The organism is Roseomonas aerilata DSM 19363, assembly GCF_000711725.1.
Lineage (GTDB): Bacteria > Pseudomonadota > Alphaproteobacteria > Acetobacterales > Acetobacteraceae > Roseomonas > Roseomonas aerilata.
On the sequence record NZ_JONP01000009.1, the window covers coordinates 108,615 to 220,452 of the forward strand.

Sequence of the window (111,838 nt, forward strand, 5' to 3'; positions counted from 1 at the left end):
CCTCCAACTGCGCGACCGACGGCATGGTCCGCATGATGTACGACGCCGCCGCCCGCTGAGTGCCGGCGGGTCGGAGAGTTTTACATTCCCCGCCCGCGGAAGACGGAACTGCTCGCGGAAGCCCCGAAAACACTGGTCTCCGGCGAAGGCACGGATCTTGCGCGCCCCTGATTTTGGTGCGGCAAGCTGCCCCGCGCTGCGTTGAATTCAGGGCAACCCGGGGAAAGTAATGAGTGCTGGATGGCTTGAACCGGCTGCCGGGAGGTGTCGCCGTGTCCGCGTGCATCCGCAGGGGCTCTCTGCCAGAGGCGGGCCGCGGTTCCGAGCGCTGTGCGGGCGGAGCTGTCCGGCTGAGCGGCACCGGCGACACAACTTCCCCGTGTCCCGCCCGTGAAGTGGGCTTCACGGGGTGACTCCCGCTGCGCGCCCTGCGAGTTAGGGGCGGCGGCCAAAACCGGCCGCCTCTCCGCCGCGCGGCCGCCCCGCCACGCTGGCAGGAATGGGGCGCGGCGCGACCGGTCCGCGTCTGCAGGAGCGAAATTCATGAGGCGCCGTCCTCCCAAGCCCGCGCGGGCATCGCGTCACCGCTCGGACCCGAAGGCCGAGCTCGTCCAGCTCCGGCGCGAGCTGGAGGAGGCCCGCGCCCGGTTACGGGAGGTGGAGGAGAGGGGAACCGACGCTTTCCTCGCGCGCCGCCTCGCGGAGCTGGAGGAGGGCCGGCAGGTCGCGCGCGGGCAGGCGGTGGAGGCTACCGTCGCGAAATCGCGCGCCGAGGCGGAGCTGCGCGCGCTGCGGGACGCAATCGGCAAGGCCCCGGGCGTCTGGGGCTGGCTGCTGCGCCGGGCGAAGCGGAAGCTGGAGACGCCGTGACCGCCAGCCCCGACCGCAGCGGGTCCGCAGCCTGGCATGCACCGCGTGCGGCGCCATGATGCCGCTCGACGCGGATCCCCTGCGACGGCGCCGCAACCGCCTGCCCTGGCCGGTTGCGGCCGTGCTCGTCCTGCTCACCTCGGGCGTCCTCTGGTGGCTGCTCGGGAAGATCCTGTTCTGGCTCCTGCCCTGACTGGTGCCGGCGGGCGCTAGGACAGCGAGGCCCAGCCGCTCAGCCCCGGCGTGGCGGCGGGCACCACAGCGCGCGGCCCGCTCCCGCTCAGCCGGGCCGGAGGGGGACCAATGAGCGTCATCTCGCCCCGCAGGAGGTTGAACAGCACCGGAAGCTGGTCAATCCGCGGCCGCTGGAGCAAGCGGCCGACCTGCGTCGGCACCGGTTGCTCAAGGGCGCTGCTCCAGCGCACGCAGCGGAAGGTCAGCAGGGTGAACACGCGACCGCCCTCGCCGAGATGCGCCTCGCGCAGGAAGACCGGCCCGGGGCTCTCGATCCGGACGGCCAGGGCAGCGAGCGCCATCAGCGGGAAGGTGATGGCCAGCAGCGCGATCGCCGCCGCAATGTCCGCCGCCCGCCGCGCTACCGATCGGCGACGCGGCGCGCCGTGCCCGTCATGGGGCCGGTTTGCCGTACCGTCCAGCATCAGGATCAGTGACTGCTGAGGGGCCTCGGCAGGCGCGTTCAGCGGAAGTGACGAACACAGCAAGAGCAGCAACCCCTTCACCGGGCGGTAGGGATGGGGTTCATCCCTGGCGTGGCGGCGAGGTGCCGCCTTGCCCGAAGCAGGGTGCCTATCCCCGGATAATCGGGCAAAGGTGTGACAAGGGTGTGGTCATGTTGCGCTGCACGGCAGCTGTTCTCTTTTTCTAGCCGCCCGTAGACCTTTCCTCCCGGCAAGCCGGGTCCGCGTGGAGGCACCTCCCGCCGACAGGATGGCCGGCTGCGCCCCTACCCCTCGACCGACGGCGACGCGGCGCGCCTCGCCTCAACCGCGTGGCGCAGCTGCTCGACGATCAGCCGGTCCGTCACCTGGAGGCGCGCGAGGAGGCGGCGGGCCGGCGGCAGCAATTCGGTCATTCCCAGTTCGGAAAGGCTGAGGATCATCGCGCGCTGAAGGGCGATCCTCGTTTTCTGCGCCCGCGCGCGGAGGAAGGCCTCCTCGCAGGAGATACTGTCCGGCTTTACCATGCCGCCCTCTCTCGTGACCTGTTGACGGAGCAAGCGCTGCCCACGCGCGTGTGGGCGGGGGCGCGGCGCGCTTCAGGCCCGGCGGGGGCGCACCAGTGGCAAGCCCGGCCGCGCCGCGTTCCAGCGAAGAAGCTCCCGCCGCGCGGCCTCCCAGGCCTCCTCGGCCCCAGCGAAGCCGCTGTCGGAGACGGCCAGGGCTTCTTCGCCGCTGCGGATGGTCCAGAGCCAGGGCAGGGGCGGGAAACGCCGCCGCTCGACCGCTATGTGCAGGTCGCGCCGCGGTTCGTCGTGGACCCTGTGGGGCCTGATCTTCTTTCGCATCGCCTGAGCATGCGGAGAGCGCCGGCCGCCTCCACAACCTATGATGAGCACGGCGTCCGGCCGCCGGTCACAATCGGAAAACCGGCCCCGCCACGGCCATGGATGACTGACGGCGCTGGACGGGCACGCCTCGGCCTGTTCTGCTGCCCCAAACAGTTGGGAGGAAAAGAATGGTCCAGCGGCGCACCCTCATCGGCGGCCTGTCCGCGCTTCCCTTCGCGGCGGCAGCGCAGGAGACCTATCCGACACGGCCGATCACCATGCTCGTCGGCTTCGCGCCCGGCGGGGGGACGGACATCGTCGCCCGGATGCTCAGTCCGCGCCTGCAGGAGGAGCTCGGCCAGCCCGTCACCGTGGAGAACCGCCCGGGCGCGAGCGGCACCCTCGCGGCGGCCGCCGCGGCGCGCGCACGGCCGGATGGCTACACGCTGGTGACCGGCACGGTGAGCACCCAGTGCACCGTCGCGCCGATGATGCGGCCGCCGCCCTACGACCAGCTGCGCGACTTCACGCCGATCATGCTCGTCGGCACCCTGCCGCTCGTGGTGGTCGTGCGGGCCGAGAGCCCGGCGCGGGCCGTCCCGGACCTCGCTTCCCTCGCCCGCGAGAAGCCGGACGGGCTGAACTACGGCACGTCCGGCGTCGGCAGCCAGCAGCACCTGGCGAGCGAGCTGCTCGCGCAGCGCATGGGGCTGCGGATGACCCATGTGCCCTACCGCGGCACGGGCCAGTCCGTCACCGCGCTGCTGGCCGGGGATGTGGACGTCAACATCGACACTCTCGCCACCTACCTGCCGCATATCCGCGCCGGGCGGATGCGGGCGCTCGCGACAACGCTACCCGAGCGCGCAACCTCCCTGCCGGATGTCCCGACCGTGCAGGAAGCGGGTATCGCCGGCTACGACATGTCCGTCTGGTACATGGTCCTCGGCCCGGCAGGGCTGCCGGCGGAGGTGGTGCGCCGCTGGGAGGGGGCGCTCGGGCGCACGATCGCCGATCCCTCGATCAACCGGCGGCTCGTGGAGAGCGGGTACATCCCCGGCGGTGGGACGGCGGCCGAGGCGGCGGCGCTCGTCCGGCGCGACGCGGACCGGCTCGGGCAGCTCGTCCAGGCCGCGGGCATCCGGCTGGAGTGACACGCGAGGCGAGATAATGTTGCGGAAGGGACGACAGGCGCGCGCCAGGGTTGTTCGTGCTCCCCGGTGACTGTACTCCTCTCTTCGTGATCGCCGGGTGTCGAGGGCTGTGGGGAGCCCGGCGAGGGAGCGGTCAACATGCGCTTGCCCTGGGATGCGATGCGGACGGCCTGGCGCGGCCTCATGCCGCGCCGGCCGGCCCCCTCGCTGCTCGCGCGGGCGCTTCTTCCGGCCGCGCTTCTCCTCGCAATTCCTCCGTCCCTCCTCGCCCAGACGCCTCCTGCCGCCATCGCGGGGCCGTCGGCGGACGCGCCGATCCGACTGCAGGTCGTGGGCGGGCTGGACGGCGTGAGCCAGTACACGCGGTTGCAGGAGCCCTTCTGGACCCGGCGCCTGCCCGAGGTGACGGGCGGCCGCGTCACGGCCGACATTGCCCCCGTTGACCGCAGCGGCATCCGCGGCCCCGAGGCGCTGCGCCTGCTCCGCCTGGGCGTCACCCCCTTCGGTACCGCGCTCCTCCCGGTCGTCGCGGCCGAGGAGCCGGAGCTGGCCTCGGTGGATCTGCCCGGGATCGCCCCGGACATGGAGACGCTGCAGCGCATCATCGCGGCCAAGAGGTCCTGGCTGGAAGAGACATTGCGAGAAAGGCACGAGACGGAGCTTCTGGGCGTCTATGTCTACCCAGCGCAGGTCCTCTTCTGTAACCGGCCGCTCGCGGGGATGATGGACCTGCGCGGGCGGCGCGTCCGCACGCCCTCGGCGGCGATCTCCGAATGGGTCACCGGCCTTGGCGGCGTCCCGGTCCTGACCACCTTCGCCGAGACTGTCTCCTCAGTGCGGATGGGCGTCGTGGAATGCGCCATCACCGGCACCCTGTCCGGCTGGCAGATCGGCCTCAACGAGGTCACGACCCACGTCCATGCCATGGCGCTCGGCTGGGGCGTCTCGATCTTCGGGGCGAACCGGGCGGCCTGGGCGGCCCTGCCCCCAGCCGTGCGGGAGGTGCTGCGGAGCGAGCTTTCCGCCCTCGAGGCGAGGATCTGGGAGGCGGCCGACGCCGAGACCGGGCTTGGCCTGTCCTGCAACACCGGCCGCCCCGACTGCCCCGCCGAGCTGATGGCCTCGCCCTCCGGCCCGCGCGCCAGGGGCCGCATGACCCTCGTTCCCGTCACGCCCGAGGACGACGCCATCCGGCGCCGCCTGGTCAAGGAGGTCATCATGCCCCGCTGGGCCGATCGCTGCGGCCCAGGCTGCGCTGAGACCTGGAACGCGCAGGTCGGCAACGCCCTGGGCATTGCGGCGCCGGCGGGGCGCTGACGGTGGCGGCACCCGTGTCAGGCTCCCGTCCCGAAGGAGTGGCCGCGGCGGCGAGTGGCAGGCCGCGCCGGGCCTGGCCTCTCCGACTACCGTCGAGCGGCGGGGCGATCCTCCTGGCCGCGCTCGCGCTGCTCGGAATCGAGGCTGAAACAACCTGGCAGATCGTCCAGCGCGGGCGCGCCACCGCGCTCGCCGATGCGCGGGCCGCGGCGAATGCCGCGGCCGAAGGCGCGGCAACCGCCGTCAATCGCGGCTTCCTCGCGGCGGACAGCGCGCTCGCGGGGCTGCCGAACCTGCTCGCCGCCGCCCTGCCCGGCCCAGGCGTCGGCAGTGGTGGCGGGACGGAGCCCGAAGCCGCCCTGCGCGCCGGCACCCTATCGCGCGTGCTGATGGGGCTGGTGGAGAGCAGCGCCGGGCTGCGTGACCTCACGCTGCTGCCGGCGGAGGGGGGCGCGCCGCTCGCCTCGGCGCTGCCGGTCTCCCGTAGGCGGCCTCCACCCTTGCCGCACGCGGCGCTGCTGCCCCCGGGGAACACGGCGGCGGGCGCCGGGGGGCGGCTGAACATCGCCGGCCCCGTCCCCAACCCGGCGACCGGGGAATGGGCGCTGTTTCTCTCGCGCCGGGTCGCACTGCCGGGCCTGCCGCCGCTGCTGGCCGTGGCGGAGCTGCCGGTCTCCGTCGTTGCCGCCGGTCTCGCGGGCCGCGGGGCCTGGGGCGAGTTGGAAGGTCAGCGCATCCTGCTCGTGCGCGCCGACGACCGCGTGCTGCTGGCCAGCGCCCCGCACGACGAGGCCCGGATCGGCCGCGCGCTGGCCCGCGCCCTGGCCGAGGGCGTGGAGCCCGGCCGCGTCATTGGCCTGCGTCGCACCCTCTATCCCGCCATCAATGTCGTGGCGGTGCAGGATACGGGCCCGGCGCTGGCCGGATGGCAGGAGAACGAGGGACGCATCCTGCTCGCGGCCGGAGGCCTTGCGGCCCTCATCGTCGTGATCACGGGGCTGCTGCTCGCGATGCTCCGGGAGCGGGACCGGGCGGAGGCCGAACGCGCCCGCGGGCGGGAGCTGCTGGAATCCTCGATCGAGGCCATGTCGGACGGCTTCGTCATGTGGGACGAGGAGGACCGGCTGATCGTCTGCAACCAGCGCTACCGCGACTTCTACCGCGAGAGCGCCCCGGCCATCCGCCCCGGCGCCACGATGACCGAGATCATGCTCTACGGCGCTCATCACGGCCAGTACCCGCAGGCCGGCCCCGATAAGGCGGGCTTCGTGGCCGAGGCGATGCAGCACTACCGCCGCGCCTGGAACACCGCTCCCGTCGAGCGGCTGCTGCCGGACGGGCGATGGATCCTGGTGACGGAGCGGCGCGTGCCGGGCAGCGGGTCGGTCGGCATCCGGACGGACATCACGCAGCAGAAGCGCGCGGCCGCCGATCTCGCGGCGGCGCGCGACGAGGCCGCGGCGGCAGGGGCGGCGAAGTCGCGCTTCCTCGCGCGGATGAGCCACGAGCTGCGCACGCCGCTGAACGGGGTGCTCGGCATGGCCCAGGCGCTGGCGAGCGACCCGGCGCTGCCGCCGGCCCACCGCGATCGCGCCGCCATGCTCGAGGCCGCGGGACGCCACCTGCTGGATGTCGCGAACGACGTGCTGGACCTCGCCCATGTCGAGGCCGGGCGAATGCCCCTTCGGTGCATGCCGGTCGTCCTCGTGCCGCTGCTGGAGGCCTGCGCGGCGCTGATCCGCCCTGGCGCTTCCGCCGCAGGAACCGCCGTGGCCACCGAGCACGACGCCTCGCTGCCCGAAGCGGTCCTGCTAGACCCGATGCGGGTCCGCCAGCTCGTGCTGAACCTTCTCTCCAATGCCGTGAAGTTCTCGCCCGAAGGGGGGCTCGTCCGGTTGCGGAGTTGGCGCACGGCGGAGAGCGCGGGACCCCCGCGGCTTCGCCTCGAGGTCCTGGACCAAGGACCCGGGGTCCCCGCCAGCCAGCGCGCGAAGGTCTTCGACGATTTCGTCCGCCTCGAGCACCCGACCGGAACGCCGCGCCGCGAGGGCTTCGGCCTGGGCCTCGCGATCGCCCAGGGGATTGTCAGGGCGATGAGCGGCCGGATCGGGGTGGAGGACAACCCGGAGGCGGCTGCCCAGGGCAAGACCGGCGCCTGCTTCTGGGTGGAGCTGCCGCTCGAAGCCGGCGAGGTTCCCGAGCTTGCGCCCGCTGCCGAAGCCGCCGCGCCCGCGCCGCGTTCACTGCGGGTGCTGGTGGTGGACGACGTGCAGACGAACCGGCTGGTCGCCGGCGCCCTGCTGGAGCGGGCCGGGCACCGTGCGGAACTGGCCGAGGGCGGGGAGGGGGCGCTGGCGGCGGTGGCCCGCGCCGCCCGGGAGGGCGAGCCCTTCGACATCGTGCTCATGGACCTCGCGATGCCCGGGATGGATGGGCTGGAGGCCACGCGCCGCCTGCGCGCCCTGCCTCCGGAGGAGGGCGGGACGGTGGCCGTGGTGGCGCTGACGGCCGGCGTGATGGAGACTGACATCGCCGCCTGCCGGGCCGCCGGCATGACGGGCTACCTGCCTAAGCCCCTCACGCAGGAAGCGCTGCAGGCGGAGCTGGCGCGGATCGTGCCCGCCTCGCAGCCCGCGCTGGGCTGAGGCGTCAGAACCCCTCCGCCGCGACCTCTTCCGCACGGCGCCAGACGCGGAGGAAGTTGCCGGCCCAGAGGGCGCCGATCGCGTGACGGTCGTAGCCGCGGCGGTGCAACGCCTCGGTCAGGCCGCCCGTCTCGCCCGCGTGCATCCAGCCCTTGACCCCGCCGCCGCCGTCGAAGTCGGAGGAAAGGCCGACATGGTCGAGGCCGATCCGTTGCACGGCGTGGTCCACGTGGTCGGCGATGTCCTCCACGCTCGCACTGAAGCGCCCATCCGGGCCGGGGTCGCGGAGGAAGGCGGGCACGGCCGTGATCTGGATCAGCCCGCCTGAATCCCGGAGCGCGTCGAGCTGCCCGTCGTCGAGGTTCCGAGGATGGGCGCGAAGCGCGGCGCAGCAGGCATGGGTGGCGACGATGGGCGCGCGCGAGCACTCCACCGCCTGCATCATCGAATCGCGGGAGGCGTGGGAGACGTCCACGAGCATCCCCAGCCGGTTCATCTCCTCCACCGCCTGGCGGCCGAGAGGGGAGAGGCCGCCGTGCAGCGTCGCCGGCTCCGGCCGTCCGTGGCGCGGGCGGGCGGCGTCGGCGAGGTCGTTGTGCCCGTCATGCGTGAGCGTGAGGTAGATCGCCCCGAGCCCGCGCCAGAGCGCGAGGCGGGAGAGATCGTGGCCCATGGCATTGCCGTTCTCGACCGCCAGCAGCACGGCGGTGGCCCCGAGGGCGTGCGCGGCCTCCAGCTCCGCCACGCGCGTGACGATGCGGCGGCCCTCGCCATGGGCGGTGTCGCGGATGTGGCGGAGCATGGCCTCGGCGCGGGCACCGGCCTCGGCGTGGTCCTCCGGCGTGCGCGGGCCCTGGGGCGTATAGGCGATGAAGACCACCGCCTTCAGCCCGCCGGCCTTCATCCGCTCAAAATCGACGTTCCGTCGGGTCGTCCCGCGCGGATCGATCATCTCCGGCCAGGGGATGTCGACATGGGTGTCGAGGGTAAGGGTCTCGGCGTGGATCTCGGCGTGCATGGGACTACTTCGTGCGGGCGGCGGAGACGCGGGCGATCATTCCCGCCAGCGCCTCGGGGTGGAGCCAGCGGAAGACGGCGACAAGGCGGGTGGCGGGCTCGATCCAGATCGTGTTCCCACCCGCGCCGACGGCGAAGAGGCTGGCGCGGTCGGCGTTGGAGAAGCGGCCGGTCCGGTTGAGCCACCAGAGCAGCCCGTAATCGGGGTGCAGCGCCACCGGCTCGCCGGAGGCGGCGACCCAGCCCTCCGGCAGGATGCGGCGGCCGTTCCAGAGGCCGTCGTTCAGCATCAGCAGGCCGAGCCGCGCCTGGTCCTCCGCATGGGTGACGATGCCGCCGCCCCAGTGCCCGCCGCCTGGCACGGAGACGACCGGCTCGCCGCCGATATCGACGGTGGAGGTGCGGTATCCCTCCCAGCGCCAGTCCGGGGAGGCGCCGATCGGCTCCATCACCCGTTCCAGCCAGATCTCCGGCAGCGCACGGCCGAAGGTGCGGAGAAGCGCGAGGGAGAGGACATTCACGCGGACGTCGTTGTATTCCCAGTGTTGCCCGGGGGCGGCGAGGGGACGCGGCCAGCCCTTCGGCTTCTTCCCCTCGCTCGCGAGGTCGCGGCCGCGGTCGATCTGGTCCGCCTTGCCGAAAAGGGTACCCTCCCACTCGCTCGTCTGCTGCAGCAGCATCCGCCAGGTGATGGCGCCGTTGCGGGGCCCGTCGAAGGCGGGGTCGTCCACGCTCTCCGACACGCGGGCGTCGAGGTCGGGGATCAGCCCGTCGCCGTGGGCGATGCCCGCGAGGACGGAGAGGCAGGACTTGGCGACCGAGAAGGTCATGTCGGCCTGGCGGGTGTCGCCCCAGCGCGCCGCCACCAAGCCGTCGCGCAGGATCAGCCCGTTGGGCGCGCCGCGGGACTGGACGGGGCCGAGCACCTCGTTGTCGGGCGCCGGCTCGAAATGGCCGCCCTCCAGATGGGCGAGGAGGTCGCGCGGGAAGGGCGTCTCGTGGCCTCTGGCGAAGGCGACGGCGTCGGCGAGCTTCGCGGGGTCGAAACCGAGGGGTTCGGGCGCGGCCTCGGGAAAGGAGGCCGGGTGGGGGGCGGGGAAGGTCATGGCCGCGCAAACTGGACCGATGCGCGCCGGAGGGCAAAGGGGGTGGCCCGGCCCCGCCTTGGTGAACGGGGCCGAGATCACCATATTTCGCGCATGACCGAGAACCCTGTTTCCCTACCCGCCGGCTCCGAGGTCGCCCTCCTCGGCGGCGGCTGCTTCTGGTGCCTCGACGCCGTGTACCGCAACCTGCAGGGCGTCTCCGAGGTGCTGTCCGGCTATGCCGGCGGCCATGTGGACAACCCCTCCTACGAGCAGGTCTGCGGCAAGCGGACGGGCCACGCGGAGGTTGTGCGCGTGGTCTTCGACCCCGCCGTGGTCTCCTACGCGGATATCCTCCGGGTGTTCTTCACGATCCACGACCCGACCACCAAGGACCGCCAGGGCGCCGATGTGGGCCCGCAGTACCGCAGCGTGATCTTCTTCGACGGAGCCCAGCAGGAGGCGACCGCGAAGGAGGTGATGGCCGAGGTGGAGCGGGAGGGCCTTTATGACGGGCCCATCGTCACCGAGCTTGCCCCCGCGCCGGCCTTCTGGACAGCCGAGGCGGAGCACCAGGACTACTTCAACCGCAACCCGTGGTCGGGCTACTGCCGCGCCGTCGTGGCGCCGAAGGTGGCCAAGTTCCGCAAGGGCTTCGCCCATCGCCTGAAGGAGCGCGCGGCATGAGCGACGAGAGCTACCCGATCCAGCGCAGTGACGCCGAGTGGCGGGAGAGCCTCTCTCCCGAAGCCTATCGTGTGCTGCGCCACCACGGCACGGAGCGCGCCGGCACCAGCCCGCTGAACGTCGAGAAGCGGGACGGCGTGTTCCACTGCGCCGGCTGCCAGTCGCCGCTCTTCACGAGCGACACGAAGTACGAGAGCGGCAGCGGCTGGCCCTCCTTCTGGAAGCCGATCGAGGGTGCGGTCCGCACCACGACCGACCGTTCCCACTTCATGACGCGGACCGAGGTGCATTGCGCCACCTGCGGCGGGCATCTCGGCCACGTCTTCCCCGATGGCCCGCGCCCGACCGGGGAGCGCTACTGCATGAACGGCGCCTCCCTCAGCTTCCACCCGCGGGACGAGGACGGCGTGGCCGTCGAGTAGCGCCGCGGCGGATAAAGGCGCCGAATGCCGTGTCCGAAGCGCTGCCCCGTGCTAAACGGGGTGGCGCGTCGTCGGGTGCGATTCTATTCCCCTGGGCGCTCATCTCAACGCATCCGGCCCGGAGCCAACCGTCCATGCGCAGCACCCTTCTCGCGCTGCCCCTTCTTCTCGGTTGGAGCCTCCAGGGGGCCAAGGCGGAGGTGCTCTTCGTCGTCAACTCCATGGACCCGGGCATCCAGGTGCTGGACGTGGCGACCCGGGCGGAGCTGAGGCAGATCCCGGTGCTGCGCGAGCCGCACCACCTTGCGCTCTCCCCCGCGCGCGACGTGCTGCTCGTCGGCGATTCCGGCGGGAACGAAATCCTGTTCATCGACCCCGCGACGGGCGAGCTGCGCAAGCGAGAGCGGATCGCCAACCCCTATAACCTCGAGTTCAGCCCGGACGGGAAGATGCTGGTCGTCACCGGCCTTCGCCGTGACCAGGTGGACATCTATGCCTGGGAGGCGGGCACCGCGAGCCTCAACCTGCTCGGCCGCGTGAAGCCGGGCGACATGCCCAGCCACATCGCCTACCGGCCCGACAGCAAGATGGCCTATGTGACCGTGCAGGGCAGCCGCGCGATCGCGGCGATCGATCTCGAGACGCGGCAGATCGCCTGGACGATGCAGGTCGGGCGCGAGCCGGCGGGGATCATCTGGCACAACGGCAAGCTGCTGGTCGGCGTCATGGGCGCGGATTTCGTCGCGGTGGTGGACCCCGAGGGGCGTCGCGTGGAGCGCCAGATCAAGGTCGGCCGCGGGGCCCATGCCCTTTTTCCATCCCCCGGCGGCGGGCCGGTCTACGTGACCAGCCGGGTGGACAGCCGCATCACCGCGCTCGACCCCGTCACCCTCGACATCATGCGCGTCTACGACGTGCCGGGTGGGCCGGACTGCATCTCCTTCGACGAGCGCGGGCGGCTCTGGACCACGTTGCGCTGGACGCGGCAGATCGGCCTGCTGGACCCCGAGACGGGGGAGGTCTCGACCTCGCCGGTCGGGCGTTCGCCGCACGGCATCCTCTTTCAGGCGCGCAACCTGCACCCGCGCACCGATGCGACAGCCGCGCGCTAGCCTGCGGTGGCTGTTGCTGGCGGGGATGGCGGCGCTGGTGGCCCTGCCGGCCGCCGCCCAGACCTGCCGCGGCACGCTCTACCTGACGATCGACACCGGCTGGTCGCGCGAGGCTGAGGAGATCGCGGCCATCCTCCGCCGCCGCAACGTGCGCGCGACCCTCTTCGTGGCCGACGAGCCGACGGCGCGAGGCGAGCGCACCCTTTCCCCGGCCTGGGCGCCCTTCTGGCGGGCGCGGGCGGCGGAGGGGCATGTCTTCGCCAGCCATACCTGGCGGCACTGGTACTTCTCGGGCGATGCCGGGCCGGGGCGCACGCGCTACGCCTCGCGCGCGGGGGAGGGGTCCGAGCTGCTGGACCAGGCAGCTCTATGCGCCGAGCTGGAGCGGCCGATCCAGGCGCTGAAGGCCATGGTGCCGAACGCGACCGTGCTGCCGCTCTGGCGCGCGCCGGGTGGGCGCACCACGCCGGGTGCCGTCGCCATGGCGAGGCAATGCGGCCTCACCCACCAGGGCTGGACGGCCAACGGGTTCCTCGGCGACGAGCTGGACGCGGGTGCCCACCCGAACCGGGCGCTGCTGGCCAACAACCTTGCGCGCATCCGCGACGGGGAGGTCCTGATCATGCACTGGGGGGTCCGCAGCCGGCGGGAACCCTTCGCCGGAATCCTCGAGCCGCTGATCGCCGGGCTCCAGGAGCGCGGCTTCTGCTTCGCCACGCTTCCGGCCGAGGGCCGCCGCTGATGTTCGACGCCGCCGTCCGCCTCTACGATTCCTTCACGAGCTGGCTCTTCCAGGTCGCCGTCCAGCCGGCGCTCTACCAGCTCGGCATGATGGAGTGGGCGGAGGACGCCTTCTCCTGGATGGACTTCTTCGTCTTCGGCTTCGTGCAGGTGCTGGTGGTCTATGCCGTCTGCCGGCCGCTCGAAGCCTGGCGGCCGGTGGAGCGCTGGGAGGACCGGCGCGTGGTGACGACCGACATCGCCTACACGCTCCTCTCGCGCCTCGGCGTGCTGCCGCTGATGGCCTTCGTCATCCTCGCGGGCGTGCAGGCGCAGGTGGCGGGCTGGATCGCCGATCTCGGCTGGGTGGCGCCCAACCTCGAGACGCTGGTGCCGGGGCTGGAGAGCCGGCCGCTGGCGGCCTTCCTCGTCTATATCCTCATCCTCGACTTCGGCGAGTACTGGCGGCACCGGCTGCAGCACAGCATCCCCTGGTGGTGGGCGCTGCACTCCATCCACCACGCCCAGGAGAAGATGACCTTCTGGACGGACGACCGGAACCACGTGATCGACGACATGATCGCGGCGCTCTGGTTCGGCGGGCTGGCGCTGCTGATCGGCGTGCCGCCCGGTCAGTTTCCGCTCATCGTCCTCATCCTGCGCGTGGCGGAGAGCCTGTCCCACGCGAATGTCCGCCTCTCCTTCGGCAGGCTCGGAGAGCGGCTGCTCGTCTCCCCGCGCTTCCACCGCCTGCACCATGGGGTGCTTTCGGCGGGGCAGGAGGGGCGGAACTTCGCGGTGCTCTTCCCTCTTTGGGACATGATTTTCCGCACCGGCGACTTCCGCCGGGATGTCTTCCCCCGCACCGGCGATCCCGAGGCGCCGCGCGAGTTGGTCCAGGGCGGCTGGTGGCGTCAGCAGGTGGCGGGCACACGGCGCCTCTGGCGCGCGCTGCGCGGGCTGCCTGCCCGCGGCTGAGGCTGGGCGGCCCCTCCCGCCACAACGTGCCGGCCGCGTCGTTGCGGCCGATGGAACCATTCCTCCCCTCCGTGGTTTTGAGAGCGCAGTTGGCGGGGCGCCGCGCATCCTTTGCGCCGCCCCGGTTCCGTTGCCGCCCCAATCCGGGCGGTGCGGAGCGATCTGGGCGCGTCCTGGCGGATCATGGGGAGAGTTGGCGCATGAGCGACTTGTCGAGAGACAATCCATCGGGAAGCCGCCCGGCCGGCGGCCAGCCTTCCCTCGCCGACGCACGGGAGGATCTGCGCGCCGCGGCCTCCAGCATCGGTTCGCAGGCCTCTGAGGCGAAGGGGCGGATCGGCGAGCAGGCCGGCTCCGTGATCGATGAGGCGAAGGCGCAGGGTGCCGAGGTCGCGGATGCGGCGCGCGAGCGGGTCGAAGACCTTGCGGAGCAGGGCAAGGCCGCCGGGGCGGAGCGCGCGCGTGGACTGGCCGACGCCGTGCGCCACGTCGCCGACGACCTCGAGGGCACCTCTCCCGAGATTGCGCGGCATGTTCGTGCCGCGGCGGAGTCGGTCGAAGGCGTTTCCGCCGCGCTACGCGACCGCAGCGTGGGCGAGTTGGTGAACGAGGTGGGCGACTTCGCACGCCGGCAGCCAGGCGCCTTCTTCGGTGCGGCCCTGGTGGCGGGTTTCGCCATCTCCCGTTTCGCCAAGAGCTCGGCGGAGGGCGTGTCTGCTTCCTCCGATTCCCGCAGCGGCGTCGCGCGCGGCCTGTCGCCGCAGGCGGGTGCCGGCAGCACGCCGCGGCAGGGCGCCGACCTTGCCAAGCCGGCCGCCCTCGACCGCACGACCGCCTCGGGCGCGCCGGGCTGGGTGCCGGAGGTCGGCGCGGCCGTCACCGCGCCGCATCGCAGCCACCCCGCGACCATGGCCGCCGCCAGCCTCGGCGGTGCGGTCGCGCACCGTGCGGGCGACGCCGCCCCGGGCTCGATGCCCACGGATGTCGAGGTTGCCGCAGCCCCCACGCTTCCTGGTGGCCCGGCGGGGAGGTCCGCGTGATGTCCGACATGAACCGCTCCGTCCCTGACCTGCTGGGGGACCTTGTCCAGCAGACGACCACCCTCGTCCGCAAGGAGGTCCAGCTCGCGCGGGCCGAGATGGGCGAGAAGGTAAGCAAGGCCGGCGCGGCGGCGGGCGGCATCGCGGTCGGCGGCGTGCTGCTGCTGGCCGCGCTCGTGATCCTGCTGGAGGCCGTGGTCGCCTTCCTCGTCACCCTCGGCCTCTCGGCCCCGCTGGCTGGGCTGATCGTCGCGGTGGTGGTGGCGCTGATCGGCTACATCATGCTGCAGAGCGGGCTGAAGGCGCTGAAGGCGGGGAACCTGACCCCCGAGCGGACGGTGAACCAGCTCTCGCGCGATGCGCAGGCGGCGAAGGAGACGGTGCGGTGAGCGCGACGAAGATGGACCAGAGCACGGATCCCGGAAACAAGTCGGCCAGCGAGATCGAGGGCGAGGTCGAGCAGACCCGCGCGCGCGTGACCGAGACGATCGAGGCGCTGCGCGACCGCATGTCGCCGGGCCAGATGGTCGATCAGGTCATGGAATACGCACGCGGTTCGGGCGGCGCGGATTTCATGCGCAACTTCGGCACCTCCGTGCGCGACAATCCGCTGCCGGTCGCGATGATCGGCGCGGGCATCGCCTGGCTGATGCTCTCAGGCGACCGCAAGGCCTCGCCGGGGCGCGACGCGATGCTCGCCCTGCCGGCGCCGGTCGCGCCCGCCACCACGATGCACGGCACGTCGGCCTCCAGTAGCGGGATGATGGGCAGCGCCCGCGCGAGGGTCTCCGGCATGGGCGAAGGGGCGCGCGACGCGCTCGGCTCTGGCGCCGGGGCGATCGGCGATGCGGCGGAGCGCGCGCGCGGCGCGGCCTCCCGCGCGGTGGATGCGATCACCGGTGTTGCCTCCAGCGCGGCGGAGGCGATCTCGGACACCGCATCGAGCGCGGCCAGTGCGACCTCGCGCCTTGCGGGGGGCGTCGCCGATGCGACCTCCGGTGCGGCTTCGGGCGCCGCCGGAACGGCGGACCACCTGCTCCACCAGGCGCGCGAGGGTGTCGGGCGGGCCGCCGATGCGGGCTCCGCCCGCGCAGGGTCGCTCGCCTCCTCCGCCGCGAGCGGCTGGAGCCGGATTGCCGAGGAGCAGCCGCTGCTGCTGGGCGCGCTGGGCCTCGCCCTCGGCGCCGCGCTCGGCGCCATCCTCCCGCGCACGCGGACCGAGGACGAGCTGATGGGCCGTACCAGCGACGAGCTGACCGAACGCGCGGGTGCCGCAGCCCAGAGCGGGATGGAGCGCGCGGCGGAGATGGCCGGGCAGCAGCTCAACCGGGCCCAGTCAGTGGTGGCGGATACCTATGCCATCTCGAAGGACAAGCTGAACAAGGATGGTCTCACGGCCGATACGGTCGGCGACGTGGTCGGCACCGCTACGTCCCGCCTCGCCGATGCGGCGAAGGAAACCGTGCGCGGCGTGACCGAGGAAGCCCGAAGGGGGTTGGGCAGCGAAGAGGCAGCGGAGCATCAGGCTTCGCCGACGCAGGGAACGGGGCAGGCCAAGCCCGTTGCCCCGGCGAGCGGGGCGACTGATCCGACCGCCTTTCCCGCGGCCACGCCCAACTCCGGCGCTGGCTCGACGACGCGCAGCGGGCCGCTCTGAGGCGGTCGGTTCGCTGCGGCCGTGGAGAGGGCTCTGCCCTCTCCGCATCTCCGAGGCAGTGCCTCGGATCCATCAAGGGTTTGAGGCCGCTGGATTCCCGTCTGGCTTTCGCGGGGCCTTCCTGAACATGCCGGCGCCTCGGGTCATGGACCCGAGGCGCACTGGCGGCTTAGTGATTCCAAACAGATCGAAAAAGATGATGGTGAGGGTTCGGGGAGCGGGCGTATTCTTTTCCTCTCCTGCCATCAGACGTTCAGGAAGAGGCTGACCCCGCCTCGAGTGCCTCCGCCATCAAATCGAGCAGAGCGCTGGCGAAGTCGCGCATGTTCCTTGCCCGGACGGCCGATCCTGTCTCGATCGTCCGCACAAGCTCGATCGGCCCCGAGATGGCGAGGCAGCTGTGGCCTGCAGCGTCACCGTAGCGGTTGCCGGAGGGCCCAGCGGCGCCGGTTTCCGCGATGCCCCAACTTGTTCCGAAGCGTTCCCGCAGGGTGCGGGCGAGGAGTTGGGCATAGGGCTCGGAGGAGGAGCGCATGCCCGCCATCCGCTCCGGCGTGATGCCAAGGAGCGCAGCCCGGGCCTCGGCCGTGTAAACCACCGCGCCGCCCAGGAAGTATGCGCTGGCGCCGGGCACGGCGAGCAACGCGGCGGAGACGAGCCCGCCGCTGGAGGATTCTGCGACGGCGACCGTCTCCCGGCGGGCCTTCAGCATGGCCCCGATGGCGGCCGCACGGGGCAGGATGACGTCCATGGCTTCACCTCGGGCCGTTTCGTCCCCATTCCTGTCGCAGCGGCCGGGCGCGGGCAAGCCGCGACCCGGCCGCTGGCCTTTAGCCCGGCGAGGCCGGGGCGGGCTGCGGGGCCGGATCCGCAGGCGCAGGCTCAGGTGCCGGCGCGGCGCGCAACCGCGCGGCGTTCTCCTCGAGGGTGGAGATTTCCTGCCGACGCTGGGTCGCCTGCTCGATCAGCGCCGCCACCTCGGCCCGCAGGCGCTCCAGGCCGGAGCCGGAGGTGGTGATATCCGCCTGAAGCGCCGTCGAGCGGCCCTCCAGCGCGCGCAGGCGTGCCGTGGCTTCCTCGATGTTGCGGGCCAGTTCGGCGTTGCGGGCGGTGCTCTCCTCCACCTCCTTGCGGCGGGCGGCGAGGTCGTTTTCGCTGGCCGTCGCGGCCTGCCGGAGCTCGCCGAGGCGGCGGTCGGCCTCGGCCAGGGCCTGCTGGCGGCCAGCCAGCGCGGCTTCTGCCTCGCTGACCTGGGTGCGGAGCGCGGTCGCGCGCTCCTCCATGGCGGCGGCCTGCTGCTGGGAGGCGGCGGCCGCCTGCTGGGCTGCGGCAGCGGCCTGCTGCGCATTGGCGAGGTTGCCGTTCAGCTCCGCCAGCCGCGCCTCGGCGGGCGCGATCGCCTCCGCGGCTTGGCGCAGCTCGCCCAGGCGGCCTTCGGCGGCGGTCGCGGCGGCGGTTGCCTCGGCCACGCGGGCCTGGGCCACGCGGAGCGCCTCGGCGGCGGCCTGGGTGTTGCGGTTCAGCTCGGCCAGCCGCGTCTCGGCGCCGGCCAGTTCGCCCTGGCGGGCGGCGAGGGCAGCTTCGGCGGCGGTGATCGCCTCGCGCAGCTGCTGGGCGCGCCCGTCGGCACCGGCAATGGCGGACTGGCGGGTGGTCAGTGCCTCCTGCGCCTGCCCGGTTTCGGCGACGAGAGCGGCGACGCGGGCCTGGGCGGCCTCGGCGGCGGCGCTCAGCTCGGCGGTCCGCGCCTGGGCCTCACGCAACGCCCCTGCTGCGGCCTGCTGCTGGCTGCTGAGGGAGGCGAGTTCCGACCGGCGCTGAGCCAGGGCGGTCTCGGCCTCGGTCACCTGGGCGCGCGCCTGATCAAGCGCGGCGGCCGCGGCCTGGGCCTGCTGGCGGAGGTCGTTCACCTGGCTCTCGGTCGCGCGGGAAGCGGCGGTCAGCTCGTTCACCCGCGCCTCCGCGGCGCTGCCCTGCTGGGACAGCTCGGCGAGGCGGGCCTGGGCGGCCTGCGTGCCGGTGGCGAGTTCACGGCCGCGGGCCTCGGCCTGGGCGGTCGCGGCACGGACGGCTTCGGCGCGCTGGTTGAGCGAGGCGAGGTCGCCATTCGCCTGCCGCTCGCGTGCCAGGGTGCCGTCGAGGTCCGCGAGGCGGGCGGCCTGGCCGCGCCGTGCTGCCTCCGCGCTCTCCAGCCGGTTCCCGCGCGAGATCGCCATGGACCAGCCGATGACGAGCAGGAGGAGCAGCACGCCGAGCGTGCCGATGACGGTCCAGGAGAGGCCGAGGATGCCCGGCCTGGGGGCGGAACCGGCGGCCGGCTTCGCCGCCGTCGCGGGAGCCGGGCCTCCCCGGCCCGGGGGGGCGCCGTTGCGCTGGTTGTTTGCCATGGTGTCGCGCCTCAGAGGGGGGTGGCGGTGCGCCGGGCCTGGGGGTGGCCCGGAGTCGCGTGGCACTTAGCCGGGCGGCGCGCGGGGCGCGAGACAAGGGAAAGGCACCCCGCCAGAATGTGAGGGGCCGCCGGGCGCGGGTGGTCTGCTTGCCTCGCCTGCCGCTGCGGCCTAGCCTCGCTAAAGAACTGAACGGAAAAGAGCCCGCGCCGCTGAGCGTTGGGACGGGGAGGGGCGAGGATGCGCGACGCGCCTCGGTGCCTCCCTGCCGTTCGCACGGCCGGCGGGGAGGGCGCTTCCGACCCTCGCCCGGCGGCATCGCTGGAGAGCCTCACTTGACCGAACAGACCGCTTCCGTCCTCCGCGCGGGCGATGCCTTCCGCTGGCCAGGGGGCGCGCGGGTCGGGATCGTCTTCAACATCGCCTATGAGGGCTGGTCCGAGGGGCAGGTGCCTGGCATCGGCCCGATGGGCAATCCGCTGAAGCCCGGCTTCTTTGACGCAAACGCCGCGAGCTGGGGCCTCTATGGCGCGACGCGCGGCATCTGGCGCGCGCTGGAAGTGGCCGCGCGGAACGGCGTGAAGACGAGCGTGATGACGAACGGCGTGCTGGCGGAGAAATGGCCCGACACGGTGCGCGCCATCCATCGCGGCGGGCATGAGGTGGTGGCGCATTCCTACGGGATGGACGTCATCCCCGTTTACCTCGACGAGGCCGGGCAGCGGGAGAACATCCGCCGAACCACCGGGCTGATCGCGGACATCACGGGCGAAGCGCCGCGCGGCTGGATCAGCCCGCGCGGCACGGGCAGCCCGATCCATGTCGGCCTGCTGGCCGAGGCCGGCTACCTGCACCACGGCGACTGCAACGACGACGACCTGCCCTACCTCGCGCGGGAGGGCGGCGCGGAGATCGTCGCCATCCCGCTCATCATGGACGTGAACGACCTGCCGAGTGCCATCCGCTACGGCAACAACGCGCGCGCCATGCTGGAGCAGTTCCAGGACGCCTTCGCCGCGATGCGCGAGCGCGAGACGCGGCCGGTGATGCTCGACGTGACGATCCACACGCATGTCTACGGCCGCCCGGCCGGGGCCTGGGTCTTCGACGAGATCATGCGGCAGGTAAAGGCCGCGAGCGATGTCTGGACGGGCACGCGGCTGGAGGCGGCGGAGCACCTGATGGCGAACCGCGGCGCGCTGACGGCCACGCCTCATGTCGCGGGCTAGCGGCGTGCTCGGCCGGCGCGGGTTGCTCGGCGGGGCGGCGCTCTTCCCGCTCGCGGCCTCGGCCCAGGCCCCGGCGGGTGCCTGGCCGGACCGGCCGGTGCGGATGGCCGTCGCCTTCGCGCCCGCGGGGCCTGCGGATCTCGTCGGGCGCATCGTGGGCGACCGGCTGACCCAGATCTGGGGACAGGCAGCCGTGATCGAGAACCGCGCGGGGGCGGGTGGCAATATCGGCGCGCAACTCGTCGCCCGGGCACGGCCGGACGGCTACACCGCGCTCGTCACCACCAGCGCCTTCGCGGTGAACCCGAGCCTTTCCCGCAGCACCGGCTATCGGCCGGAGGAGCTGGTACCGGCGGCGCTCATGGCCTCCACGCCGAACCTACTGGCGGTGCGGCCGGACTTCCCGGCGAAGGATATCGGGGAGCTGATCGCCTACGCGCGCCGGCAGCCGCTGAACTTCGGCAGCGCGGGCGTCGGCACCACCCCGCATCTTTCGGCGGAGCGGCTATTCCGGCTGCTGGCGAAGGTGGACGCGCAGCACATCCCCTTCACCGGCGCCGGCCCGGCACTGACGGCCGTGCTCGGCGGGCAGTTGGAGCTGGCCAGCGTGGCGCTGCCGGCGGCGATGGAGATGGTGCGGCAGGGGAGCGTGCGCGGGCTGGCCGTGACCGGCGCGCACCGCTCCGCCGCGCTTCCCGAGGTGCCGACGCTGGAGGAGCAGGGCTTCACCGGCGTGGACGACGTGACCTGGACCGCCCTGTTCTTCCCCGCCGCCACGCCCGCCGCCATCGTCGCCAAGGCGAATGCCGACGTGGCGCAGGCGCTGGTCGACCCCGGGACGCGGAGCCGGCTGGAGGCGGTGGGCTTCGACGCGATGGGCGGGAGCCTGGAGGAGGCCTCCACCTACGTGGCGAACGAGATCCGCCGCTGGGGCGAGGTTGTGCGGGCGGTGGGCATCACCACGGATTAGGCCGCCCCGCGGTTCATAGAGAGCTCCATATGACCAGCCCCGTCGATCCCCGCCCCACTCTCGCCACGCCGGACGACGATCCGTGGCTCTGGCTGGAGGAAGTTGAGGGGGAGCGGGCGCTCGCCTGGGTGGACGGACAGAACGCGACGACGCTCGCACGGCTGGCGGATGCTCGCTTCGAGGCGGAACGGGAGGCGGTGCGGCGCGTGCTCGACCGGCCGGACAAGCTGCCCTTCGTCACGCGGCGCGGCGAATGGCTCTACAACTTCTGGCAGGACGCTGGGCATCCGCGCGGACTTTGGCGGCGGGCGTCGCTCGAATCCTACCGCGACCCTGAGCCCGACTGGGACGTGCTGCTCGACCTCGACGCCCTCGCGCGGGAGGAGGGGGAGGACTGGGTCTGGAGCGGCGCCGCCACCCTGCCGGGGAGCCATGACCTCGCCATCCTCCGCCTCTCGCGCGGCGGCGGGGATGCGGTGGTGCTGCGCGAGTTCAGCCTCGCGGATCGCCGCTTCGTCGAGGATGGTTTCGTGCTGCCGGAGGCCAAGAGCAGCGCCGACTGGATCGACCGGGACACGCTGCTCGTCTCATCCGCGCTGGGGGAGGGGATGGCGACGCGCTCGGGCTACGCGCGCACGGTGCGGCTCTGGCTGCGAGGCACCGATCCGCTGGCGGCGCCGGTGCTTTTCGAGTGCGATCCCGATCATATGGGTGCCTGGGGCGGCGTGGACCGGGAGGTGCCGGGACGGCTGGTCTTCATCGACCAGATCGGCTTCTACGACACCACCGTTCATCTCGGCGACCGAAGCGGCGCGGGGCCCGCGATCGACCTGCCGGCGGACGCCGACTTCCGTTGGCAGCGCGGCTGGCTGGCGGTGCGGCCGCGCAGCGCCTGGACGGTGGGCGGCACGACCCACGCGCCCGACACGCTGCTCGGCATCCGGTTCGATGCGTTCATGGCGGGCGCGCGTGACTTCCGCGTGCTCTTCACCCCCGGCGAGCGGCGGGCTTTGCAGGGTTTCTTCTGGTGCGACGGGCGCCTCGTCGCCTCGGTGCTGGACGAGCTGCGGCCGGTCTTCATCGTCTTCACGCCCGGTGAGGAATGGCGGAGCGCCGGGCTGCCGGGCCTGCCGGAAGCCGGCGTCGCGCATCTCTGGCCGCTCGACAGCGAGGCCGAGGAATCGGACGGCAGCCTGCTCGCGCAGTTCGAGGATCCGGTGACCCCCCCGAGCCTGCTGCTGACGGACACCGCGCTCTCGGCGCCGCTGCTGCTCCGCCGCTCCTCCGCGACCTATGACGCGACTGGCTGCGTGGTGACGCGGCACGAGGCGATTTCCGTGGATGGGGAGCGCATCCCCTATGTGCAGACGGGGCCGGTGGGAGAGACGGGCGAGGCGCCGGTGCATCTCTCCGGCTATGGCGGCTTCCGCATTTCCCGCCTGCCGAACTACCAGGGGATGCAGGGCAAGCTCTGGCTGGAGCGGGGCGGCACCACGGTGGTCGCGAATATCCGCGGCGGCGGGGAGTTCGGCACGCGCTGGCACGAGGCCGGGCGCCGAGAAGGCAAGCGGCTGTCGCATGACGACTTCGCCGCCGTGGCCGCCGATCTCGTGCGACGCGGCGTGACACGGCCCGGGCGGATCGCGGCGGAGGGCGGCTCCAACGGCGGGCTGCTGATCGCCAACATGCTGACCCGCTATCCCGAGCGCTTCGGTGCGCTGTTCTGCACGATCCCGCTCATCGACATGCGCCGCTACAGCAAGCTGCTGGCCGGCGCGAGCTGGATTGCGGAGTACGGCGACCCCGACAAGCCCGAGGACTGGGCGTTCCTCCAGCACATGTCCGCCTATCACGTGGCGGAGCCCGAGCGGCCCTATCCGCCGATCCTGCTGGCCACCACGCGGCGCGACGACCGCGTGCATCCCGGCCACGCCCGCAAGATGGCGGCGAAGTTGCAGGCCATGGGCTATCCGGCACTGTTCCACGAGCCGGCGGCGGGCGGGCACGGCTACGGCAAGGACAATGCGGAGGTGGCGGGCTTCGCGGCCCTCGGCGCCGCTTTCCTGCGGCGCGCGATCGGCTGGGAGGCGGATCAGCCGGGATAGGCGATGGCGGTGATCTCGACGGAGGAGGGACCGGCGGGCGTGCGGACCGTCACCTCGTCGCCCACGCGCGCGCTCAGCAGGGCGAGCGCCATCGGGGAGGCGATGCTGATCTTGCCGGCGGCCATGTTCGCCTCGTCCTCGCCGACGATGGTGACGCGGCCTTCCTCGTCCCGCTCGTTCAGGTAGGTGACGGTCGCGCCGAAGAAGACGCGGTCGCGCTGCTTCTGGGCGGCGGGATCGACGATCTCGGCGGACTGGAGGCGATGGCCGAGGTAGCGCAGGCGCCGGTCGATTTCGCGCAAGCGGCGCTTGCCCTCCTTATAATCGGCGTTCTCGCTGCGGTCGCCGTTGCCGGCGGCCCAGGAGACGATCTCCACGACGCGGTGCCGCTCGGCCTTGCAGGCCTCGTACTCGGCACGCAACGCGGTTTCTCCGGCGGGCGTCATGTAGAACTTGCCGCGGGGCAAGCCCGGCGGCGGGGCGGCCTCGTCTTCGTCGTCCACTGATCCGTCTTTCAGGCCGTTGGGACCGCGGCGCCCCGCGGTCCCCTGGTTGGGCTCAGCCGAGGCTGGCCGCGAAGGCATCTGCGACGCGCCGTGCGAAAGCGCCGGGGTCGCGCGGTGCGTCGCCGTCCTGCACGCGGGCAAGGTCCAGCAGCAGGCCCGCCGCATCCGCCAGGGAGGCCTCGCCTGTGGCTTTGGCCGCGAGGGCACGGACCAGGCTGTGGCGCGGGTTGATCTCGAGCACCGGCAGGCCAGCGCCCAAGCCGCGACCGGCGCGGTTGAGCAGGCGCTGCATCTGCAGGTCCGGCCCGCCCTCCGCGGCCGCGAGGACGACGGGGCTGCCAACCAGGCGCTCGGTCGCACGTACCTCGGAGACCTGGTCCTTCAGCGCGTCCTTCAGCAGTGGGAGGAGGCGGGAGACATCGGCGGCCTCCTCAAGCGCGCCCTCCGGCGCCGCGACCTTCGAGAGGTCCACCGCGCCCTGGGTGACGCTACGGATCGGCTTCTCTTCGAAGCGGTCCAGACGCTCCGGCCAGAAGGCGTCGATCTGGTCTGACAGCAGCAGCACTTCGACGCCGCGGGCGCGGAAGCCCTCGAGTTGCGGGGAATTGGCCAGAGCCTCTGGTGCGTCGCCGGCGAGGACGTAGATCGCCTCCTGCCCCTCCTTCATGCGGGACACGTAATCGGCGAGCGATGTCCAGCCCTCCACGGCGGAGGAACGGAAGCGCAGGAGCTGGGCGATATCCTTGCTGTGCTCGGGGCTGTCGAAGAGGCCTTCCTTCAGCACGGGGCCGAAGTTCTCCCAGAACTTCGCGTAGTCCTCCGCCTCCTTCGCGCGCGCCTTCAACTCGGAGATGACGCGGTTGGTCACGGCGCGGCGGATGCGGGCGAGGATGGGGGTGGCCTGCAGCATCTCGCGAGAGACGTTCAGCGGCAGGTCCTCGGTATCAACCACGCCGTGGACGAAGCGCAGCCAATTCGGCAGCAGCCCGGCCTCGTCGGTGATGAACATGCGGCGGACATGCAGGCGCACGCGGCTCTCGCGCTCGCCCTCCACGGCCTCGAAAGGCTTCATGCCGGGGATGAAGAGGAGGGCGGTGAAGTCCACCGTGCCCTCGGCCGTCCAGTGCAGCGTCGCCCAGGGCTCGTCAAAGACGTGGCCGAGGTGGCGGTAGAACTCGGTATAGCTCTCGGCCGTGATCTCGGACTTCGGCTTGCGCCAGAGGGCGGTGCCCTCATTGGCGGGCTCGTCCTTCCCCTCCCGCGCCACGGTGATGGGGATGGTGATGTGGTCGGCCCACTTGCGGATCACCGCCTTCAGCCGGAAGGGCTCGAGGTAGTCGGCCGCGTCCTCCTTCAGGTGCAGGACGATGTCGGTGCCCGGCTCCGCGCGCGTGGCGGGGGAGAGGGTGAAGTCGCCGCGGCCCTCGGAGGCCCAGGTCCAGGCCTCCTCGGCCCCGGCCTTGCGGGAGGTGACCTCGACCCGGTCCGCCACCATGAATGCCGAGTAGAAGCCGACGCCGAACTGGCCAATGAGGCTCGGCCGATCGCCGGCCGGAGCTTCCGCCAGGGACTGGGTGAAGGCGCGAGTGCCGGAGCGGGCGATGGTACCGAGATTGGTCGCCAGCTCGGCCTTGGTCATGCCGACACCGGGGTCGGAGATGGTGAGGGTGCGCCCCTCCTTGTCCGGCACCACGCGCACGGCGCCGCCCTCGGGCACGGCGGGCACGCCGCCCGTCAAGGCCTCGAAGCGGCGGCGGTCCACGGCGTCGGCCGCGTTGGCCACCAGCTCGCGCAGGAAGATCTCGCGGTCGGAGTAGAGGGCATGGACCACCAGGTCCAGCAGGCGCCCGACCTCGGCGCCGAATTCGTGGCGCTCCACCGTCTCGCTCACAAGCAACCTCCAGGAAGGGGAAGGGAACTGGCGGCGATATGAAACGGAGGGCGGCCGGCTTCAAGCCCGCGCGAGCGCTAGTCCTTGGAAGGCGGCGGGCCGTTGCCGGGGCTGCCGTCGCCGGGCTCGCCACTCCACTCGTCGGTGATCATGCCCTGCTCCTCGCTGATCTTGTCCAGGGCCTCACGGGACGGGGGCCGGGGGATATGACCCCCGGTGGCGGTCTTGCTGTCGAAATCGGCCTTCGGACCTTCGGGCGGTCGTGCGGTCATGCTGGCCTCCTGCTTGCCGAGCCCTATTCAACGCGCCGGGGCGGCCGGAGTTCGCGCTGGCGCCTTGATCGGGAGCCGGCACCTCCCTCGCTTGGCTAGAGCAGGTCCTCGATGCGGATCGGCAGTTCGCGGATGCGCCGGCCCGTCGCGTGCCACACCGCGTTGCACACCGCCGCGTTCATGCCGACGATGCCGATCTCGCCCAAGCCCTTGATGCCCAGCGGGTTCACGCGGTCGTCCCTCTCCGGCACGAGGATAGCCTCCACCTGCGGCACATCCGCGTTCACGGGGATGAGGTATTCGGAGAGATTGTCGTTGACGTAGCGGGCCGCGTTCGGGTCGATCTCCGTTGCCTCGTGCAGCGCGGCGCCGATACCCCAGATCATGCCGCCGATGCACTGGCTGTGTGCGGTGAGCGGGTTGACGATCGTACCCGCCGCGAAGGCGCCGACGGCGCGCGGCACGCGCACCTCGCCCGTGCGGGAATGCACGCGTACCTCCACGAACTGGGCGCCGAAGGTGTAGGTGGTGGCGTCCTGGCGGCTATGGCCGCGGGACATGGACATCTGGCCGGCATAGGCCTTGCCGATGGACTCCCTCGGCAGGCCCTGGGGGATGTTCTCCGCATAGACCTCCAGCACGCCGCCGGTGACGCGCGAGAGGGCCGCCCGCAGGTCCTCCTTCGCGCCGGCAGGGCTCCGCAGTGCGCCTTCCCGCAGCACGAGTGCCGAGGCATCCTGGCCGCTGAGAGCGCCGTCATTCGTGACGACGGCGGCGAGGGCCAGCTTCTGGCGGATCTCCTCGCACGCCTTGGCGACGGCGTTGCAGATGCCGGCCGTGTGGCTCGATCCCGCCGCCAGCCCCGCGGCCGGCAGTTCGGAGCCGCCGAGTTCGACCGTGACGTGCTCGATCGGCAGGCCAAGTCGCTCCGCCGCGGTAATTGCGAGGACGGTGTAGGCGCCGGTGCCGATGTCGTGCGCCGCGATCTGCACGCGCGCACGGCCTTCTGGTGTCAGCGTCACGCGCACGGCGGCGGGGCCGATATTGGCGGGGTAGGCGGCGCTCGCGCAGCCCCAGCCGACCAGCCAGTCGCCGTCGCGCATGCTGCGCGGCGCGGGGTCGCGCGACTTCCAACCGAAGCGGGCGCCCGCCTGATCGTAGCACTCCATGAGGGAGCGGGAGCTGTACTCGAGACCCGTGGCCGGGTCCCTCATCGTGTCGTTGACGCGGCGCAGCTCCACGGGGTCCATCCCGAGTGCCACCGCCAGTTCGTCCATCGCGACTTCCAGCGGGAACATGTAGGGCGTCTCGGGCGGGGCGCGCATGAAGCCCGGCGTGTTCCGGTCGGCGTGGACGATGTTCACCTTCGTCAGGATGTTCGGGCAGGCATAGACCCGCGCCGTCGTCTCCGTGCCAGAAACATTGTACTGCGAGGGGCGGGAGGTGACCTCCCACCCCTCGTGGCGCAGGGCCGTCAGCCGGCCGTCGGACGTGGCGCCGAGCTGGATGTGGTGTCGCGTCTCGGCGCGGTAGGTGACGATGGTGAAGCCTTGGTCACGCGTGGGCACCAGCCGCACGGGCCGGCCGAGGCGCCGCGCGGCGATTGCGATCCAGGCCGTGCGCGCCGTGATGCCGCCGCGGGAGCCGAATGCGCCGCCGACATAGCGCGAGATGACGTGGATATCGCCCGGCTCGATGTGGAGCTGCTGCGCAAGGTTGCCGCGCAGGCCGTAGACGAACTGGCTGGGCTCATAGACCGTCAGTTTCGACCCGTTCCAGACGCAAGTGGTGGTGAAGAGCTCGATCGGGTTGTGGTGCTGTGTCGGCGTGCCGTAGCGGGCATCGACCTTGAACGGCGCGGCGGCGAAGGCGGCCTCGGCGTCGCCGACGTGGTAGTCCTTGTGCTCGCCGGCCTTGCGGACCTCCTCCTCGGCCCCAGGGCTGCCGAAGGTGGCGGAGGGGCGCTCGGCCTCGTAGTCGACGCGCACCTTGTGAGCGGCCTCGCGAGCTGCCTCGAAGCTGTCGGCGACCACCACGGCGATGATCTGGCCGTCGTGCCAGACACGGTCGGATTCGAGCGTGGAGGTGGTGTCGCCGCCCGCCATGGGCTTCGGCTTCTCGGCCTCGCCGCCGACGTTCTCGTGGGTAAGGATGTCCAGCACGCCGGGCACGGCGCGGGCCTGATCCAGATGAAAGCCGCGGATGCGGCCTCGGGCAATGGAGCTGGTGACAAGGAAGGCGTGGGCTGGATTGGGCACGACTTCGTCGGAAGCGTAGCGGGCGCGTCCCGTAAGCTTCGCGCGGCCGTCGATGCGGAGGGCGGGCTGGCCGATCATCGTCTGGGTGCCGTCGGGCATGGTCAGACCTCCATCTCGGCGGCTTCGAGCAGGGCGCGCACGAGGGTTCGGCGGCCGAGCTCCGGCTTGAAGTCGTTCTCCCCGTGGGTGACGGCGCCGGCGAAGGCGGCCTCGGCGGCTTCCTGCGCGGTGGACTCGTCCAGCCGCCGACCCCGCAGCGCGGCCTCGGCTTCGTGCGAGCGCCACGGCTTCGCGGCGAGGCCGCCCAGGCCGATGCGGGCCTCGCGCACCGTGCCGCCCGCGAGGTCCAGCGCCACAACGGCGGAGGCAACGGCGAAGGCGAAGGAGGCGCGGTCACGGACCTTCAGGTAGAGGGAGCGGCCCGTCCAGGGGCCGGCAGGCACGTGGAAATCGGTGATCAGCTCGCCCGGGCGCAGGTTCGTCTCGATCTGTGGCGTGTCGCCGGGCAGGCGGTGTAGGTCCTCGAAGGGAATGCGGCGGGAGCCACCCTCGGGCGAGGCCAGCCCGACCTCGGCGCCGAAGGCCGCGAGGACATTGGCGAAGTCGCCGGGATAGCTCGCGATGCAGGCCTCGCTGACGCCGAGCACCGCGAGCAGGCGGTTCACCCCCTCCTTGGCCGCGCAGCCGCTGCCGGGGCGGCGCTTGTTGCAGGCATCCCAGCTCGGGTCGCGGAAGTAGTTGCAGCGTGTGCGTTGAAGCACGTTGCCGGCCAGCGTCGCCATATTCCGCAGCTGCTGGTTGGCGGCCTGCTGGAGCGACTGTGCGATGGCCGGGTAGTCGCTGAGGATCGCCGGGTGCTCCGCGGCCTCCGCCATATGGGCCAGGGCGCCGAGGCGAAGTCCGGAGGCGTCGGCTTCGATCCCGCCATGGGCGCCCCGCAGCGCTCCGATGTTGATGAGCGCGGGCGGGTGCATGACACCGATCTTCATCAGGTCGAGCAGGTTCGTGCCGCCGGCCAGGTATTGCGGCGGTGGCGCATCGGGTGCCGCGTGGCGCGCGCTGGCGGCCAGCGCCGCCTCGGTGCCGCCTGCAGGCTCGTAGTCGAACGGGCGCATCTCAGCGGTTCTCCAGCAGCGGCCGGGCTTGGCGGATGGCGGCGACGATCTTCGGATAGGCGGCGCAGCGGCAGAGATTGCCGCTCATGTATTCCCGGATCTGCTCGTCGGTTTCCGCGTAGCCCTCCTGCACGCAGGCGATGGCCGACATGATCTGGCCGGGCGTGCAGTAGCCGCACTGGTAGGCGTCATTCTCGAGGAAGGCCTGCTGCATCGGGTGCAGAGGCTCGTCGTCGCCTGCCAGCCCCTCGATGGTCGTGATCGCCGCGCCCTCGGCCGCCACGGCGAGGGTGAAGCAGGCGAGGACGCGGCGGCCGTCCATCAGCACCGTGCAGGCGCCGCACTGCCCGAGGTCGCAGCCCTTCTTCGTGCCGGTCAGCTCCAGCCTCTCCCGCAGCGCGTCGAGAAGCGTAGTTCGGACGTCCACAGAGAGCGCGTGCTCCGTGCCGTTCACCGTCAGGCGGATGTCCATGGGCGCTCCTGGGGCTGGTCTGCCGGCGGCGCGACGGCCAGGCTGCCGGGCGGCGCGCCTACCGAACCACCGGAGGGGTGCGGCAGTTGCGGGCCGTTCCGTTCAGGCGAACAACGGGCGTCGCGCTACAGTGCCGCCAGGGCCGCCGCAGCCTCGGCGAGGGAGGACGCCGTGATGTCGGGCGTCCGCATGGTCGGGGGAAAGGGCCGCTCGCCCGAGACATAGGCAGCGGTCAGCCCGGCGGCCTTGGCGCCCTGGATGTCCCAGGGATGCACGGCCACCAGGGCCAGCCGGCCGGGATCCAGCCCGGCGCGCTCGGCGGCGCGGGCATACACCTCGCGTCGGGGCTTGAAGAGCTTTACCTCCTCGACGGAGACGATCTCCTCGACGAGGTCCGCGAGCCCCGCGCCCTCCAGCAGGGCCCGGGTAGAGGCGGCCGCCCCGTTGCTGAGGGCGATGATGCGCATCCCGGCCCGGGAGACGGTGCCGAAGGCCTCCCGCGCGTCGTAGCGCGCGGGCAGGCTCTTCATGCGCTCCATCAGCAGGGCCTTGGTCTCGGGGGCAGGGGAGAGGCCCTGTTCGCCCAGCACCTCCTCCAGGGCGCCCGACAGCACCTCCGTGAAGGGGCGAAAATCTCCGGTGGCGGAGAGGGCGAAAGCGTCGCGCAGGGCGGCAGCGAACCAGCCCTCCAGCCCGGCGGACGGAAGGCCCAACTCCTCGATGGTCGGCCGCAGCGGGTGCAGCGGGAAGACGGTTCCGATGATGTCGAAGGCCACCGCCTCCGGCCGCGCTGCCTTGCCGAAGCCCAGCATCCCGGCTCTCCCAGTTGGTTCCGGCTGGGAGAACGGGTGGGCGGGGCCGGCGTTGGCGGGGTTAGTCCAGGGCGCGCACCACCAGCACCGTTCCGTCCACGCCCTCCACGCGCACGAGGGCGCCCGCGGTGGGATGCGTGCCGGCAGCGGGCCGTGCCGCCCAGTCGCTGTCCCCGATCCGCACGCGCAGGCCAGCCGGGTCGGCGGAGAGCACGCGGCCCTCCCGCCCGGCCAGCCCGGCCTCAGGAGTGTTCAGGCCTGTCCGCCCGCGGGGACGGTGTCGCAGGCCGAGCGCGACGCCGGCCGCCATCAGGATAAGGAAGATGACAACCGAGGCCGGGAAGCCGGGATCCGCCACCAGTCCAACCAGCCCCGTGCCGATTGCCGCCAGCCCCGCCCAGAGAAGGAAGATGCCGGGCAGCACCAGCTCCGCCCCCAGCAGGACGAGGCCGGAGAGGAGCCAGATCAGCCAGCTGTCCAAGGGCTCGCTCCCGTCGGCGGCACAGTGCGCGAGGTGCTTCCGCCTGCGGGCGGCGGGGGCGCGAAGCCCGGTGGCCTGGGCGGGGCGGGGCCAGGGCGCGCCGGGCCGGGGGACATGCCGCCGCCGGAGCCGTCCCGCAGCAATTCCAGCGCCGCCGCAACCCCGCCCGCAAGGCCGGAAGCCTCCATCGGCACGATGACGAGGCGAGAGGAGGGACTGGCCGCGATGGCCTGGAAGGCGGCGACATAACCCTGCGCGACGAAGTAGCGCAGCGCATCCCCGCCGGCGCCGCTGGCGGCCTCGGCCACCATGCGGGTCGCGGCCGCCTCGGCCTGGGCGGAGCGCTCGCGGGCCTCGGCGTCGCGGAAGGCAGCCTCGCGCCGGCCCTCGGCCTGCAGGACGAGCGCGGCCTTGGCGCCCTCCGCCTGCACGACCGTCGCGCGCCGCTCCCGCTCGGCGGTCATCTGCAGGTTCATGGCGCGGATGAGGTTCTCCGGCGGCTCGATCTTGCGGATCTCCACGCGGTTCACCTTCACGCCCCAGGGCTCCGTCGCGCCGTCGAGGGTGACGAGGAGGGCGGAGTTGATCCGCTCTCGGGAGGAGAGCGTCTGGTCCAGGTCCATCTCGCCGATCACGGAGCGGATATTGGTCATGGAGAGGGCGGTGAGCGCCTGTTGCAGGTCCTGCACCTGATAGGCCGCTTTCGCCGCGTCCATCACGCGGTAGTAGACGATGCCATCAACGGCGACGGAGGCGTTGTCGCGCGTGATCACCACCTGCTCGGGGATGTCGAGCACCACCTCCTGCACGTTCATCCGCCGGCCGACGGCGTCCACGTAGGGGATGATGAAGTTCAGCCCGGGTTGGAGAAGGTGCGTGAAGCGGCCGAAGCGCTCGACCGTCCAGACCTCCCCCTGCGGCACGGTGCGGATCCCCTTCGCCGCGGTGACCACAGCGAGGACGAGGATGACGGCAAAGACGACAACGGTGCCGGAGACGGGCATGGGCGACTCCCCCTGTGATGGGCCAAAGGCTAGACCGTTTCGCGCCCTGCGGGGGACAAACCCGCGCGGGGTACGGCCGGACCGCCAGGGGCAGGGGGACGGCCGGGCAAAGCGGGTGTATCACGGCCCCCCGCGGCACCCGAGCGAGGACGGCATGACGTGTTCGACCTGACCCTGAGCTTCGACAACGGCCCTGAGCCCGAGGTGACGCCGCTGGTGCTGGATACGCTGCGGGCGCGCGGGTTGCTGGCAACGTTCTTCGTCCTCGGTCGCAAGGTGGCCGAGCCTGGCGGCATGGAGCTGGCGCGCCGGGCGCACGCGGAAGGGCACCACATCGGCAACCACACCTGGAACCACGCCACCCCACTCGGCGAGATTACAGAGCCCGGCGCCGCGGCGGCGGAGATCCGGCGAACGCAGGAGTTGATCGAGCCGCTGGCCCACCCCGACCGGCTGTTCCGGCCCTTCGGCGGCGGCGGCAACCTCGACCGCCGGTTGCTCAACCCGGAGGCCCTCGAAACGCTGCTGGACGACGGCTTCACCTGCGTGCTGTGGAACGCCGTGCCGCGGGACTGGGCGGAGCCGGAGGAATGGTGCGAGAGGGCGCTTGAGCAGTGCGCGAGCCAGCCCTGGACGCTGCTCGTCCTGCACGACCTACCGACCGGGGCCATGGCGCATCTCGGCCGCTTCCTCGACCTTGCGGCGGACCGGGGCGCGCGGTTCCGGCAGGACTTCCCGCCGGATTGCGTGCCGCTGCGGCGGGGTCATCTCGCGCACGACATGACCGGCTACGTGACGGCAGGCGCCACCGGCTGAAGCGCGGCCGGGGAGGGGACGGACGGTGCCGCGCGGCCTATGCTGGCGGTTGCGCGGCGTCCCCCGGGGATGCCGGGAGGAGGGATCGCCATGGAAACAGGTGCCACGATCGAGCGCCCGGCTGCGCCCAGCCCGGCCTTGTCCAGCCCGGCCGCCACGCTTCGCGAGCGCCTGAGGGGGCGGCTCTCGCTCCCCGTCATCGCCGCGCCGCTCTTCATCATCTCGGTGCCGGACCTCGTGGTCGCGCAGTGCACGGCCGGGATCGTCGGCTCCATGCCCTCGCTGAACGCCCGCCCGGCCTCCCAGCTCGACGAATGGCTTTCCGAAATCGAGGAACGACTGGCGGCGCATGACCAGGCCTATCCGGAGCGCCCCTCAGCGCCCTTCGCCATCAACCTCATCGTCCACCGCTCCAACGACCGGCTGGAGCACGACCTCGCGGTGGTGGAGCGGCACCGGGTGCCGATCGTCATCACCTCCCTCGGCGCGCGGCCGGAGGTGAACGCTGCGGTCCACGCCTATGGCGGCCATGTCATGCACGACGTCATCAACCAGACCTTCGCGCGCAAGGCGGTGGAGAAAGGGGCGGACGGGCTCGTGCTTGTGGCGGCCGGGGCAGGCGGGCATGCGGGCAGCCTTTCGCCCTTCGCGCTCGTCTCCGAGACACGAACCTGGTTCGACGGGCCGGTGGCGCTTTCCGGCGCCATCGCGCATGGCCGCTCCGTCCTGGCGGCGGAGGCGATGGGGGCGGACTTCGCCTATGTCGGCAGCGCCTTCATCGCGACGGCCGAGGCGCGGGCCGAGGAGGGGCACAAGCGGATGATCGTGGACCACGGCGCCTCGGACATCGTCTACACGGACCTCATCACCGGGGTTCACGGCAATTATCTCCGCCCCTCCCTCCGGCGCGCGGGGCTCGATCCGGACAACCTCTCCGCCCATGACCCGGCGAGGATGGATTTCGGCGGCGAGCGCACGAAGCGGTGGAAGGACATCTGGGGCTCGGGGCAGGGGATCGGCGCCGTGCGCTCGGTGCAGCCCGCGGCCGAGCTGGTGGCGCGGCTGCGTGCGGAATACGCGGAGGCGCGGCGGCACCTTGCCGCGCCGGGGCCGCTGGTGAACCCCGCCTGGGACGCGGCGGCATGAGCGGGCGCCCCGAGGCCGCCGCCCTCGACGCGGGGCAGCGCGAGGCGGTGGCGCGTGCCGAAGCGCTGGCGCGCGACCTCGCTCCCTCGCTTTCCTCCGTGCTGCTCACGCATTTCCCGGATGTGGAGACGCTCGACACCTTACGCCCGGGTGAGAGCGACCTCGCGCTCGCCGCTGCGGTGAACCGTGCCGTGGCCGTGGCGCTGACAGAGGCTGGGGTGGAGGTCTTCGTGCAGCCGGCGGACCGCGCCCTGTTCCGGCGCTGGATGGACGAGCGGCCCGACACGCCGGCGAACCGGCTTGCCTGGCGCAACCGTGGGAACCTGCTCCGCGGGGCGGCGGCGCTCGAATTGCTCGGCCTTGACGCCCGGAATTTGAGGCCGGCGGCCCCGGCGAAGTCATCGCTCTCCCCGGCCGACCGGCTGGTGCGCGCCTTCGCCGGGGAGGACGACCGGGCCTTCCGGCGCGTGGCCGAGACGCTGATCCTGGAGGGGCGCGGGGGCGTGCTCGGCCTCGCCGCCCGCAAGCTGGCCGAGCGCTACGGCGAGGAAGCCGCGGAGGACCTGGAGCTGGAGCTGCTGCAGGTGGCAGAGGCCGCCGATATCGGCCCCTCCGGCTGGGCAACTCTGGTGGCGCTGCCGGTCGCGCTGCCGCCGGATGATCTGCCGGATGCCGGGGCGCTGGCCGGGAGCCTGCTCGCCTCTGGCGTGCTGGGGGAGGCGCTGGAGCTGCGCTTTCTGCCGGAATGGCGCTCGGCCACCCTCTTCGAGGCGCTCGAGCCCGTCATGCTGCGTGAGGGGCTAGCCGAGATGGTCGCGGGTGGCGAGCCGGCCGCGCTGCCGCCGGCCGATCCCGCGGAGCTGACGCAACGGGGCTTCGGCGTGCTGCTAGGCGTGCAGTTCGACTGGGGCCTGCCGACCTGGGAGGATCTGGCCGAGAACGGCCTTCCGACGGCTGCCCAGCCGGCCAACGAGGACGCGGCGGACGAGCCCGTGGAGGAGACGCCTGAGGAGGCGGAGTTCCGCGTCGGCTTCGACCGCTGGCGCATGGCCGTGTCGGAGGCGGTGGAGGGCTGCGTGCCGCTCGCCCTTATCGCGCCGTCCGACGTGGTGGAGGAGATCGATGATTTCCTCGGCGAGGCCGGCTTCGACACCTCGGGCATCGAGGAGATCCGCGACTTCGTGGAGATGGCGCGCCGGGAGGCGGGGGAGGAAGTCGTCTGCCGGCCGGAGGTGATCGGCGAAGCGCTGGAACTCTCCCTGTACACGCGAGCCGGGCGGTTCCTCGACAGCCTAACCCTTCCGCCGGAGCGGCTGCCGATGCCGGCCGTGGAAATGCCGCGCGTCATCCAGGGTTTCGTGCCGCTCCTGCGCGACGTGCCCGGCGGCTGAGGCGGCAGGAAAGCAGGAGCACCATCGGCATGGATTTCGCCCTCTCGCCGGAGCAGGAGGCCATCCCAGAGGGGGTGGCGCGCGTCTGCGCCCGCTTTGACGCCGACTACTGGCTGCGCCGGGACCGGAGCGGCGAGTTCCCCCTCGATTTCCACGCGGCCATTGCCGAGGCGGGCTGGCTCGGCATCTGCATCCCCACGGAATACGGCGGCGCCGGCCTGGGCATCGCGGAGGCTGCGCTGATGGTGCAGGCAATCAGTGAGTCCGGTGCGGGGATGAGCGGCGTCTCGGCCATCCACATGAACATCTTCGGGCTGAACCCCGTGGTCGTCTTCGGCACGGAGGAACAGAAGCGCCGCATCCTGCCGCCGCTGGTCGCCGGGCGGGAGAAGGCCTGCTTCGGGGTGACGGAGCCGAATACCGGGCTGGACACCACGAAGCTGAAGACCTTCGCCCGGAAGGAGGGCGACCGCTACGTCGTCAATGGCCGCAAGGTCTGGATTTCGACCGCGCAGGTGACGGAGAAGATCCTTCTCCTCGCCCGCACGACGCCGCTGGAACAGGTGAAGCGGCCGACGGATGGATTAAGCCTGTTTTATACCGACCTTGACCGCCGCTACGTCGAGGTGCGCGAGATCGAGAAGATGGGCCGCAAGGCCGTCGATTCGAACGAGCTGTTCATCGACGACCTGCCGGTGCCGGCGGACGACCTCATCGGGGAGGAAGGGCAGGGCTTCCGCCAGATCCTGCATGGGATGAACCCGGAGCGCGTGCTTATCGCGGCCGCCGCCGTGGGCCTGGGGCACGCCGCCATCCGCCGCGCATCGGCCTACGCGAAGGAGCGGATCGTCTTCGACCGGCCGATCGGCCAGAATCAGGGCGTGCAGCATCCCCTGGCCAAGTGCTGGATGGAGCTAGAGGCGGCGCGGCTGATGGTGATGCAGGCGGCCTGGCGCTACGACAGCGGCCTCTCCTGCGGGGCGGAGGCGAATGCCGCGAAGTATCTCGCGGGAGAGGCTGGCTTTCGCGCCTGCGAGACCGCGGTGCTCAGCCATGGCGGCTTCGGCTACGCCAAGGAGTACCACGTGGAGCGCTACATGCGGGAGGCGATGCTGATGCGGATCGCCCCGGTCAGCACGCAGCTCATCATGTGCTTCATCGCAGAGAAGGTGCTCGGCCTGCCCCGCTCCTACTGAGAGGCGTGACGCCTAGTCCAGGATCTGCAGGAAGGCGCGCAGCTCCTCGCTCCAGAACCGCGCGTTGCCCGTGGTGCCGTGGCCCGCGGTTTCCTCGCTCGCGGGAATGAGGAGTAGGCGCGCATTCGGGATGCGGGCCATGGCGGCCTGCATGACGCCGGTCTCGGGCGGGTTCCGCTCGTCGTCGGCCGCGTTGATGGCAAGGACACGGGCGCGGATGCGGCCGAGCAGCGGCGCCGGGTTGTAGTCGCGCGAGGAATCCCACTGGTAGACGAAGTCGTTCGCGTCCTTCGGGGCAGGGGCCGCGAGCCGTGCCTCGACCAGCTTGTCCGCGGCCTCACGCGTGGGAACGGTCGCCTGGTAGTTCAGCGTGCCGCCGTTCGTCGCCGTGGAGTAGAAGACGTTCACGCTGCGCAGCGACGGCGGCTGCTCCGCGTAGTCGCCGCCCCTGTAGGCGGGATCCCGGCGGATCGTCTCGACCATCAGGCGACGCAGCATCCAGTTGCGGCTGGACATCTCCGTCGGCTGGGAGGCCATGGGGACGATGGCATCCATGAAGTCCGGGTAGGTGACGCCCCAGAGCCAGGCATGCATGCCGCCCATGGAGTTGCCGAGCACGAGGCGGAGATGGCCGATCCCCAGCCCCTCCGTCACCAGCCGGTACTGTGCCTGGACCATGTCGGCGTAGTTGTAGCGGGGGAAGGCGGCGCGCAGCCCGTCCGAAGGCTTGGCCGATTCGCCGGCGCCGAGCGCGTCCGGCAGGATGATGAAGTAGCGGGAGGCGTCGAGCGGCTGGCCGGGGCCGAAGAGCACGCCGGCGAAGCCCGGCGTCAGCAGGCTGCGCGCGGAGCCCGCGGTGCCGTGCAGCACCAGCACCGGCGTGCCCGACGGATTGCCGATGGTGGTGTAGTGGAGCCGCAGCTCGGGCATCGTCTCGCCAGTGTGGAAGCGGAAGTCCCGGGCGGTCCAGACCGCCGGGCGCGGCGCGGGGTAGTCGGCGGCGAGGGCCGGCAGGGCGGCAAGGCCGAGAAGGAGCCCGAGCGCGCCGCGGCGCGTTCCCGTGAAGGGTGTCATGACGTTCTCTTCCGCGTCCGGTTCGACGGCGCGAGCCTATCGAGCCGGACTGCCGGTGCCAAAATAAACCTTACGGGGCCGCTCCCTAGCCGAGCGCCGGCTGCGTGGAACGGTAGCTCGGCAGAGCCTCCACGCGGCTCCACCAATCCGCAAGCCCCTCGGCCCCGAAGATCGCGTCGCGGTCCGGCGTCAGCGAGACGTAGAACAGGATAGGTGCGAGGTAGAGGTCGGCGAGGCTCAGCTCCCCCGCGATGAAAGGCGAATCGCCGCGTGTCGTCATGGCGAAGTCCATGAGCTTGCGCCCGTTCTCCAGCCCGGATGCGCGCATCGCCTCATTCCTGCCGCCGACGAAGTCGGGGAAGAGGTGGTAGGCCGCCACGCCGGCGATGAGCGCGCCGTATCCGTAGGAATCGACCAGACCGACGATCATGTCCATCCGTGCCCGGTCCTTCGGCGTGGCGGGCACGAGCGAAGGGCCCGGAAGCACGTCGTTCAGGTAGCGCGTGATCGCCGAGGTCTCGAGGATGCGCATCCCGTCGTGGTCGAGGACGGGGACCTTGCCGAAGGGGTGGCGGGCCAGGTGCTCGGGCTGCCTCGGCTCCCCGCTCAGCACGTTCACCGGTTCCTGGCGGTAGCCGGTCGCGCCCTTCTCGGCGAGAACCATTTTCACCGTGCGCACGTAGGTGGAGCCGTCGAAGCCCCACAGCGTGAAGTCGGACATGGATCTTGTTCCTCCAGGCGGTGCTCGCGGGGGCGAGCCTCCTGCGCAAGAGAGCGCTACAGGCTTGCAGGCCGCTCTGTCCATCGCGGTGGCGGCGGCTGTAAAAATCCGGGGCCGGGCGTTACCTGGGCAGGCGCAGGCCGGCCGCCTCGCGCGGGTGCCGCCAGAAGAGGAGCCGCATCGTGAAGATTCCAGGTCCCGATCATCCAATCAGCATCGAGCCCAACCAGAACCGCGTGCGTGTGACGATGGGAGGGACGGTGCTGGCCGATAGCACGCGCGCGCTGACCCTGCGGGAGGCCTCACTGCCGCCGGTGCATTACCTGCCGCGGCAGGATGCCGAGATGTCGCTGTTCGAGCGCACGCCGCGGGTGACGCACTGCCCCTACAAGGGCGGCGCCTCCTACTACACGCTCCGCGCCGGGGAGCGGCGGGCGGAGAACGCCGTCTGGAGCTACGAGGCGCCCTTTCCCGCGGTAGCGGCCATTGCTGGGCACCTCGCCTTCTATCCAGACCGCGTGGAGATCACCGAGATCCCGCCCGCGCAGGGGTGACGTAGACGGCCCGGACGATCGGCCGCCATCTCCTGGCGGCGGCCGCGCCGGACGGACCGGCGACGGCCGCGGCCCTTCAGCGCGCGTCGCGCCGCGAGGCCGACTGGGCGCGCGCCTCGGCGCGCACCCTGGCGGCGCGGCGCGCGCGCAAGGCCTCGCGGCGCTGCTCCGCCGCGGAAGGCTGGCGCGGCTGCGAGAAGGAGACGGAGCGGGGCGCCGGCCGGGCGCCGGCCGCGACCATCGGCGCTGCCAGGGCAGCCGCGGCCGGGGTCAGCTCGGCCAGCCCCACCTGGTCGGCGATCCCGACCTCGTTGGGGGCGACGCTCGCCGCTTGCACCACGGGCGGTGCGGCGGGCGCGGGCTCGGGTGCCGCGACGGCTGCGGTGACCGGCGGTGCCGCAGGCACAGGTGTGGGCGCCGGGCTCGGAAGCGCCAGGAGGGCGACCAGCGCGAGGGCGGAGGAGCCGGCTGCGGCCCAGCGGACGCGGGGCGGAAACGCGGCGACGAGCCCCCAGGCCGCGACGGCACCCTGCGCGAGCCGCACCGCCGCCTCTCTCGCACCGCTGCGGAGAAGGGGCAGCACGGTGGTCTGCAGCGCGCGCCGGGCTTCCGCCGTCAGATCGCGCGCGACCTGCAAGACGGTGGCGGACCAGTGCGGCGTCGTCTCGGTGGCTGCGGACACGATGGCGGCCTCGGGCGGGCGGGGCATGGCCAGCGCCTCGTCGCGCCAGCCGCGCGGCGCGCCGTCGAGGTTGTCGGTCCACACGCGGTCGCCCGGCACGATGCTGCGCTCGAGCGTCTTCACCCAGGCCTTGCCGGCGCCGATCGTGAGCGGCGGAAGCTCGGCGAAGGCCGCGCCGACGAGCTCGACCGCAACAGGCAACTCGGACGGCAGCAGCGTGCCGTGGATCACGGGGAGGTAGCCGGTGAAGATCCGGTGGAACCCGGTCTCCTCGAGGCGCTGGCGCAGCACGCCTTCGGCGTTGTGCCCCGGCTCCCTCAGGTCGATCAGCGCGACGCCGTGGCGCGGATGCATGAGCACATAGTCGACGGTGACCGGGACTTCCATGGTGCCGCCGATGTCGCAGTTCCGGCCGCAGACCCACCCCTCCGGCAGCCGCGCGAGGTCGTGCGTTTCCCCGGCGCGCCACGTGGACCGAAGGCGGTCCGGCGCGCAGTCCAGCTGTGTATCCACTTCAAGTACCCCCTAATCCCCTTTGTTATGAAGGGGTTTTTTGGCCAAGAATGCCACCGGGAATTCGATAGCTCACGAAATCGTGAGCAGTCTAGGGGTGTTTTGACCGTTTCGAAAGCCGTTTTGACCATGTGGGCGGTTTCCCGGCGGCGCAGGCCAGCACTTCGCCTGGCCGGCGGCTCGCCAGAACCAGGTTCCAGGCAACCTTCCCCGCCTGGGTGTGAGAGGTTACCGGTATGAGCGACGCGCGCTACGACGTCATCGTCATCGGATCAGGTGCGGGCGGGGGAAGCCTCGCGTTGCGGCTGGCGCCCAGCGGGAAGCGGATCCTCATCATCGAGCGCGGCGAGTACCTCCGGCGCGAACGCGACAACTGGAATCCGGGCGCCGTCTTCGTGGACGGCAAGTATCAGGCGACGGAAACCTGGCACGGGGCGGACGGAAGCAGCTTCCATCCAGGATTGCACTACTTCGTCGGTGGGAACACGAAAGTCTATGGCGGCGCGCTCTTCCGCCTGCGCGCGGAGGATTTTGGCGAGATCGTGCATGCAGACGGCGTGTCGCCCGCCTGGCCGCTCGGCTACGACGCCTTCGAACCCTACTACACCGAGGCGGAGCGGCTGTTCCACGTGCACGGCCTGCGCGGCGCGGATCCGACGGAGCCGCCGGCGAGCGGGCCTTATCCTTACCCGCCGGTCTCGCACGAGCCGCGCATCCAGGAACTCTGCGACGCTCTCCTGCGAGAGGGGCGCAGGCCCTTCCCGCAGCCGCTCGCCATCCTTCTCGACGAGGCGGAGGGACGCGTGTTGCCGCACAGCGCATGCATCCGCTGCGACGCCTTTGACGGTTTCCCCTGTCTGACCAACGGCAAGGCCGACGCGCAGATCATTTGCATCGACCCCGCGCTGCGCCACCCGAACGTGACCCTGCTGACGGGCGCCTATGTCGATCGGCTGGAAACAGACGCGGCCGGGCGCAGCGTCACCGCCGTGCACGTGACACGCGGCGGCGAAAAGGAGGTGTACCGCGCGGACATCGTCGTCTCCGCCTGCGGTGCGCTATCCTCCGCGCTGCTCATGCTGCGCTCGGCGAGCGACGCGCACCCGCGCGGGCTCGCGAATGGTTCCGATCTCGTCGGGCGGAACTACATGCGGCACAACAATTCCGCCTTCATGGCGGTTTCGCGCCGGCCGAACGACACGGTGTTCCAGAAGACGATGGCGCTGAACGACTTCTACTTCGGCGCGGATGACTGGGACTATCCGCTCGGCGGCATCCAGATGCTCGGCAAGTCGCACGGCGAGCAGGTGCGGGCGGAGGTGCTGCCGGAATTCCTCTCCTGGCTGCCGGACATGCCCTTCGACGAGCTGGCGCGGCACTCCGTCGATTTCTGGCTTATGTCCGAGGACCTGCCGCGGCCGGAGAATCGGATCACCCTCGGGCGCGACGGCCGCGTGACGCTCGCGGTCGAGGAGACCAACATGGAGGCGCACCAGCGACTGAAGGCGAAGCTGGAGGGAATGCTCGATGTGATGGACGTGCATCCCCACCTCATCCCGCGCAGCCTCTATCTCGGGAGGAAGATTCCCATCGGCGGCACGGCGCACCAGGCGGGTACGATGCGGTTCGGGACGGATCCCACGACCTCGGTGCTCGACCTCGATTGCCGGGCACACGGGTTGGACAACCTCTATGTGGTGGATGCGAGCTTCTTCCCCTCGATCGGCGCGGTGAACCCCACGTTGACCATCATCGCCAACGCGTTGAGGGTCGGGGACCACCTCCTCGGCCGGATGAGCGCGGCGCGCTGAGGGGCAGGGCATGCGGATCCTTCTCATCGAGGACGACGCGGCGACCTCCGCCTATGTCTCGCGCGGACTAAGTGAGGAGGGGCACGTCGTCGATGTCGCCAGCAACGGCAAGGACGGGCTCTTTCTTGCGCTGAACGAGCCTTTCGACGTGATCGTGACGGACCGCATGCTGCCGGGGCCGGATGGGCTCTCCATCCTGCGCGCGCTGCGTGCCTCCGCTATCACGACGCCGGTTCTCGTGCTGACGGCGCTCGGCGAGGTGGACCGTCGCGTGGAGGGGCTGGAGGCGGGGGCGGACGACTACCTCGCCAAGCCCTTCGCCTTTTCGGAACTACGCGCGCGCATCCGCGCCCTCGCCCGCCGGCCGGCGCAGCAGGCGGAGATGCATGAGCTGGCGGTTGGCGACCTGCGCATGGATCTTCTTCGCCGCACCGCCTCGCGCGGCGCGCGCGCGATCGAGCTGCTGCCGACGGAGTTCCGGCTCCTCGAATACATGATGCGCCATCCCGGGGAGGTGTTGACGCGCACGATGCTGCTGGAGAAGGTCTGGGACTTCTCCTTCGACCCGACGACGAACGTGGTCGACGTGCATGTCAGCCGCTTGCGCCGGAAGCTGGAGGCGGGCGGCGAGGCGCCGATGATCCGCACGGTGCGGGGTGCGGGCTATGTCCTCTCGCCGGCGGAGCCCGGCCGGCCGGCCGCGTGATCCGCCCGCGCAGCTTCGCGCCGCGCGTTGCACTCGCGGTCGCGGTGGTGGTGCTGATCACCTCCTTCCTCGGCGCTGGATGGGGGTGGCTGCGCGCGCAGGGGGCGCTGCGCCAGCAACTCGACCTCGTCCTCGCCGCCGAGGCGGAGGGGCTGCTGCGAGATTACGAAACCTTCGGCCTGCGCGGCCTCGCGGAGGTAGCCGAGAGCACCTCCCGCCGCCGGGGGCCCCTGCTGGTGCTGCTGCAGACCGCGGACGGACGACCGATCGCGGGTCGGCTGCCCTCTGCACCCACGGCGCTGCAGGGTTTCGCTACCTGGCGGCGCGGCGGTGGGGAGGTGCCGCTGCGGGTGCTCGGCGCTGTGCTGCCAGGCGGCGCGAACCTCATCGTCGCGGCGGACCTCTCCTCTGTGGACCGGGCAGCCTATGCCCTGGCCTGGGCGCCGCCGGTCGCGGGCGGCGTCGCGGCGCTCGTCGCGCTGCTTCTCGGCTTCCTTTTCGGGCAGGGTCTCGAGCGCCGGCTGGCCGCGATCAGCGGCGCGGCGCGCGCGGTGATGGCGGGCGACCTCACCCGCCGCTTGCCGGAGAGCGGGCGCGGCGACGAGTTCGATCGCCTGGCGGCGACGATCAACGCGATGCTGGAGCGCATCGAGACGCTGGTGGCCGAGGTGCGGCAGGTGACGGACGACGTGGCGCACGACCTCCGCTCACCGCTCTCGCGCTTGCGGCAGCGGTTGGAGGCAGCGCTGGCCCGCGCGCGCGATCCGGCGGCGGATGCGGAGGCGCTGGAAGGGGCGGTGGAGGAACTGGACGGCATCCTCGCGACCTTCACCGCGCTTCTTCGCATCGCCCGCACCGAGGCGGGCGCGGGCCGGGAGGGCTTCGCGCGCGTCGATCTCTCGGCGCTCGTCCTTGCCGTGGCCGAGGCCTATGCGCCCTCGGCCGAGGAGGCGGGACGGGAACTGGAGGTGGAAGTCGCGCCGCGCGTGTTCATCCAGGGCAGCGCGCCACTGCTGCGGCAGGCGCTGGCAAATCTTCTCGACAACACGCTCGCGCACGGGGCCGGACGCGTCCGTGTCTCGCTGCGGCCGGGCGCGGTGCTGGAGGTCTCGGACGAGGGACCGGGCATCCCGCCAGAGGAGCGGGATAAGGTGGTGCGGCGCTTCTACCGGCTGGACCGCAGCCGCGGCACGCCGGGCACGGGGCTGGGGCTATCGCTCGTCTCGGCCGTGGCGGGTCTGCACGGTGGCGCGCTCACCCTCGGTGAGGGGCCGGGGGGGAGGGGACTTTCTGCCGTTCTCACGTTGCCCGGCGACGAAGTCTGAAACCTTCTTCATGATCCTGTCGGCGATCCTCCACGCCGGCGCACCGACATTGTCGGGAGCAGGGCGGACCACCCCGCCGCCCTCCAGGAGATGATCGCCATGTCCAATCCCTCGAACCGCCGCCGCGGCGCTGCCCTCGCGGCCATGCTGCTGGCGGGAACTGCCCTTTCCGGCGCCGCCGGCTGGCTGCCGGTGCCCGCCTTCGCCCAGACCCAGAATCAAGCCCAGTCCCAGACCACGACCACCCAGCCCGACGCGCCCGCCGTCGCCGCGCCGCAGGTTGCGCTGCCCGGCTTCGGCGACCTCGTTGCCCGCGTGCGGCCGGCTGTCGTGACCATTACCGCCACCGAGCGCGTCCAGGCCGACGCGACGGATTCGCCCTTTCCAAACGGTTCCCAGCAGGACCGCATGTTCCGTCGCTATTTCGGCGACCAGGACGGCGACGCGAAGCGCGGGCCGACGCCCGGCCAGGGCGGCGCGCAGCGCGGCGGGCGCCAGGTGCAGGCGCTTGGCTCCGGCTTCATCGTGGATGCCGCCGGCGACATCGTGACGAACAACCACGTGGTGGACGGCGCGACGCAGGTGAAGGTGACGCTGGATGACGGGCGCGAGCTGCCGGCCCGCATCGTCGGGCGCGACCCGCGCACGGACCTCGCCCTGCTGCGCGTCGATGCCGGCGCGCCGCTGCCCTTCCTCAACCTCGGCAATTCTGACACGGCGCGGCCCGGCGACTGGGTGGTCGCCGTCGGCAATCCCTACGGCCTTGGCGGCACGGTCACGGCGGGCATCGTCTCGGCGCGCGGGCGCGACATCCACAGCGGGCCATATGACGACTTCCTGCAGATCGACGCGCCGATCAACCGCGGCAACTCGGGCGGCCCGCTCTTCGCGCTCGATGGCTCGGTGATCGGCGTGAACACGGCGATCTTCAGCCCCTCCGGCGGGTCGATCGGCATCGGCTTCGCCATCCCTTCCAACCTCGTCAACAAGGTGGTGGCGCAACTGAAGGAGCACGGGCGGGTGGAGCGCGGCTTCCTCGGCGCGGCGACCCAGCCGGTGGATGCCACCATGGCGCGCGCCCTGCACCTGCCGCGGCCCGAGGGTGCGCTGGTGGCCCAGGTGGAGAATGACAGCCCGGCGGCCCGCGCCGGCCTCCGCCCCGGGGACGTGGTGACCGCGCTGGGCGAGACGCCCATCCGCAGCCCGCGCGACCTGGCCCGCGCCGTCGCCGAGACCCGCAGGGGCGCGGAGACCACCCTGACCGCGCGCCGTGAGGGGCAGGAGGTTCGGCTGCCGGTGCGCGTCGCCGAACTGCGCGACACGAACGCCGCCTCCGCCGGAGAGGGTGCGGCCACCGAGGGGGGGCCGCGGCTTGGCGTCGCCCTGGCGAGCGTGGCCGAGGCGCAGCGGGCGGGCCTCGACCTGCCGGAGGGCACGCAGGGCGCGGTGATCGCGAATGTCGTTCCCGACAGCGCGGCCGCCGAGGCCGGTCTGCGTCAGGGCGACGTGATCACGGCCGTCGGCGGCAAGACGGTGCGCGATCCGGAGGCGGCGGTCGGCGCGATCCGCGAGGCGCTGCGAAGCAACGGCGGCGCCGTCGCGCTGCAGGTGATCCGCGATGGGCAGCGGGCCTTCGTCGCCGTGCAGGCGCCCTCCGCTGGTGGCACGCGCCAGGGCTGAGGCGCGTTCCTGACCAGAGGGAAAGCCGTCCGGGCGAAAGCCTGGGCGGCTTTCGCCGTATCCGACGGGTGGCGCAGGGCCTTGTCAGGTGGGTCAAGCGTGGTTGGCCAGGAGCATGGACGTCGGCAGCACCTGGATCGGCCCGATCAAGGGAGCGGCGTGTTGATTCCGCGCCTGCTCCTCCTGTTCGCGGCCTCCTGAGCCAGATCGCGCTGCTCCGCTTGGAGCGCCCTGCGGCGGCGCATCCGGCCGTAAGGGAGGCCCATCGGTCTGCGCGGCGTGGCGAGGAGGATCTGGTAAGGTCTTCCACTGATACATCGTCCGGCCTGCGCTGCGGGAGAGGCGGGATCGTGCGCTTGGGGTAAGACAGCGCTCCCGTGTCAAAGCTTGCCGAAGGAGGGGAGTGCCGAGATGCAAGCAACTTCCGTCAGCGTCGTCGTTCCCACCTTCCGCCGGCCGGTCCTGCTGCGTGGCTGCCTCGAGGCGCTGCTGCGCCAGACCTTCTGGCAGCGAGCGGGCGGCGAGATCCTCGTGGTGGACAATTGCCCCGACGGTTCCGCGCGCCAGGTGGTGACGGGCTTGCCGGAGGGACCTGTTCCGGTCCGCTACCTGGCTGAACCACGCCCAGGCATCTCCCACGCGCGTAACCGGGGGGTGGAGGAGGCAACGGGTGAGTTCATCGCCTTCGTTGATGACGACAACATCGTCGAAGAGCAGGCGCTCGCCGCCCTGCTGACCGCTCTACGGGAGACTGGCGCCTCTGCAGCCTTCGGGCGCTACCTGGCAGTGCCAGAGGCGCCTTGCGCGGAGGAGGCGCATCACTTTCTAAGCCCTTATTCAAGGGATCTCGGCAGTGGGCAGCGGGACGTGACGGCCGCGCGCGCCCATCTCGGCACCTGCCTCTCGCTCATGCCTCGCGCCATCCTCGCCGCGCGGCGGCCGCCCTTCGACCCCGCGCTCGGCCTGCTGGGAGGGGAGGATGCGGCGCTGATCCGTGAACTCGCCGAGGAGGGGCACCGATTCGTCTACGAGCCCGTGGCCGTCGGCCACGAGCACGTCTCGCTCGCCCGGCTCAACCGGGCCGCGCTGATGCAGCGGCGGTTCCGGGCGGGGCAGATCCGCGTGGCCAATGCGGGCGGGCCGCTGCGCCGGGGGATCTGGCGCGGCGTGGGAGCGGCGCAGGCGGCCCTGCACCTGCCCGCTGCCCTGGTTACTGGCCTCGCCGGCCAGCGGCGCCGCGCCGAAATGCACTGGGGGCAAGCCTGGGGCGGCCTCGGCAAGGTTTTCTGGAGGCTGCGGCGGGCGCCCGTCTATGGCGGCGGCGGTGTTCTGGCCTCGACCCTCTCGCAGCAGGACTGACCGGGCCGCGGCTGAGGCTGCGCGGCAGGTCACCATGGCGCTTGCTCGACGTCGGGCTGCTCCGCCGCGCCTCCGGCTGCCGAAAGCGCCCGCCTCTTCACGTTGCTTGACAGGGCCCCGTCAGAACGAGCAAGACCGTTCGCAAACAGCAGTTTGTGTTCGCACAACGAACAAAGGCTGGTCGGGCGCAAGGGTTCGGCGGGAGGAAAGATGTCGCTGGAGGATGGGCTGCAAGCGTTGTGCGACGCCTCGGCCGTGGAGGAGGACACGCCCGTCCGGGCCGAGCTTGGCGGCGAGGCCTATGCCGTGTTCCTCGTGGAAGGCGCCTTCTACGTGACGCAGGATCTCTGCACCCACGGTCCCGGCTCCCTCGCGGAGGGCTTCGTGGAGGGGTGTGAGATCGAGTGCCCCTTCCACCAGGGAAAATTCGATATCCGCACGGGCGCGCCCACTGCCGCACCCTGCACCGAGGCGCTCCGCACCTGGGAAGCGAGGGTGGTGGACGGGAAGGTCTGCATCAACCCGGTCGAGGGGCGGAAGGCGGCATGAACGCGATCGGTAGGCCGCCCGCCGGAGCACCGCTTCCGCGCATCGCCCTGGCGCTGGGCGACCCTGCGGGGATCGGGCCTGAGATCGCGCTGAAGGCTGCGCTCGACCCGCGCGTGCGCGCCGCCTGCCACCTGCTGCTGGTGGGCGACCGCCGGGCGCTGGACTTCCACGCCCGCGCCTGCGGCATCGCTGCGCCGGTCCAGGTCGTTCGCTCGGCAAGGGAGATGCCGGAAGCGGAAGGCGTGGTCCTGCTCGACCTCGACGGCTTTGGGGAGGAGCCGCTGGCCCCCGGCGAGGTGCGCGCCGCTCATGGGCGCGCCGCCGTCGAGGCTGCTTCCGTGGCCATCCGCGCGGCCATGGAGGGCGCGGTGGAGGCCGTTGCCGCCTGCCCGCAGACGGAATTCGCCATCAAGGCAGCGGGCATCGACTTCGATGGCTACCCGACCTTCGTCGCGCGCTGCACCGGCACGCCGGAGGAGGACGCCTTCCTCATGCTCTGCTTCGACACCAAGCGGATCGTGCACACGACATTGCATGTCGGTTTGCGGCAGGCGATCGACCTCATCACGAGGGAGCGGGTGCTGCGGGTGCTGGAGGCGACGCGCGCGGTGCTGGTCAAGCTCGGCGTCGCCGCGCCCCGCATTGCCGTGTCGGGCCTGAACCCGCATGCGAGCGAGCACGGGATGTTCGGCAACGAGGAGGCGGAGATCATCGAGCCCGCGATGGAGGAGGCCCGCGCGCGCGGCATCCTCTGTGAGGGCCCGTTCGGCGCCGATACGATGTTCCACAAGCCGGGCTACGACGCCTTCGTGGTGATGGTGCACGACCAGGGCCACCTAGCCGCCAAGCTGCTCGCGACGAACCGCACGGCGGGCATGACGATCGGCACGCCCGTGCTCTTCTCTTCCGTCGCGCATGGAAGCGCGCTGGAGATCGCCGGAAGCAACAAGGCGAGCCCCGAGGCGGTGGTGGAGGCGCTGCTGCGGCTCTCCGGTGCCGCGATGCGCGCCCGCGCGGAAACGGTGGCCTGAGCGATGGACGATCTGACGGAAAAGGGCGTTGTCGTCGTCGGTGCCGGCCAGGCTGGCGGCAGGGCCGTGGAAGCGATGCGCACGGCGGGCTTCACCGGCCCGCTGACCCTGGTGGGCGAGGAAGTCGATCCACCCTACGAGCGGCCCTCGCTCTCGAAGGAGATGCTGCTCGGCTCCGACGAGGTCGCCTGGGTGCGGCCGCGCGAGTGGTACGAGGCCGAGGGCGTCGTGCTGCGGCTGGGCGTTCGCGTTGCGGCGATCGACCGCGCCGCCCGCAGCCTGCGCCTCGAGGATGGCTCGGTGCTGCCCTACGGTGCGCTGCTGCTGGCGACCGGTGGTCGGCCGCGGCCCCTTCCCGTGCCGGGGGCGGACCATCCGCGCTGCCACCCTATCCGCGCGCTCGCCGACACACGCGCGCTGCGGCCATTCCTGCAGCCCGGCGCGCATCTCGTGGTGGTCGGCGCCGGCTTCATCGGGCTGGAGGCCGCCTCCGCCGCGTTGAAGCAGGGCGCGCGCGTCACGGTGATCGAGGCGACGGCGGCGGTGATGGCGCGCTGCGTGCCGGCGGAGGTCGGATCCTTCTACGCCGATCTCCACGCGCGCCACGGTGCCGACATCCGCTTCCGGACCCAGGTGACGGCGATCGAGGATGCCGGCGGTCGGCCGGTGGTCGTGCTGAGCGATGGCGAGCGGCTGGACGCTGACGCGGTGGTGGTCGGTATCGGCATCATCCCGAATGTGGAGCTCGCGCGCGATGCGGGGCTCTCCGTCGAGAACGGCATCGTGGTCGACGCCTTTGGGCGCACGGAGGATCCGTTCATCTGGGCGGCGGGCGATGTGGCCAATCGCTTCGACGCCCGCTACGGCCGCCCGGTCCGGCTGGAATCCTGGCAGAACGCCCAGAACGCCGCGATCGCCGTTGCGCGGAACATGGTCGGGAACCCTGTGCCCTATTCCGAGGTGCCCTGGTTCTGGAGCGACCAGCACGGGCTGAACATGCAGATCTGCGGGATGGTCTCAGCCGACCTGCCCTGGGTCACCCGCGGCTCCCTCCCGGCGGGCACGGCGCTGCTGGTGCAGATGGATGGGGACCGGCCGGTCTCTGGCATCGGCATCAACGCAGCGCGCGACCTGCGCTTCGTGAAGGAGCTGATCGCACTCGACGCGGCCGTGCCGGCGGCAACGCTTGCCGATCCTGCCACCAAGTTGAACGACCTCGTCCGCAACCTGAAGCAGGAGCTTCGGCCCGTCGCCTGATGGCGGGTTCCCTTTAAGAACATCCCTGGGAGCGAAATGTCATGCTGAGGAAGGAACAGAACGAGCTTCTGACCCAGACCGGGCCGGGAACGCCGATGGGCGACATGTTCCGCCGCTATTGGATCCCGGCGCTGCTGGCCGAGGAAGTTGCCGAGCCCGGCGGCGCGCCGGTGCGCATCAAGCTGCTGGGCGAGCGCCTGCTCGCCTTCCGCGACAGCGAGGGCAAGCTCGGCCTCGTCGATGAGTTCTGCGCCCATCGCGGCGTGTCGCTCTGGTTCGGGCGGAACGAGGATTGCGGGCTGCGCTGCCCCTATCACGGCTGGAAGTACGACGTGACGGGGCAGTGCACGGAGGTGCCGTCCGAGCCTGAGTCGAGCGGCTTCCGCCAGAAGATCAAGCTGACCTCCTATCCGCTGGTGGAGCGCGGGCACATCCTCTGGACCTATATGGGCCCCCCGGATCTGCAGCCGCCGCTGCCCGAATGGGAGTTCATCACCGTCCGGCCCGAGCAGACCTTCTCCTCGAAGCGGCTGCAGGAGTGCAACTGGCTGCAGGCGATGGAGGGCGGGATCGATTCCGCGCATGTCTCCTTCCTGCACCGGGGCGCGCTCAGCTCCGACCCGCTGTTCAAGGGCGCCAAGGGCAACCAGTACAACCTGAACGACAGCGCCCCCGTCTTCGAGGTGGTGGAGCACCCGAGCGGCCTTTACATCGGCGCGCGCCGCAACGCGGAGGACGGACACTACTACTGGCGCATCACGCCCTGGGTGATGCCTTGCTTCACCATGGTGCCGCCGCGCGGCGACCACCCGATCCACGGCCACTTCTGGATCCCGATCGACGACGAGAACTGCTGGGCCTGGAGCTTCGACTACCACCCCGTGCGCGATCTGACGGAGCGCGAGGTGCAGGCGATGCGCGAGGGACACGGCATTCACGTCACCTATGTTCCCGGCACCTACCGCCCGGCCGCGAACAAGGACAACGACTACCTCATGGACCGCGCGGCGCAGAAGGCAGGCATCACCTACAGCGGCGTTTCCGGCATCGCCATGCAGGACGCCTCTCTGCAAGAAAGCATGGGACCGGTCGTAGACCGCACGCGGGAGAACCTCACCTCCACCGACAATGGCATCATCATGGCCCGCTTTCGCCTGATGAAGGCTGCGCGTGCGCTGCGAGACAAGGGTGTGGCCCCGCCGGGCTCGCGGCCGGAGGAACAGCAGGTCCGTTCCGCCGCGGTCGTGCTGCCGCCCGACCAAGCCTTCAAGGATGCCGCGAGCGAGGCGCTGAAGGCGCGCCCCGGTGTGGCGCAGGCTTCCGTGTGATGATCAGCGAGAGCGCGCGTGCGACGACGGCGGCAGAATCGGCGTTCCGGGTTCGTGCGCCCAACGCCGCGCCGCGCGCCACCCTCGTCGTCGCGCTCGACCAAGCGAGCCTCGACGTGGTGGAGGCGCTGTCCGCGCGTTCATGGAACGGCGCTGTCTTCTTCGCGCCCTCTTTCTTCGAAAGCGAGGCGCGGATCGCCGCTGGCGACGTGCAGCGATGGTTCCGCGACGTGGTCGGCCGCGCGCAGGGCTTCGTGCAGGAGGTCGAGGCATCGAACCAGGCCGTGATGATCGCGACCTCTGGCCAGGACGCGCAACTCGCGTCGGTGGTCGGCGATGCCTGCCGTTCGACGGGCACGAAGACTTGCGGCCTGATCCTGCACGATGCTGCCGCGCGGTCGCCGGAGGCTGTTTCCACGACACTCGGGCAGTTGCGCCCCTATGTCTCCATGCTGAGCGTTGTCAGCGACGAGGGCTATGTCGAGGCCATGCTCGAGGCATTGCGGGCCTGAGCCATGGCAGCACCCCTGATGGACGAGGCCGAGCCGGGTGCGACGGAAGGCCGTGATTTCGTGACCGCCCTGGCGCGCGGGCTGTCGGTCATGCGCGCCTTCACCGCGGAGGACCAGGATCTCACCCTCTCGGATCTTTCGAAGCGGGTGGGGCTTTCCCGGGCGACGGTCAGGCGCTGCCTGCTCACGCTCCAGGCCCTCGGCTACGTGCAGTCCTCGGGTCATTTCTTCCGCCTCTCGCCCCAGGTGCTAACCCTCGCGCAGGCCTATCTCTCCTCCTCGCTGCTGCCACGCGTCGCGCAGCCATTCCTAGAGCGGACGAGCGAGGAACTTGGGCAATCCTGCTCGGTCTCGGTTCTCTATGGGACTGAAGTGATCTACGTCGCCCGCTCCGCGCGTCGGCGCCTTGGCTCTCTGAACCGGGACGTGGGCACCCATCTGCCGGCCTATTGCACCTCGATGGGCCGGGTGTTGCTCGGCCACCTTCCGGAAGCGGAGCTGGACCTGTTTTTCCGCAGCGCGGAGTTGCTTCCGCTGACGCCCTTTACGATCCATGACGAGGGGGAGCTGCGGCGCGCGCTCGACGTGGTGCGGCGTGAAGGATACTGCCTGGTCGATCAGGAGATGGAAATCGACCTCCGCTCGCTCGCGGTGCCCGTCCATAACGCGGCCGGCCGGGTGGTCGCGGCGCTGCACGTCTCAACCCAGGCGAGCCGGACGACGGTCGAGGAATTGATGGGCAACTGCAAGGCCGCGCTCCGCGACGCCGCCGCGGGGATGCGGCCGTTGCTCGTCGGCGCCTGAGGAGGGATCCTCAGGCGCCGCGGGATCCTATCTGACCGACGCGCGGGCGAGCGGCGTCCAGCGGGCCACCTCCTCCTCGACGAAGCGCTTGAACTCGGGTGCGGTGAGGGCAGGGGAGACGATGCCGTCCGCGTCCAGGCGGGCGCGGATCTCCGGCTTGGCAAGGATGCGCCGCACCTCCGCGTTCAGTCGCCCCACGATGGGCTCAGGCAGGTTCGCCGGACCCGCGAGACCGAACCAGGTCGTTGCCGTCAGCGTTGGGTAGCCGAGTTCCCGGAAGGTCGGCAGGTTCGGGAAGGCGGGTAGGCGTTCGGCGGAGCTCACGGCGATTCCGTGGAGGCGACGTTCGCGGAGCGGCTCGGCGGCGGAGGTGATGGCAATGAAGGCCGCCTCGACGGAGCCGCCGAGCAGGTCGGTCATGCTGTTGCCGCCGCCGCGGTAGGGAATGGGCTCCATGTTCGCGCCCGTCAGCCGCGTGAACATGTCGCCGATCAGCGCGCCATGCGTGCCGGCGCCGGGCGTGGCATAGGAGACGGTCGAGTTGCCCTTTGCCGCGGCGAGGACATCCGCAAGGCTGCGGTTCGTGGCCTGCGGGCCGACGACGAAGGCAACGGGCGGACCACCGAGATAGGCAATGTGCGTGAAGTCGCGCAGCCCGTCGAACTCCGCACCGCCGGTGTTCGTGGCGGGCGCGATCACGTGGGAAGCGATGCCGGAGATGACGAGCGTGTAGCCGTCGGCCGGCGCCCTCGCGACCTGCGCCGCGCCGATCAGTCCCCCTGCGCCGGGACGATTGTCGACGACGAAGGGCTGGCCCAGCGCGTCCGTCAGGTCGCGAGCGATGATGCGGCCGAGCGTATCGGCGCTACCGCCGGGCGCGAAGGGCGCCACGATACGCACAGGACGCTGCGGCCAGTCGGTGCCGGCGGCTTCTGCGCCGCCTGTGGCCAGATGGACGCCCAGCAGGGCCACGGATAGTCTCAGCAGGGTACGTCGCAAGGCTGTTTCCTCCTCTTGTGTTTCTATCGGCGTGAATGGCCTGCCGGTGACGGCTAGCTTCGGGCGCTCCGCCGGATCCTAGCGTGGCATGCAGCGCACGGCACAGGTGGCAGGCGAACAAGAACAGGAGACGCGGACGGATGATTCATCAGATGGCATCAGGATTCGATGCGCTCGACAAGGCACTTCTCGTGGATGCGTTGCGCATGCTCGAAGGCGCGGAGATGATCGACCATAGTGGCCATGCGAGCGTGCGCCGCGCTGGACGCATCCTCATCAACGACGCCGTGGCGCCGAAGAGACGTCTCACCGCCGCCGATCTGGTGGAGATCGACCCGGAGGGACAGCGGCTCGCAGGGACGGGGCGGCCGCCACTCGAGTTTCATATCCACACCGAGATCTATCGGCGGCGCCCCGATGCGGGCGCGGTGATCCACCTGCACCCGCGCTGGTCGACGCTGCTCACCAGCGTGGGTGCGCCCTACAGGCCTGTCTTCGCCCAGGGCGCGCTGCTCGGTGATATCCCCGTCTACGACGATCCGATGTCCATCAACACGCGGGAGGCGGGCGCGGCGCTGGCGGCAGCCCTCGGTGCCGGGCCCGCGATCCTGCTGAAGGCGCATGGCGCGACCGTCGTGGCGGAGGATCTCGTCACCTGCTTCGCCCTGGCCGCCTATCTCGAGGAGAACGCCTCGCGCCAGGTCGCGGCGTTGGGCATCGGCACGCCCTTCGTGTTCGACGACGTCCAGCGGGCCCGGATCCGCGAGCGGCTCTGGTCCATGAGCCTCTTCCGGAAGACCTGGGACCACTATCACGCCCGCCTGGGCTGAGCCCGTTTAGGCCTGATCGCCGGGTGCCCGATCGGCGGGCGCGACGTTACGCGGGCCGCTGCGTTGCTGTCCTGGAAAAGACGGAACAGGGTTGAGCCCATGAGTACCACCATCTCGCCGGAGCCGCGGCCGCCGGTCCAAGTTCAGCCGCCGCCATCGCCCGAGCTCGCGCACCTCGTCAACGTGGTCGTGGGGGTCGTGATCGTCTCCGCGCTCTATCTCGCGCGGGAGGTGCTGATCCCCATTACGTTGGCAATCCTCCTCTCCTTCGTGCTGGCGCCGCTGGTGGCGCTGCTCCGGCGCGTCGGGCTTCCGCATGTCGCCGCCGCACTGCTGTCAGTGGTGCTGGCGCTCGGGGTGCTCTCGCTCGTCGGTAGCATCATCGGCGTACAGATCGCGGGGCTCGCGAGCAATGCGCCGAGCTACCAGACTGCCATTCAGCAGAAGGTGGAATCGGTGCAGGGCGCCGCCTTTGGCCGGATCAACGAGCTTTCGCGCCGCTTGAACAACCAGTCCACCCCCGCCGGGGCGCCGGACGGCGCAGCGCCTGCGGCGCCTATGCCGCCGGTGGAACGTCCGGCGCTTCCTGGTCTCCCGGGTTCCGAAAGCAGTGGAGACCGCCGGCCGATCCCAGTGGAGATCCAGCAGGGCGGCTCCTCCACGATCGAGCTGGCGCGGAAGTTCCTTTCGCCGGTCCTCGGCCCGCTGGAGACGACGCTCATCGTCTTCATCGTGGCCGTCTTCGTCCTCATGCAGCAGGCGGACCTTCGGGACCGGCTGATACGGCTTTTCGGGTCGAGCGACCTTCACCGGACGACGGAGGCGCTGGACGACGCGGGGCGGCGGCTGAGCAAGTACTTCCTCGCGCAGCTGATGCTCAACGGCGCCTTCGGCGTGATCATCACCATCGGCCTCTACGTCATCGGCGTGCCGAGCCCGATTGTCTGGGGCATCCTTGCCGCGCTCTTCCGCTTCGTGCCCTATGTGGGCTCGATCCTCGCGGCCGCCCTGCCGCTCGTGCTCGCCGCCGGCACTGAGCCCGGCTGGGCCACCGTGCTCTGGACCGCCGCCCTTTTCGCGATCGCCGAGCCGGTGATGGGGCAGGTGGTGGAGCCGCTGGTCTACGGGCACAGCACCGGCCTCTCGCCGGTTTCGGTCATTGTCGCCGCGATCTTCTGGACCTGGCTCTGGGGCCCCATCGGACTGATCCTCGCCACCCCGCTCACGCTCTGCCTCGTCGTCCTCGGGCGGCATGTCGAGCGGCTCGCCTTCCTCGACGTCATGCTCGGCGACCGGCCAGCGCTCACACCGGTAGAGAATTTCTACCAGCGCATGCTGGCAGGAGACACGGACGAGGCGCTTTCCCAGGCGGAGACCCTGCTGAAGGACCGTTCTCTCACCGCCTATTACGACGAGGTGGCGCTGCAGGGGCTCCGGCTCGCGGCGAACGACGTGGAGCGCGGTGTGCTGCCACCGGACCGTTTGGAGCGGCTACGTAACGCCGCCTCAGGCCTGGTCGGCGACCTTGCCTCGGTCCCCGATGAGGATCCTTCGCCGAAGGCCGCCGCCGCAGCCGCGGAGAAGGGTACGATTGAGCCGCCGCGCGAGACCGCACCCTCGGTGCCTCTTCCGCCTCTGGCGGAGCGGCCGGGCGCCTGGGCCGGGGAGCGGCCTGTCCTCTGCCTCGCGGGGCGCGGCCCGCTGGATGAGGCGGCCTCGGCCATGCTGGCGCAGCTCCTCTCGAAGCACGGCGTTGGCGCGCGGGTCGTGCCGCACGAGGCGAGTTCCCGCGAGCAGGTCGGGCATCTCGACACCACGGGAGTGGCGATGGTCTGCATCTCCTACCTCGATATCTCCGGCAGCCCCGCGCATCTCCGCTACCTTCTGCGCCGTCTGCGACAGAGGCTGCCAGGCGTGCCGCTGCTGGTCGGCCTCTGGCCGGAAGGGGAGGCGGTGCTGACGGATAAGGCCCAGGCAAAGGCGGTCGGGGCCGACTACTTCACGGCCTCGCTGCACGATGCGGTGACGCAGTGCCTGAAGGTCGCGAGCGGCGCGGCGCCGCCGCCGCAGGCGGCCGTGCCCGCCGGCGGCCAGGCGGCCTGAGTCCCGCGCGCCCGCTGCGGATGAGCGGGCACGGGCGGGACGGCCCGGCCAGGGATGTGGCGGGAGGGGAGCGCAGCCCCTCTCGCCGCCTTTGCCTGCCATGGCCCGCCAGGGCGCGGTCGGTCCGGGGCTGGCGCAACGTCGCGCCGATGACCGCTTTCGGAGGAGGCATCCGATGAAGCGGGCATTCTTGGGAGCAGCACTTTCTGTCCCGCTGATCGCCGGCGGTGAAGCGCTTGGCAGCGCGGATGATCGAGGATCATGGCCGTGCCAATCAGGAGATGATGCAGATCGCCCGCCAGAAGCAGGTCACGCCGCCATCGAGGGTCGGCGCGGACCATCAGCAGGTTTGTGACCGGCTCGCGGATCTGCGCGGCGCGGCCTTCGAGTAGGCCCAGGCCCAGGCCATGCTCGACGACCACCGGGAGGATGTGCGGGCCTCGTATCCCGGTGTCGCCCGCTCAACGCCCGAGGAAGCCGGTGGAGATCCAGGGCACCGCCGCCACCACGAGCAGCCCGACAAGCAGCGCGCCCATATACGGCCAGATCCTCCGCATGGCTGCGTCCGGGCTCACCCGCCCGATCGCACAGGCGGCATAGTAGCCGACGCCGAAGGGCGGCGCGAAAAGGCCGAGGCCCATCGCGAGGATGACGACGATCGCGTAATGCACCTCGTCCACACCGAGCTGCCGCGCGATGGGAAAGAGCAGCGGCCCGAAGAGGACGATGGCGGGAATCCCCTCGAGGATGCTGCCCAGCACGATGAAGGCGAAAATCGAGACCAGCAGGAAGCCCCAGCGGCCGCCGGGCATCGCCTGCATGGCCGCCGCCAGATCGCGCGAGAAGCCCGACTGCGTCAGCGCCCAGGCCATCCCGGTCGCTGTGCCGATGATGAGCAGGATCGCGCCCGAAAGCGCCGCTGTCTCGACCAGCATCGGGTAGATCCGTCGCCAGTCGAAGCTGCGGTAGAAAACCAGCCCGGCGACGACGGCGTAGCCGATCCCGATGGTCGATACCTCGGTCGCTGTCGCCACGCCCTCCACCACCGCCGCGCGGATGAGGAAGGGCAGGACGAGTGCCGGCAGCGCGACCAGCAAGGCCTTGAGGATCACGCCCGCCGAGGGACGCTGCACGCCCGACATGTCCTCATCCCGCGAGCGCCGCCAGGCGATGACGGCCAGCGCCAGCGCGAGCACGAAGCCGGGCAACAGACCGCCGGTGAAGAGCGCGGCGATGGAAACGCCGGTGACGGAGCCGATGGTGATCAGGACGAGCGAGGGTGGGATCGTCTCGCTCATCGCGCCCGAGGCGGAAAGCAACGAGACCATCTCGCCCTCATTCGATCCGCGCCGCCGCATCTCGGGGAAGAGCACCGGCGCCACCGCCGCCATGTCCGCGGCCTTGGCGCCGGAGATGCCGGAGACGAGATACATCGCCCCGAGCAGCACGTAGGACAGGCCACCCCGGACATGGCCGAGCAGCGAGGCGAGGAAATCCACCATCGCCTTCGCCATGCCCGTCATCTCGATCAGCACGCCGAGGAAGACGAAGAGCGGCACGGCCAGGAGGATGAGGGAGCTCATCCCCTCATCCATGCGGCTGACGATCACCGTCAGCGGCACGCTGGTGGTTGTCGAAAGATAGGCGAGGGTCGCGAGGCCGAAGGAGAAGCCGATCGGCACGCCGGAGAGAACGCCAAGCATCAGGAGGCCGACGAAGAAGACCATGAGGTTCCAGTGCCCCATGCCCTTGATGGCCGGCCCGAGCAGCCAGAACAGCCCAGCGATCGCGCCCAGCCCCGCCGCGACGATCAGGAGGTCAACCGCGCGATGGCGCAGGAGCCGGACGGCGCAGGTCGCCAGCATGAGCGCGCAGCCGACGGGTATGGCGCCCGCGCGGATCATGTTGGACCAGCCGAGCGCCGGGGTCTCAATGAACCACTCGTCCTCCGCGTATTCGGCGGCTTGCGGCAGGATCGCCGCGAGGAAGAGCGCGCTGGCGCCGACCGCCAACACCTCCAGCAGCACCTGCGCACGAGGCGGCAGGGCCGTGACCAGCGCGGTCAGCCGCATGTGCTGACCGCGCTGGAGCGCGATCACCGAGCCTAGCATGGCCAGCCAGAGGAAGAGGATCGAGGCCAGTTCGTCGGACCAGACGATGGGCCGGTGCAGGGCGAAGCGCGCGACGACGCCCGCGAAGAGGATGCCGATCTCCGCGAGCACGATGAGGGCCGCCGGAACCTCGACAAGGTGGCGCAGGAGGCGCTCGGCGAGCGCTGCGACCCCGGCCTCGCGCCTCTCCGCCACTGTGCCCTCCGAGCCGACCGCCACGCTCACGAGAGGCTCCCGACGGCGCCTTCCAGCACGGACCAGGCCTGGTCACCGAACTTGCCGCGCCACTCCGCGTAGAAGCCGGCCTTGCGGAGCGCCTCGCGGAAGGGGGCCGGGTCGACGTCGTTGAAGGTGAGGCCACTCCCGCCCAGCTTGCCCGTGAGCGCGCTGTTCAGGGCGGCGATATCCGCGCGCTCCTCCTTCGCGGCGCGGCTCATCTCCCGCGAGATGACGGCCTGCACGTCGCGCGGCAGGCGCTCGAAGGCGCGGCGGTTCGCCAGCAGCCAGAAGCCGTCCCACATGTGGTTCGTGACGGAGCAGAACTTCTGGACCTCGTAGAGCTTGGCGGTATCGATCACCGCCAGCGGGTTCTCCTGCCCGTCCACGATCTTCGTCTGCAACGCCGAATAGACCTCGTTGAAGTTGATCGAAGCGGGTGCGGAATCGAAGGCGCGGAACATGGAGGTCCAGAGCGGGCTGACAGGCACGCGCAGCTTCATGCCGCGCAGGTCCTCGGGCGCGCGGACCGGCTTCGTGCTCGTCGTGACCTGGCGGTAGCCGTTGTCGAAGATGTTCTCGAAGGCGATCAGGCCGCGCTTCTCGATCTCGGCGCGGATCAGCGCGCCCACCGGCCCGTCCATCGCGGCCCAGACCTGGTCGTAGTCCTTGAAGGCGAAGCCGACGCCGTTCAGCGCGGCCAGCGGCACGAGGGTCGCGAGGATCAGGCCCGAGAGGGTGAAGAACTCGAGCGCCCCCGAGCGCACCTGGCTCAGCATGTCCGTATCGGAGCCGAGCTGGCTGTTCGGGAAGAGCTGCATCTCCACGCGCCCGCCCGTGCCGGCCTTGATGCGCTCCATGGCGTGCCCGATCCGCAGGTTCATGGGGTGCGTTGCGGGCAGGTTGGTGGCGAGCTTGAGGTTGAAGTCGGCCGCCGCCGCGGGGCGCGTCCGCAGGGCGACGAGCGGCAGGGCGGCGGAGGCCGCGAGCAGGCGGCGCCTGGTATTGGGCATGGACGAGCTTTCCCCCGGATAGCGTGCTGTTCTTGGCGCCGCCCGCGGGTGATCCAGCCGGCTGGGCGCACGGCCGGGATTATGGACCACTTCGTTGCAGCGAAGCCAAGGGCTGCCGTGGCCGGTTCAGGGCCGCCCCAGCGGTGCCGCCGGCCGCGCCGCCCGGCCGAGGAAGGCAGGGCCAGCGATCTCCTCCGCTACCATCCCGCGGTTGAGATCGAGGCCGGTGAGCCGCCAATCGTGTACCGGCAGTGGAAGCGGGCGGATCAGCCGCTCGTGGAAGCGGGTGGGCAGGCGGAGGCCGCCGGCCGTAATGAAATCAAAAAGGTCCACCTCCGCGACCGCGCCGCGGGTGCTCTCGAGCCCGTTGAGGGAGAAGCGCACCCGCCGCATCAGCCCCTCGCCTCGGTCGATGAAGAGGGCGAGGTCGTCCGCCTCTGAGAAGCCGAGGCCGGGCGAGACGCGGACGCGGAGCACGTCACAGTCGTGGCCCACCCCGTCGAGGTCCACCCGCTCGGTTCCGGCGAGGGCGAGCCCCACGGGACGGCCGGCAGCGCGGAGGTGGGCGAGGCTCATCGGGCCCAGGAGGAAAAGGCCATAGCCGTCGACCACCAGCGCCGCGGCGGCGCGGCGTTCCGTGTCCACCGCCTCCTCGCCGTTGAACCAGACGCGGACCTCACCTTGCGCGGCCGACGACTCCTTACGGATGACGTTCTTCCGGCCCATCGGACCGCGATGCTCCTGCCCCACCAATCCTGGCCGGAGCAGCACCCGCTCCTCGGAGCTTCCGCGGAATCCCTTGTCCACCAGGACGGGCTGGAGCCGATCAATCAGCCCCGGCCACTCGCCGGAATAGCTCACGCTGATGTCCGCGAGCCCCGCGAGTGCCCGGGATCCATGCGCCTCGGCGCTGCGGCCGAGCAGGGCAGCCGCCTCGGGCGCCGCTTGACCCGCGGGCATCGGCGTCAGGGGAGGGGCGCAGCCCTGCAGCGCCGGCAGGGCGAGCGAGGCCAGGAGGAGGCCGCGACGGCGGGGGAGGGGGTGTTGCAAGCGTCGCGGGTCCGTTCAAGCGGCGGGTTACCCGATGATGGACCCGGGCGGCGCTGCGGCAAGCGTGGGAAGCACCAGGGATGCCGCGTTCTTGATCATCCGCGCCGCGGCGAGGCCCACGGAAGCGCGCCCACGCCTTGACCGGCCGGGACAGCACAAGCAGCCTTTCGCACCTGCAAGACGAATTTTAGAAACCAGAGGCCCATGCCGCGCGACGCCATCCTGACCGAAATCCAGGGCTATGCCGACGAGCTGATCGCCATCCGCCGCGACATCCACATGCACCCCGAGACGCGCTTCGAGGAGGTGCGCACGGCGGCGCTGGTGGCTGAGAAGCTGCGGGAATGGGGACTGGAGGTCACGGAGAAGGTTGGTGTGACCGGCGTGGTCGGTACGCTCAAGGGCAGCCGGCCGGGCCAGCGCGCCATCGGCCTGCGCGCGGACATGGACGCGCTGTTCATCGAGGAGGCGAACAGCTTCGCCCATCGTTCACGGGTTCCCGGGAAGATGCACGCTTGCGGCCATGACGGGCACACGGCCATGCTGCTGGGCGCGGCAAGATACCTTTCCGATCACCGCGACTTCGCGGGCACCGTCCAGTTCATCTTCCAGCCCGCCGAGGAGGCGGCGACGGGCGCGAAGGCGATGATTGAGGACGGGCTCTTCGACCGCTTCCCCGTCGATGCTGTCTACGGGCTGCACAACTCGCCCGGCATCCCCGTGGGCGAGTTCGCCACGCGCCCCGGCCCGATCCTGGCCGGCGCGGATTTCTGGGGCGTCACCTTCCGCGGCACCGGCGGCCATGGCGGCGCGGCGCCCCACCTCGCCACGGACGTGACGGTCGCGCTCGGCCATTTCCTGCTGGCCGTGCACACCATCCTGCCGCGTAACCTGCACCCGACGGAGCCGGCAGCGGTCAGCGTCGGCCATGTCTCGGGCGGCGCCTTCAACTCGCCCAACGTCATGCCGTCGGAGGTGGTGGTCCGCGGCACCGCCCGCTTCTTCCGACCCGACGCCCAGGCCACCATCCGCCGCCGCCTCGCCGAGCTGGCCGAGAGCCTGGCCAGCGCCCATGGTTGCACTGCCGAGGCTGTCTACGAGCCGCTCTGCCCACCGACGGTGAACGCGGCGGAGAAGGTGCCCGTCGCCGTTGCCGCGGCCGCCGCCCTGGTAGGGCAGGGGAAGGTTGGCGACATACCCATGAGCACGGGCGGCGAGGACTTCGCCTTCATGCTGGCCGAGAAGCCCGGCGCCTTCATGCGGATCGGCAATGGCAGTAACCCGGACGGCAGCTTCCACAACGTCCACACGCCGCTCTACGACTTCAACGACGAGGCCCTGGCGCTCGGCTCCGCTTATTGGGCGAGCCTCGTGCAACAGGAGCTGGCCCTGGACGACGCCTGACCGCGACGGAATGCCGGCAGGCCGCCGGCACTCCGTTTCGGGCAGAGACTCAGACGGGCTCCGGCACCAGACGGCGCTGCCAGAGGGTAGCGCCCGTCAGGTCCTTCAGCAGCACCGTCATCGCGCCGTCCTCACCGGCGATCTGCACCTCGCCGAAGAACTGCGTGCCCTCGCCCGGCGCGGCGTTGTTGGTGCCGGGCGCCTTCTGCCAGACCACTTCCGGCCCGAAGGTGTCGTCCAGCGCGTTCGGGCCGAAGCCGCCAGCCCAGAGCGGGCCGCTGACGAACTCGTAGAAGGGCTTGAAGTCGCGGAACTGCGCGCGGTCCGGGTGGTAGTGGTGGGCCGCCGTGTAGTGCACATCGGCGGTCAGCCAGACGACGTTGCGCACGTCATTCGCCTTGATTGCCGAGAGAAGGCTCGCGATCTCGAGCTCCCGGCCGAGTGCGGGGCCGTGGCCGTTGGCGATCGCCTCGAACAGCGCCCGCCCTCCCGCGTCCTTGCCGTCCGGCACCTGCAGCCCGATCGGCATGTCAGCCGCGATGACCTTCCAGGTCGCGCGGGAGGAGGCCAGGCCGTCGCGCAGCCAGCGAAGCTGGGCGGCGCCGAGGAAATCCGTCTCCGGTCCCGCCACCTCCTGCCGGTTGGGGCTGTTCGGCCCGCGGTAGGAGCGCATGTCGAGCATGAAGAGGTCGAGATGCGGGCCGTAGGAGACCTTGCGGTACACGCGCTCCGGCTCGTCCGTGTTGATGCGGAGCGGCGCGTAGTCGAGGAACGCGCGCGTGGCATTCGCGCGGAGCTGCCCGATGTGCTTCTCGCGGTAGGCGGCGTTCCCCGAGAGATCCTTCGAGTCCGACCAATTGTTGGTCACCTCGTGGTCATCCCACATCCACATCTGCGCGACCTCCGAGTGGAAGGCGCGGACGTTGCGGTCGAGGAGGTTGTAGCGATGCGCGCCGCGGAACTCCGCCAGCGTCTCCGCCACCTTGCTCTTCTCGGGCGTGGTGATCTGGTTCGACACCGTGCCATCCGGGTAACGGATCTGCGCGGGGATGACGCTGTCGGCATAGATCGTGTCGCCGCAATGGATGAAGAAGTCCGCGCCGGTCTTGCGCATGGACTCGTAGGTGACCATGCCGCCACGGCTCTCGTCGATGCCCCAGCCCTGGCCGACCGTGTCGCCGGACCAGAGGAACTTCACGTCGCGGCGCGAGACCGGCACCGTGCGGAAGCGGCCGACCACGGGTTCGGAGGCGGCGCGGGGGTCGGAGAGGTCCTGGAAGCGGACACGGTAGAAGATCTCCTGGTCAGGCGGCAGGCCTGAAAGGTCGAGCTTGCCCGTGAAGTCCGTCGCCTCCGTCACATGCGGGCCGTTGAGCCTCTTGGCGTCGCGGAAGCCTTCGGTGGTGGCCCACTCGACCAGCATGCGCGCCGGCCGGTCCGCCCGGCTCCAGATGAGCGCGCGGTCGGCCGAGACGTCACCCGTTGCGGCGCCCCAATTCGCCTGCGGCCGGGCGGAGGTTCCGGGCATGACGGCGGGCGCGGTGCCCTGGCCGAGGGAGAGGCGCGGGGCGGCCAGCAACGTGCCGGCACCCGCAAGCGCGGCGCGGCGGCTCAGGCGAAAGGTGGCCATCGTGGTCTCTCCAGTAAGCTATGGCGGGCCTTTGGCGCGGGACCGTGACACTGGGCAGGGAGGTTGTGTGATGGCCGGATGACATCCGGCGCCGGCCTGACGAAGGCTGGCGGGCGTAGCGTGTGCCCGAGCGGGGACGCGCTCGGCCGGCGCCGGTGAACAGGCCCGTTTAGTCGCGCTCCGCCTTGCACCACGGATCGGCGAGGCACAGATTATATGACATGGACGCGACAACCGACCGCCGACACCGCGGCACCGGAACGAAAGGCCGTGCATGAACCAGCCAGTCCAGGGGAATCTTCCCGATCGGGTGGTCAGCTTGAGCCGCGCGCGGGACGACAAGCTCTGGGCAGTCGTAGCCGCCGTTGGACGCAAGACCAGGGTAGCGGAAATCTATCCCAGCCGTGCCGCCGCTGATGCGGACCGCAATTGGCGGGAGCAGCAGGTCCGGGCTTACGCCACCTTCCTCCGCAGCTCCAGCATGCCACTGCCAAACTATTCCGTCTCGCCCATCCGTCGCGCGGACCTGCCGCGAAGTTGGCGGCCCCTGCCGGCGCTCGGTTTCCTGCACGGGCAAGTGATCTGACGGGCTCGTGGACGGCGGCTTGATCGCCGCGTCGCATGGCGGTCAGGCGGGAAAGAACGCGGCGCATGCGGGGCGCCGTTTCCACTCCGCGCCTCGCGGGCGCAGGGTCGCAGAAGGTGGCGGGCTTGCTACAGCCCCTTGCAGGCTGTCGATCAGCGCTGTCCGTGGCGCGCGCTGTCGAACAGTTCCTTGTACTCGCGAGGCTGGGACCGCCAGTACTGCTTCGGGGCGCTGACCGTGGCGCCAAGCCGCGCCGCCGCATGCCAGGGCCAGCGGGGATCGTAGAGCATCGCGCGGGCGAGCGAGACCGCGTCGGCGTCGCCGCGCGCGATGATCTCCTCGGCCTGCTCGGGCTCGGTGATCAGCCCGACAGCCATCGTCGGTAATCCCGCCGCCTCCTTCACCTGCCGTGCGAAGGGCACCTGGTAGCCCGGCCCCAGCGCTATCGCCTGCCGCGGCGAGACGCCGCCCGTGGTGACGTGGATCGCGGCGCATCCCCGCGCCTTCAAGGCCTGGGAAAGGGCGATGGTGCCCTCGATGTCCCAGCCGCCCGGCACCCAGTCGGTGGCGGAGATGCGCATCCAGACCGGCCGCTCCGCCGGGAAGGCGGCGCGCACGGCCTCGAAGACCTCGATCGGGAAGCGCATCCGGTTCTCGAGGCTGCCGCCGTACTCGTCCGTCCGCTCGTTCGCGAGGGGGGAGAGGAACTGGTGCAGCAGGTAGCCATGCGCCCCGTGGATCTCGATCGCCTCCAGCCCGAGCCTTGCCGCGCGCTCGGCCGCACGAACGAAATCGTCGCGCACGCGGTCCAGGCCCGCGCGATCGAGCGCGACCGGCACCTCCTCCCCCGGGGAGTGAGGCAGGGCGGAGGGCGCCTCGGTTTTCCAGCCGCCGGGCGCATCCGGTGGGATCTGGGCACCGCCTTCCCAGGGCGCGCGGCTGGAGGCCTTCCGGCCGGCATGGCTGAGCTGCACCGCGACAGGCATGGGCGAATGGGCGCGCAAGGCCCGCAGCACCCGCCCCAGCGCCTCCTCGTCCGTGTCGGAGTAGAGGCCGAGATCGGCCGGCGAGATGCGGCCCTCCGGCGAGACGGCCGTGGCCTCAAGAATCATGAGGCCGGCACCGGAGAGCGCGAGATGGCCAAGATGGATCATGTGCCAGTCGCCTGCCGCGCCGTCCTCCGCCGAGTACTGGCACATGGGCGCGATGACGATGCGGTTCGCCAGACGGAGGCCGCCGAGCTGCAGGGGTTCGAAGAGGCGGCTCATCGGTAGTCCTTGTCCTCGGCAGGGCATTCGCGTGGCGGGGGAGATCACCCGAGCTGGCGGCCGGCGGCAAGCACCCACCGGGCGCGGACGGCGTCTTGCGGGTCCGCGCACGGGGGCTGAGGCTGGGGAGCGTCGTTCCGTCGAAGGCGTGGAGCGATCAGGCCGGCAGGAAGTCGGGCACCGAAAGGTAGCGCTCCCCCGTGTCGTAGTTGAAGCCGAGCACGCGCGCGCCCTGTGGCAGTTCCGGCAGCTTCTGCGCGATGGCCGCGAGCGTCGCGCCGGAGGAGATGCCGACCAGCAGCCCCTCCTCGCGTGCCGAGCGGCGGGCGTATTCCTTCGCGTCGTCGGCGGAGACCTGGATCACGCCGTCGAGCAGCGCGACGTGCAGGTTAGCCGGCACGAAGCCCGCGCCGATCCCCTGGATAGGGTGCGGCGCGGGCGCCCCGCCCGAGATCACCGGGGAGGCCGCGGGCTCCACCGCGAAGACCTTCAGCCCCGGCCACTCCCCCTTCAGCACCTGGGCGCAGGCGGTGATGTGCCCGCCCGTGCCGACGCTGGTGATCAGCACGTCGATGCCCTCCGGGAAGTCGGCCAGGATCTCCCGCGCGGTGGTGCGGACGTGAATGTCGATGTTCGCGGGGTTCTCGAACTGCTGCGGCATCCAGGCGCCGGGGGTTGCCGCCACCAGCTCCTCCGCGCGGGCGATGGCGCCCTTCATGCCCTTCTCGCGCGGCGTCAGGTCGAAGGTGGCGCCATAGGCCTGCATCAGCCGGCGTCGCTCGACCGACATGCTCTCGGGCATGACGAGGATGAGGGTATAGCCCTTCACCGCCGCCGCCATGGCCAGGCCCACGCCCGTGTTGCCGGAGGTCGGCTCGATGATGGTGCCGCCGGGGCGGAGGGTGCCGTTCGCCTCCGCGGCCTCGATCATCGCAATACCGATCCGGTCCTTGATCGAGCCGCCGGGATTCGCGCGCTCGGACTTGATCCAGACCTCGGCCGAGGGGAAGAGCCGGCCGAGCCGGATATGCGGCGTGCCGCCAATGGTCTCGAGAACGCTCTGCGCCTTCATTTCGAAAACTCCTGCTCGGGCGGATGGGGTGCACGGTCTGCCGCGGCGCGCAAGCCCGGACCCTAGCCGCGCACGACGCCGGCCGTCCGCAGCCGAGCTAACTCCTCGGCGCCGACCAGCGGGGCGAGGATTTCCTCGTTGTGCTCGCCCAATCGCGGCGCCGGACGGGCCAGGATGCCCGGCGTCGCCGAGAGGCGCGGCACCTCCCCGTGCATGGGCAGCCAGCCGCCGGGCATGCTCTCGTCCGGCACCTCAACCAACGACTGGCGCTCGGCCACGAAGGCGTCGTCCAGCAGGCCGGCCGCATCCTTGATGGGCCCGATGGTGACCCCGGCCGCGTCGAAATGCGCCAGGTTCTCCGCCGTGGTCCGCTCCGCGACGAAGCCGGCGACGATGCCGTCTAGCACCTCCCAGTTGCGGAGGCGGTCGGGGTTGGTGCGGAAGCGTGGATCCTCTATCAGCTCGGGCCGCCCGATCGAGCGGAACAGCTTCTCCGTCATCCCCTGGGTGGAGGAGGAGAGGCAGACCCAGCCCCCGTCCTTCGTGCGATAGGCGTTGCGCGGCGCGGTGTTGGTGGAACGGCTGCCCGTCCGCTGCTTCAGCTTCCCGGTGACGGCGTAGTTAGCCGTCTGCGGCTCCAGCACCGCCAGCATCGGGTCGAAAAGGGAGAGGTCGATCACCTGACCCTGGCCAGTCGCCTCCGCGTGCCGGAGGGCGATCAGCGCGGCAGCGGAACCGTAGAGGCCAGCATAGGCATCGCCCATAAACATTGGCGGCAGCACCGGCTCGCGGTCCGCGAAGCCGTTGATGGCAGCGAAGCCGGAGTAGCCCTCCACCAGCGTCCCGAAGCCCGGCTTGTGGCGGAAGGGTCCCGTCTGCCCCCAGCCGGAGACGCGCACGATCACAAGTGACGGGTTGGCTTCCAGCAGCGCTGCCGGCTCCAGCCCCATCGCCTCCAGCACGCCCGGCCGGAAGCTCTCGACGAGCATGCTCGCGCCTTCGGCCAACCGCCGGACGAGCGCCTGCGCCTCGGTGTGACGGAGGTCGAGGCAGAGGCTCCGCTTGTTGCGGCACCAGGTCTTCCAGGAGGTCTCGATGCCCTGAACCTTCCAGGCGCGGAGCGAATCGCCCTCGGGCGGCTCCACCTTCACCACCTCCGCCCCGTGGTCGGCGAGGACCTTTGTCAGCAGGTTGCCCGCGACGAGCCGCGAGAGGTCGATCACGCGGACGCCGTCCAGCGCGCCGCGCGCGGTGGGGTCGAAGTCGCGGCGGTGCAGGGGCGTGGGGCTCATGCTTCCGCCGTGCCCAGCCGCTCGGCCAACGCCACCAGCGCCCGCGCGCTCTCGATGAAGGGGGCGTCCACCATCTGGCCCTCCACCAGGAAGGCGCCGGTGCCGCCGGCGATCCGCTCCCGCGCAGCCTTCAGCACGCGCCGTGCCCGGGCGATCTCGGCGGCGGAGGGGGCGAAGGCGGCGTTCACGATCGGCACCTGGCTCGGGTGGATGCAGGACTTCCCGGCGAAGCCGAGACGCCGCGCGGCCTCCGCCTCGGCCTTGCAGCGCTCCGGCGCGTCCACGGCCGCGAGGGAGCCGTCGAAGCACGGGATGCCTGCCGCAGCGGCCGCGAAGCGCACCACAAGTCGCACATGGTCGAGCGCCGCCTCGCTGTCCCGCGCAATCCGCGCGGGCTCGAAGAGGTCGCCGTAGCCGATCTGCAGACCGACAACGCGCGGATGGGCCGCCGCGATCTCCGCCGCCGCGTGCAGGCCGCGTGGCGTCTCGATATTGGCGAGCAGGCCGACCTTTCCAGTGATCCCCGCCACCGCCTCGGCGGCTTCCAACGCAGCGGCGGCGGCGTGGATGTCGGCGGCCGACTCCGCCATGGGCAGGTTCACGACATCAAGGCCGGGCCCGATAATGGCTCGAAGATCGGCCTCGAAGAGCGGCGTCGCGAGGCCGTTCACGCGCACGATCATGACCTTCGCCGGCGCTCCGACCGCGCGCGGCCGCAGGGACCGCAGGAAGGTCGCGACAGCGCCCCGCGCCTCCTCCTTCCGCCCCGGCGCCACCGCGTCCTCAAGGTCGAGGGAGAGCGCATCCGCCGCCGTGGCCACCGCCTTCCCGAACAATTCCGGCCGGCTGCCCGGCACGAAGAGCTTCGAGCGCATGAGGGCGAGGGACGGCATTGTCATCGGCCCGGTCTAGGCCGGGCGCCCGAACTTGTCGACAATCGGCCCCGACGACGGGGGAGGGTGGCGCATGGCCGGATTCACGATCGAGCGGGGCGACCCGGTGCGCCGCCAGCGCGTCGCCGGCTGGCTGGACGGGCTGGACAGCGTATCGCCCGAGATGCGCGAGGCGATCATCACCGCCTGGGTCTCAGCCTGGGTCTCCAGCCCTTTCGAGATACTGGAGGAGATGCCTTACTCCCTCATCGCCCCCTCCTACCGCCTCATGGACCACGTGAACGAGGTAACGCGAGCGGGGATCGATCTCTCCCGCCGCGCCGCCCGCGACTGGGGGCGGGAGACGGACCCCGAGGTGATGATCCCGATCCTCGTCCTGCACGACATCGACAAGCCGCTGCTGATGGTGCGGGAGGAGGGGACCGTACGCGCATCCGCCCTGGCGGCCGAGCTGCCGCATGGCGTGCCCGGGGCGATGATGCTGCGCGACCTCGGCTTCCCGTCGAAGGTGGTCAACACCGTCGCGACCCACGCGACGAACGCGCCCTTCCACGGCTCGACCACCGAGGCCTGGCTGCTGCACTACGCCGACCTCTTCGCGACCGACCACGCGCTGATGAGCACGGGGGGCAAGCCTTTCTACCAGCGCCACTGGGCCTGACCTGCCGTAGAGGGCAACCACCCCTCGCCGGGCCGCGTTTCTCTCCTGCCCACGCGACTCCGGGCAGTAGGAGAGTGACGATGGACAAGGATCGGATTTCCGGCGCGGTAGACAAGGCCAAGGGCGCTATCAAGGACGCCGTCGGCTCCGCCACGGGCGACACGAAGACACAGGCCGAGGGCAAGGTCGACAAGGCGAAAGGCACCGGCGAGAACGCGATGGGCGGTGCCAAGGACGCTCTGCGCGACGCTACCGACAAGCACTGACGGACTGAACCGAGCAGTGTGGCGGCGCGGCGGGCTTCCCGCGGCGCCGCCACGCGTGTTGGCGTTTAGTTCTGCGTATCGGCCGGCGCCCCGCGCCGCCAGTTTCCCGAGGGGTGCCGCCCGCGCAGCACCAGCCGGTCGGCCACTGCTCCGGCCGCGAAGGCGTAGATCCCCTTGTGAAGCAGGTCGACGACCTGTTCCTCCACCGGCCAGGTCCAGGGCGGCGCGCCGACGCCCGTCGCGTTCTCCAGCGTCTGGTCGTTCAGCAGGCGCAGGTTGAGGAAGAGGAAGGACCCGACCGGTCCACGGAAGCCGGAGCGCGACATGAGCGCCCGCGCGACGCCCAGCAGGATCCCCTGGCCCCAGTGCATGGCCCAGTTCAGCCCCAGCCGTTCCCGGTCGGGCCGCCGAGGGAGACCGAGAAGACGTTCCAGCGTGTGGGCGGGCACGTAGGAGTTGGGCCGCCCCGTGACGGCCTGTTCAAGCTTCTCCGCCAGGGTCATGGCGGCGACGCCAGCCATGCCCGCGAGGAGGCCTGCCAGCACCACGCCACCCGCATGGGATGCCCCCGTCTCCTGCAGGTATGTCGCCGCGCCCTCCCGCTCTCTCCACATGCCCTGTCTTCCCGGTGTGTTGTTCCGTGTGACAGAACTGTCGGAAGATGGCAGCGGTTGCAGGCCGGCGCCTAGGCCGGTGCCGAGGGCTCCGGCACCGCGGCGGCCGCATTGCCCACCTGGGCGACGTTCATCGCCATCAGCCCCGCCGAAAGCCGGGCGAGCCAGCGGGCCGCGCGCAGACGCACCTCGGACTGGCCCGCCGTGCTGTCCGGCAGGGTGCAGCCAGCCAGGGTGATCGCGGTGCCGAGAATCCGTGCCTCCAGCGCCGCGACCAGCGCCTCGGCGGGGGCGTCGCGCCCGAACTCGGTGTCGATGGCCTCCCCGGCGCGGTCGATCTCGGCCTCCACCCGCGCATCCTCCGCCGCGATGGATAGGATCTCGGCCGGCGGATCCGGCTCCTCGCCCGAGAGATGCGCCATGAGCCCCATGGCCGCGACGAGGGTGTGGATCGCCCCGCCATCTCCCCCACGGGAGGCGAAGGCGCCGTAGGCCACGGCCAGCGCCGCCTCGCCCAGCACTTCCCGCGTGTCGTCGCTCAGCGCCTCGATGGCGGGGGAGGCGTCGGCGACGCCATCTGCTGCCCCCGGGCCGGCGGCATCCACCGGCGGAAAGCCGCCCTCGCCGAAGGCACGGGTGATGGTCGCAAGGGCGTCGAACAACCGCTGCTCGGATACCTTGGTCATGGCGCTCTCCTTGCTGAACCGGCAGAACGTGGCGGCGCGCCCGTCGTTCACCCGGCGGGCCGCGAATCCTGCTTCGCCCTCGCGGCCGAGGTGAAGCACGGCATCAACGCCGCCATAGGCGCCAGCCCGCCGCGCCGGTCGAACCCGGCGCGGAGCAGGGGAGGATGCGCCTTCAGCCCTGCCCGGCGAGGATCGGATGCAGGCAGGAGCCCTGGCGCGACAGCACCTCGGACCAGCCGCGGATGAGCTTCTGGTAGGCGCGCCCGGCGGCCCGCGGCTTGCGATCGAGGTCGTAGAGGCCGCGTGGGTTCACCTTGCCGCGCTGCTGGCGGAGCGCCACGTCCCAGTCCACCTGGTCCGTCAGCGAGTACCAGGTGAAGCCGAGGATCGGCACGCCGTCCTGCCGCAGCCGCATGACGCCGGCCCACTGCTTCCACAGCCAGCGCTCGGCCTCGTCGCCATTCGGCCCCTCGTCGCAATTTGTCTCGGTGTGCATCACCGGCAGGCGGTAGCGGTCGTGGTAGAGGCGCGTGACGGGCCCGTAGCCGAAGACCTCCCCGGCCCAGCGGCTGCTGCCCTCGCCGGTAATGAGATGCTCGTTCGTGGCGTACCAGTCGTTGCCCATGATGCAGTGGCGGCGCAGGTCCTGCGTCATGAAGAAGCGGTACTCGTCGCGCGTCATGCCGTTGTCGAGCAGGAACTCGTACATCGCGCTGCACACGCGCTGGCCGTAGTTGAGGTCGAGCGTCAGGAAACGTTCGCCGTTGCGGAAATCAGCGTGGGCGAGGGCCGCGGGGCATTCGGGGTGGAAGTGCTCGGTCGATTCGGACTGCACGAAGAGCGCGTCCGGCCGCACCTCCAGGATCTTGTGCATGGCGAGCACGTTGGCGCGCACGACGTTCTTGATGGCCGTAACGTAGGAGCGATCGTCCTTCGCCTGCTCGTTCCACCACCCGTACTTGGCGGAGAAGACTGCCGTGATGAACATCTCGTTCACGGGGGTGTAGAGCTGCACCCACGGAAAGCGCCGAGCGAAGGCACCGGCGTAGTCGGCGAAGAGTTCCGGGAAGTCGATATTCTGGAAATCGCCGATCCAGTCCGGCACGCCGAAATGGCAGAGATCGACGATCGGCACCGTGCCCTGCAGGCGAAGCGCGTCAAAGGCTTCCTCGGCAAAGCTGAAATCGTAGCGGCCGGGCGCTACGAAGCAGCGGTGCAGCTGCGGGCCGTAGCGGAGATAGCCGCAGCCCGTCTCCCGGACGAGGGCGAAGTCCTCGCGCCAGCGGTCGTAGTGGCCGCACTCGGCCAGCTGGTCGCGGCGGATGCGGCCCCCGTCGATGGTGGGAGCGCTGTTCTCGATGCCCGTCGCGAACATGAAGCCCGGCCGGGCGGCCGGCGCGACGGCGGCGAAACGCGCGGCGGCGGCTTCGTTGAAGTCCAGCATGACCTTACCCTTGTCCCGGGAGGCCCCCCGCCTCCTCTCACGGGGACGTTATCGTTAGATCACGCATTGTTGAAGTGTTTTCTTGCGTTCTGCCGGCCTCTTTCGCGGGCGTGGTCCCGCTCGCCGGCCTGACTCGACTATCCCTCCATCGGCGCGGAGGGGAAGGGCGGCACCTGTAACGCGGCGTCAAAACCCAGCCCTGTGACAAAGCGGTTCCAAGCCGCCGCCTCCAGCGCTCCGCCGGAGGCCTGGGGATGCCCGTTGCCGTACTGCACGGGGTCAGCCCCCTCCGGCCGGTGATCGGCGAAGAAGCGAATGAGATCCGTGCCCGACCCGGCGCGCGCGGCGAAATGTACCCAGCCCGGCCGGTAGCCCGTATTGGCGGCGATCACGACCTTTCCCTTCAGCCGTCCCTTCCACTGCTGGGCGATCAGCGGGTGGATCTGGCAGGCCGAGTGCAGCGGGATGATCGCCACCTGCCCCTGGATGCGCGGCGCCGCGCGCCGGCCCTCCGCCAGTGCCTCCTGCACCTCGGCCCTGGCGGCCAGCAGCGCGGCCGTCTCGGGGTGCTCGCCCGACAGCACCTCCTTGGGGCCGCCTGCCTTCATCAGCAGCGCGAGGGCAGGGCCCGCATCGCCCGCGCTCGCCCGCCGCGGCGCGTTGACGAGGGAGACGGCGTTTCTCAGGGCGGTAATCCCCCAGCGCTCCCGAGCCGCCGCCAGCTCCGCGAAGCCTGCACCCTCCTCCATGTCGCCGATGATGCCGACGCCCGCGAGCCAGAGAAGGTCGTCCGCCTCCGTGATCCCCGCCGCGCACCACCAGGCGAGAAGCGAGGTGGTCGGCGTGGGGTGCAGGCCGTGCCCGCTGATAAGCACCGCCTCCTCCGGCACGCCGGTCGGGACATGGTGGTCGATCAACACTGTCGGCACGCCGGGCCGCGGCGGTTCCACCCGGGTGCCGAGGTCGGCGATGATGAGCCCGCCCATCCCGCGCCCACGAAGCTCCGCCGCCATCTCCGGGGACCAGACATTCTCGCCCCGCCCGAGCACCCGCACCTCTGTCGCACGGCCGGTGCGAGCGAGGGCGCGTACGAGGATGGCGGTGGAGGAGAGCCCGTCCGCGTCGTGGTGGCCGAGGATGAGGATCGGCTTCGCCGCATCGAAGCCGGCCAGGGCGACACGGAACTCCGCCTGCCGGGCCGCGACCCAGGCCGCGTCCGGTGATCCCGCTGTGTTCGTGTCCATGAGAACCTTCCCGTTCCGCCGGGTCAGGAACCCGCGGGGCCGGGGAAGGTTGGGGCTGACGCCGCCGCTCAGGGGCTGGCGGACTGGCCGCCGGGGCTCGCCTCCGGGCCGGTGCCGTTCGTGGGCACCGCGCGCTGCGGTGCTGCCTGACGCTCCCGCGCGAGCTGCCCGCCCAGCTCCGACAGCTCCCGCCGCTGCTGCTCCAGCCGGGCCTGCGCCTCGGCGACCTGCCCGGTCAGTTCCTGCCGGCGCTGCTCAAGGCTCCGCACCTCGTTCCGCAGGCTCTGCGCTTGGTCGCGAAGCTGGGACTGCTCCTGGCGCGCGCCATCGGCGGTGACGGAGATCTGCTGCACCTGCGCCTCCATGCTGCGCATGCGGCCGCCCGCCTCGTCCGCGGCGCGGTTCACGCCGGCCAGACGCCCCTCTGCCTCCCGCAGGGCCGCCTGCCGGGTGGCCAGCTCCGCCGTCACCGCGTCGGCCTGGGAACGCGCGGCCTGCAGGCGGCGCTCCTCGGCGGTCGTGCCCTCGCGTAGCTCAGCGAGGTGGCGCTCGGCCGCGGCGACCTGCGTGCGAAGCTCGGCGCTGCGCGCCTCCAAGCCACGCAGCGTGTTCGCCGCCTCGTCCCGCGCGGCAGAGATGCGCGTCAGCTCGGCCTGCGCCTGGGTCACGGCGGACTGGCGCTCGTTCACGCTGCCCTCTGCGCTGGCCAGGGCGGTGCGAAGGTCGTTCAGGCGTCGCTCCGCAACGCCTGTGGAGTCCGTAAGCCCCGCCGAGCGCGTCTCCAGCGTGCGGACCCGGCCGGCAGCCTCGTCTGCGGCCTGGTTCGTGCGCGCGAGCCGCGTATCGGCCTCGGCGATGGAGGCGCGGCGCGCAGCGAGGTCGCGCTCTGCGGCGGAGGTGTCGTTGCGGAGTCTGGCGAGGCGCCCCTCGGTTTCGGTGCTCGCGCGCTGCCGCTCCGTGAGGGATCGCTGCGCCTCCTCGATCGAGGTCCGCAGCGCGGCGAGGCGCCCGTTCTCCGCCACGCCCTGCTGGCGCAGATCGCCCAGGCGGCGCTCCTCAGCGGCGGCGGCCTCGCGCAGTCCGGAGAGACGGCGCTCCTCCGCCGTCGTCCGCTCGTTTAGCGCGGCCAGCCGTCCGTCCTGCGCGGTGGATTGCTCGCGCAGCCCCGCGAGGCGGCGCTCGGCCGCGGAAACCTGTTCCTGCAAGCCGGCGAGGTTGCGCTCGGCTTCAGCAATGGTGCCGCGCCGCTCCTCCGTCACCTGATGGAGCTGCCCGGCGTCGTTCTGCAGCCCGGCAAGGCGGCGCTCCTCGGTTGAAAGTCGCTCCCGCAGCGCGCGGGCCTGCTGCTCGGCCGCGGCGCGCGAGCGCTGTGAGGTGGCGAGCGCGCGCTGCGCCTGCGCCAGCCTTCCTTCGAGCGCGGCCAGGTCGCCGGCGGCACGCCGCTCGGCGGCAAGGGTCGATTCGAGTTCTCCCACCCGCTGCTGCAGTGCGGAGCCGCGCGCCTGGGAAGCCTGAAGGGAGCTCTCCATCGACGCGATGCGCGAGTTCGGCTGGATCGAGACGCCGCATCCCGCCAGGGGGGCGATGAGCACCGGCACCATGGCCAGGACGGCCGGCCGCGACCAGAGCGGGACATTCACCATCGGACCAACCCCCTTGTGCCGCACCGGGCGGCGCGGGATTGCGACCTGTCCGGGCCGCCGCGTCAAGCACCCGCTGCCGGTGCCGGGCACCGGATTCCGCCGAAAGTTTATGTCCGGGCACCGAGCCGCGGCTCAAATCCGCGTCAGTTCGCGGCCGGCGGATGAAAGGCCGAGTCTCAGGGTGCGGGGGACCGCCCCAACTGCCACTGGCGCTGCACTTCCGCGTGCACCGCCTCGGACGTTACCCCAGGGCGCACGATGACCTCCGCGCCGTTCAGGCGGAAGCGGTGCGCCACCCCATCGCGATTCGCCTTCTCGATGCAGCGGTGGATGACGTGGGGCAGGTAGTCGGTCTCGCTTGTCGTGTAGTCCTTTATCGCCTGTGCCAAGGCTGCCTCCCCTTCTTTGTGGAGCTAGCCTAGGCAGGAGCGGGCGCGAGGTCACGTGGCTTTCGCGCCCCCGTTGCATGACCTCGCCAGGGCCCTCAATCGGCGGGCGCGGCCGCCCTGGGGGAGGGCGCCAGGACCGGCGAGCGCCCGCAGGCATAGAGGAAGCCCGCCACCAGCAAGTAGGCGAGGGTGACGCCGGGGCTGTGCCCGATCCCCACGGCCTCGCCATGCATGAAGCCGAAGAAGGTGAGGACGGCGCCGGCTGCGGCGAAGGCGGCAGCCTTGGAATATTCCTTCTCGATCACGCAGACGGCGATCGCGCCGAGGACCAGCCCCGCGAGGATCGCCCCGCCGCCGAGCACCGCCAGACCCGGGTAGAGCACGCCCAGCCCCGCCAACTTGTCCATGCCGACGGCCGCCGCGTTCGTGCCCGCGGCGCCCAGCGCCCCGTCCACGAGGTTCTTTGCCCAGGCCGCGAGATGCGGCGCAAGGGCGAGCACCACCGCCGGCGCGTGGCTTCGCGGCGTCTCCTGGAAGGCCTGCGCGCCGATCAGCATCGCGATGTAGAGCAGGATGGGCGAGATCGCGACGGTGGGGATGAGGTCCAGCAGCACGGATGCGATGCCGAGCCAGGTGAGCACCAGCACCGCGATGCCAGTGACGAGCGAGTACCCGACCCGCCCACCCATGGCCTTCCAGCCGGGATGGCCGATATAGACCGCATTGATGAACGGGTTACCCATGAGGCAGCCGATGAGGCTGATGACGCCATCCGCGGTCAGCACGCGCGTGGTGGGATAGTGGTCGCCCGCCGCCTCAGCGCTCTCGACATTGTCCATGGCTTCCACGAGGTCGTAGATGCCGAAGGGGATGGCGGTGACGAGGATGACGCCGAGGAACTCGAAGCCGCCGAAGACATGGCCGAGCGCCGGCACGGGAATCGAGAAGCCGATGTTGCCGAGCGCCGCCAGCAACCGCGAACCGTCCACCCCGCCCACGGGCATGCCGATCAGCACGCTCCCCCAAGCCACGAACACGCCGACCGCGATGGCGACCAGCCCCGCCGGGATGCCGCGCGGGTAGCGGAAGCCGCCGAAGAAGGCGACCAGGATCACACCGAAGCAGACGAGGCCGATCACAGGCGTCATAAACACCTCCAGCGCCGGCCGCATGGCGATGAAGGTGACGGAAACACCGGCCAACGTGCCGAGCAGCGCGGCGCGCGGCGTCACGCGCCGGATGAGGGGCGCGATGAAGCCGCCGATCATCAGGATGAAGCTCTGCACGAAGACCCAGGCGAGCCCCGCCTCCCAGCCGCGCACGGGATTGCCGGTCTGGAGGGAGATCGGCAGCATGATCACCAGCACGACGATGAACATGTGCGGCACGCTGATGCCGGAGGGCAGGGCGCAGACATCCGCCCGCCCCGTGCGCCGCGCGAGCTGGTAGCCGAGCCAGGCGTAATAGGCGGTGGAGAGGAAGAGCATCAGGCCTACCGCCGGCAGGATACGCCCGAACGTGATCGCATCCGGCATTTTCAGCACGAAGCGCAGCAGCACGCTGAGCGTGAGGATGTTCACCAGGATGTTCGTGCCGAAGCCGAACAACGCGTTCCAGTCCCCTGGCGTCCAAAGCTTCGGCCGGAACGCGCCCGTGCTCGCTGACATGACCTCGTCCCCTTCTACCCGAGCGCCGAGATGGCGGCCGCCGATGTCGAGACCCAGCCGAAGATCCCGCCCTGGGCCTTGATCATCGCGAGGCCTGCGGCATGGAACTCGGGGAAGTAGGAGGCGCAGCAATCGGCGAGGACGACGCAGCGGTAACCGCGGTCGTTCGCCTCCCGCACGGTGGTGTGGATGCAGACCTCCGTGGTGACGCCGGCGACAAGCAGCGTCTCCACGCCGCGATTGCGCAGCATCGTGTCGAGGTCGGTCGCGTAGAAGGCACCCTTGCCGGGCTTGTCGATCACCGGCTCGCCCGACGCTGGTGCGAGTTCCGGTACGATGTCATGCCCCGGCTCGCCCCGGACGAGGATACGTCCCATGGGACCGGGGGCGCCGATACGCACCGAGGGGTCACCGCGGGCGATCTTGGCCGGGGGCGCGTCGGACAGGTCGGGCCTGTGCCCCTCCCGCGTGTGCAGCACGAGCAGCCCGGCGGCCCGGGCGGCATCGAGCACCGTGCGGCAGGGCCCGATGGCGGCAGCAAGGCGGGAGACATCGTTGCCAAGGCTCTCCCCGAAGCCGCCGGGTTCGAGGAAATCGCGCTGCATGTCGATGATGAGCAGGGCGGTCCGCGCAGGATCGATGCTCAGGGGGGCTGGCTCGGCCTCGATCACCTGCGGCATGGACGGCTCTCCATTGCTGCGGCGGGGTAAGCAATACCTGTGCCGAAGCGGCTGCCTTCTCGCCTCAGCCCGCCGCCACGCGGCACCCGACCGCGCCGGCCCGTTCCAGCGCGCGCGCGACGCGCAGGGCGAGGTCCTCCCGCCACGGGGCCGCGATCACCTGCACGCCGAGCGGCAGCCCGCCGTCGAGCCAGACCGGCACGGCGCAGACGGGCAGGCCGATGAAGGAGATCGGCTGCGTGAAGACGCCGATATTCGGTCGCAGCGGCAACGTCGCGCCGTCCATCACGATCGTCGCCTGTCCGATGGCCGGTGCCCGGCAGGGCGTGGAGGGGGCAAGAAGGATGTCGACGTTGTCAAACAGCGCCAGCACCCTCTCGCGGTACCAGCGGCGGAAACGCTGCGCGCGGTGGACCCAGGCGGCCGGGATCGCGGCGCCCGCGATCAGGCGGTCGCGCGTTGCGGGATCGAAGTCCCCTGGCCGCTCCCGCAGCCGGTCGAGGTGCAGCGCCGCGCCCTCGGCCGCCGTGATAACGTAGGCGGCGGCGCGGGCCCGCGCGGCCTCGGGCAGCTCGACGGGGGCCTCTGCCCCGAGCGCGGCAGCCACATGTGCCAGCGCCGCGAAGCAATCGGGATCGCCGTTGCGCGCGAAATGCCCGCCGAGGACAGCGATGCGCAAGCCACCCGCGCCGTCCTCGATCGCGCCCGACACCGGCTCGGGCGAACGCGGCGCCTGGGCGGGATCGTCGGCGTCGGCGCCCTGCATGGCGTCGTAGGAGAGCGCGAGATCGGCGACGGAGCGGCCGAGCGGCCCGAGATGGTCGAAGGAACCGACGAAGGGAAAGCTGCCGGCGCGGCTGAGCCGCCCGTAGGTCGGCTTCAGCCCGAACAACCCGCAGAAGGCCGAGGGCACGCGAATGGAGCCGTTCGTGTCGGAGCCCAGGGCCAGCGGCACCATCCCCGCCGCCACCGCGCCGCCCGAGCCGCCGGAGGAGCCGCCTGTCATGCGGGAGGGATCATGCGGGTTGCGCGAGGCGCCGTCATGCGCGTTCTCGCCGGTGAAGTCATAGGCGTACTCGCCCATGTTCAGCCCGCCGAGGAACACGGCTCCCGCGGCCTCCATCCGCCGCACGAGCGCCCCGTCCCGCGCGGCCGGGGCGCGCCCTCGGTTGATGAGGGAGCCGGCGCGCGTGGGCAGTCCCTCGATGTCGAAGAGGTTCTTGACCGCGAAGGGCACGCCCGCGAGCGGGCCCGATGCCTCGCCCGCCGCGCGCCGCGCGTCCACCTGCGCCGCGGTGGCCAGCGCGCGCTCCGCCAGCACGTCGGTGAAGGCGTTCAGCCGCGGGTTCAGCGCCACGATGCGCGACAGCGCCGCCTCCGTCACCGCACGCGCCGTTACCTCACCCGCCGAGACGGCGGCCGCGATGGAAGTGGCCGTCGCGCCCGGCCCCGTCACCTCGCTCATGCCGTAAACACCGACGCGGGCTCCGCCTCGTCCTCCAGCGGGAAGGAGAGGACGAGCCGCGCGCTGTTGCCGATCGCCCGCAGGTTCGCCAGCACCTCGCCGCGCCAGGCGGGATCGAGGGGGATGCCGTTCAAGCCCGTGGCCGCGTCGATAAAGGCGAGCAGCGTCGCGTCATCCGGCAGAGCAGGGGAGGGATCGGTGGGCAAGGGCGTTCCTCAGGCAGGTGGGTGGGGAATGGCGGCGAGAAGCTCACGCGTGTAGTCGGCGGCCGGGTTCTCCAGCACCGTCTCGACCGGCCCTTCCTCCACGATGCGGCCGGCCCGCATGACGATCACGCGGTCGCAGAGCAGCCGCACGACGTTGAGGTCGTGGCTGACGAAAAGATAGCTCATCCCCAGCCGCAGCTTCAGCTCGTGCAGCAGGTTCAGCACCACCGCCTGCACGGAGACGTCAAGCGCGGCTGTCGGCTCGTCGAGCACCACGAGGTCGGGATCGAGCGCGATCGCCCGCGCAATACCCACGCGCGCCTTCTGCCCGCCCGAGAGCTGGTGCGGAAAACGGTCGAGCAGTGGGAGCGGCAGGCCGACGAGGGTGGCCAGTTCCTCCACCCGCGCCGCGAGCGCCGCGCCGCGAAGCGTGCCGAGGCGCCGGATCGGGTCGGAGATCGCGCGCGCCGCGCTGTGGCGCGGGTTGAGGCTGTCCGTCGGGTCCTGGAACACCATCTGGATGCGCCGGCGCAGCGGCGAGGCGGCGAAGCGCCGTGCGGGCATGGCGCCGATATCCCGGCCATCAAAGGTGATGCGCCCCGCCGTCGGATCGAGCAGGCGCATCACCAGCATCGAGGTCGTGGACTTGCCGCAGCCTGATTCACCGACCAGCCCGACGCTCTCGCCACGCCGCACCTCGAAGCCGATGCCGTCCACCGCGCGGAAGGGCTCCTCCGAGGCGGCGCGGCCGGCAAGGCGGGCCAGCAGCCCGGCACGGCCCTCGCGCCGGTACTCCTTCACCAATCCCTCGACCTTCAGCAGGGGCGCCCCGGCGGCAGGCGCGGCGGGGAAGGGCGCCGCGCCCTCCGGCAGCAGGTCGCGCAACCCGGCGCCGGGGCGGGGCGTCGCGCGCATCAGCCGTCGCGTATAGGGGTGGGAGGGGGCGCGGAAGATCTCGGCGGAACCCGCCGTCTCCACCACGCGCCCCTTCTCCATCACCACCACACGGTCGCAATAGGCGGCGGCCAAGCCGAGGTCGTGCGTGATGAGCAGCGTGGACATGCCGCGTTCCCGCGTCAGATCCGTCACCAGCTCCATCACTGATTTCTGCGTGGTGACGTCGAGACCTGTCGTCGGCTCGTCGGCGATCAGAAGCTGCGGGCGGCAGGCCAGGGCAAGGGCGATGACGATACGCTGGCACATCCCGCCCGAGAGCTGGAAGGGGTAAGCATGGTAGCGCTCCTGGGGATGCGCGATGCGCACGGCGTCCAGCACCGCGATGGCGCGCGCCTTTGCATCTGTCCGCGTGGCCTGCCCGTGCTGGAGCAGCACATCCTCGATCTGGCGTCCGACCTGGCGGATGGGATTGAGGGCTGCGCGCGGGTTCTGGAAGATCATCGAGATCTCCCGCCCGCGCAGGTCACGCATCTCGGTCTCAGGCAGGCTCTGCAGCGCCATGCCGGAGAAGGTGACGCTGCCGCCCGCGATACGCCCCGCGCGATCCAGGATGCGTATCACCGCGTAGGAGGTGACGGACTTGCCCGAGCCGGACTCTCCGACCACCGCCAGGGTTTCGCCCTTGGCGATGGAAAGGTCCACCCGCTCCACCGCGCGCACCGTGCCGCGGCGGGTGGCGAATTCCACCGTCAGCTCCCGTACGTCGAGAAGGGGAGGGGCGCTCATGTGCGCCTCTGCGGGTCGACGATGTCGCGCAACCCGTCGCCGAGAAGGTTGAAGCAGAACACGGCCAGCATGAGCGCGAGGCCGGGAAAGAGCGCCACCCACCATTCGCCGGAGACGATGAAGCTCGCCCCCTCCGCGACCATGATGCCCCATTCGGGCGTGGGCGGGCGAACGCCTAGTCCGATGAAGGAGAGGCCGGCCGCATTGAGGATGGCATAGCCCATGGTCAGCGACATCTGCACCGCCATGATCGGCAGGATGTTCGGCAGGATGGTGGAGAGCAGGATGCGAAGCTCGCCGTTGCCCGTCAGGCGCGCGGCCTGCACGTAGCCGGCGTCGCGCCGCACCAGCGCCTCTCCCCGCGCGATGCGGGCATAGAGGGGGAAGTTCACCACGGCCGTCGCGATGACGATGTTCGTCACGGTATTGCCGAGTGCGGCCACCACGCCCATCGCGAGGACGAAGAGCGGGAAGGCCATGATCGTGTCCGCCAGCCGCCCGACGATCCGGTCCGTCCAGCCGCCGAAGAAGCCGGCGGCGACACCCGCCAGGCCACCCACGGCGAAGACGAGGGCGACGGAGAAGAAGGCGATGCCCAGGTCCAGCCGGCAGGCCACAACCACCCGGCTGAGGATGTCCCGCCCGAGTTGGTCCGTGCCGAAAAGGTGCTGCGCGGAAGGCGGCTGGAGCGTGCGCAGCGAGTTGCTCGCCTGTGGGTCATAGGGAACGAGCGAGGGGCCGAGGGCCGCGCAGGCGATCAGGAAGAGGAGCAGCAGGAAGGAGAAGGCGGTGACAGGATTGCCCGCCAGCACGTAGCGCGCATGGCGGAACAGGTTGCCGGCGGCGGATGGCTTCGCCAGGGCCGCGGTCTCGGCGGTCACGGGAAGCTCAGACATCACCCTTCCTTCGCCCGCGGGTCGATCAGGCCGTAGAGGAGGTCGATCGCGAGGTTCAGCGCGATGTAGAGGATCGCCATCGTCAGCACGAAGCCCTGCACCGGCGCGTAATCGGAGGCGATGAGCGCCTCCACCGCGTAGGAGCCGATGCCAGGCCAAGCGAAGACCTTCTCCACGAGCACGTTTGCGCCGAGCAGGAAGGAGAAGACCATTCCCAGCGTCGTCACGACCGGCAGCATGGCGTTGCGGAAGGCATAGGTGATCACGACCGTCCGCCCGGCGAGCCCGCTGGCCCGCGCGGTGCGGATGAAGTCGGAGTCCAGCGCCGCGAGCATCGAGGCGCGCGTGATGCGCGCGAGCGGCGCGAGCGCGAACAGCGCGAGGGTCAGCGCCGGCAACGCGAGCTGCGAGAGGGCGGCGAGGAAGGTCTCGCTGTCGCCGGCGAGCAGGCTGTCGATGAGGAAGAAGTTCGTCACGGCCGGCGGCGGGCTGGCGAAGGCATCCAGCCGCCCAAGCGGGGAGGGCGCCCAGCCGAGGATGAAGTAGAACACGTAGACCGCGAGCAGCCCCGTGAAGAAGACCGGCAGCGAAACCCCGGCCGTCGTCAGCACGCGGCAGAGATGGTCCACCCAGGATCCCTGGCGCAACGCGGCGAGGATGCCGAGCGGCAGCGCAACCAGCACGGCAAGCAGCAGCCCGCACAGCGTCAGCTCCGCGGAGGCCGGCAGGCGCGTCGCGATCTCGTGCAGCACCGGCTGCCCGGTGCCGAGCGAGCTACCGAGATTGCCACGTGCCAGGTCCGAGACATAGCGCCCGAACTGCACCGGCAGCGGCTGATCAAGCCCCAGCTGCGCCTTGATCTGTGCGATGGCCTCGGCGGAGGCGACGGGCCCGGCGAAATACGTGGCGGTGTCGCCCGGCAGCACGCGCGTCAGCAGGAAGGTGACGACCACCACCCCGATGAGGCTCGGCACCGCCGTGCCGAGCCGCGAAAGGATGACGCGCAGCACGGGCCTCAGCCCTTGGTCAGGAAGCGGAAGTCGGGCTCGCGGGAGGGCCAGAATTGGTAGCCGCTGATGGAGCGCTGCATGGCCACGTCGTGCAGCGGCTGCGCGATCGGGATCATCGGCACCTCCTGCTCTGCCATGCCGATGAAGCCGCGCACGGCGCTCGCGTAGCTGTCCGCGTCGCCTGCGAAACGCGCGGCGTCGATCAGCTTGTCCATCGCCGGGTTCTGGTAGGAGGCGATGTTGAAGACCGAGTTGCTGCCGTGATAGTTCCAGAAGAAGAAGTAGTCGGGCCAGTCCAGCCAGCCACCGAAGCGGTTGATAACCATGGGCGCCGTCTTCTTGTTCAGCTCGCCGCGGAAATTGGCGCCGGGGATCTTGTTCAGCTCCACGTTGATGCCGATGGGCGCCAGGGATTCTTTGATCAGCACCGCCATCGGCTCGGCGATGGTGCCCGATCCCGCGTCGAAGAGCAGCGTGGTGGTCACCCCGCCCGGCGCGGCCTGCTGCACCAGCTCGCGCGCCTTCGCGACATTGGTGTTGTAGGGGAAGGGCTGCGGCCAGGCCGTGGTGGGCCCGCCCGTCGCGCCCCACATCGGCACCCCGCGTCCGAACAGGGATGCCTGCATGATCGCCTCGTAAGGCAGCGCCCAGGCGACAGCCTGGCGCAGCCGCACGTCCGTGAAGGCGCCTGTCGCCGCGTTCAGCGCCACGTACCAGATGGCGTTCGGTACGGGCACGCCCACCACCTTCACGCGGCGCGCCTCGGCCAAGTCCTTGAAGTCCTTCGGCGGCAGACCGTAGGAGATGTCGGCATCCCCGCGCTCGATCAGCGCGCGCCGCGTCGAGGGGGAGGGGATGTCGCGCGCGATGACCCGGCGAAGCGAAGGCAGTGGCCCCGACTTCCAGTCGTCGTTGCGGACATAGATGGTCTCGGTGCCCGGCCGCCAGGTCTCCACCTTGAAGGCGCCGGAGCCGGCGACATTGTTCTTCAGCCACTCCTTCGCCCAGGGGTCGCCGCCCGAGTTCCGGATCGCCAACTCGCTGTCGATCACGAAGGGAATGGTCACGCCGAGATTCGGCAGCGTGAGCTTGTCCTTCCGGATGTAGTCGATCCGGAAGGTGCGGTCGTCCACCGCCACGAACTGCTCGGGCTTCTCCAGGCTGCCCGCGTTCATCTGCGTCGTCGCGAAGCCGCCGATCGAGACAGCGCGGTCGAGCGACCACTTCACGTCCTTCGCCGTGACGGGTCGGCCCGAGTGGAACCGCGCCTCCCGCAGGCGGAAGGTGCAGCTCATGCCGTCGCTCGCCTCCTGCCAGCTCTCGGCCAGCTCGGGCTCCAGCGAGGTGATGTCGAAGGTGCTGCCGTTCCCCTCCCCGGGCAGCGGCACGCGCTTGTAGCGCACCAGCCGGTCGTAGCAGTTAAGCGCGACGCCGTTCACCGGCTGCGAGGAGCCGAGGCCCTGCATGTCGAGGCTGTTGGGGCCGTATTCCTGCACCAGGAGCAAGGTCTCGGCGCGGCTGGCCGTCGTCTGGGCCGCAGCGGGGCGCAGCGCGGGGGCGGCCAGTGTCGCGGAGGCGGAGGCAAGCAGGGTTCGGCGGTGCATGGATCATCCTCCGGTCAGGGCGCGGGGCGATCCGCACCGTTCCGCAATTCACAGGCAGGAGTAAGCAAGGAGCGTGCCTGCGCCCGTCGGCGCCTAGATTGCCAATCCGGCCGCCCTGCTCCACCTATGCGCGCGACGAAGCCCCGCCGACGGAGATCCGATGTCCGAACACTCCGAGGCAGCTGTTCTCCTCGAGCCCATCGTCCTTCTCGCCGCCGCCGTCGTCGCGGTTCCGCTCGCCAAGCGCGCGGGGCTGGGCGCGGTCCTCGGCTACATCGGTGCCGGGGTCGTGGTCGGCCCCTCAGTGCTCGGCCTTTTCTCGGAGCCTGGGCGGGTCTCCGGCATCGCCGAACTCGGCATCGTCCTCCTGCTTTTCGTCATCGGGCTGGAGATGAAGCTGTCACGTCTCTGGGAGATGCGGCGCGACATTCTTGGGCTTGGAACGGCGCAGATCCTTCTCTCCGGGGCGCTGATCGCGCTCTACGCGTATTTCGTCGCTGGCCGCGGCCTGCCGGCCTCGGTCGTGGCCGGGCTCGGCCTCGCGCTCTCCTCGACCGCCCTCGTCATGCAGTTGCTGCAGGAACGGCGGGAGGTCGAAACGGGCCATGGCCGCACCGCCTTCGCCGTCCTGCTGATGCAGGACCTGGCCATCGTCCCTCTGCTCGCCCTCGTCGCCTTCCTATCGCCTCTGCCGCGGGCGGACGACGGCCCTCTCTGGCTTGCGGCGGGCGAGATGCTGGCAGCGGTCGCGGCCGTGGTGCTCACGGGCCGCTTCCTGCTCAACCCGCTCTTCGGGCTTCTCGCGCGCAGCGGCGCGCAGGAGATCATGACCGCGGCGGTCCTGCTGGTCGTGCTCGGCGCGGCTGGCCTCATGGCGGCGGTGGGCCTCTCGATGGCGACTGGCGCCTTCCTCGCCGGCCTCCTCCTCGCGGAGTCGACCTACCGGCACGAGCTGGAGGCCGATATCGAACCCTTCCGCGGACTGCTGCTAGGGCTTTTCTTCCTCTCGGTCGGGATGAGCGTCGACCTCGACGTGGTCCGGGCGAACATCGTCGCGCTCCTGGCCGCGGCTACCGCCCTCACGGTGTCGAAGACGGCTGCCATCTACGCCGTCACGCGCTTCTTCGGCCACTCGCACGCGACCGCCGTGCGAACCGGCCTGCTGCTCGCCCAGGGCGGGGAGTTCGGCTTCGTCCTCTACTCGACCGCGGCCGCGGCGGGCGTGATGACACCCGAGCACGCGAGCCTGCTGGTCGCGCTCGTCACCCTCTCGATGGCCTTGACCCCGCTGGTCGTCAGGCTCGCGCCCCTCTTCATCCGGAACGTGAAGGGAGAGGCGCCGGAGGAGGATTTCTCGGATGCGCGCGGCGCGGTGCTCGTGATCGGCTTCGGGCGCGTGGGGCAGCTCGTCGCGCAGGTGCTCATCCGGCGCGGCATCGCACTCACGATCATCGATTCCGACGTCGAGCAGATCGAGGCGGCCGGCCGCTTCGGCGCCCGTGTGCATTACGGAGACGGCACGCGCCTCGACGTGCTGCGCGCCGCTGGCGCCGGGCGCGTGCAGCTCATTGCAGTCTGCACCGACCTGCCCGAAACCACGGACCGCGTGGTCGCGCTCGTACGGGAGGTCTTTCCGGAAACGCCCTGCGTCGTCCGCTCCTACGATCGCCGCCACGCCCTCCGCCTGCGCCGCCTAGGAGTGGTCGAGGTGCGGGAGACCGTCGAATCGGCTCTCGCGCTCGGCAGGCAGGCACTGGTCAGCCTCGGTGTGCCCGAGGTCGATGCGGCGGCGGCCGAGCGCGAGGTCCGCCGGCGGGACCTCGAGCGCCTTGCCGCCCAGGAGGCCGGTGCACCGGCAACCGCCGGCGACAGCTACGTCGTCCGGCCGGAACCGCTGGAGCAGCCGGTGGAGGTCCGCCCGTGATGGGGTCGGCCACTGAAACCGCGGCGGCCCCGGCGGTCACCAGTCCGTGCCGCCCGCCGGCACCGCCGCGCGGGGCCTCGCTTCCAACTTCCCGCCTCCCATCTTAGTGCGATGGAACGCCGCGATGCCTGACCACAACCCAGCGCCCCACCCGACGAAACACGGCGCCCCCTCCCTCTCTCCCCCTGACGCAGGCGCCGTGCTGGACCTCTTCAGGCGCGTGCGGCGGGAAACGGAGGAGCTCGCGGCGCCCCTCTCGCCCGAGGACCAGACGGTCCAGTCCATGCCGGATGCCAGCCCGGCGAAATGGCACCGCGCGCATACGACCTGGTTCTTCGAGACTTTCGTCCTGGCCCCGCACCTGGCGGGTTACGCAATTTTCGATCCCGCCTTCGGCTACGTCTTCAACTCCTACTACGAGGCCGTCGGCCCGCGGCACCCGCGCCCCTCCCGCGGGATGCTGAGCCGGCCGGGCGTCGCAGAAGTCGCCGCCTACCGCGCCCATGTGGACGCCGCGATGGAGCGGCTGCTCGCGGCGGGGGACGAGGCGGTGGCGGCGCTCGCCGTCATGGGCCTGCATCACGAGCAGCAGCACCAGGAATTGCTGCTGACCGACATCAAGCACGCCTTCTCCCTCTCGCCGCTGCACCCCGCTTATCTGCCGCCACCCGCCCCGCCATCCGCGTCCGCCACACCCATGGGCTGGTGGCTCGCGGAGGGTGGCATTCACACGGTGGGCTACGAGCCTTCAGGTGCTGCCCTCGACTTCGCTTTCGACAACGAGGGGCCACGCCACGAGGTGCTGCTGCGCGACCACGCGCTGGCCGACCGCCCCGTCAGCAACGGCGAGTTCCGCGCCTTCATGGAGGATGGCGGCTACCGAAAGCCCGCGCTCTGGCTTTCGGAAGGCTGGGCCCTCGCCCAGTCCGCCGGGTGGGAGGCGCCGGGCTACTGGCAGCGCCTCGACGGGGAGTGGCACGTCATGACGCTGCACGGTCTGATGCCGGTGCACGACGACGAGCCCGTGGCCCATGTCTCCTTCTACGAGGCGGCGGCCTATGCCGAATGGGCCGGCAAGCGCCTGCCGACGGAGTTCGAGTGGGAAGTCGCGGCGCAGCGCCATGCCGGGACCGGACAGCCCGCTGGCGGCGCTCGGCCGCACCCGCGGCCGCTCCTGACGGGCATCCGACAGGATGTGTGGGAATGGACGGCCAGCCCCTACTCGCCCTACCCGGGCTACCGCCCCCAGCCGGGGGCGCTCGGCGAGTACAACGGCAAGTTCATGATCAACCAGATGGTTCTCCGCGGGCGCTCCTGCGCCACGGCGGAGGGGCATGACCGGCCCAGCTACCGCAACTTCTTCCCGCCCCAGGCACGCTGGCAGTTCTCGGGCTTTCGCCTCGCGGAGGATGCATGAACCTCGCCCAGCCGCTGCACGAGCTGACGGACCTCTCGCCCGGCCTGGCGGAGTTCCGCCAAGCCGTGGTCGCCGGCCTCTCCGCTTCCCCCAAGACCCTGCCGTGCAAGTTCCTCTACGACGTCGAGGGCTCCCGCCTTTTCGACCGCATCTGCGAGCTGCCGGAATACTACCCCACCCGAACGGAACTCGCCCTTCTCCGGGCGCGGGCCGGCGAGATCGCGGCGTTGGCCGGGTCGGGCGCGGCGCTGGTGGAATTCGGATCGGGCGCCGGGGTAAAGATCCGGCTGCTGCTCGCCGCGCTGCGGGATCCCGCACTTTACGTGCCCGTGGACATCTCGCGCGAGCACCTCGCTGCAGCCGCGCGGGGCCTCGCGCAGGACTTCCCGGAACTGCCCATCCTTCCCGTCTGCGCCGACTACACGGCGCCTTTCGCGCTTCCGGTGCCCCCTGGCATGGCCCCGCGGCGCCGGGTCGGGTTCTTTCCCGGCTCCACCATCGGCAACTTCACGCCCGAAGAGGCGACGGCCTTCCTCCGAGTCACCGCGCGCCTGCTCGGGCCGGGATCGCTGATGATCGTCGGGGCGGATCTGCCGAAGGATCCCGCGGTGCTGCTGGCAGCCTATGACGACGCGGCGGGCGTGACGGCAGCCTTCAACCTCAATCTTCTCCGCCGCATCAACCGGGAACTGGGCGCCGGCTTCGACCTCTCGGCCTTCCGGCACGAGGCGCGCTGGAACGCCGCAGAGAGCCGCATGGAGATGCATCTCGTCAGCCGTCGCGCCCAGGTGGTCCCGCTCGGCGAGGCGAGCTTCCGCCTCGCCGCAGGGGAGTCGATCCACACGGAGAACTCTTACAAATACGGGATTGAGGCCTTCATCCGGCTCGGCGAGAGCGCCGGCTACCGCGCGCTCAAGGTCTGGACCGACCCCGCAGGCCTGTTCAGCATCCACGCGCTGGAGGTGCCGGGCTGAGGCCTTGCCCCGCTTGCCCCGGTTCAGGGTGGCGCCGGGGCATTGTCGTCCGCCAACACCCGCGCTGCCGTGATCGCTGCCTCGTAGACCAGCCCGTCGGCGGTCCAGCGCCGCTCCATCCGGCCGCCGAGCTGCTCGCGTATCGTCGCCTCGATCACGCGCGATCCGAAGCTGCGACGTGCGGGCGGGGCAGGGGGCGGCCCGCCCCTTTCCTCCCACCGCATCCGCAGCAGGCCGGCCGCTCGGTCGTGCGACCAGCTCAGCCGCACCTCACCGCCGGGCACGGAGAGGGCGCCGTGCTTCGTAGCGTCCGTGGCGAGCTCGTGCACCGTCATGGCCAGCGGCTGGACCGAGATCGGGTTCAGCAGGAGGTCCGGCCCATCCAGCACCGCGCGGGGCGCCCGCCCCTCCTCGCGGGAAGGGGGCGCATCGGAGAGGAAGCCGGCCAGCTCCGCCCGCACCACGCCGTGCAGCGACGCCCCGCGCCAGCTCGCATCCGCCAGCATCGTATGGGCGCTCGCGAGCGCCAGCACCCGCCCCTCCACGTCCCGGGCATAGCTGGCCGCGTCCTCCCGCGGCGGGAGGCGCAGCGCGGCCTGCACGACGGTCAGCACGTTCTTCGCCCGGCGGTCCACCTCCCGTGCGAGGAGCGCATCATCCGAGCCACCGGGCCCGGCGTAAGCAAGCGATCACGCCGGACCGATGGAGCGCAATGACAAGCCTCGTTCCGGGTCGCGATAAGCCGTCTTCACCATCAATGATCGAACGATAGGCCGATCACTTCATTCCGGGAAACATCTGGGTTACGTTTGTCGCGGCCGAGGCGCCGCGAGCCCGGGGAGCAGGGAAGGAAGCACGCCGATTCTCCCAAAGTTTTCAGCACAGTTGCCACCACAGGTTGCGTTCATCTTGCGTTAAGCTCGTATTCCGCGTTCAAACAGGGTTAGCACCAGGTGAGAACAGATGCCCGATGAGCCGGCCCGAGAGGGGCCTCCACGTGTTCTGGTCGCAGAAGACGAAGAGGCCGTCGCACTGCTGATAGATCTGGACCTTAGCGAGAGTGGCTACCGCGTTACCTGTGCTCCGGACGGCGCGGTTGCCGCGGCCGAGCTGGAGTCGCAACCCTTCGATGCCGTCGTCACCGATGTGCGGATGCCTAATCTCGACGGTGTCGGGCTCGTGCGCAAAATCGTCGCCACCTGGCCCGGCATGCCGATCGTCGTCCTTAGCGGCTACATGACGGAGGAGCAGAACCGGACCTTGCTGAGCCTCGGTGTTCAGCCGGAGGCGCTTCTCGAGAAGCCCGACGGCTTCCGCCACCTGCGCAGCACCCTCGAAGGGCTCCTGGCCAGCCGAGCCGGTGCGCCGGGCGTCCGCCGGAACCTTCCTCCGGCCTGCTGAGGCGGCCAGTCCGCTGACCCTCCCTGGTGCCCCGAATCGTGACGGTGGCACATCTTTCCGTGAGGCGCCCCATACCGGCGCATCGGCCCGAATTCCGCCGCAGGCCGACCCCATCAGCGGCGCATGAGACGCTTCCTCCCCATCCTCGCGCTGCTCGGACCGGGTCTCCTGGGCGGCTGCGCCTCCGCGCCGACGCCGGGCGTGAGCCGCGACCTTCTGGCCGCGCGCGCGTCAGCCGGGCCGGGCGGGAGCATCGACCTCATCCGGCGCCAGGGGGAGCGCTTCTCCGGCCTGCCCTTCCTCGACGGCAACCGCGTGGAACTGCTGGTGGACGGCCCCGCGACGTTCGGCGCCCTCGCCGAGGCCATCCGTGGCGCCCGCACCCGCATCGACATGGAGAGCTACGAATTCGACGAGGAAGCCGGCGGACGGTTTGCCGACATGCTGCTGGCAGCCCGGGCACGCGGCGTCGAGGTGAACCTCGTCTACGACGCCTGGGGCGCGGCCGAGACTTCGAAGGCCCTCTTCGACCGGCTGCGCGCGGGCGGTGTCCGCGTGCTGGAGTTCAACCCGCTCCGGCCTAACGAGCGCGTGCCGGTCGCGCTGAACAAGCGGGACCACCGCAAGCTCCTGCTGGTGGACGGGCGGCTGGCAATCACCGGCGGCGTGAACATCAGCCGGGTCTATCAAAATGCCCCCCGGCCCGAGGGCGCCGATTCCGAGGAGCAGGCCTGGCGCGACACGGATGTCCGGATCGAGGGCCCGGTGGTCGGGCAGTTCGCCCGCTACTTCATGGAAACATGGCGCCAGCAGAACGGCCCGCCCATCGCCGACCCTCCGCCGACGCCGCGGACGCCGGTGGGCAACGTGACCGTTCAGGCCATCAACGGCGCGCCCGACAACGACCAACCGCTGATCTACCGCACGCTGCTCTCCGCGATCGAGCTGGCGGACCGCTCGATCCATCTCACCACCGGCTTCTTCGTGCCCACGCCGGACCTCGCAGGCGCGCTTGCGGCGGCGGCCCGGCGCGGGGTGGACGTGCAGATCGTCGTGCCCGGCCAGAGCGACAGCAGCGCCGCGGTCGCCGCCGGCCGCGCGAAATACGGAGACCTGCTGAAGGCCGGCGTGCGGATCCACGAGCGGCAAGGCCGCGTGCTGCACGCCAAGACGGCCGTCGTGGACGGCGCCTGGTCGGCCGTGGGCTCCTCCAACCTCGACTGGCGCAGCACCGTCTGGAACAACGAGATCGACGCCATCATCCTCGGGCCTGAGTTCGGGGAGCGCATGGAGGCGCTGTTCCGGCACGACGTCGCCGCCTCCCGCGAGATCACCCTCGAAGCCTGGCGCGCGCGCGGCCTCGGGGAGCGTCTCCGCGAGGTCGGGGCGAGCCTCGTCGAGACCTTTCTCTGACGCGGCTCACGCGGCCGCCCGGTCGCCCCGCGCCGGGCCGCGCTGGCGCAGCCGGTCGAGCAGCGCTTCCGCCGTCGCCAGCAATCCCTCCTCGCCTTCGGCGCGGCGGGGCAGGACGATCCGCTCGCCCCGCCTCTCCAGCGGCGCGCGCGCGGCGGGCGGCTCGGCGCGAAAGCTCGCCGCCGCGGCACTCGGCCCCACCTCCAGCTTCGATATGCCGTACCCGCGGCAGCGCAGGCGGAGGCGGGCGAGGGTGAGAAGGTTCTCCACGGGCTCGGGCGGGGCCCCGAAGCGGTCCGCCACCTCCTCCGCGAAATCCCCCAGCGCGGCCGCGTCGCCTCGCCGCAGGATCGCCGCCAGCCGGGCGTGCAGTTCCACGCGCCCCGCCTCCTCTTCCACGTAGTCCTTCGGGATCCAAGCGGAGACGGCGATCGAGAGGGCTGGCGTCCAGTCCTCCTCCACCGCCTCTCTGCGCGCCGCGTGCAGGGCGCGGTCGAGCAGGTGCTGATAGAGGTCGAGGCCGATGAGCTTGAGGTGCCCGGCCTGGCTCTCCCCCAGCAGGTCGCCCGCGCCGCGCAGGTCCATGTCCTGCGCGCTGATGGCGAAGCCGGCGCCCACGCGGTCGAAGGCCTCCAGCGCGCGCAGCCGCTTCTCGGTAAGCGGGGAGGGGGGCTCCTCGGGGTCGGTCATGAGGATGATCGTGCCCCGCACCCGCCCGCGCCCCACCCGGCCGCGAAGCTGGTGAAGCTGGCCGAGGCCGAAGCGATCCGCGCGGTGCACGATCATCGTGTTCGCCCGCGGCACGTCGAGCCCGGTCTCCACGATGTTGGTCGAGAGCAGCACGTCGCCCTCGCCGTCGGCGAAGCGGACCAGCGCGGTGTCCACCTCCTCCACCGGCAGCTCGCCATGCGCCTCGATCATCTCCAGTTCCGGCAGCAGCCCGGCGATCCTCTCGCGCATGCCCGGCAGGTCCTCGATCCGCGAGAGGACGACGAAGCTCTGCCCCCCGCGCCGCTTCTCGCGCGCGAGGGCCGATTGCAGCACCGCGTCATCGAGCGGCATGTGCACGGTGCGGATCGGCTGGCGGCGCCCCGGCGGCGTCGCGATCACGCTGAGCGCCTGCAGCCCGACGAGCGCCGATTGAAGCGTGCGCGGGATGGGTGTCGCCGTCATGGCCATGACATGCGTCTCCGCTGCCAGCCGGCGCACGGTCGCCTTTTGCCGGGTGCCGAAGCGTTGCTCCTCGTCGATGACAACGAGGCCGAGATTCTTGAAGCGCACGCCCTTGGCGGCCAGGGCCTGGGTGCCGATGACAATGTTGATCTCGCCTTCCGCCAGCCTCTCCTTCACCGCCTTCGCGTCTGCCGCGGAGGACAGGCGCGAGAGCTGCTCGATGCGGATCGCGCGCCCGCCCGTCTTCAACCCCGAGAAGCGGCGGCGGAAGGTGTTCAGGTGCTGGCGGACGAGGACCGTGGTCGGCGCCAGCACCGCCACCTGCACCCCCGCCAGCGCCGCGACAGCCGCCGCGCGAAGGGCCACTTCCGTCTTCCCAAAGCCGACATCGCCGCAGACAAGCCGGTCCATCGGGCGCCCGGAGGCGAGGTCGGCCAGCACGGCGTCGATCGCCTCCGCCTGATCGGTGGTGAGCGCGAAGGGAAAGCGGGCGACGAAGCGGTCATAGGCGCCGCCGCGCCGCCGGAGCACCGGCGCGGTGCGTGCCTCGGCCTCACGCGCCATGCTGACCAGCGCCTCCGCGCTCGCGGCCACCTGCGCCTCCACTTCGGCCCGCCGCTTCGGCCAGCTCTCGCCGCCAAGCCGGTCCAGCGTCACGCCCTCGGCCTCCGCGCCGTAGCGCCAGATGCGGTCCATCTCGTCCAGCGGCACGAGCTGCGTCGCGCCGCCCGCATAGTCGAGGCGAAGGCAGTCGAGCGTCGTTTCTCCAACCGTCACGGCCTCCACCCCGCGCAGCGCACCGAGGCCATGGTCGAGGTGGATCACCGCGTCGCCCGGCTGAAGGCCGGGATCGGCAAGGGCGAGGATCCGCTGCCGCTCCGCCTCGCTGCCATGGGCGACGGGCGGCCGCACGTCGCCGGGCGTGACCACCACGACGCCGTCGGCCTCGAAGCCCGCTTCCAGCAGCCCGTCCAGCACGCCGAAGGTGCCGGGCGGCGCGTCCCGCAGGGCCGTCCAGCCCGCCAGCGGCTCCGCCCGCAGGTCAAGCCGCTGCTGGGCGAGGCGGAGAAGGGCGCGGGTGCCCCGCGTGCCGCGCCCGGCCAGCGCCACGCGCTGCCCCGCTTCCCGCCGCTCCTCCAGGAAGTCGAGGAAGGCCTCCTCGGGGTCGCGGGTGCCGATGAAGCGCGGCGCGGCGCCCTCCGGTTCCTCTGGCGGCGGCTCCAGCGGCAGCACCTTCCGCCCGGAGAGGGCCGCGGCCCAGGCGGCCTCGTCGAGGTAGAGCCGGGCTGGTTCCGAGACCGGCCGCGTCTCCTCGCCAGGCGGCAGGAGGGCCAGGCGGGAGCGGAAGGCGTCCGCCACCTCCGCCGCGCGCTGGGGGCGCAGCTCCTCCACCTCGGGGTCGAGCAGGACGGGCACCTCGGGCAGCAGCTCGAAAAGCGTCACCAGCCGCGGGCAGAAATCGGCCAGCGCGTGCTCCAACCCCTGGCCGTGGCGCTCCTCCGATCCCTCGGGCAGCACCACCTCGGAGGCGGGGCCGAGCGTCACCGCCTCGGCCTCCACCTGGCTGCGCTGGGTAATGGGGTCGTAGTGGCGGATCGAGGTGACGCGCCCCTCCTCGTGCTCGATCCGGCAGGGCTGGGCGCCCTCGCCGGCAGGATAGACATCGAGCACTGCGCCGTGCAGCGCCGCCTCGCCCGGCTCGTCCACGCGCTCGTCGAAGACGTAGCCGAGGCGTTCGAGGAAGGCCTCGGCGAGCGCGGGGTCGAGCGCCTCGCCGACCCGCAGGGAGAGCGCGGCCCAGGCCTCGGGCGGCGACAGGCGCTGGGCCGCGGCATCGACGCTCGCGACCACCAGCATGCGGCCGCCCGCCCGTGCGGAGAGGGCGTGGACCGCCGCCATCCGCTGGCCCATCACCGCGCGGGAGGGGGAGGCCCGGTCATAGGGCAGGCAGTCCCAGGCTGGCAGCAGGACGACGCGGAGAGAGGGGTCCAGCGCCCGGGCTGCGGCGGCGAGGCGGGCGGCCCGTGCCTCGCTGCGGGCGATGTGAATTGCGCCGTCACTCTCCGCCACAAGTTCCACGAGACGAGCCGCAAGCAGCCCTTCCGGTTCCGCCACCAGTCGCACGCCGCGTTCTCCTCAACGTTCTGTCCGATAGAACGCCAGTAGGCGGCTCTCGGTGGCAGGACATTCGCCTCCGGCCCCGCCGGCGAGCTGGCCGTTGCCGTCCCGCGACACCGGCCGCATCATCCCAGCATGACCGGCCAGGCAAGGCCGGCAAGGGGCGCCGAGCCCCGGAGGAAACGAGCGAATGATCGATGCCTGGCCAGAGGGCGCCCGGGTGGCCGTGATGGTCACCATCATGTTCGAAACCTGGCCCGAGGGCATGGCCCCGCCCTATTCCCCCATGGCGAGCGCGCTGCGCGAGGGCGTGACCGATCGCCAGGGCATTTCCTGGGCCGAGTATGGCGGGCGCACCGGCATCTGGCGCCTCGGCGAGATGCTGGATCGCGCGGGGATCAAGGCGACGGTCGCCACCAACGCCCGCGCCGTCGAGCGCTACCCGGAGGCCGTGCGCGCGCTGCACGCGGGCGGCCACGAGATCGCCGGCCACTCCTACACGCAGAACGTCTTCCTCCCCTATCTCGACCCCGAGGAGGAACGCTCGCTCATCCACCGCTGCGCCGGCATCATCGCCGAGGCCACCGGCGAGCCCTGCGCCGGCTGGGCCAGCCCGCGCATGACGCCGACCGCCCATACCGCCGGCTTCCTGGCCGAGGCCGGGATGATCTGGCACGGCGACTACAACGACACCGACCTGCCCTACATCGTAGACACGCCGCATGGCGGGATCGTCGCGCTCATGCACAGCGACTTCACCGACAACCGCGTGATGCGCGGCAGCCCGCGAGACTTCCTCGACGTCTACCGCGACACCTTCGACTTCCTTTACGCGACCGGGAGGCCGGAGATCCTGAACCTCACCGTCCACGCGCATTTCGGCGGGCGCCCGCCGATGGCCGCCGTGCTCGCGAAGATCATCGAGCACATTCGCGGCCACGAGGGGGTCTGGTTCGCGCGGCACGACGAACTCGCGCGATGGGTGATGCAGAAGGAGAGAGCGGCATGATGCGCCCACCCCTGAACCGGCGCGACGCGCTGCGCGCCGCAGGCCTCGCCGCCCTGCCGGCCGGCGCCCTCGCGCAGCCCGCCTGGCCGAACCGCACGATCCAGATCGTCGTCGCCTACGCCGCCGGCGGCACGGGCGACCTCTTCGCGCGCCTCGTGGCGGAGCGGCTGCGCGGGCCGCTCGGGGTGAACGTCGTCGTGGAGAACCGCTCGGGCGCGGCCGGCGCAATCGGCACCCAGGCGGTCGCCCGTGCGGCGCCCGATGGCTACACGCTGCTGCTCGGCCAGGCGCCGGAGATCGCCATCGCCAAGAGCTTCGTGCCCAACCTTCCCTACGACCCGGCGCGGGACCTCGCGCCCGTCGCGCTGATCGGGAACGCGGCGCTGGCGCTCGTCGTGAACGCGTCCACGCCCTATGCCTCCGTCGCCGATCTCGTCGCGGCCGCGCGGGAACGGCCGGGACAGATGACCTTCGCCTCCTCCGGCACCGGCACGCCCGGGCACTTCGCGGCCGAGACGCTGGCGCTGCGAACGGGCACGCGCATGGTCCACGTGCCCTATCGGGGTGCGGGCCCGGCGCTGACGGACCTGCTCGGCGGCCATGTGGACTTCTTCTTCTCGGGGATGCCGGCCGCGATCCCGCATGTCCGGGAGGGCAAGCTCCGCCTCCTCGCCGTCTCCACCGCCCGCCGCACCCCGGGCTCGCCGGAAACGCCGACGGTGGCGGAGGGCGGCATCCCCGATTTCGACTTCAGCCTCTGGGGCGGCCTCTTCGCGCCCGCCGGCACGCCGCCGGCCGCCATCGAGCGGCTGAACACGGAGGTGAACACCATCCTGCGCGACCCGCAGATGCGCGGCCGCCTCGTGCAGGAGGGTTCCGACGTGCAGGAGACCACGCCCGCCGAATTCACGGGCTTCGTGGGGCGGGAGGTGGCGAAATACGCGCGCGTGATCGAGGCGACGGGCGTGAAGCCCGAATAGCCCTCCGCACGCCAGCGCTCAGGTGGGCGCGGCCTCCAGGCGTTGCACGTGGCAGGCGCCCTCCGGCAGCGCGGCCCGCAGCACCGGCAGAAGGTGCTCGTGGTGGCTCAGGAGGACGACCTGGGCCGTTTGACTGAGTGCGAGAAGCGCGCGGAAGGCGGCCGCCGCGCGTCGGTCGTCGAAGCTCTGCAGGATGTCGTCGCCCAGGAACGGCAGCACCGTGCCGCTCGCCGCGTGATCCTCGATCGCCACCATCCGCAGCGCGAGGAAGAGCGCGTCCCGGGTGCCTTCCGACAGGCCCTCGACGGGCGTCGCTTCCTCCGGGAAATCGCGGGAACGCAGCGTCAGCCTTGCCGTGCCGCGCTCGTCCTCCTGGGATTGCACGCCGGTGTAGTCGCCGTTGGTAAGCACCGAGAAAGCCGTGCCGATCCGGCGCAGCAGCACGTCGTCCGTGCCTTGCTGCACCACGTCCAGTGCAGCGTCGAGCAGGCCGGCCGCGACCTGCATCAGCAGCGCGTCGTCCAGCGTTTGGCCGAGAAGGCTCGCGGCCGCGGCCTCCTCGGCGGCGGCGCGCACCGCCACGTCATCGCCGGCGAGCTGCCGCATCTCCAGGTCCAGCGCCGTCGCCGCGGCCACTGCCGCCTGGGCCTCCTCCGCGTGGCGGTACTGGGCCGCCTGCGCCTCCTCCAGCGCGGTGTCGAGCCCCTCGGGCGGCACGGCTGCCACCTCGGCGCGGAGCGCATCGAGCGGCAAGCCGTCGCCGGCCTCGATCAACTCGGCCTCGGCCGCGGCCAGCAGCGCCTCCTGCCGCGCGCGCTCGGCGCCGAGGACGACGCGGCGCTCGGCCTCCTCCGCCGTCGTGGCACCCACCGCGGCGATCGCCTCGCGCAGCGCGGCCTCCGCCATACCCAGCGCCGCCTCCTGGCTCCGCAACGCCATCGCGTGAGTCTCCCGCTGGCCGAGCAGGGCCGTGCGGGTCTCGGCGCGCGCCGCCTCGGCCCGGTGTCGCCGGTCCAGCTCGCGCAGCCCGGCGGCCGCATCCTGTTCGGACTGTAGGCCGAGCGTCGCGCAAAGCTCGGCGTAACCGCCCTCGAAACGGTCCAGCGCCGCACGCCAGGTCGCGGCTTCGGCCTCGATCCGCACGGCCTCGCGCAGCGCCTCGCCCAACTCCTCGCGCAGGGCGAGCCGATCGGCGACTGCCTCCTGCGACAAGCCCGGCGCCTCGCCGAGGCGACCAAGCGCGGCCTCCCATTCCTCCCGCCACCGCGCCTCGGCCTCGGACGCCGCGGCGCGCTCCCCAGCCATACGGCGGAGCTCATCCCGGGCCGCGGCGGCGGCGGCCTGGGCGCGCTGGCGCTCGCCTTCGGCCGCACGCAGCCGCCGGACCGCCTCCTCCGCCCGGTCGAGAAGGGTGGCGAGGCCGAGGGACGGCGGTGCGCCAAGCATCGCCGCCAGCCGTGCCGCTTCTGTCCCGGACCGCTCCTCCGCCTCCGCGAGGACTGCCGCGGCGGCCGCAACGGCTTCCCGAAGCAGGATCGCCTCATCCCGCGCCGCGAGCGCCCGCTGCGCCTCTGCGAGCGTGGCGCCGGCATCGAGGCCGAGCGGCCGGACCGCCTCGGCCCAGGCCGCGCCGGCCGCCTGGTGCGCCGACCGGGCAGCCGCGCGGGCGGCCTCGACGACCGCGAGGTCCGCTTCTCCCTCGGCCACCTCCCGCAGCAGTGCCTCCGCGCGCGCCGCCCGTTCGGCATCGGTGAGCCTGGCATCGGCCAGCCGGTCGGCCCCGGCCACGGCCTCCGCATAGGCCAGCGGGAGCGGTCGGCCGCCACCATAGGCGCGTTCCTCCTCCTCCCGGCCCTGGCCGAGAAGGCGGCGGAAGACGAGGTCCCAGCCGGCCTCCCGGTGCGCACGGGCCTCAGCCAGGGCCGCGCGGGTGGGCGGCACGCCGGCCGCCTCCAGCACGGCCCGTTCCTCACGCGCGGCGACCAGCGCCGCGTCCGCGCGGCTAACCGCCTCCGCGTGTCGGTCGAGTGCAGTCTCCGCCGCCTCCAGAGCGGCCCAGAGCCGCTCAAGCGCTGGCAAGGAAACAGACCGGCTGGCATCCAGCGCAGCGGGAAGGCGCGCGAGGGCGGCGCCGAGCCGCGCCTCCGCCTCTGCCAGCCCGCGTCGCGCGGTGGCAATCCGCGCGGCGGGATCGCCGTCCCGCCGGATGTCACGGAGCAGCGCGTCGATCCGCTCGGCATCCTCGGCGGGCGGCAACGCGGCGAGCGCCCGTTCGGCCTCCTCCACCCTTGCGCTGCCCTCCGCCAGACGGCGCGGCAGGCTGGCCGAGGCGCTGGCGGCGGCGGCCCGCTCCACTGCCAGCCGCCGCAGCGCCGTGGCGAGGGCGGGGGAGGGGACCAGCACCGAGGGATCCGCGTCGCCGCCGCCGAGCGTTCCGGCCAGCGCCGACACCCGCGCGCGCAGCGTCACGAGGGCGGCCTCGGCCTCCGGCAGCTCCTCCCGCGCCTGCGTGGCCAGCGCGGCCGCCGCCGCCAGCGCTTCCAGCGCCGGCCCCTGTGCGATCAGGCCGTCATCGGTCACGATCGCCGCCAGATCGGCGTCGAGCCGCGCGAGGAAAGTGCGCCCCGCTTCCAGCGCGTGCGCCGCCCGCGCGACGGTGCCGCGCGCCTCGGGCAGTCGCTCACCGAGCGCTGCCGGCAAGCGCGGCGCTCCGGTATTTCCAGCCAGCCACAGGCGCGCGGTCTCGTGGCGTGCGAGCATGGGGCGGACGCGGCGCACGCGCTCAAGCCGGCGAAGTTGCGACGCCGCCTCGGTGGCCTGACGGTTGGCCCCATCCCGTCGTGACACGGCCTCGCGCAAGGCGCGCTCGCGCTCCTCCCATTGCTGCGGCCGCACGAGGCTGCCGTTGAGTTGCCGCCGGCTCTCGGACCAACGCTCGAGCGCGATGTAGAAGGGTCGCTGCGCCGTCTTGCGGGTGGGCGCGAGACGATCGCGCTCCTCCTCCAGGTTGCGCCGGAGCGCCGAGGCCTCCCGCACCCCGCCCGCCGCCGCGAGCAGCGCATCGGCCAGCGCGCCGCCGGAACTAAGAAGGTCCCGTCCGCCCTGGCGCAGCCGCTCCGTGTCGAGGGCGAAGAGCTGGGCGAGCAGCTTCGCATCCGCCCGGCCGAGCAGCCGCTCCATCCAGCCCGCGTCGAGCGGCGCGTCATCCGCCCCGGTCAGCGTGTTCTTCAGCCCCTTGCGGCGGTTGAAGGCAAAGGGCGCGCCGTCCGGCCCGATCCCTGCGGCGGAGAGCTGCATCCCCCCGTAGCCGTGCCGGAAGCTCATCGGCGTCTGCCCGCCGATGCCGAACAGCAGTTCCCCGAAGGCGTGGCGGAGCACGGACTTGCCCGCCCCATTCGGCGCCAGCACGAGGTTGATCCGGCCGGGCGCCGGATCGAAGTCGAGGCGCGTGCCGGCGAAGCTGCCGTAGCGGGTGAGCGTCAGGCTCGTCAGGCGCATGCCGCGCGCCTCAGCCCTGGGCCAGCCGGGCGAGCAGCAGGTCGCGCGCCCGCTGGAGAAGCTCCGGCGGCAGCCTTCCCTCGGCCGCCAGCACCGCCGGGTGATCCGGGCCCAGCGCCTGGCTCAGCCGCACCGCGCCGCGGCCGAGCATGTGGCTCGCATAGGCCTGCGCCGCGGCTACCGGCGCCGCGGCCGCCGAGGGGTCGGCTGCCAGCGCCTCGATCGCGCCGACAAGGCGCCCGACCGCGTCCTCCCTGGCGCGGAGGGCGTCGAGGTCGAGCATGGCGCGCGTCGCTGTCCGCACCTCCTGCAGCCAGAAGCTGCCGGCCTCCGCCACCTCGAGCCCTGCCGCGATCACCTTCTGGCGCAGCGAGGCCGGGTCGCGGGCAAGGGCGGTATGGGCGGGGCAGGGGCCCTCCAGCCGGATCCGCAGGGCGAGAAACCGCCCCTCGCCCGCATCCACGGCGGCGCCGATCGCGCGTCGGCAGCGCTCCAGCACCGCCTCCTCGTCGGCCGCGCCCTCGCAGTCCACCACCAGCGCGCCCCAGCGCACCACGTCGAGCGGCCGGTGCTCGAGCGCCACGACGTGGCCGTGCCGGACGGTGACGAGACTCGCCCCCTTGCTGCCGGGCTCGTTCACGTGCCGCCCCTGGAGGTTGCCGGGATAGACGATCCAGGGCTCCCGCAGCACCTCCTCCCGCGCGTGGATGTGGCCGAGCGCCCAGTAGTCGTAGCCGTGCGCCGCCAACTGCTCGACCGTGCAGGGGGCATAGGAGGCGTGTCCCGGCCGTCCCGTCGCCGCCGTGTGCAGCAGGCCGATGTTGAAGCGGTTCGCCACAGGCACGGGATAGGCCTGGGCGAGGTTGCTCTGCACCTCCCGCGTCTCGAAGCTCTGCCCGTGGAGGACAACGGCGAGGTCCGGCCAGTCAAGCGTGTCCGGCCGGTCCGCGCGCAGGAGGGTGGCGCCGTCCGGCAGGCGCAGGCTGCGCGTCAGCACGCTTTCCGCATCGTGGTTGCCGCGGATTGCCACCACGCGGATGCCAGCGCGGGTCAGCCGCCCGAAGGCCGCCACGAGGGTCTGCCCCGTGCGGAAGTCCGGCCAGTCGCCGTCATAGAGGTCGCCTGCGACCACCACGAAGTTCACCTCCTCCGCGATGGCGAGGTCCACGAGGTTGTCCAGCGCCTCCCGCGTCGCGCGGCGGATGCGGGCGGCCGGCGCGTCGGCGCCGAGGCCGCGCAGCGGGCTGTCGAGATGCAGGTCGGCGGCGTGGAGGAAGCGGAAGCTGTTCAAGGCGCGCCTGCTGTTCTGAGCCTAGGGAGGGCGCCCATCGTGGCGGGCTGACTGGAGCAAACCGATGTTTACCGTCTCGTGGCCGACACGCCAGGGCTCGGTCGTGGCGATTTTGCCAGATCCCCACGCGGAAGGTTGTCCGGCTTCAGATGATAGCCTGTCGCAGTTTTTTACGCCCGTGAGGGTTGCATTCTATGACTCCAGTCTATGCGAAGCACACGTGGTGCTTGCACTGCTTATGATACACACGGAAACATTGAGAAACTCCCGTAAAGCAGAGAAGGCTAAATTTCCCAGGAATGTATCATAAGTATCTGAATCGTAACGTATTGTTCGTATGTTCGTGTCGCACCCGTTTACAGCAGTTTGTTAGACCATCGTATCGGTTTATCAAATCATTGATTCGAAAAAATATTTCGTGTGGCATGCAACTCGCAATTCTCCTGCCGTGTGCGCCACTTCGCGCACGCTCAAGATAAGGAGGATGCACTTGCCAAAGATGAGACATGTCCTGTTAGGGCTCTCGGCGCTGGCGCTTTCCGCTACCGGCGCATCTGCGGCTGGCTTCGTTAACGGCTCGTTCGAGGACGGCAACACTTCTGGGTGGATCACCGGCGGCGGCTATCGCGGGAACACCTCCAATCCCTCTCTTACTCCATCAGCCGTGCTGCCCGGTGGAAGCCTGAACCAGGACGCTGGCGTCCGCTCAGCCGTGATCAATTCAAGCTATGTGGATCCCAACGTCGGGGCCGCACTCGGCTCGACGGTCTACAGCGGGAACTATGCCTATCGGGTGGAGAACACCAGTTCGGGCGGCTACGCCTCGGCCATCAGCCAAAGCGTCGTTGGCTACACCGACCCGACGATCTTCTTCGCGTGGAAAGCGGTGCTCGAAAACGGCGGACACACGGCGCCTGAATCCGCTCTGCTGCGGATTACCCTGCGCGACGACACCACGGGAACCGACCTGGTGACACGCACCTACGACGCCGGCGCCACCGGCGGCGGTGTCGATGCGAGGTTCAGCAGCATCGGGGATCTGTTTTATACTGCCAGCTGGCAGATCGAGCAGATCAACATCGATGCCTCGCTGCTCGGCCACAACTTCACGCTGTCCGTCCTGGCGGCGGATTGCGAGCCGACGGGACATGTGGGTTACGCATATCTCGACGGATTTGGCTCCGTTCTGCCGGGGAATGACCCGACCCCGGTGCCCGAGCCTGCCTCGTTCGCCCTTTATGGGCTCGGGATGCTTGGCCTCGGCCTCGTGCGGCGGCGGCGCGGAGCAAGCCCGACGGCCTGACCGCTTGAGCTGATCCGCAAAAGGCAGGGCGGCCGCGACCGCCCTGCCAACCAACTCTGTTGGTGTGACGCGAAGTACCGGTGCGGTGCGGCCGGAGAAGCTACCCGCCCGGGTCCAGCAGGCTTGCATAGGCCTGGAACATCGTCTCCTCGTCGTAGCAATCCTCGGCCCGCGCCCGGTTGGCTGCGCCCAGCCGCTCCCGCAGCGCCGCATCGCCGAGCAGGGGGCGCAGCGCCGCCGCAAGCTCCGCCTCCGTTCCCCTCGCGGGCGAAAGATGCGCCCGGTTCGGCGGTGCGAGCATCGTCCGCACATCTCCCACATCCGTGGAGGCGATCGGCAGACCCGTGGCCATGGCCTCGAGGATGGAGAAGGGCATCTGCTCCGTCGTGGATGACAGTGCGAAGACGTCCAGCGCCCGATAAGCCGCCGCCGGATCGGGGATCGCGCCCGTGAAGAGCACCGAGCCGCCGATGCCCAGTTCCCGCGCCAGTGCCTCCAGCGCCGGGCGTTCCTCGCCCTCGCCGATCACGGCGAGCCGGAGCGACGTGCCCTCCCGCAGCAGGAGCGCGGCGGCGCGGAGGAGAAGCGCGATGTTCTTCTCCGCTCGCAGCGCCGCCACCGTCCCTATCAGCGGTCCCTCTCCGGGGACGGGCGGAAGGATGGCGGGACCGTCCGGCCGGAAGCGCCGCAGGTCCAGCCCGTTGGGAATATGGTGCAGGCGCCGGGTCGGGAGGCGCCAGATCCCCGTGGCGGAGCGCAGCAGCGTCTCGGAGGGCAGCACCACCGTGCTCCGCCGCAGCAGCAGCCGGCGCGCGAGCACCCGGCGGGGGATCTGCCCCGCGCTCTCCTCCGGCCCGAAGCCGTCCTCCGTGTGGATGTGCGGGATGCCGGGGGCGAGGAGGCGCGCCATCACCCAGTCCATGCTGCCCCAGTTGCTCGTCACGAGCGCATCGGGCCGCATCTCCCGCAGCAGGGCGCCGATCCGCGCCGCGCCGCGCAGCCCCGACCCCTTGGCGGAGGGGGAGGGAACGATCTCCAGCGGCACGTCGGCGGTGAGGCGCGCCGTGCTGTCCGCCCGTCCGTCCAGCGAGACGACGGCGTGGCGCCAGCGCGGCCCGAAGCGGTTGGCGATGGCGCAGAAGCGCACCTGCGCCCCGCCCACGGCGAAGGTCGGGAAGACATGCAGCAGCAGCGGCTGTCGCAGGGGCACTGGGCGCGCCGCCGTCTCCTGCGGCAGGGTCACGGCAGCGCTCATGCGGCCGAGACCGGAGCGAAGCGACCCGCGCTGCCTGTGCCGCGTCGGCGCAGGTCCTCGGCCAGCGAGACGACGCGGCGCGCGTTGCCCGTCCAGGTGAGGTCCCGCCGCAGCACCTCCGCTCGCGCGGCGGCGCCGAGCCGCGCGCGGAGCGCGGGATCGGCGGCGAGGCGGGCGATCGCCCCCCACATCGCGCCCTCGTCCGCGGGGTCGAAGAGCAGCGCGGTGCGCTCGTGCTCCAGCACCTCCCGCAGGTTCGGCTGGTCAGGGGCCACGATCGCGCGCCCGGCCGCCATGTACTCGAAGACCTTCAGCGGCGAGGCATAGGCCACCGCCGCCGGTTGGAGCGCGATGTCGAAGCCCGCGACGAGGCCGGGGATGACCTCGTGGTCCACCACCCCGTCAAACGAAACGCGGTCGGCGATGCCGAGCGAGGCGGCCTGCGCCTCCAGCCCCGGCCGCGCGGGTCCGTCGCCGACCACGCGAAGGCGGAGCTGCTGCTCGCCCTTCCAGGCGGCCATGGCGGCCACCACCCGGTCCATCCCGTGCCACTCCCGCACGAAGCCGACGAAGCCGAGGGTGAGCGGACCGCCCTCCGGACGCGGCTCCGGCTCAGGGTAGTGCGCGAGCTGGATCCCGTTGGGAATCACGGTGATGCGCTCCCGCGGTACCCCCTCGCGCGCGATGCGGTCGGCCAGCACCTCGGTCACGGGCAGAACGCGGTCGGCGGCGCGCCAGGTGTGGCGCTCGGCGGCGGCGGCGAGGCGGGAGAGGCGGAGGTTGCCGTGCCGCGCGCGCTCGTCGGCCAGCGGCGCGTTCACCTCCAGCAGATAGGGCAGGCGCAGCCGGCGCGCGAGCATGGCGCCGGCGAGGAAGAAGAGGTTCGCCCGCTCGTAGATCACGTCAGGCCGGAACTCCGCGGCGGCGCGCGCGAGGGCGCGGTAGGCGGGCAGGTTATAAGCCAGTTCCGCCCCCTCGGCCGCCCATCCCGGCAGCAGGCGGCGCGCGAGGCCCACCGCGCGGCTCTCCCCGCCCCATCCGCCCTGGCCGTAGAAGGAGGGGCCGACGAGACGCACCTCGTGCCCCTCGGCGCGCATGGCCGCGACCATCTCCTCCAGATGCACGCCCTGCCCGTCCCGGGAGCCGATCCGGTGGCTGTACAGAATTCTCATGCCTCGCCTCGCCGGCCCCAGGGCCGCGCCTCCCACCATTGCCTCGCCGTCCGCCGCAACAAGCCCGCCGCGTGGCGCCCGATAGCCGCCACCCCCGCCGGGTGCCGGGGATCGGCGACCAGAAGCCCAAGCCGCTGCCGCCGCTGCCCGGCCCAGAGCCGCTTGTAAGGATCGTCGCCGCGGCCGAAATCGACCTCGTGCACCGTGCCGTCCCCGTCCAGGATATCCGCCATCATCAGCGCGGTCAGCACCGTGCCCGGCGAGAGGTCGCGCTGCGCCTCGTCATGCGCGAGCTTCAGCACCACCGCGCGCCCGCCTGAAACCGCCCAGTACTGCGCCGCGACCGGTACGTCCCCGTCCCGCAGGCGCAGCACGCCGAGCCGCAGCGTGCCCTCCACCGCCATGGCGCGCATGAGGGCGCCGTCGAAGGCGGGCGAGGGTTCGAAGGGCTTCCAGCTCCGCGCGCGCACGGCCTCGTAGGCGGCGATGCCCGCCTCCAGCCGCGGGCCGGGGTCCACGATCCACTCGAAGCGGGCGCGCTTCAGGCAGCGCGGCGTCTTGCGGCGGATGGTGGACTGCAAGGCCGAGGCGCGGTCCGAGAGGTAGCCGTCCCAGCCATCCTCCGGCGCCACGGCCTCGTGCCAGTTGCCGAAATGCGCGAAGCGCAGCGGCACGAGGCCGGCCGCGCGCAGCCCGCCGATGAAGGCTTCCAGCCCCGTCTCCTCCTGCGCGAGGCAGTCGAGCAGGGCCGGCCGCCCGCCGCGCAGCAGCCGGCCGAGGTCCCGCCCCGCCGCCCGCATCGTCCCGTCATCGATCCTTCCGGCCGTCAGCGGGCGCCAGGAGAGGCTGTAGGGCGTGGTCATGCTCTGCAGCCGCCCGCCGCCGAGGCGCATCAGCGGCATCAGCACCGTCTCCTCCGCGCAGAGGGCGAGCAGCGGTTCCGCCCCCTCCGGCATGCCGGAAGCGAGGGTCGTGTCGTACCAGGCTCTTCCGCCCAGCGCGTCCCGCCGGGAGGGCGGCAGGTGGCGGTCGCACCAGGCGGGCATCGCCTCGCCGGGCGCAAGCGCGTGTAGCGCCGGCGCAGCCGCGCGTCCCGGCGGTCCGTTGCACGCAGGAAAAGGAGGCGGCGCGGCCGGCATCCCCGTGCCCTCAATCGCGAAGAGCATAGACAAGCCTTCCCGCCCATTCCCGCATGGCGAACCAGCTCTCGGCGAGGTGGTCGGGGCGCGGCACCCAGTCGCTCGGCCGCCCGTCCGGCGCGCGGTCGAGCCGCACGGGGGCGGGGATGGTCGCGAGGCCCGCGCGCCGGAAGGCCGCGACCGCACGCCCCATGTGCCAGCCATGCGTCACCAGGAAGACGGTGCCAATGCCTTCCGGCCGCAGGAGGGCGGCGCTCAGCACGGCATTGTCACGCGTGTCCCCGGCCGCCGGCTCCATCCAGCGCGTGCGGATGCCGAAATCGTCCCGCAGGCTGCGCGCCATGGAATGGGCGAGCGGCTCCAGCCCCGGGGAGTTGGGCCCGCCCGTGACGAGCAGCGGCAGGCCGGTCCGCCGCTGCAAGGCGGCTCCGGCGCGCAGCCGCTCGAGCGTCAGCGGGCCGACATCGCCGCCCGCTCCGCTCCGCGCCGCGTCGCCACCGAGCACGACGATGGCCCCGGGCGCGCCCGCCGGCGGCGCCGCCGGCGCGGGGTCCAGCGAGGCGAGCAGCGTCCCCGCCACGAAGGGCGTCGCGAAGAGGAACTGTGCGCCCCCCGCGACCAGGGCGAGCGCCAGCCCGCCCCGAACCCCGCGGGAGGCGAAGCCCGCTCCGGCCATCCCAAGCAGCACGAGCAGCAGGGGCGGCAGCAGGAGAGCCGTCAGCACGGCCTGCGCTGTCATGGCGGGGCCGTTGTTCCGCGCATCGTGGGTGCGGCGGTCATGCGGGGTAGGGCGGTTCCAGCGCCGGCTCGGCGCCGCTCCGCGCGCCCGTTCCGCGGTTGGCCATGGCGGCGAGGGAGCGGGCGGGCGAGATGCCGCGGATCTCGCGCCAGGAGGCGGGGCGGCCTCCGACCTCCTCCCGGAAGAAGCTGTAGAAGCCGTCCAGCCAGTCGAGGAAGCGGTCCCGGTCCTCCGTGCTCCGCACATAGGGCGTGTTCCCGGGCGCGAGCGAGGGGGAGTGGTAGGTGAGGACGAAGGTGCGGTGCCCATCCGCCAGCAGGGCGCGCACGAGCCGCTTGCCCTCCTCCAGCGTCATGCCCTCGGGCGTCAGGCGGATACGCTCGAGCAGGCCGAGATGTGCCAGCGCCCCGGTCATGCCGAACCGGCCCGCCGCGCGGCTGAAGGCCAGCGGGCCCAGCCGCGCGCCGTGTCGCCGCGCCAGCCGGCCGACGAGGGCGCCGGTGACGGGGATCTCCATCAGCGTCCGGTCCCGGTCGCACCAGTAGGGGCGGGGCGAGACGTCCCAATAGCCCCAGCGGCCGCGCCGGTCCGGCTGCCAGCCCGGCGTCACGCTCGTATCCGCGAGGTAGCCGAGGTGGCGCAGCACGTCCGCCGTGCGCGGCCCCACGCCGAAGCGGCCGGTGCGGTAAATCAGCGGCCGGTCGCCGAAGGCCTTCTCCAGAATGTCGGTCAGCCGACGGGCCTTCTCCAGTTCCAGCGCGGGCGGCAGGTTCCCGGCATAGGAGTTGTGGTCGCAGACCAGTTCCTCGAAGGGCGGGGTAACCCAGGGGTGCATCTGCGCGCCGACCTCGCAGGCGCCGTCCCGCAGGAACTCGCGGAGCGGACCGCGCCCCGCGTCCTGGTTCGCGACCGGGTAGTCCGCGAGATAGAGCGGCGACACGCCGTGGCGCTCGAAGACGCGGTGCGCGCGGTACTGCTCGCCCATGGAGCTGACATCGGAGGAATCGCGCGAGAAGGGGCGCGACCAGTCGAAGGCTTCCTCCGCGTCCACCATCGTCACCAGCCGCGGCTGGTCCCCGGCGGGCGAGGGAATGGGCAGGTGGAAGCGGGTGTCGAGCACGGAGCCGGTGGCGCCGAGCCCCGTCTCCTTCTCCGGAACCTCCGGGTCGATGGCGCGGGCCGGGATGGTCCGGGCGCGCCCCTCCGGCGTGGCCGCATCGCCAACGCCGTAGATGTCGAGGTAGCGCCGCGCCACCGTGCGCATTCCGAAGCGCCGGCGCACCAGCGCCCGCCCGGCCGCGCCGATCCGCCCGCGCAACGCGGGATCCGTCGCGAGCGGGCGGACCGCCGCCACATACTCCTCGGCCGTGTCGAAGAGGCTGCCGGTCTCCCCCTCGAGCACGAAGTCGTCGTTCACGCCGGGCAGGCGGCGCACCACCACTGCGCGGCCATGCGCCATGGCCTCTGGCACCACGGTGCCGAAGCCCTCCATCTGGGAGGCGAAGACAAGGATGTCGGCGGCGGCGAAATAGGGGTGCGGGTTGGTCTGCTCCCCCGCGAAGATCACGCGCCCTTCCAGGCCAAGGGCGCGGACCCGCTCGTGCAGCATCTCCACGTAGTCGGGCTCGAGCGGCGGGCCGAGCAGCACGAGCTTCGACTGCGGCGCGCTCGCCAGCACCGCAGGCAGGTTCTCGATCAGGAAGATCGGATCCTTGCGCCGGCAGAGGCCGCCGACGAAGAGCAGCACGAGGTCGTCGGGCGAGAGACCCAGGCTTTCGCGCAGGCGCACCCCGGTGCCGGGCGGCTGCTCGGGCACCGTGACGCCGCAGGGCACGAGGAAGCAGCGCGCCGGGTCGGCGCCCGAGGAGAGGGTCTCGTTCATCAGCTTGGGGCTGATCGAGACATAGGCGTCGAAGAGCCGGAAGCCGCGCGCGGCGATCCCGCGGAGGGAGGGGCGGTACTGGCCGGTCAGGACCGGCAGGCTGTCGTCCAGCGTGGCCGAGAGCACGAGTCGGCGGCCGGCAAGGCGCGCGATGGCGTAGCTGAGGAAGTACCAGTCCGCATGGGTACGGAAATGCACGGTGTCGTAGCGCCGGAGGTTGCGCAGGAACCACCAGACGAGGGCGACCTCCCGCCGGATCGTGCCGGGCTCGCCGCGGACGAGGTGGACCACCCGGTCGAGCGTGGAGCAGGCCGCGGCCTGGTGCGGGTCCTCCGGCCGCGGGGTATGGGTCACCAGCAGGTCATGCCCGACGTCGGGCGCCACCTCCTGCATCACGGCGGAGGAGCGCTCGAGGAAGACGCCCTCGCCGGTGAAGGCGGGGCGGTAGTACTTCAGGACATGGAGCACACGGCTCATCGACGATTTCTCCGCGCAACGTCTTTTCGCCGGGGCGCCGCCGTGGTCCGCTGGCAACCATGGACGGGACGGGAACGCATTCGGTGCTTGAGGTCACGCTGGCCCCGGCCGGTGACCTCGCGGGGGTGGAATCCTTCTGGCGGCAGCTCGAGTCGCGCGCGGCCGCCCCCTTCTTCCGCAGCTGGACTTGGGTGGGCTGCCTCGCGGAGGAGCGCTTCCCCGACCCCTTCCTGCTGCGGGCGGAGCGGGGCGGGCGCCTCGTCGGCCTCGCGCTGCTCAATCGCCACGGCCGTCCCCTTCTTCGCCGCCTCTCCCTGACGGAGGCCGGGGATGGGGTGCTCGACGCGCCCTTCGTGGAGCACAACGGTCCCCTGCTTGCCAGGGGCGAGGGCGCGGCGACACAGGCCGCGATGATCCGGGCCGCCCTGGCCGCGCCCGGCGTCGCGGGCCTGCGGCTGAGCGGGGTGGAACCTTCCCTCCTCCTCGCCGCGGAGGAATCGGGTGCGGTCCTGGCGCGGGTGCAGGAGCGCCGCGCGCCCCTCATCCGCCTCGACTCGCTCCGCCGCACGGAGGGTGGCTACCTCTCGGTCCTCAGCGCCAATACCCGCCAGCAGCTCCGCCGCTCGTCCCGCCGCTACGCCGCGGCCGGGCCGCTCGTCCTGGAGAGGGCGGAGACGGTTCCGGAGGCCCTGACCTGGCTCGACGCCCTGGTGGACCTCCACGGCGCCGCCTGGCGGGCCCGCGGACAGCGGGGCGCCTTCGCCGATCCCTTCATGCTCCGCTTCCACCGGGCGCTGGTTGCGCGCGGCGTGCCGCGGGGGGAGGTGGACCTGCTGCGCGCCACCGCCGGGGAGCGGACGATCGGCTACCTCTACAACTTCCGCCGCGGCGGGCATGTCTGCGCCTATCAGAGCGGCTTCGACTATGCGCTGCCCGACCCGCAGGCGAAGCCGGGCCTCACCTGCCACCATCTCGCGATCGAGCGGGCGCTGGCGGCTGGCGACGACACCTACGACTTCCTCGGCGGTGACGACCGCTACAAGCGGAGCCTCGCCACGGATGCGGTGACGCTCGCCTGGGCGGAGGCCCTGCGCCCGCGCTCGCTGCCCGGGCTGGTGGCCCGCGCTCGCGCGGCCCTGGGCGGGAGGAGCGAGCCCCCGCCATAATCCGGTCCGGCCGCTCATGGCCGCACCGCCGTGGCGGCATCCGGCACGGGCGCCCCAGCCTGCCCGACCGTTGCGACGAGCCGCGGCTCGAGCGCGGCCGGGGCGGGCGGCACCGCGCGACGCAGGCGCCGCAGGGCCAGGGCGGCGAAGGGATCACGCCGCGGGTCCGGTGCGGCGTCCGGCGTGGAGGACAGCCAGTCGAGGATCATGCGGTCCGCATTCTCCGGCAGGGCCGCGAAGCCACCGGGGCCGCCCGGGCCAGGATAGATCGTGTGGCGGATGGCGCCGCGCTCCAGCCGGCCGCGCCCCTGCTGAACCAGCCGCCGCCAGTGCCGCCGAAGGTCCGCGGGGTGCCAGGGCCGGAGCGGCCGGAGCGTCCAGGTAGCCTCCGGCACCACCGCGACGAGGGGCGAGCGCCAGGGGCTGCCCGCCGCGTCGAGGTCGTGCATGACGAAGGATCCGAGCAGTCCGTCCCCCCGGTAGAGCCCGACCGGCAGCCGCAGCCCGGAGGCGACGAGCCGCTGCACGAATCCGTCGCGCAGCGCGAAGAGGGAGCCGTGCAGGCCGGGGTAGCGCAGCATATCTGCCTTCAGCGCTGCCGCGCTGCGCCCGGCACTCGGCACGGCGGCGGCGGCCATGGCGAGCGGTTCCGCCGCCAGACGCGCGGCCAGCCGGCGCAGCGCGTCGGGCGCCACGGCCGCATAGGCATCCACA

General features: G+C 71.5%; 101 protein-coding genes (2 of these 101 only partly in view). 49 read left to right on the top strand and 52 right to left on the bottom strand.

Annotated elements, in window-relative coordinates; all coding sequences use genetic code 11:
- The 3 genes from BO39_RS12530 to BO39_RS32590 form a co-directional block, all read left to right on the top strand.
- Positions 1–59, top strand: the final stretch of a protein-coding gene (locus BO39_RS12530) for a hypothetical protein (protein WP_043833659.1). The gene continues 250 nt to the left of window position 1, outside the view; 59 of the gene's 309 nt are visible here — the last part of the coding sequence; its start codon lies beyond the left edge, outside the window; the stop codon is at positions 57–59.
- Positions 60–543: 484 nt separating this feature from the next.
- Complete coding sequence (locus BO39_RS12535) at positions 544–870, top strand: hypothetical protein (RefSeq protein WP_043833661.1); 327 nt, start codon at positions 544–546, stop codon at positions 868–870.
- A 55-nt stretch (positions 871–925) separates the two neighbouring features.
- The gene (locus tag BO39_RS32590) at positions 926–1,063 is read left to right on the top strand and encodes a hypothetical protein (protein ID WP_156963668.1); all 138 of its coding nucleotides are present in this window, start codon (positions 926–928) and stop codon (positions 1,061–1,063) included.
- Positions 1,064–1,079: 16 nt separating this feature from the next.
- Here BO39_RS32590 and BO39_RS12540 read toward each other — a convergent pair whose 3' ends face one another.
- From BO39_RS12540 to BO39_RS12550, 3 genes are all read right to left on the bottom strand, one after another.
- Complete coding sequence (locus BO39_RS12540; RefSeq protein WP_052402010.1) at positions 1,080–1,529, bottom strand: sugar transferase; 450 nt, start codon at positions 1,527–1,529, stop codon at positions 1,080–1,082.
- Between the two features lie 305 nt (positions 1,530–1,834).
- A complete protein-coding gene (locus BO39_RS12545) occupies positions 1,835–2,074 on the bottom strand; it encodes a hypothetical protein (RefSeq protein WP_043833664.1) in 240 nt (79 codons plus the stop codon).
- 72 nt (positions 2,075–2,146) lie between these two features.
- Complete coding sequence (locus BO39_RS12550) at positions 2,147–2,395, bottom strand: hypothetical protein (RefSeq protein WP_043833666.1); 249 nt, start codon at positions 2,393–2,395, stop codon at positions 2,147–2,149.
- 170 nt (positions 2,396–2,565) lie between these two features.
- On the opposite strand from BO39_RS12550, the gene BO39_RS12555 reads away from it, so the two are divergent.
- From BO39_RS12555 to BO39_RS29880, 3 genes are all read left to right on the top strand, one after another.
- Positions 2,566–3,531, top strand: a complete 966-nt coding sequence (locus BO39_RS12555) for a Bug family tripartite tricarboxylate transporter substrate binding protein (protein WP_043833668.1) — start codon at positions 2,566–2,568, stop codon at positions 3,529–3,531.
- 138 nt (positions 3,532–3,669) lie between these two features.
- Positions 3,670–4,848: a TRAP transporter substrate-binding protein gene (locus BO39_RS12560; RefSeq protein WP_052402011.1), complete on the top strand. Its 1,179-nt coding sequence runs from the start codon at positions 3,670–3,672 to the stop codon at positions 4,846–4,848.
- A gap of 14 nt (positions 4,849–4,862) precedes the next feature.
- Positions 4,863–7,493 (top strand): hybrid sensor histidine kinase/response regulator, encoded by a 2,631-nt coding sequence (locus BO39_RS29880; RefSeq protein WP_156963669.1) that lies wholly within the window; start codon positions 4,863–4,865, stop codon positions 7,491–7,493.
- A 4-nt stretch (positions 7,494–7,497) separates the two neighbouring features.
- On the opposite strand, the gene BO39_RS12570 is transcribed toward BO39_RS29880, so the two are convergent.
- On the bottom strand, positions 7,498–8,511 hold the full coding sequence (locus tag BO39_RS12570; RefSeq protein WP_043833671.1) for a dipeptidase: 1,014 nt from the start codon (positions 8,509–8,511) through the stop codon (positions 7,498–7,500).
- Between the two features lie 4 nt (positions 8,512–8,515).
- A complete protein-coding gene (locus BO39_RS12575) occupies positions 8,516–9,616 on the bottom strand; it encodes a serine hydrolase domain-containing protein (RefSeq protein ID WP_043833879.1) in 1,101 nt (366 codons plus the stop codon).
- 93 nt (positions 9,617–9,709) lie between these two features.
- Between BO39_RS12575 and msrA the strand changes: the two genes are divergently transcribed.
- The 8 genes from msrA to BO39_RS12615 all read left to right on the top strand — a co-directional run bounded on the left by msrA (position 9,710) and on the right by BO39_RS12615 (position 16,211).
- Entirely contained in the window at positions 9,710–10,282 is a 573-nt protein-coding gene (gene msrA / locus BO39_RS12580; protein ID WP_043833673.1) for a peptide-methionine (S)-S-oxide reductase MsrA, read from the top strand.
- The gene (msrB, locus tag BO39_RS12585; RefSeq protein ID WP_043833675.1) at positions 10,279–10,704 is read left to right on the top strand and encodes a peptide-methionine (R)-S-oxide reductase MsrB; all 426 of its coding nucleotides are present in this window, start codon (positions 10,279–10,281) and stop codon (positions 10,702–10,704) included. Before msrA ends, msrB begins: the two co-directional genes overlap by 4 nt.
- Before the next feature lie 134 nt (positions 10,705–10,838).
- The gene (locus BO39_RS12590; RefSeq protein ID WP_043833677.1) at positions 10,839–11,816 is read left to right on the top strand and encodes a YncE family protein; all 978 of its coding nucleotides are present in this window, start codon (positions 10,839–10,841) and stop codon (positions 11,814–11,816) included.
- On the top strand, positions 11,797–12,558 hold the full coding sequence (locus BO39_RS12595; RefSeq protein WP_043833679.1) for a polysaccharide deacetylase family protein: 762 nt from the start codon (positions 11,797–11,799) through the stop codon (positions 12,556–12,558). The genes BO39_RS12590 and BO39_RS12595 overlap by 20 nt, the downstream gene beginning before the upstream one ends.
- Complete coding sequence (locus tag BO39_RS12600; RefSeq protein WP_043833682.1) at positions 12,558–13,514, top strand: sterol desaturase family protein; 957 nt, start codon at positions 12,558–12,560, stop codon at positions 13,512–13,514. Before BO39_RS12595 ends, BO39_RS12600 begins: the two co-directional genes overlap by 1 nt.
- Positions 13,515–13,714: 200 nt before the next feature.
- Positions 13,715–14,554 carry a hypothetical protein gene (locus BO39_RS29885; protein WP_052402013.1) on the top strand — a complete coding sequence of 280 codons (840 nt, stop codon included), beginning with the start codon at positions 13,715–13,717 and terminating at the stop codon, positions 14,552–14,554.
- Positions 14,554–14,943 carry a phage holin family protein gene (locus BO39_RS12610; RefSeq protein ID WP_052402014.1) on the top strand — a complete coding sequence of 130 codons (390 nt, stop codon included), beginning with the start codon at positions 14,554–14,556 and terminating at the stop codon, positions 14,941–14,943. The genes BO39_RS29885 and BO39_RS12610 overlap by 1 nt, the downstream gene beginning before the upstream one ends.
- Positions 14,940–16,211 (top strand): DUF3618 domain-containing protein, encoded by a 1,272-nt coding sequence (locus tag BO39_RS12615; RefSeq protein WP_043833688.1) that lies wholly within the window; start codon positions 14,940–14,942, stop codon positions 16,209–16,211. Before BO39_RS12610 ends, BO39_RS12615 begins: the two co-directional genes overlap by 4 nt.
- 253 nt (positions 16,212–16,464) lie before the next feature.
- On the opposite strand, the gene BO39_RS12620 is transcribed toward BO39_RS12615, so the two are convergent.
- A complete protein-coding gene (locus tag BO39_RS12620) occupies positions 16,465–16,962 on the bottom strand; it encodes a CinA family protein (protein WP_043833690.1) in 498 nt (165 codons plus the stop codon).
- 79 nt (positions 16,963–17,041) lie between these two features.
- The gene (locus BO39_RS12625; protein WP_043833692.1) at positions 17,042–18,598 is read right to left on the bottom strand and encodes a coiled-coil domain-containing protein; all 1,557 of its coding nucleotides are present in this window, start codon (positions 18,596–18,598) and stop codon (positions 17,042–17,044) included.
- A gap of 335 nt (positions 18,599–18,933) precedes the next feature.
- Here BO39_RS12625 and BO39_RS12630 point away from each other — a divergent pair, with 335 nt between their 5' ends.
- From BO39_RS12630 to BO39_RS12640, 3 genes are read left to right on the top strand one after another with little or no spacing between them, the layout of a single operon-like run.
- On the top strand, positions 18,934–19,827 hold the full coding sequence (locus tag BO39_RS12630) for a polysaccharide deacetylase family protein (RefSeq protein ID WP_043833695.1): 894 nt from the start codon (positions 18,934–18,936) through the stop codon (positions 19,825–19,827).
- Positions 19,814–20,797: a tripartite tricarboxylate transporter substrate binding protein gene (locus BO39_RS12635; RefSeq protein ID WP_052402015.1), complete on the top strand. Its 984-nt coding sequence runs from the start codon at positions 19,814–19,816 to the stop codon at positions 20,795–20,797. The genes BO39_RS12630 and BO39_RS12635 overlap by 14 nt, the downstream gene beginning before the upstream one ends.
- A 29-nt stretch (positions 20,798–20,826) precedes the next feature.
- On the top strand, positions 20,827–22,902 hold the full coding sequence (locus tag BO39_RS12640; RefSeq protein ID WP_043833697.1) for a prolyl oligopeptidase family serine peptidase: 2,076 nt from the start codon (positions 20,827–20,829) through the stop codon (positions 22,900–22,902).
- Here the strand turns inward: BO39_RS12640 and greB are convergent.
- The 9 genes from greB to BO39_RS12685 all read right to left on the bottom strand — a co-directional run bounded on the left by greB (position 22,890) and on the right by BO39_RS12685 (position 31,713).
- Complete coding sequence (greB, locus tag BO39_RS12645; RefSeq protein ID WP_245615136.1) at positions 22,890–23,348, bottom strand: transcription elongation factor GreB; 459 nt, start codon at positions 23,346–23,348, stop codon at positions 22,890–22,892. The genes BO39_RS12640 and greB overlap by 13 nt on opposite strands.
- 112 nt (positions 23,349–23,460) lie before the next feature.
- On the bottom strand, positions 23,461–25,299 hold the full coding sequence (htpG, locus tag BO39_RS12650) for a molecular chaperone HtpG (RefSeq protein ID WP_043833700.1): 1,839 nt from the start codon (positions 25,297–25,299) through the stop codon (positions 23,461–23,463).
- 77 nt (positions 25,300–25,376) lie between these two features.
- Positions 25,377–25,571 carry a hypothetical protein gene (locus BO39_RS12655; RefSeq protein WP_043833703.1) on the bottom strand — a complete coding sequence of 65 codons (195 nt, stop codon included), beginning with the start codon at positions 25,569–25,571 and terminating at the stop codon, positions 25,377–25,379.
- Positions 25,572–25,666: 95 nt separating this feature from the next.
- Positions 25,667–27,928, bottom strand: coding sequence for a xanthine dehydrogenase family protein molybdopterin-binding subunit (locus BO39_RS12660; RefSeq protein ID WP_043833705.1), 2,262 nt, complete (start codon positions 27,926–27,928; stop codon positions 25,667–25,669).
- A 2-nt stretch (positions 27,929–27,930) separates the two neighbouring features.
- Positions 27,931–28,944 (bottom strand): FAD binding domain-containing protein, encoded by a 1,014-nt coding sequence (locus BO39_RS12665; protein WP_043833707.1) that lies wholly within the window; start codon positions 28,942–28,944, stop codon positions 27,931–27,933.
- Position 28,945: 1 nt separating this feature from the next.
- Entirely contained in the window at positions 28,946–29,416 is a 471-nt protein-coding gene (locus tag BO39_RS12670; protein WP_043833710.1) for a (2Fe-2S)-binding protein, read from the bottom strand.
- A 125-nt stretch (positions 29,417–29,541) separates the two neighbouring features.
- Positions 29,542–30,228 carry a haloacid dehalogenase type II gene (locus tag BO39_RS12675; RefSeq protein WP_043833712.1) on the bottom strand — a complete coding sequence of 229 codons (687 nt, stop codon included), beginning with the start codon at positions 30,226–30,228 and terminating at the stop codon, positions 29,542–29,544.
- Between the two features lie 61 nt (positions 30,229–30,289).
- Positions 30,290–30,709 (bottom strand): NfeD family protein, encoded by a 420-nt coding sequence (locus BO39_RS12680; protein ID WP_043833714.1) that lies wholly within the window; start codon positions 30,707–30,709, stop codon positions 30,290–30,292.
- Positions 30,694–31,713 carry an SPFH domain-containing protein gene (locus BO39_RS12685; protein ID WP_084698077.1) on the bottom strand — a complete coding sequence of 340 codons (1,020 nt, stop codon included), beginning with the start codon at positions 31,711–31,713 and terminating at the stop codon, positions 30,694–30,696. Before BO39_RS12685 ends, BO39_RS12680 begins: the two co-directional genes overlap by 16 nt.
- A gap of 159 nt (positions 31,714–31,872) precedes the next feature.
- On the opposite strand from BO39_RS12685, the gene BO39_RS12690 reads away from it, so the two are divergent.
- The 4 genes from BO39_RS12690 (at position 31,873) to BO39_RS12705 (ending at position 36,262) form a co-directional block, all read left to right on the top strand.
- Positions 31,873–32,529 (top strand): polysaccharide deacetylase family protein, encoded by a 657-nt coding sequence (locus BO39_RS12690; RefSeq protein WP_043833716.1) that lies wholly within the window; start codon positions 31,873–31,875, stop codon positions 32,527–32,529.
- 90 nt (positions 32,530–32,619) lie between these two features.
- Complete coding sequence (locus BO39_RS12695; protein WP_084698078.1) at positions 32,620–33,675, top strand: NAD(P)H-dependent flavin oxidoreductase; 1,056 nt, start codon at positions 32,620–32,622, stop codon at positions 33,673–33,675.
- Positions 33,672–35,066, top strand: a complete 1,395-nt coding sequence (locus tag BO39_RS12700) for a hypothetical protein (RefSeq protein WP_043833718.1) — start codon at positions 33,672–33,674, stop codon at positions 35,064–35,066. The genes BO39_RS12695 and BO39_RS12700 overlap by 4 nt, the downstream gene beginning before the upstream one ends.
- A gap of 29 nt (positions 35,067–35,095) precedes the next feature.
- Positions 35,096–36,262, top strand: coding sequence for an acyl-CoA dehydrogenase family protein (locus BO39_RS12705; RefSeq protein ID WP_043833721.1), 1,167 nt, complete (start codon positions 35,096–35,098; stop codon positions 36,260–36,262).
- Positions 36,263–36,274: 12 nt separating this feature from the next.
- On the opposite strand, the gene BO39_RS12710 is transcribed toward BO39_RS12705, so the two are convergent.
- Positions 36,275–37,336, bottom strand: a complete 1,062-nt coding sequence (locus BO39_RS12710) for an alpha/beta fold hydrolase (RefSeq protein WP_043833723.1) — start codon at positions 37,334–37,336, stop codon at positions 36,275–36,277.
- 85 nt (positions 37,337–37,421) lie between these two features.
- A complete protein-coding gene (locus tag BO39_RS12715) occupies positions 37,422–38,057 on the bottom strand; it encodes a glutathione S-transferase family protein (protein WP_043833726.1) in 636 nt (211 codons plus the stop codon).
- A gap of 182 nt (positions 38,058–38,239) precedes the next feature.
- On the opposite strand from BO39_RS12715, the gene BO39_RS12720 reads away from it, so the two are divergent.
- Positions 38,240–38,611, top strand: a complete 372-nt coding sequence (locus BO39_RS12720) for a DUF427 domain-containing protein (RefSeq protein ID WP_043833728.1) — start codon at positions 38,240–38,242, stop codon at positions 38,609–38,611.
- Positions 38,612–38,687: 76 nt separating this feature from the next.
- Here the strand turns inward: BO39_RS12720 and BO39_RS12725 are convergent, their stop codons facing one another.
- Complete coding sequence (locus BO39_RS12725) at positions 38,688–39,806, bottom strand: hypothetical protein (RefSeq protein WP_043833730.1); 1,119 nt, start codon at positions 39,804–39,806, stop codon at positions 38,688–38,690.
- Between the two features lie 236 nt (positions 39,807–40,042).
- Between BO39_RS12725 and BO39_RS12730 the strand changes: the two genes are divergently transcribed.
- From BO39_RS12730 to BO39_RS12780, 11 genes are all read left to right on the top strand, one after another.
- Positions 40,043–41,617, top strand: a complete 1,575-nt coding sequence (locus tag BO39_RS12730; RefSeq protein WP_043833733.1) for a GMC oxidoreductase — start codon at positions 40,043–40,045, stop codon at positions 41,615–41,617.
- 10 nt (positions 41,618–41,627) lie between these two features.
- Positions 41,628–42,323 (top strand): winged helix-turn-helix domain-containing protein, encoded by a 696-nt coding sequence (locus tag BO39_RS12735; protein ID WP_043833735.1) that lies wholly within the window; start codon positions 41,628–41,630, stop codon positions 42,321–42,323.
- Positions 42,320–43,648 carry a sensor histidine kinase gene (locus BO39_RS12740; RefSeq protein WP_043833737.1) on the top strand — a complete coding sequence of 443 codons (1,329 nt, stop codon included), beginning with the start codon at positions 42,320–42,322 and terminating at the stop codon, positions 43,646–43,648. The genes BO39_RS12735 and BO39_RS12740 overlap by 4 nt, the downstream gene beginning before the upstream one ends.
- Before the next feature lie 99 nt (positions 43,649–43,747).
- On the top strand, positions 43,748–45,328 hold the full coding sequence (locus tag BO39_RS12745) for a Do family serine endopeptidase (protein WP_043833891.1): 1,581 nt from the start codon (positions 43,748–43,750) through the stop codon (positions 45,326–45,328).
- A gap of 411 nt (positions 45,329–45,739) precedes the next feature.
- Positions 45,740–46,687, top strand: coding sequence for a glycosyltransferase family 2 protein (locus BO39_RS29890; RefSeq protein WP_052402017.1), 948 nt, complete (start codon positions 45,740–45,742; stop codon positions 46,685–46,687).
- 210 nt (positions 46,688–46,897) lie between these two features.
- Positions 46,898–47,236: a non-heme iron oxygenase ferredoxin subunit gene (locus BO39_RS12755; RefSeq protein WP_043833741.1), complete on the top strand. Its 339-nt coding sequence runs from the start codon at positions 46,898–46,900 to the stop codon at positions 47,234–47,236.
- Positions 47,233–48,267, top strand: coding sequence for a PdxA family dehydrogenase (locus BO39_RS12760; protein ID WP_043833742.1), 1,035 nt, complete (start codon positions 47,233–47,235; stop codon positions 48,265–48,267). The genes BO39_RS12755 and BO39_RS12760 overlap by 4 nt, the downstream gene beginning before the upstream one ends.
- A 3-nt stretch (positions 48,268–48,270) precedes the next feature.
- Complete coding sequence (locus BO39_RS12765) at positions 48,271–49,524, top strand: NAD(P)/FAD-dependent oxidoreductase (protein ID WP_043833745.1); 1,254 nt, start codon at positions 48,271–48,273, stop codon at positions 49,522–49,524.
- A gap of 41 nt (positions 49,525–49,565) precedes the next feature.
- Positions 49,566–50,852: an aromatic ring-hydroxylating dioxygenase subunit alpha gene (locus BO39_RS12770; RefSeq protein ID WP_043833747.1), complete on the top strand. Its 1,287-nt coding sequence runs from the start codon at positions 49,566–49,568 to the stop codon at positions 50,850–50,852.
- Positions 50,852–51,364: a hypothetical protein gene (locus tag BO39_RS12775; RefSeq protein ID WP_043833750.1), complete on the top strand. Its 513-nt coding sequence runs from the start codon at positions 50,852–50,854 to the stop codon at positions 51,362–51,364. The genes BO39_RS12770 and BO39_RS12775 overlap by 1 nt, the downstream gene beginning before the upstream one ends.
- Before the next feature lie 3 nt (positions 51,365–51,367).
- On the top strand, positions 51,368–52,168 hold the full coding sequence (locus BO39_RS12780; RefSeq protein WP_043833753.1) for an IclR family transcriptional regulator domain-containing protein: 801 nt from the start codon (positions 51,368–51,370) through the stop codon (positions 52,166–52,168).
- Positions 52,169–52,195: 27 nt separating this feature from the next.
- On the opposite strand, the gene BO39_RS12785 is transcribed toward BO39_RS12780, so the two are convergent.
- Positions 52,196–53,167, bottom strand: coding sequence for a Bug family tripartite tricarboxylate transporter substrate binding protein (locus BO39_RS12785; RefSeq protein WP_169742756.1), 972 nt, complete (start codon positions 53,165–53,167; stop codon positions 52,196–52,198).
- A gap of 152 nt (positions 53,168–53,319) precedes the next feature.
- Here BO39_RS12785 and BO39_RS12790 point away from each other — a divergent pair, with 152 nt between their 5' ends.
- From BO39_RS12790 to BO39_RS31045, 3 genes are all read left to right on the top strand, one after another.
- Positions 53,320–53,997: a class II aldolase/adducin family protein gene (locus BO39_RS12790; protein WP_043833894.1), complete on the top strand. Its 678-nt coding sequence runs from the start codon at positions 53,320–53,322 to the stop codon at positions 53,995–53,997.
- 99 nt (positions 53,998–54,096) lie between these two features.
- Positions 54,097–56,100: an AI-2E family transporter gene (locus BO39_RS12795; RefSeq protein ID WP_043833757.1), complete on the top strand. Its 2,004-nt coding sequence runs from the start codon at positions 54,097–54,099 to the stop codon at positions 56,098–56,100.
- A 227-nt stretch (positions 56,101–56,327) separates the two neighbouring features.
- Entirely contained in the window at positions 56,328–56,492 is a 165-nt protein-coding gene (locus BO39_RS31045) for a DUF4142 domain-containing protein (protein ID WP_281175550.1), read from the top strand.
- 69 nt (positions 56,493–56,561) lie between these two features.
- Here the strand turns inward: BO39_RS31045 and BO39_RS12800 are convergent, their stop codons facing one another.
- From BO39_RS12800 to BO39_RS12810, 3 genes are all read right to left on the bottom strand, one after another.
- Positions 56,562–58,436, bottom strand: coding sequence for a TRAP transporter large permease subunit (locus BO39_RS12800; RefSeq protein ID WP_052402020.1), 1,875 nt, complete (start codon positions 58,434–58,436; stop codon positions 56,562–56,564).
- A complete protein-coding gene (locus tag BO39_RS12805) occupies positions 58,433–59,440 on the bottom strand; it encodes a TRAP transporter substrate-binding protein (RefSeq protein WP_043833760.1) in 1,008 nt (335 codons plus the stop codon). Before BO39_RS12805 ends, BO39_RS12800 begins: the two co-directional genes overlap by 4 nt.
- A gap of 126 nt (positions 59,441–59,566) precedes the next feature.
- Complete coding sequence (locus BO39_RS12810) at positions 59,567–60,490, bottom strand: hypothetical protein (protein WP_043833762.1); 924 nt, start codon at positions 60,488–60,490, stop codon at positions 59,567–59,569.
- A 204-nt stretch (positions 60,491–60,694) separates the two neighbouring features.
- Between BO39_RS12810 and BO39_RS12815 the strand changes: the two genes are divergently transcribed.
- Positions 60,695–61,894, top strand: a complete 1,200-nt coding sequence (locus tag BO39_RS12815) for a M20 aminoacylase family protein (protein WP_043833765.1) — start codon at positions 60,695–60,697, stop codon at positions 61,892–61,894.
- A gap of 49 nt (positions 61,895–61,943) precedes the next feature.
- Here BO39_RS12815 and BO39_RS12820 read toward each other — a convergent pair whose 3' ends face one another.
- Complete coding sequence (locus BO39_RS12820) at positions 61,944–63,524, bottom strand: alkaline phosphatase D family protein (protein WP_043833766.1); 1,581 nt, start codon at positions 63,522–63,524, stop codon at positions 61,944–61,946.
- Between the two features lie 274 nt (positions 63,525–63,798).
- On the opposite strand from BO39_RS12820, the gene BO39_RS12825 reads away from it, so the two are divergent.
- Positions 63,799–64,110 carry a hypothetical protein gene (locus BO39_RS12825; protein ID WP_052402021.1) on the top strand — a complete coding sequence of 104 codons (312 nt, stop codon included), beginning with the start codon at positions 63,799–63,801 and terminating at the stop codon, positions 64,108–64,110.
- Between the two features lie 152 nt (positions 64,111–64,262).
- Here the strand turns inward: BO39_RS12825 and BO39_RS12830 are convergent, their stop codons facing one another.
- The 4 genes from BO39_RS12830 to BO39_RS12845 all read right to left on the bottom strand — a co-directional run bounded on the left by BO39_RS12830 (position 64,263) and on the right by BO39_RS12845 (position 68,635).
- A complete protein-coding gene (locus tag BO39_RS12830; protein WP_043833767.1) occupies positions 64,263–65,378 on the bottom strand; it encodes an NADH:flavin oxidoreductase/NADH oxidase in 1,116 nt (371 codons plus the stop codon).
- 157 nt (positions 65,379–65,535) lie between these two features.
- A complete protein-coding gene (gene cysK, locus BO39_RS12835) occupies positions 65,536–66,450 on the bottom strand; it encodes a cysteine synthase A (protein WP_043833768.1) in 915 nt (304 codons plus the stop codon).
- A gap of 62 nt (positions 66,451–66,512) precedes the next feature.
- Positions 66,513–67,742: a CaiB/BaiF CoA transferase family protein gene (locus tag BO39_RS12840; RefSeq protein ID WP_043833769.1), complete on the bottom strand. Its 1,230-nt coding sequence runs from the start codon at positions 67,740–67,742 to the stop codon at positions 66,513–66,515.
- Complete coding sequence (locus BO39_RS12845; protein ID WP_211257438.1) at positions 67,739–68,635, bottom strand: HpcH/HpaI aldolase/citrate lyase family protein; 897 nt, start codon at positions 68,633–68,635, stop codon at positions 67,739–67,741. The genes BO39_RS12840 and BO39_RS12845 overlap by 4 nt, the downstream gene beginning before the upstream one ends.
- Before the next feature lie 73 nt (positions 68,636–68,708).
- On the opposite strand from BO39_RS12845, the gene BO39_RS12850 reads away from it, so the two are divergent.
- Both BO39_RS12850 and BO39_RS12855 read left to right on the top strand, forming a co-directional pair.
- The gene (locus BO39_RS12850) at positions 68,709–69,296 is read left to right on the top strand and encodes an HDIG domain-containing metalloprotein (RefSeq protein WP_052402022.1); all 588 of its coding nucleotides are present in this window, start codon (positions 68,709–68,711) and stop codon (positions 69,294–69,296) included.
- 80 nt (positions 69,297–69,376) lie between these two features.
- Positions 69,377–69,562: a CsbD family protein gene (locus tag BO39_RS12855; protein ID WP_043833770.1), complete on the top strand. Its 186-nt coding sequence runs from the start codon at positions 69,377–69,379 to the stop codon at positions 69,560–69,562.
- Positions 69,563–69,627: 65 nt separating this feature from the next.
- Here the strand turns inward: BO39_RS12855 and BO39_RS12860 are convergent, their stop codons facing one another.
- From BO39_RS12860 to BO39_RS12925, 14 genes are all read right to left on the bottom strand, one after another.
- Positions 69,628–70,176, bottom strand: coding sequence for a hypothetical protein (locus tag BO39_RS12860; protein ID WP_211257439.1), 549 nt, complete (start codon positions 70,174–70,176; stop codon positions 69,628–69,630).
- Positions 70,177–70,247: 71 nt separating this feature from the next.
- Positions 70,248–70,862 carry a hypothetical protein gene (locus tag BO39_RS12865; protein WP_156963671.1) on the bottom strand — a complete coding sequence of 205 codons (615 nt, stop codon included), beginning with the start codon at positions 70,860–70,862 and terminating at the stop codon, positions 70,248–70,250.
- 172 nt (positions 70,863–71,034) lie between these two features.
- Positions 71,035–72,306, bottom strand: a complete 1,272-nt coding sequence (locus tag BO39_RS12870; protein WP_211257440.1) for a family 1 glycosylhydrolase — start codon at positions 72,304–72,306, stop codon at positions 71,035–71,037.
- A 137-nt stretch (positions 72,307–72,443) separates the two neighbouring features.
- The gene (locus tag BO39_RS12875; RefSeq protein WP_052402023.1) at positions 72,444–73,550 is read right to left on the bottom strand and encodes a single-stranded-DNA-specific exonuclease RecJ family protein; all 1,107 of its coding nucleotides are present in this window, start codon (positions 73,548–73,550) and stop codon (positions 72,444–72,446) included.
- A 68-nt stretch (positions 73,551–73,618) separates the two neighbouring features.
- Positions 73,619–75,193: a coiled-coil domain-containing protein gene (locus BO39_RS12880; RefSeq protein ID WP_043833772.1), complete on the bottom strand. Its 1,575-nt coding sequence runs from the start codon at positions 75,191–75,193 to the stop codon at positions 73,619–73,621.
- A 176-nt stretch (positions 75,194–75,369) separates the two neighbouring features.
- A complete protein-coding gene (locus BO39_RS12885; RefSeq protein ID WP_043833773.1) occupies positions 75,370–75,582 on the bottom strand; it encodes a hypothetical protein in 213 nt (70 codons plus the stop codon).
- A 95-nt stretch (positions 75,583–75,677) separates the two neighbouring features.
- Positions 75,678–77,249 carry a hypothetical protein gene (locus tag BO39_RS12890; protein ID WP_043833774.1) on the bottom strand — a complete coding sequence of 524 codons (1,572 nt, stop codon included), beginning with the start codon at positions 77,247–77,249 and terminating at the stop codon, positions 75,678–75,680.
- Positions 77,250–77,263: 14 nt separating this feature from the next.
- Complete coding sequence (locus BO39_RS12895; RefSeq protein ID WP_043833776.1) at positions 77,264–77,929, bottom strand: cysteine hydrolase family protein; 666 nt, start codon at positions 77,927–77,929, stop codon at positions 77,264–77,266.
- A gap of 64 nt (positions 77,930–77,993) precedes the next feature.
- Positions 77,994–79,394 carry an AtzE family amidohydrolase gene (locus BO39_RS12900; protein ID WP_043833778.1) on the bottom strand — a complete coding sequence of 467 codons (1,401 nt, stop codon included), beginning with the start codon at positions 79,392–79,394 and terminating at the stop codon, positions 77,994–77,996.
- Positions 79,391–79,600 (bottom strand): DUF4089 domain-containing protein, encoded by a 210-nt coding sequence (locus BO39_RS12905; protein ID WP_211257441.1) that lies wholly within the window; start codon positions 79,598–79,600, stop codon positions 79,391–79,393. The genes BO39_RS12900 and BO39_RS12905 overlap by 4 nt, the downstream gene beginning before the upstream one ends.
- Before the next feature lie 9 nt (positions 79,601–79,609).
- Positions 79,610–81,283 (bottom strand): dipeptide ABC transporter ATP-binding protein, encoded by a 1,674-nt coding sequence (locus BO39_RS12910; protein ID WP_043833780.1) that lies wholly within the window; start codon positions 81,281–81,283, stop codon positions 79,610–79,612.
- Positions 81,280–82,179, bottom strand: a complete 900-nt coding sequence (locus BO39_RS12915; RefSeq protein WP_043833781.1) for an ABC transporter permease — start codon at positions 82,177–82,179, stop codon at positions 81,280–81,282. Before BO39_RS12915 ends, BO39_RS12910 begins: the two co-directional genes overlap by 4 nt.
- Positions 82,179–83,189 carry an ABC transporter permease gene (locus BO39_RS12920; protein ID WP_043833782.1) on the bottom strand — a complete coding sequence of 337 codons (1,011 nt, stop codon included), beginning with the start codon at positions 83,187–83,189 and terminating at the stop codon, positions 82,179–82,181. The genes BO39_RS12915 and BO39_RS12920 overlap by 1 nt, the downstream gene beginning before the upstream one ends.
- Before the next feature lie 5 nt (positions 83,190–83,194).
- Complete coding sequence (locus BO39_RS12925; protein WP_043833784.1) at positions 83,195–84,793, bottom strand: ABC transporter substrate-binding protein; 1,599 nt, start codon at positions 84,791–84,793, stop codon at positions 83,195–83,197.
- Positions 84,794–84,953: 160 nt separating this feature from the next.
- On the opposite strand from BO39_RS12925, the gene BO39_RS12930 reads away from it, so the two are divergent.
- The 3 genes from BO39_RS12930 (at position 84,954) to egtD (ending at position 89,108) form a co-directional block, all read left to right on the top strand.
- Positions 84,954–86,717 (top strand): monovalent cation:proton antiporter-2 (CPA2) family protein, encoded by a 1,764-nt coding sequence (locus BO39_RS12930; RefSeq protein ID WP_052402024.1) that lies wholly within the window; start codon positions 84,954–84,956, stop codon positions 86,715–86,717.
- Between the two features lie 124 nt (positions 86,718–86,841).
- On the top strand, positions 86,842–88,134 hold the full coding sequence (gene egtB, locus BO39_RS33605; protein WP_169742757.1) for an ergothioneine biosynthesis protein EgtB: 1,293 nt from the start codon (positions 86,842–86,844) through the stop codon (positions 88,132–88,134).
- On the top strand, positions 88,131–89,108 hold the full coding sequence (gene egtD / locus BO39_RS33610; RefSeq protein WP_052402025.1) for an L-histidine N(alpha)-methyltransferase: 978 nt from the start codon (positions 88,131–88,133) through the stop codon (positions 89,106–89,108). The genes egtB and egtD overlap by 4 nt, the downstream gene beginning before the upstream one ends.
- A 23-nt stretch (positions 89,109–89,131) precedes the next feature.
- Here egtD and BO39_RS12945 read toward each other — a convergent pair whose 3' ends face one another.
- Positions 89,132–89,743 (bottom strand): HWE histidine kinase domain-containing protein, encoded by a 612-nt coding sequence (locus BO39_RS12945; protein WP_052402026.1) that lies wholly within the window; start codon positions 89,741–89,743, stop codon positions 89,132–89,134.
- A 328-nt stretch (positions 89,744–90,071) separates the two neighbouring features.
- On the opposite strand from BO39_RS12945, the gene BO39_RS12950 reads away from it, so the two are divergent.
- Both BO39_RS12950 and BO39_RS12955 read left to right on the top strand, forming a co-directional pair.
- Positions 90,072–90,509: a response regulator gene (locus tag BO39_RS12950; RefSeq protein WP_052402027.1), complete on the top strand. Its 438-nt coding sequence runs from the start codon at positions 90,072–90,074 to the stop codon at positions 90,507–90,509.
- Positions 90,510–90,632: 123 nt separating this feature from the next.
- Positions 90,633–91,922, top strand: a complete 1,290-nt coding sequence (locus tag BO39_RS12955; RefSeq protein WP_052402028.1) for a phospholipase D-like domain-containing protein — start codon at positions 90,633–90,635, stop codon at positions 91,920–91,922.
- A gap of 6 nt (positions 91,923–91,928) precedes the next feature.
- Here the strand turns inward: BO39_RS12955 and BO39_RS12960 are convergent, their stop codons facing one another.
- Positions 91,929–95,219, bottom strand: a complete 3,291-nt coding sequence (locus tag BO39_RS12960; RefSeq protein ID WP_052402029.1) for a DEAD/DEAH box helicase — start codon at positions 95,217–95,219, stop codon at positions 91,929–91,931.
- 184 nt (positions 95,220–95,403) lie between these two features.
- Here BO39_RS12960 and BO39_RS12965 point away from each other — a divergent pair, with 184 nt between their 5' ends.
- Both BO39_RS12965 and BO39_RS12970 read left to right on the top strand, forming a co-directional pair.
- On the top strand, positions 95,404–96,222 hold the full coding sequence (locus tag BO39_RS12965) for a polysaccharide deacetylase family protein (protein WP_043833790.1): 819 nt from the start codon (positions 95,404–95,406) through the stop codon (positions 96,220–96,222).
- Positions 96,219–97,202 carry a Bug family tripartite tricarboxylate transporter substrate binding protein gene (locus BO39_RS12970; RefSeq protein WP_211257442.1) on the top strand — a complete coding sequence of 328 codons (984 nt, stop codon included), beginning with the start codon at positions 96,219–96,221 and terminating at the stop codon, positions 97,200–97,202. Before BO39_RS12965 ends, BO39_RS12970 begins: the two co-directional genes overlap by 4 nt.
- A gap of 18 nt (positions 97,203–97,220) precedes the next feature.
- Here the strand turns inward: BO39_RS12970 and BO39_RS34960 are convergent, their stop codons facing one another.
- Both BO39_RS34960 and BO39_RS12980 read right to left on the bottom strand, forming a co-directional pair.
- The gene (locus tag BO39_RS34960; protein WP_043833793.1) at positions 97,221–100,700 is read right to left on the bottom strand and encodes an AAA family ATPase; all 3,480 of its coding nucleotides are present in this window, start codon (positions 100,698–100,700) and stop codon (positions 97,221–97,223) included.
- Between the two features lie 10 nt (positions 100,701–100,710).
- The gene (locus tag BO39_RS12980; protein ID WP_043833795.1) at positions 100,711–101,991 is read right to left on the bottom strand and encodes a metallophosphoesterase family protein; all 1,281 of its coding nucleotides are present in this window, start codon (positions 101,989–101,991) and stop codon (positions 100,711–100,713) included.
- A gap of 499 nt (positions 101,992–102,490) precedes the next feature.
- On the opposite strand from BO39_RS12980, the gene BO39_RS12985 reads away from it, so the two are divergent.
- Positions 102,491–103,294, top strand: coding sequence for a PEP-CTERM sorting domain-containing protein (locus BO39_RS12985; protein ID WP_211257443.1), 804 nt, complete (start codon positions 102,491–102,493; stop codon positions 103,292–103,294).
- A gap of 100 nt (positions 103,295–103,394) precedes the next feature.
- Here the strand turns inward: BO39_RS12985 and BO39_RS12990 are convergent, their stop codons facing one another.
- From BO39_RS12990 to BO39_RS29900, 5 genes are read right to left on the bottom strand one after another with little or no spacing between them, the layout of a single operon-like run.
- Positions 103,395–104,549, bottom strand: a complete 1,155-nt coding sequence (locus BO39_RS12990; RefSeq protein WP_052402030.1) for a glycosyltransferase family 4 protein — start codon at positions 104,547–104,549, stop codon at positions 103,395–103,397.
- Entirely contained in the window at positions 104,546–105,721 is a 1,176-nt protein-coding gene (locus tag BO39_RS12995; protein WP_043833928.1) for a glycosyltransferase family 4 protein, read from the bottom strand. The genes BO39_RS12990 and BO39_RS12995 overlap by 4 nt, the downstream gene beginning before the upstream one ends.
- Complete coding sequence (locus BO39_RS29895; RefSeq protein WP_052402031.1) at positions 105,718–106,887, bottom strand: GNAT family N-acetyltransferase; 1,170 nt, start codon at positions 106,885–106,887, stop codon at positions 105,718–105,720. Before BO39_RS29895 ends, BO39_RS12995 begins: the two co-directional genes overlap by 4 nt.
- The gene (locus BO39_RS13005) at positions 106,871–107,599 is read right to left on the bottom strand and encodes a YdcF family protein (protein ID WP_043833799.1); all 729 of its coding nucleotides are present in this window, start codon (positions 107,597–107,599) and stop codon (positions 106,871–106,873) included. The genes BO39_RS29895 and BO39_RS13005 overlap by 17 nt, the downstream gene beginning before the upstream one ends.
- A 37-nt stretch (positions 107,600–107,636) precedes the next feature.
- Positions 107,637–109,958 (bottom strand): glycosyltransferase, encoded by a 2,322-nt coding sequence (locus BO39_RS29900; RefSeq protein WP_052402032.1) that lies wholly within the window; start codon positions 109,956–109,958, stop codon positions 107,637–107,639.
- 83 nt (positions 109,959–110,041) lie between these two features.
- Here BO39_RS29900 and BO39_RS13015 point away from each other — a divergent pair, with 83 nt between their 5' ends.
- Positions 110,042–111,124, top strand: coding sequence for a GNAT family N-acetyltransferase (locus BO39_RS13015; protein WP_052402033.1), 1,083 nt, complete (start codon positions 110,042–110,044; stop codon positions 111,122–111,124).
- 14 nt (positions 111,125–111,138) lie between these two features.
- On the opposite strand, the gene BO39_RS29905 is transcribed toward BO39_RS13015, so the two are convergent.
- Positions 111,139–111,838 carry the 3' portion of a glycosyltransferase family A protein gene (locus BO39_RS29905; RefSeq protein WP_052402034.1) on the bottom strand. Its footprint extends 326 nt past the window's final position, so 700 of the gene's 1,026 nt are visible here — the last part of the coding sequence; its start codon lies off the right edge, out of view; its stop codon occupies positions 111,139–111,141.

What these genes read in the sequence shown, in the direction of transcription:
- BO39_RS12845 (WP_211257438.1), bottom strand. Translation starts at nt 68,635, where the DNA reads ATGCCGTCCCTCGCCCTCATGCGCTCGAAGCTCTTCGTGCCGGGCAGC.
- BO39_RS12570 (WP_043833671.1), bottom strand. Translation starts at nt 8,511, where the DNA reads ATGCACGCCGAGATCCACGCCGAGACCCTTACCCTCGACACCCATGTC.
- BO39_RS12925 (WP_043833784.1), bottom strand. Translation starts at nt 84,793, where the DNA reads ATGCACCGCCGAACCCTGCTTGCCTCCGCCTCCGCGACACTGGCCGCC.
- greB (WP_245615136.1), bottom strand. Translation starts at nt 23,348, where the DNA reads ATGACGCCCGCCGGAGAAACCGCGTTGCGTGCCGAGTACGAGGCCTGC.
- BO39_RS12560 (WP_052402011.1), top strand. Translation starts at nt 3,670, where the DNA reads ATGCGCTTGCCCTGGGATGCGATGCGGACGGCCTGGCGCGGCCTCATG.
- BO39_RS13005 (WP_043833799.1), bottom strand. Translation starts at nt 107,599, where the DNA reads ATGACAGCGCAGGCCGTGCTGACGGCTCTCCTGCTGCCGCCCCTGCTG.
- BO39_RS12695 (WP_084698078.1), top strand. Translation starts at nt 32,620, where the DNA reads ATGGAAACAGGTGCCACGATCGAGCGCCCGGCTGCGCCCAGCCCGGCC.
- BO39_RS12710 (WP_043833723.1), bottom strand. Translation starts at nt 37,336, where the DNA reads ATGACACCCTTCACGGGAACGCGCCGCGGCGCGCTCGGGCTCCTTCTC.
- BO39_RS12640 (WP_043833697.1), top strand. Translation starts at nt 20,827, where the DNA reads ATGACCAGCCCCGTCGATCCCCGCCCCACTCTCGCCACGCCGGACGAC.
- BO39_RS12910 (WP_043833780.1), bottom strand. Translation starts at nt 81,283, where the DNA reads ATGAGCGCCCCTCCCCTTCTCGACGTACGGGAGCTGACGGTGGAATTC.
- BO39_RS12735 (WP_043833735.1), top strand. Translation starts at nt 41,628, where the DNA reads ATGCGGATCCTTCTCATCGAGGACGACGCGGCGACCTCCGCCTATGTC.
- BO39_RS29895 (WP_052402031.1), bottom strand. Translation starts at nt 106,887, where the DNA reads ATGCTCTTCGCGATTGAGGGCACGGGGATGCCGGCCGCGCCGCCTCCT.
- BO39_RS12825 (WP_052402021.1), top strand. Translation starts at nt 63,799, where the DNA reads ATGAACCAGCCAGTCCAGGGGAATCTTCCCGATCGGGTGGTCAGCTTG.
- BO39_RS12770 (WP_043833747.1), top strand. Translation starts at nt 49,566, where the DNA reads ATGCTGAGGAAGGAACAGAACGAGCTTCTGACCCAGACCGGGCCGGGA.
- BO39_RS12820 (WP_043833766.1), bottom strand. Translation starts at nt 63,524, where the DNA reads ATGGCCACCTTTCGCCTGAGCCGCCGCGCCGCGCTTGCGGGTGCCGGC.
- BO39_RS12745 (WP_043833891.1), top strand. Translation starts at nt 43,748, where the DNA reads ATGTCCAATCCCTCGAACCGCCGCCGCGGCGCTGCCCTCGCGGCCATG.
- BO39_RS12805 (WP_043833760.1), bottom strand. Translation starts at nt 59,440, where the DNA reads ATGCCCAATACCAGGCGCCGCCTGCTCGCGGCCTCCGCCGCCCTGCCG.
- BO39_RS12670 (WP_043833710.1), bottom strand. Translation starts at nt 29,416, where the DNA reads ATGGACATCCGCCTGACGGTGAACGGCACGGAGCACGCGCTCTCTGTG.
- BO39_RS12995 (WP_043833928.1), bottom strand. Translation starts at nt 105,721, where the DNA reads ATGAGAATTCTGTACAGCCACCGGATCGGCTCCCGGGACGGGCAGGGC.
- BO39_RS12575 (WP_043833879.1), bottom strand. Translation starts at nt 9,616, where the DNA reads ATGACCTTCCCCGCCCCCCACCCGGCCTCCTTTCCCGAGGCCGCGCCC.
- egtB (WP_169742757.1), top strand. Translation starts at nt 86,842, where the DNA reads ATGCCTGACCACAACCCAGCGCCCCACCCGACGAAACACGGCGCCCCC.
- BO39_RS12660 (WP_043833705.1), bottom strand. Translation starts at nt 27,928, where the DNA reads ATGCCCGACGGCACCCAGACGATGATCGGCCAGCCCGCCCTCCGCATC.
- BO39_RS12865 (WP_156963671.1), bottom strand. Translation starts at nt 70,862, where the DNA reads ATGACCAAGGTATCCGAGCAGCGGTTGTTCGACGCCCTTGCGACCATC.
- BO39_RS12600 (WP_043833682.1), top strand. Translation starts at nt 12,558, where the DNA reads ATGTTCGACGCCGCCGTCCGCCTCTACGATTCCTTCACGAGCTGGCTC.
- BO39_RS12705 (WP_043833721.1), top strand. Translation starts at nt 35,096, where the DNA reads ATGGATTTCGCCCTCTCGCCGGAGCAGGAGGCCATCCCAGAGGGGGTG.
- BO39_RS12760 (WP_043833742.1), top strand. Translation starts at nt 47,233, where the DNA reads ATGAACGCGATCGGTAGGCCGCCCGCCGGAGCACCGCTTCCGCGCATC.
- BO39_RS12915 (WP_043833781.1), bottom strand. Translation starts at nt 82,179, where the DNA reads ATGTCTGAGCTTCCCGTGACCGCCGAGACCGCGGCCCTGGCGAAGCCA.
- BO39_RS12990 (WP_052402030.1), bottom strand. Translation starts at nt 104,549, where the DNA reads ATGAGCGCTGCCGTGACCCTGCCGCAGGAGACGGCGGCGCGCCCAGTG.
- BO39_RS12555 (WP_043833668.1), top strand. Translation starts at nt 2,566, where the DNA reads ATGGTCCAGCGGCGCACCCTCATCGGCGGCCTGTCCGCGCTTCCCTTC.
- BO39_RS29900 (WP_052402032.1), bottom strand. Translation starts at nt 109,958, where the DNA reads ATGAGCCGTGTGCTCCATGTCCTGAAGTACTACCGCCCCGCCTTCACC.
- BO39_RS12665 (WP_043833707.1), bottom strand. Translation starts at nt 28,944, where the DNA reads ATGCGCCCGTTCGACTACGAGCCTGCAGGCGGCACCGAGGCGGCGCTG.
- BO39_RS12535 (WP_043833661.1), top strand. Translation starts at nt 544, where the DNA reads ATGAGGCGCCGTCCTCCCAAGCCCGCGCGGGCATCGCGTCACCGCTCG.
- egtD (WP_052402025.1), top strand. Translation starts at nt 88,131, where the DNA reads ATGAACCTCGCCCAGCCGCTGCACGAGCTGACGGACCTCTCGCCCGGC.
- BO39_RS12795 (WP_043833757.1), top strand. Translation starts at nt 54,097, where the DNA reads ATGAGTACCACCATCTCGCCGGAGCCGCGGCCGCCGGTCCAAGTTCAG.
- BO39_RS12685 (WP_084698077.1), bottom strand. Translation starts at nt 31,713, where the DNA reads ATGCCCGTCTCCGGCACCGTTGTCGTCTTTGCCGTCATCCTCGTCCTC.
- BO39_RS12620 (WP_043833690.1), bottom strand. Translation starts at nt 16,962, where the DNA reads ATGGACGTCATCCTGCCCCGTGCGGCCGCCATCGGGGCCATGCTGAAG.
- BO39_RS12895 (WP_043833776.1), bottom strand. Translation starts at nt 77,929, where the DNA reads ATGCCGCAGGTGATCGAGGCCGAGCCAGCCCCCCTGAGCATCGATCCT.
- BO39_RS12755 (WP_043833741.1), top strand. Translation starts at nt 46,898, where the DNA reads ATGTCGCTGGAGGATGGGCTGCAAGCGTTGTGCGACGCCTCGGCCGTG.
- BO39_RS12955 (WP_052402028.1), top strand. Translation starts at nt 90,633, where the DNA reads ATGAGACGCTTCCTCCCCATCCTCGCGCTGCTCGGACCGGGTCTCCTG.
- BO39_RS12970 (WP_211257442.1), top strand. Translation starts at nt 96,219, where the DNA reads ATGATGCGCCCACCCCTGAACCGGCGCGACGCGCTGCGCGCCGCAGGC.
- BO39_RS12655 (WP_043833703.1), bottom strand. Translation starts at nt 25,571, where the DNA reads ATGACCGCACGACCGCCCGAAGGTCCGAAGGCCGATTTCGACAGCAAG.
- BO39_RS12595 (WP_043833679.1), top strand. Translation starts at nt 11,797, where the DNA reads ATGCGACAGCCGCGCGCTAGCCTGCGGTGGCTGTTGCTGGCGGGGATG.
- BO39_RS12855 (WP_043833770.1), top strand. Translation starts at nt 69,377, where the DNA reads ATGGACAAGGATCGGATTTCCGGCGCGGTAGACAAGGCCAAGGGCGCT.
- BO39_RS12775 (WP_043833750.1), top strand. Translation starts at nt 50,852, where the DNA reads ATGATCAGCGAGAGCGCGCGTGCGACGACGGCGGCAGAATCGGCGTTC.
- BO39_RS12545 (WP_043833664.1), bottom strand. Translation starts at nt 2,074, where the DNA reads ATGGTAAAGCCGGACAGTATCTCCTGCGAGGAGGCCTTCCTCCGCGCG.
- msrB (WP_043833675.1), top strand. Translation starts at nt 10,279, where the DNA reads ATGAGCGACGAGAGCTACCCGATCCAGCGCAGTGACGCCGAGTGGCGG.
- BO39_RS12765 (WP_043833745.1), top strand. Translation starts at nt 48,271, where the DNA reads ATGGACGATCTGACGGAAAAGGGCGTTGTCGTCGTCGGTGCCGGCCAG.
- msrA (WP_043833673.1), top strand. Translation starts at nt 9,710, where the DNA reads ATGACCGAGAACCCTGTTTCCCTACCCGCCGGCTCCGAGGTCGCCCTC.
- BO39_RS34960 (WP_043833793.1), bottom strand. Translation starts at nt 100,700, where the DNA reads ATGCGCCTGACGAGCCTGACGCTCACCCGCTACGGCAGCTTCGCCGGC.
- BO39_RS12880 (WP_043833772.1), bottom strand. Translation starts at nt 75,193, where the DNA reads ATGGTGAATGTCCCGCTCTGGTCGCGGCCGGCCGTCCTGGCCATGGTG.
- BO39_RS12890 (WP_043833774.1), bottom strand. Translation starts at nt 77,249, where the DNA reads ATGTCAGCGAGCACGGGCGCGTTCCGGCCGAAGCTTTGGACGCCAGGG.
- BO39_RS12965 (WP_043833790.1), top strand. Translation starts at nt 95,404, where the DNA reads ATGATCGATGCCTGGCCAGAGGGCGCCCGGGTGGCCGTGATGGTCACC.
- BO39_RS12950 (WP_052402027.1), top strand. Translation starts at nt 90,072, where the DNA reads ATGCCCGATGAGCCGGCCCGAGAGGGGCCTCCACGTGTTCTGGTCGCA.
- BO39_RS12675 (WP_043833712.1), bottom strand. Translation starts at nt 30,228, where the DNA reads ATGCTGGGCTTCGGCAAGGCAGCGCGGCCGGAGGCGGTGGCCTTCGAC.
- BO39_RS12730 (WP_043833733.1), top strand. Translation starts at nt 40,043, where the DNA reads ATGAGCGACGCGCGCTACGACGTCATCGTCATCGGATCAGGTGCGGGC.
- cysK (WP_043833768.1), bottom strand. Translation starts at nt 66,450, where the DNA reads ATGAAGGCGCAGAGCGTTCTCGAGACCATTGGCGGCACGCCGCATATC.
- BO39_RS12700 (WP_043833718.1), top strand. Translation starts at nt 33,672, where the DNA reads ATGAGCGGGCGCCCCGAGGCCGCCGCCCTCGACGCGGGGCAGCGCGAG.
- BO39_RS12625 (WP_043833692.1), bottom strand. Translation starts at nt 18,598, where the DNA reads ATGGCAAACAACCAGCGCAACGGCGCCCCCCCGGGCCGGGGAGGCCCG.
- BO39_RS12860 (WP_211257439.1), bottom strand. Translation starts at nt 70,176, where the DNA reads ATGTGGAGAGAGCGGGAGGGCGCGGCGACATACCTGCAGGAGACGGGG.
- BO39_RS12900 (WP_043833778.1), bottom strand. Translation starts at nt 79,394, where the DNA reads ATGAGCGAGGTGACGGGGCCGGGCGCGACGGCCACTTCCATCGCGGCC.
- BO39_RS29885 (WP_052402013.1), top strand. Translation starts at nt 13,715, where the DNA reads ATGAGCGACTTGTCGAGAGACAATCCATCGGGAAGCCGCCCGGCCGGC.
- BO39_RS12850 (WP_052402022.1), top strand. Translation starts at nt 68,709, where the DNA reads ATGGCCGGATTCACGATCGAGCGGGGCGACCCGGTGCGCCGCCAGCGC.
- BO39_RS12540 (WP_052402010.1), bottom strand. Translation starts at nt 1,529, where the DNA reads ATGCTGGACGGTACGGCAAACCGGCCCCATGACGGGCACGGCGCGCCG.
- BO39_RS12635 (WP_052402015.1), top strand. Translation starts at nt 19,814, where the DNA reads ATGTCGCGGGCTAGCGGCGTGCTCGGCCGGCGCGGGTTGCTCGGCGGG.
- BO39_RS12715 (WP_043833726.1), bottom strand. Translation starts at nt 38,057, where the DNA reads ATGTCCGACTTCACGCTGTGGGGCTTCGACGGCTCCACCTACGTGCGC.
- BO39_RS12930 (WP_052402024.1), top strand. Translation starts at nt 84,954, where the DNA reads ATGTCCGAACACTCCGAGGCAGCTGTTCTCCTCGAGCCCATCGTCCTT.
- BO39_RS12815 (WP_043833765.1), top strand. Translation starts at nt 60,695, where the DNA reads ATGCCGCGCGACGCCATCCTGACCGAAATCCAGGGCTATGCCGACGAG.
- BO39_RS12985 (WP_211257443.1), top strand. Translation starts at nt 102,491, where the DNA reads ATGAGACATGTCCTGTTAGGGCTCTCGGCGCTGGCGCTTTCCGCTACC.
- BO39_RS12790 (WP_043833894.1), top strand. Translation starts at nt 53,320, where the DNA reads ATGGCATCAGGATTCGATGCGCTCGACAAGGCACTTCTCGTGGATGCG.
- BO39_RS32590 (WP_156963668.1), top strand. Translation starts at nt 926, where the DNA reads ATGATGCCGCTCGACGCGGATCCCCTGCGACGGCGCCGCAACCGCCTG.
- BO39_RS29890 (WP_052402017.1), top strand. Translation starts at nt 45,740, where the DNA reads ATGCAAGCAACTTCCGTCAGCGTCGTCGTTCCCACCTTCCGCCGGCCG.
- BO39_RS12875 (WP_052402023.1), bottom strand. Translation starts at nt 73,550, where the DNA reads ATGGACACGAACACAGCGGGATCACCGGACGCGGCCTGGGTCGCGGCC.
- BO39_RS12550 (WP_043833666.1), bottom strand. Translation starts at nt 2,395, where the DNA reads ATGCGAAAGAAGATCAGGCCCCACAGGGTCCACGACGAACCGCGGCGC.
- BO39_RS12840 (WP_043833769.1), bottom strand. Translation starts at nt 67,742, where the DNA reads ATGAGCCCCACGCCCCTGCACCGCCGCGACTTCGACCCCACCGCGCGC.
- BO39_RS12870 (WP_211257440.1), bottom strand. Translation starts at nt 72,306, where the DNA reads ATGCTGGACTTCAACGAAGCCGCCGCCGCGCGTTTCGCCGCCGTCGCG.
- BO39_RS12590 (WP_043833677.1), top strand. Translation starts at nt 10,839, where the DNA reads ATGCGCAGCACCCTTCTCGCGCTGCCCCTTCTTCTCGGTTGGAGCCTC.
- BO39_RS12610 (WP_052402014.1), top strand. Translation starts at nt 14,554, where the DNA reads ATGTCCGACATGAACCGCTCCGTCCCTGACCTGCTGGGGGACCTTGTC.
- BO39_RS12780 (WP_043833753.1), top strand. Translation starts at nt 51,368, where the DNA reads ATGGCAGCACCCCTGATGGACGAGGCCGAGCCGGGTGCGACGGAAGGC.
- BO39_RS12830 (WP_043833767.1), bottom strand. Translation starts at nt 65,378, where the DNA reads ATGAGCCGCCTCTTCGAACCCCTGCAGCTCGGCGGCCTCCGTCTGGCG.